The organism is Actinomadura barringtoniae (genome assembly GCF_017573505.1).
Lineage (GTDB): Bacteria > Actinomycetota > Actinomycetes > Streptosporangiales > Streptosporangiaceae > Spirillospora > Spirillospora barringtoniae.
Genome location: NZ_JAGEOJ010000003.1, coordinates 1 through 115,343 on the forward strand (window position 1 = coordinate 1; position 115,343 = coordinate 115,343).

Annotated in this window: 100 protein-coding genes and 1 riboswitch (1 of these 101 running past the window's edge); of the genes, 44 read left to right on the forward strand and 56 right to left on the reverse strand. The window is 70.6% G+C overall.

Going from position 1 to position 115,343, the window contains the following annotated elements:
- Positions 1 to 796: serine/threonine-protein kinase (locus J4573_RS07050; RefSeq protein ID WP_208254469.1), on the reverse strand; the 796-nt coding region annotated here is incomplete at its 3' end.
- Between the two features lie 246 nt (positions 797 to 1,042).
- On the opposite strand from J4573_RS07050, the gene J4573_RS07055 reads away from it, so the two are divergent.
- On the forward strand, positions 1,043 to 2,512 hold the full coding sequence (locus J4573_RS07055; protein ID WP_208254470.1) for an LCP family protein: 1,470 nt from the start codon (positions 1,043 to 1,045) through the stop codon (positions 2,510 to 2,512).
- 621 nt (positions 2,513 to 3,133) lie between these two features.
- Here J4573_RS07055 and J4573_RS07060 read toward each other — a convergent pair.
- The 4 genes from J4573_RS07060 to J4573_RS07075 form a co-directional block, all read right to left on the reverse strand.
- Positions 3,134 to 3,916, reverse strand: a complete 783-nt coding sequence (locus J4573_RS07060) for a hypothetical protein (RefSeq protein WP_208254471.1) — start codon at positions 3,914 to 3,916, stop codon at positions 3,134 to 3,136.
- Between the two features lie 100 nt (positions 3,917 to 4,016).
- On the reverse strand, positions 4,017 to 4,448 hold the full coding sequence (locus tag J4573_RS07065; protein WP_208254472.1) for a guanyl-specific ribonuclease: 432 nt from the start codon (positions 4,446 to 4,448) through the stop codon (positions 4,017 to 4,019).
- Positions 4,449 to 4,546: 98 nt separating this feature from the next.
- Complete coding sequence (locus tag J4573_RS07070) at positions 4,547 to 4,948, reverse strand: YkvA family protein (RefSeq protein WP_208254473.1); 402 nt, start codon at positions 4,946 to 4,948, stop codon at positions 4,547 to 4,549.
- A 401-nt stretch (positions 4,949 to 5,349) separates the two neighbouring features.
- Positions 5,350 to 5,862 carry a MarR family winged helix-turn-helix transcriptional regulator gene (locus J4573_RS07075; RefSeq protein WP_208254474.1) on the reverse strand — a complete coding sequence of 171 codons (513 nt, stop codon included), beginning with the start codon at positions 5,860 to 5,862 and terminating at the stop codon, positions 5,350 to 5,352.
- Positions 5,863 to 5,924: 62 nt separating this feature from the next.
- Between J4573_RS07075 and J4573_RS07080 the strand changes: the two genes are divergently transcribed.
- The 4 genes from J4573_RS07080 (at position 5,925) to J4573_RS07095 (ending at position 9,543) form a co-directional block, all read left to right on the forward strand.
- A complete protein-coding gene (locus tag J4573_RS07080) occupies positions 5,925 to 7,199 on the forward strand; it encodes an amidohydrolase family protein (protein ID WP_208254475.1) in 1,275 nt (424 codons plus the stop codon).
- 466 nt (positions 7,200 to 7,665) lie between these two features.
- Positions 7,666 to 8,436, forward strand: coding sequence for a Mut7-C RNAse domain-containing protein (locus J4573_RS07085; RefSeq protein ID WP_307796523.1), 771 nt, complete (start codon positions 7,666 to 7,668; stop codon positions 8,434 to 8,436).
- 47 nt (positions 8,437 to 8,483) lie between these two features.
- Positions 8,484 to 8,873, forward strand: coding sequence for a (deoxy)nucleoside triphosphate pyrophosphohydrolase (locus J4573_RS07090; RefSeq protein WP_208254477.1), 390 nt, complete (start codon positions 8,484 to 8,486; stop codon positions 8,871 to 8,873).
- A 418-nt stretch (positions 8,874 to 9,291) separates the two neighbouring features.
- A complete protein-coding gene (locus J4573_RS07095) occupies positions 9,292 to 9,543 on the forward strand; it encodes a hypothetical protein (RefSeq protein ID WP_208254478.1) in 252 nt (83 codons plus the stop codon).
- A gap of 170 nt (positions 9,544 to 9,713) precedes the next feature.
- Here J4573_RS07095 and J4573_RS07100 read toward each other — a convergent pair whose 3' ends face one another.
- Positions 9,714 to 10,778 (reverse strand): C40 family peptidase, encoded by a 1,065-nt coding sequence (locus tag J4573_RS07100; protein ID WP_208254479.1) that lies wholly within the window; start codon positions 10,776 to 10,778, stop codon positions 9,714 to 9,716.
- A gap of 7 nt (positions 10,779 to 10,785) precedes the next feature.
- Positions 10,786 to 10,919, reverse strand: a riboswitch (cyclic di-AMP (ydaO/yuaA leader).
- Positions 10,920 to 11,392: 473 nt separating this feature from the next.
- On the opposite strand from J4573_RS07100, the gene typA reads away from it, so the two are divergent.
- The gene (gene typA / locus J4573_RS07105) at positions 11,393 to 13,249 is read left to right on the forward strand and encodes a translational GTPase TypA (RefSeq protein WP_208254480.1); all 1,857 of its coding nucleotides are present in this window, start codon (positions 11,393 to 11,395) and stop codon (positions 13,247 to 13,249) included.
- Positions 13,250 to 14,016: 767 nt separating this feature from the next.
- On the opposite strand, the gene J4573_RS55170 is transcribed toward typA, so the two are convergent.
- From J4573_RS55170 to J4573_RS07185, 16 genes are all read right to left on the reverse strand, one after another.
- Positions 14,017 to 14,739, reverse strand: a complete 723-nt coding sequence (locus tag J4573_RS55170; protein ID WP_208254481.1) for a choice-of-anchor P family protein — start codon at positions 14,737 to 14,739, stop codon at positions 14,017 to 14,019.
- A gap of 38 nt (positions 14,740 to 14,777) precedes the next feature.
- A complete protein-coding gene (ldt-CoaP, locus tag J4573_RS07115; RefSeq protein ID WP_307796524.1) occupies positions 14,778 to 15,572 on the reverse strand; it encodes a L,D-transpeptidase in 795 nt (264 codons plus the stop codon).
- Between the two features lie 421 nt (positions 15,573 to 15,993).
- A complete protein-coding gene (locus J4573_RS07120) occupies positions 15,994 to 17,106 on the reverse strand; it encodes an FHA domain-containing protein (RefSeq protein ID WP_208254483.1) in 1,113 nt (370 codons plus the stop codon).
- A 128-nt stretch (positions 17,107 to 17,234) separates the two neighbouring features.
- Positions 17,235 to 17,945: a 4Fe-4S single cluster domain-containing protein gene (locus tag J4573_RS07125; RefSeq protein ID WP_208254484.1), complete on the reverse strand. Its 711-nt coding sequence runs from the start codon at positions 17,943 to 17,945 to the stop codon at positions 17,235 to 17,237.
- Between the two features lie 71 nt (positions 17,946 to 18,016).
- A complete protein-coding gene (locus J4573_RS07130) occupies positions 18,017 to 19,924 on the reverse strand; it encodes an AAA family ATPase (protein WP_208254485.1) in 1,908 nt (635 codons plus the stop codon).
- Positions 19,924 to 21,156, reverse strand: coding sequence for a response regulator receiver protein (locus tag J4573_RS07135; RefSeq protein WP_307796525.1), 1,233 nt, complete (start codon positions 21,154 to 21,156; stop codon positions 19,924 to 19,926). The genes J4573_RS07130 and J4573_RS07135 overlap by 1 nt, the downstream gene beginning before the upstream one ends.
- Positions 21,153 to 23,414, reverse strand: a complete 2,262-nt coding sequence (locus J4573_RS07140) for a serine/threonine-protein kinase (protein WP_243772640.1) — start codon at positions 23,412 to 23,414, stop codon at positions 21,153 to 21,155. Before J4573_RS07140 ends, J4573_RS07135 begins: the two co-directional genes overlap by 4 nt.
- Before the next feature lie 185 nt (positions 23,415 to 23,599).
- Complete coding sequence (locus J4573_RS07145) at positions 23,600 to 23,953, reverse strand: DUF4282 domain-containing protein (RefSeq protein WP_208254487.1); 354 nt, start codon at positions 23,951 to 23,953, stop codon at positions 23,600 to 23,602.
- Positions 23,954 to 24,323: 370 nt separating this feature from the next.
- The gene (locus tag J4573_RS07150; protein ID WP_208254488.1) at positions 24,324 to 25,301 is read right to left on the reverse strand and encodes a DUF5954 family protein; all 978 of its coding nucleotides are present in this window, start codon (positions 25,299 to 25,301) and stop codon (positions 24,324 to 24,326) included.
- A 61-nt stretch (positions 25,302 to 25,362) separates the two neighbouring features.
- The gene (locus J4573_RS07155) at positions 25,363 to 26,436 is read right to left on the reverse strand and encodes a C40 family peptidase (protein ID WP_208254489.1); all 1,074 of its coding nucleotides are present in this window, start codon (positions 26,434 to 26,436) and stop codon (positions 25,363 to 25,365) included.
- A complete protein-coding gene (locus tag J4573_RS07160) occupies positions 26,433 to 27,089 on the reverse strand; it encodes a hypothetical protein (RefSeq protein ID WP_208254490.1) in 657 nt (218 codons plus the stop codon). The genes J4573_RS07155 and J4573_RS07160 overlap by 4 nt, the downstream gene beginning before the upstream one ends.
- Positions 27,089 to 29,488 carry a type IV secretion system protein gene (locus J4573_RS07165; RefSeq protein ID WP_243772641.1) on the reverse strand — a complete coding sequence of 800 codons (2,400 nt, stop codon included), beginning with the start codon at positions 29,486 to 29,488 and terminating at the stop codon, positions 27,089 to 27,091. Before J4573_RS07165 ends, J4573_RS07160 begins: the two co-directional genes overlap by 1 nt.
- Before the next feature lie 140 nt (positions 29,489 to 29,628).
- Positions 29,629 to 32,133, reverse strand: coding sequence for an ATP-binding protein (locus tag J4573_RS07170; RefSeq protein WP_208254492.1), 2,505 nt, complete (start codon positions 32,131 to 32,133; stop codon positions 29,629 to 29,631).
- Positions 32,130 to 36,305 (reverse strand): TcpE family conjugal transfer membrane protein, encoded by a 4,176-nt coding sequence (locus J4573_RS07175; RefSeq protein ID WP_208254493.1) that lies wholly within the window; start codon positions 36,303 to 36,305, stop codon positions 32,130 to 32,132. The genes J4573_RS07170 and J4573_RS07175 overlap by 4 nt, the downstream gene beginning before the upstream one ends.
- A gap of 77 nt (positions 36,306 to 36,382) precedes the next feature.
- Positions 36,383 to 36,673, reverse strand: a complete 291-nt coding sequence (locus J4573_RS07180; RefSeq protein WP_208254494.1) for a hypothetical protein — start codon at positions 36,671 to 36,673, stop codon at positions 36,383 to 36,385.
- A gap of 60 nt (positions 36,674 to 36,733) precedes the next feature.
- Positions 36,734 to 37,729 (reverse strand): conjugal transfer protein, encoded by a 996-nt coding sequence (locus tag J4573_RS07185; RefSeq protein ID WP_208254495.1) that lies wholly within the window; start codon positions 37,727 to 37,729, stop codon positions 36,734 to 36,736.
- 1,384 nt (positions 37,730 to 39,113) lie between these two features.
- Here J4573_RS07185 and J4573_RS07190 point away from each other — a divergent pair.
- Positions 39,114 to 39,389 (forward strand): hypothetical protein, encoded by a 276-nt coding sequence (locus J4573_RS07190; RefSeq protein WP_208254496.1) that lies wholly within the window; start codon positions 39,114 to 39,116, stop codon positions 39,387 to 39,389.
- A gap of 55 nt (positions 39,390 to 39,444) precedes the next feature.
- Here J4573_RS07190 and ychF read toward each other — a convergent pair whose 3' ends face one another.
- Complete coding sequence (gene ychF / locus J4573_RS07195; protein ID WP_208254497.1) at positions 39,445 to 40,530, reverse strand: redox-regulated ATPase YchF; 1,086 nt, start codon at positions 40,528 to 40,530, stop codon at positions 39,445 to 39,447.
- 10 nt (positions 40,531 to 40,540) lie between these two features.
- The gene (locus J4573_RS07200) at positions 40,541 to 41,680 is read right to left on the reverse strand and encodes an alpha/beta hydrolase (protein ID WP_208254498.1); all 1,140 of its coding nucleotides are present in this window, start codon (positions 41,678 to 41,680) and stop codon (positions 40,541 to 40,543) included.
- A gap of 130 nt (positions 41,681 to 41,810) precedes the next feature.
- Between J4573_RS07200 and J4573_RS07205 the strand changes: the two genes are divergently transcribed.
- Together J4573_RS07205 and J4573_RS07210 are read left to right on the forward strand one after the other, a co-directional pair.
- On the forward strand, positions 41,811 to 43,169 hold the full coding sequence (locus J4573_RS07205) for a DNA recombination protein RmuC (protein WP_208254499.1): 1,359 nt from the start codon (positions 41,811 to 41,813) through the stop codon (positions 43,167 to 43,169).
- Positions 43,170 to 43,225: 56 nt separating this feature from the next.
- A complete protein-coding gene (locus tag J4573_RS07210; protein ID WP_208254500.1) occupies positions 43,226 to 43,819 on the forward strand; it encodes a DUF6542 domain-containing protein in 594 nt (197 codons plus the stop codon).
- Positions 43,820 to 43,868: 49 nt separating this feature from the next.
- Here J4573_RS07210 and J4573_RS07215 read toward each other — a convergent pair whose 3' ends face one another.
- Positions 43,869 to 44,828: a 4-hydroxy-3-methylbut-2-enyl diphosphate reductase gene (locus J4573_RS07215; protein WP_208254501.1), complete on the reverse strand. Its 960-nt coding sequence runs from the start codon at positions 44,826 to 44,828 to the stop codon at positions 43,869 to 43,871.
- Positions 44,829 to 45,067: 239 nt separating this feature from the next.
- On the opposite strand from J4573_RS07215, the gene J4573_RS07220 reads away from it, so the two are divergent.
- Positions 45,068 to 45,847 (forward strand): DUF8129 domain-containing protein, encoded by a 780-nt coding sequence (locus J4573_RS07220; protein WP_208254502.1) that lies wholly within the window; start codon positions 45,068 to 45,070, stop codon positions 45,845 to 45,847.
- Between the two features lie 170 nt (positions 45,848 to 46,017).
- Positions 46,018 to 46,338 (forward strand): DUF6247 family protein, encoded by a 321-nt coding sequence (locus tag J4573_RS07225; protein ID WP_208254503.1) that lies wholly within the window; start codon positions 46,018 to 46,020, stop codon positions 46,336 to 46,338.
- Positions 46,339 to 46,556: 218 nt separating this feature from the next.
- Here J4573_RS07225 and J4573_RS07230 read toward each other — a convergent pair whose 3' ends face one another.
- Together J4573_RS07230 and J4573_RS07235 are read right to left on the reverse strand one after the other, a co-directional pair.
- Positions 46,557 to 47,777 (reverse strand): MFS transporter, encoded by a 1,221-nt coding sequence (locus J4573_RS07230; protein WP_208254504.1) that lies wholly within the window; start codon positions 47,775 to 47,777, stop codon positions 46,557 to 46,559.
- A gap of 27 nt (positions 47,778 to 47,804) precedes the next feature.
- The gene (locus J4573_RS07235; protein WP_307796526.1) at positions 47,805 to 48,242 is read right to left on the reverse strand and encodes a MarR family winged helix-turn-helix transcriptional regulator; all 438 of its coding nucleotides are present in this window, start codon (positions 48,240 to 48,242) and stop codon (positions 47,805 to 47,807) included.
- A 136-nt stretch (positions 48,243 to 48,378) separates the two neighbouring features.
- On the opposite strand from J4573_RS07235, the gene xseA reads away from it, so the two are divergent.
- Positions 48,379 to 49,593 carry an exodeoxyribonuclease VII large subunit gene (gene xseA / locus J4573_RS07240; protein WP_208254505.1) on the forward strand — a complete coding sequence of 405 codons (1,215 nt, stop codon included), beginning with the start codon at positions 48,379 to 48,381 and terminating at the stop codon, positions 49,591 to 49,593.
- 10 nt (positions 49,594 to 49,603) lie between these two features.
- A complete protein-coding gene (locus J4573_RS07245; RefSeq protein ID WP_208254506.1) occupies positions 49,604 to 49,831 on the forward strand; it encodes an exodeoxyribonuclease VII small subunit in 228 nt (75 codons plus the stop codon).
- Between the two features lie 81 nt (positions 49,832 to 49,912).
- On the opposite strand, the gene J4573_RS07250 is transcribed toward J4573_RS07245, so the two are convergent.
- The 4 genes from J4573_RS07250 to J4573_RS07265 all read right to left on the reverse strand — a co-directional run bounded on the left by J4573_RS07250 (position 49,913) and on the right by J4573_RS07265 (position 53,875).
- Positions 49,913 to 50,878: a M23 family metallopeptidase gene (locus J4573_RS07250; protein ID WP_208254507.1), complete on the reverse strand. Its 966-nt coding sequence runs from the start codon at positions 50,876 to 50,878 to the stop codon at positions 49,913 to 49,915.
- 94 nt (positions 50,879 to 50,972) lie between these two features.
- Positions 50,973 to 51,929: a M23 family metallopeptidase gene (locus J4573_RS07255; RefSeq protein WP_243772642.1), complete on the reverse strand. Its 957-nt coding sequence runs from the start codon at positions 51,927 to 51,929 to the stop codon at positions 50,973 to 50,975.
- Positions 51,930 to 52,091: 162 nt separating this feature from the next.
- On the reverse strand, positions 52,092 to 52,688 hold the full coding sequence (locus J4573_RS07260; protein WP_307796527.1) for a DUF4245 domain-containing protein: 597 nt from the start codon (positions 52,686 to 52,688) through the stop codon (positions 52,092 to 52,094).
- A gap of 533 nt (positions 52,689 to 53,221) precedes the next feature.
- The gene (locus J4573_RS07265) at positions 53,222 to 53,875 is read right to left on the reverse strand and encodes a TetR/AcrR family transcriptional regulator (protein WP_208254510.1); all 654 of its coding nucleotides are present in this window, start codon (positions 53,873 to 53,875) and stop codon (positions 53,222 to 53,224) included.
- Positions 53,876 to 54,047: 172 nt separating this feature from the next.
- Here J4573_RS07265 and glpX point away from each other — a divergent pair, with 172 nt between their 5' ends.
- A complete protein-coding gene (gene glpX, locus J4573_RS07270; protein ID WP_208254511.1) occupies positions 54,048 to 55,082 on the forward strand; it encodes a class II fructose-bisphosphatase in 1,035 nt (344 codons plus the stop codon).
- 93 nt (positions 55,083 to 55,175) lie between these two features.
- Here the strand turns inward: glpX and J4573_RS07275 are convergent, their stop codons facing one another.
- Complete coding sequence (locus tag J4573_RS07275; protein WP_307796528.1) at positions 55,176 to 55,757, reverse strand: DUF1707 SHOCT-like domain-containing protein; 582 nt, start codon at positions 55,755 to 55,757, stop codon at positions 55,176 to 55,178.
- Positions 55,758 to 55,841: 84 nt separating this feature from the next.
- Here J4573_RS07275 and J4573_RS07280 point away from each other — a divergent pair, with 84 nt between their 5' ends.
- The 3 genes from J4573_RS07280 (at position 55,842) to J4573_RS07290 (ending at position 59,047) form a co-directional block, all read left to right on the forward strand.
- On the forward strand, positions 55,842 to 56,798 hold the full coding sequence (locus J4573_RS07280) for an ABC transporter ATP-binding protein (protein WP_208254512.1): 957 nt from the start codon (positions 55,842 to 55,844) through the stop codon (positions 56,796 to 56,798).
- 70 nt (positions 56,799 to 56,868) lie between these two features.
- Positions 56,869 to 57,678, forward strand: coding sequence for an ABC transporter permease (locus J4573_RS07285; RefSeq protein ID WP_208254513.1), 810 nt, complete (start codon positions 56,869 to 56,871; stop codon positions 57,676 to 57,678).
- 136 nt (positions 57,679 to 57,814) lie between these two features.
- Positions 57,815 to 59,047, forward strand: a complete 1,233-nt coding sequence (locus J4573_RS07290) for an MFS transporter (protein WP_208254514.1) — start codon at positions 57,815 to 57,817, stop codon at positions 59,045 to 59,047.
- Between the two features lie 41 nt (positions 59,048 to 59,088).
- Here J4573_RS07290 and J4573_RS07295 read toward each other — a convergent pair whose 3' ends face one another.
- Together J4573_RS07295 and pdxR are read right to left on the reverse strand one after the other, a co-directional pair.
- A complete protein-coding gene (locus J4573_RS07295; protein WP_208254515.1) occupies positions 59,089 to 59,319 on the reverse strand; it encodes a hypothetical protein in 231 nt (76 codons plus the stop codon).
- 29 nt (positions 59,320 to 59,348) lie between these two features.
- On the reverse strand, positions 59,349 to 60,782 hold the full coding sequence (gene pdxR / locus J4573_RS07300) for a MocR-like pyridoxine biosynthesis transcription factor PdxR (RefSeq protein WP_208254516.1): 1,434 nt from the start codon (positions 60,780 to 60,782) through the stop codon (positions 59,349 to 59,351).
- A gap of 114 nt (positions 60,783 to 60,896) precedes the next feature.
- Between pdxR and J4573_RS07305 the strand changes: the two genes are divergently transcribed.
- The 6 genes from J4573_RS07305 (at position 60,897) to J4573_RS07330 (ending at position 68,602) form a co-directional block, all read left to right on the forward strand.
- Entirely contained in the window at positions 60,897 to 61,928 is a 1,032-nt protein-coding gene (locus tag J4573_RS07305; RefSeq protein WP_208254517.1) for an EamA family transporter, read from the forward strand.
- A gap of 72 nt (positions 61,929 to 62,000) precedes the next feature.
- Positions 62,001 to 63,641 carry a fumarate hydratase gene (locus J4573_RS07310; protein ID WP_208254518.1) on the forward strand — a complete coding sequence of 547 codons (1,641 nt, stop codon included), beginning with the start codon at positions 62,001 to 62,003 and terminating at the stop codon, positions 63,639 to 63,641.
- A 125-nt stretch (positions 63,642 to 63,766) separates the two neighbouring features.
- Positions 63,767 to 64,924 carry a thioester reductase domain-containing protein gene (locus J4573_RS07315; protein WP_208254519.1) on the forward strand — a complete coding sequence of 386 codons (1,158 nt, stop codon included), beginning with the start codon at positions 63,767 to 63,769 and terminating at the stop codon, positions 64,922 to 64,924.
- Positions 64,921 to 65,484, forward strand: a complete 564-nt coding sequence (locus J4573_RS07320; protein WP_208254520.1) for an EF-hand domain-containing protein — start codon at positions 64,921 to 64,923, stop codon at positions 65,482 to 65,484. The genes J4573_RS07315 and J4573_RS07320 overlap by 4 nt, the downstream gene beginning before the upstream one ends.
- Before the next feature lie 199 nt (positions 65,485 to 65,683).
- Positions 65,684 to 66,952, forward strand: coding sequence for a serine/threonine-protein kinase (locus J4573_RS07325; protein WP_208254521.1), 1,269 nt, complete (start codon positions 65,684 to 65,686; stop codon positions 66,950 to 66,952).
- Between the two features lie 258 nt (positions 66,953 to 67,210).
- Positions 67,211 to 68,602, forward strand: coding sequence for a class II fumarate hydratase (locus tag J4573_RS07330; protein ID WP_208254522.1), 1,392 nt, complete (start codon positions 67,211 to 67,213; stop codon positions 68,600 to 68,602).
- A gap of 93 nt (positions 68,603 to 68,695) precedes the next feature.
- Here the strand turns inward: J4573_RS07330 and J4573_RS07335 are convergent, their stop codons facing one another.
- Both J4573_RS07335 and J4573_RS07340 read right to left on the reverse strand, forming a co-directional pair.
- On the reverse strand, positions 68,696 to 69,148 hold the full coding sequence (locus tag J4573_RS07335) for a hypothetical protein (RefSeq protein ID WP_208254523.1): 453 nt from the start codon (positions 69,146 to 69,148) through the stop codon (positions 68,696 to 68,698).
- Between the two features lie 62 nt (positions 69,149 to 69,210).
- On the reverse strand, positions 69,211 to 69,450 hold the full coding sequence (locus J4573_RS07340) for a response regulator transcription factor (protein ID WP_208254524.1): 240 nt from the start codon (positions 69,448 to 69,450) through the stop codon (positions 69,211 to 69,213).
- Between the two features lie 233 nt (positions 69,451 to 69,683).
- On the opposite strand from J4573_RS07340, the gene J4573_RS07345 reads away from it, so the two are divergent.
- Together J4573_RS07345 and J4573_RS07350 are read left to right on the forward strand one after the other, a co-directional pair.
- Positions 69,684 to 70,265, forward strand: a complete 582-nt coding sequence (locus J4573_RS07345) for an RNA polymerase sigma factor (protein ID WP_208254525.1) — start codon at positions 69,684 to 69,686, stop codon at positions 70,263 to 70,265.
- Complete coding sequence (locus J4573_RS07350; RefSeq protein ID WP_208254526.1) at positions 70,262 to 71,317, forward strand: hypothetical protein; 1,056 nt, start codon at positions 70,262 to 70,264, stop codon at positions 71,315 to 71,317. Before J4573_RS07345 ends, J4573_RS07350 begins: the two co-directional genes overlap by 4 nt.
- Positions 71,318 to 71,381: 64 nt before the next feature.
- Here the strand turns inward: J4573_RS07350 and J4573_RS55965 are convergent, their stop codons facing one another.
- From J4573_RS55965 to abmR, 6 genes are all read right to left on the reverse strand, one after another.
- Positions 71,382 to 71,858, reverse strand: a complete 477-nt coding sequence (locus tag J4573_RS55965; RefSeq protein WP_307796529.1) for an aggregation-promoting factor C-terminal-like domain-containing protein — start codon at positions 71,856 to 71,858, stop codon at positions 71,382 to 71,384.
- A 211-nt stretch (positions 71,859 to 72,069) separates the two neighbouring features.
- Complete coding sequence (locus tag J4573_RS55970; RefSeq protein ID WP_307796530.1) at positions 72,070 to 72,519, reverse strand: aggregation-promoting factor C-terminal-like domain-containing protein; 450 nt, start codon at positions 72,517 to 72,519, stop codon at positions 72,070 to 72,072.
- A gap of 709 nt (positions 72,520 to 73,228) precedes the next feature.
- A complete protein-coding gene (locus J4573_RS07365; protein ID WP_208254528.1) occupies positions 73,229 to 74,314 on the reverse strand; it encodes an aggregation-promoting factor C-terminal-like domain-containing protein in 1,086 nt (361 codons plus the stop codon).
- Between the two features lie 549 nt (positions 74,315 to 74,863).
- On the reverse strand, positions 74,864 to 76,216 hold the full coding sequence (gene phoH2 / locus J4573_RS07370) for an RNA 5'-3' helicase PhoH2 (RefSeq protein ID WP_208254529.1): 1,353 nt from the start codon (positions 76,214 to 76,216) through the stop codon (positions 74,864 to 74,866).
- Between the two features lie 69 nt (positions 76,217 to 76,285).
- On the reverse strand, positions 76,286 to 77,098 hold the full coding sequence (locus tag J4573_RS07375; protein ID WP_208254972.1) for an isoprenyl transferase: 813 nt from the start codon (positions 77,096 to 77,098) through the stop codon (positions 76,286 to 76,288).
- 757 nt (positions 77,099 to 77,855) lie between these two features.
- Positions 77,856 to 78,377, reverse strand: a complete 522-nt coding sequence (abmR, locus tag J4573_RS07380) for an ATP-binding transcription factor AbmR (RefSeq protein ID WP_208254530.1) — start codon at positions 78,375 to 78,377, stop codon at positions 77,856 to 77,858.
- Positions 78,378 to 78,499: 122 nt separating this feature from the next.
- On the opposite strand from abmR, the gene J4573_RS07385 reads away from it, so the two are divergent.
- Positions 78,500 to 80,035, forward strand: a complete 1,536-nt coding sequence (locus tag J4573_RS07385) for a DHA2 family efflux MFS transporter permease subunit (RefSeq protein WP_208254531.1) — start codon at positions 78,500 to 78,502, stop codon at positions 80,033 to 80,035.
- Complete coding sequence (locus tag J4573_RS07390; RefSeq protein ID WP_208254532.1) at positions 80,016 to 80,657, forward strand: acyl-CoA-like ligand-binding transcription factor; 642 nt, start codon at positions 80,016 to 80,018, stop codon at positions 80,655 to 80,657. The genes J4573_RS07385 and J4573_RS07390 overlap by 20 nt, the downstream gene beginning before the upstream one ends.
- 80 nt (positions 80,658 to 80,737) lie before the next feature.
- Here J4573_RS07390 and J4573_RS07395 read toward each other — a convergent pair whose 3' ends face one another.
- The 4 genes from J4573_RS07395 to J4573_RS07410 form a co-directional block, all read right to left on the reverse strand.
- The gene (locus J4573_RS07395) at positions 80,738 to 81,916 is read right to left on the reverse strand and encodes a C40 family peptidase (RefSeq protein ID WP_208254533.1); all 1,179 of its coding nucleotides are present in this window, start codon (positions 81,914 to 81,916) and stop codon (positions 80,738 to 80,740) included.
- Between the two features lie 202 nt (positions 81,917 to 82,118).
- Positions 82,119 to 84,206: a thioredoxin domain-containing protein gene (locus tag J4573_RS07400; RefSeq protein WP_208254534.1), complete on the reverse strand. Its 2,088-nt coding sequence runs from the start codon at positions 84,204 to 84,206 to the stop codon at positions 82,119 to 82,121.
- A gap of 43 nt (positions 84,207 to 84,249) precedes the next feature.
- The gene (locus tag J4573_RS07405; protein WP_208254535.1) at positions 84,250 to 85,605 is read right to left on the reverse strand and encodes a dihydrolipoyl dehydrogenase family protein; all 1,356 of its coding nucleotides are present in this window, start codon (positions 85,603 to 85,605) and stop codon (positions 84,250 to 84,252) included.
- A gap of 16 nt (positions 85,606 to 85,621) precedes the next feature.
- Positions 85,622 to 86,257, reverse strand: coding sequence for a glycoside hydrolase family 16 protein (locus J4573_RS07410; RefSeq protein ID WP_208254536.1), 636 nt, complete (start codon positions 86,255 to 86,257; stop codon positions 85,622 to 85,624).
- A gap of 22 nt (positions 86,258 to 86,279) precedes the next feature.
- Between J4573_RS07410 and J4573_RS55975 the strand changes: the two genes are divergently transcribed.
- Positions 86,280 to 86,408: a hypothetical protein gene (locus tag J4573_RS55975; protein WP_307796531.1), complete on the forward strand. Its 129-nt coding sequence runs from the start codon at positions 86,280 to 86,282 to the stop codon at positions 86,406 to 86,408.
- A 204-nt stretch (positions 86,409 to 86,612) separates the two neighbouring features.
- Here the strand turns inward: J4573_RS55975 and J4573_RS07415 are convergent, their stop codons facing one another.
- Positions 86,613 to 87,557 (reverse strand): ribonuclease Z, encoded by a 945-nt coding sequence (locus J4573_RS07415; protein ID WP_208254537.1) that lies wholly within the window; start codon positions 87,555 to 87,557, stop codon positions 86,613 to 86,615.
- Between the two features lie 91 nt (positions 87,558 to 87,648).
- Between J4573_RS07415 and J4573_RS07420 the strand changes: the two genes are divergently transcribed.
- A complete protein-coding gene (locus tag J4573_RS07420; protein ID WP_307796532.1) occupies positions 87,649 to 88,122 on the forward strand; it encodes a pyridoxamine 5'-phosphate oxidase family protein in 474 nt (157 codons plus the stop codon).
- 80 nt (positions 88,123 to 88,202) lie between these two features.
- Positions 88,203 to 88,589 carry a hypothetical protein gene (locus tag J4573_RS07425; protein ID WP_208254538.1) on the forward strand — a complete coding sequence of 129 codons (387 nt, stop codon included), beginning with the start codon at positions 88,203 to 88,205 and terminating at the stop codon, positions 88,587 to 88,589.
- Between the two features lie 59 nt (positions 88,590 to 88,648).
- Here the strand turns inward: J4573_RS07425 and J4573_RS07430 are convergent, their stop codons facing one another.
- The 5 genes from J4573_RS07430 to mca are packed head-to-tail and all read right to left on the reverse strand — an operon-like array spanning position 88,649 to position 92,882.
- Positions 88,649 to 89,767, reverse strand: a complete 1,119-nt coding sequence (locus J4573_RS07430) for a CU044_5270 family protein (RefSeq protein WP_208254539.1) — start codon at positions 89,765 to 89,767, stop codon at positions 88,649 to 88,651.
- The gene (locus J4573_RS07435; protein WP_307796533.1) at positions 89,760 to 90,431 is read right to left on the reverse strand and encodes an RNA polymerase sigma factor; all 672 of its coding nucleotides are present in this window, start codon (positions 90,429 to 90,431) and stop codon (positions 89,760 to 89,762) included. Before J4573_RS07435 ends, J4573_RS07430 begins: the two co-directional genes overlap by 8 nt.
- A gap of 51 nt (positions 90,432 to 90,482) precedes the next feature.
- Positions 90,483 to 91,766: a low temperature requirement protein A gene (locus tag J4573_RS07440; RefSeq protein WP_208254541.1), complete on the reverse strand. Its 1,284-nt coding sequence runs from the start codon at positions 91,764 to 91,766 to the stop codon at positions 90,483 to 90,485.
- Between the two features lie 3 nt (positions 91,767 to 91,769).
- Entirely contained in the window at positions 91,770 to 92,027 is a 258-nt protein-coding gene (locus J4573_RS07445; RefSeq protein ID WP_208254542.1) for a hypothetical protein, read from the reverse strand.
- The gene (mca, locus tag J4573_RS07450) at positions 92,028 to 92,882 is read right to left on the reverse strand and encodes a mycothiol conjugate amidase Mca (protein WP_208254975.1); all 855 of its coding nucleotides are present in this window, start codon (positions 92,880 to 92,882) and stop codon (positions 92,028 to 92,030) included. It lies immediately after the preceding gene.
- Positions 92,883 to 93,058: 176 nt separating this feature from the next.
- On the opposite strand from mca, the gene J4573_RS07455 reads away from it, so the two are divergent.
- A complete protein-coding gene (locus J4573_RS07455; protein WP_208254543.1) occupies positions 93,059 to 93,445 on the forward strand; it encodes a DUF4307 domain-containing protein in 387 nt (128 codons plus the stop codon).
- Between the two features lie 260 nt (positions 93,446 to 93,705).
- The gene (greA, locus tag J4573_RS07460; RefSeq protein ID WP_208254544.1) at positions 93,706 to 94,206 is read left to right on the forward strand and encodes a transcription elongation factor GreA; all 501 of its coding nucleotides are present in this window, start codon (positions 93,706 to 93,708) and stop codon (positions 94,204 to 94,206) included.
- Between the two features lie 62 nt (positions 94,207 to 94,268).
- On the opposite strand, the gene J4573_RS07465 is transcribed toward greA, so the two are convergent.
- Positions 94,269 to 94,823: an Lrp/AsnC family transcriptional regulator gene (locus J4573_RS07465; protein WP_208254545.1), complete on the reverse strand. Its 555-nt coding sequence runs from the start codon at positions 94,821 to 94,823 to the stop codon at positions 94,269 to 94,271.
- Positions 94,824 to 94,931: 108 nt separating this feature from the next.
- Between J4573_RS07465 and hppD the strand changes: the two genes are divergently transcribed.
- The 8 genes from hppD (at position 94,932) to J4573_RS07505 (ending at position 105,611) form a co-directional block, all read left to right on the forward strand.
- The gene (hppD, locus tag J4573_RS07470) at positions 94,932 to 96,026 is read left to right on the forward strand and encodes a 4-hydroxyphenylpyruvate dioxygenase (RefSeq protein WP_208254546.1); all 1,095 of its coding nucleotides are present in this window, start codon (positions 94,932 to 94,934) and stop codon (positions 96,024 to 96,026) included.
- Between the two features lie 77 nt (positions 96,027 to 96,103).
- Positions 96,104 to 97,147: an RDD family protein gene (locus J4573_RS07475; protein WP_208254547.1), complete on the forward strand. Its 1,044-nt coding sequence runs from the start codon at positions 96,104 to 96,106 to the stop codon at positions 97,145 to 97,147.
- Positions 97,148 to 97,207: 60 nt separating this feature from the next.
- On the forward strand, positions 97,208 to 98,827 hold the full coding sequence (locus J4573_RS07480; RefSeq protein ID WP_307796534.1) for a M1 family metallopeptidase: 1,620 nt from the start codon (positions 97,208 to 97,210) through the stop codon (positions 98,825 to 98,827).
- A gap of 101 nt (positions 98,828 to 98,928) precedes the next feature.
- A complete protein-coding gene (locus J4573_RS07485; protein ID WP_243772644.1) occupies positions 98,929 to 100,740 on the forward strand; it encodes a M1 family metallopeptidase in 1,812 nt (603 codons plus the stop codon).
- Positions 100,737 to 102,233 carry a M1 family metallopeptidase gene (locus tag J4573_RS07490; protein WP_307796535.1) on the forward strand — a complete coding sequence of 499 codons (1,497 nt, stop codon included), beginning with the start codon at positions 100,737 to 100,739 and terminating at the stop codon, positions 102,231 to 102,233. The genes J4573_RS07485 and J4573_RS07490 overlap by 4 nt, the downstream gene beginning before the upstream one ends.
- A 132-nt stretch (positions 102,234 to 102,365) precedes the next feature.
- A complete protein-coding gene (locus tag J4573_RS07495) occupies positions 102,366 to 103,799 on the forward strand; it encodes a M1 family metallopeptidase (protein ID WP_208254548.1) in 1,434 nt (477 codons plus the stop codon).
- Positions 103,800 to 103,866: 67 nt separating this feature from the next.
- Positions 103,867 to 104,829 carry an ATP-binding cassette domain-containing protein gene (locus J4573_RS07500; protein ID WP_208254549.1) on the forward strand — a complete coding sequence of 321 codons (963 nt, stop codon included), beginning with the start codon at positions 103,867 to 103,869 and terminating at the stop codon, positions 104,827 to 104,829.
- Positions 104,826 to 105,611: an ABC transporter permease gene (locus tag J4573_RS07505; RefSeq protein WP_208254550.1), complete on the forward strand. Its 786-nt coding sequence runs from the start codon at positions 104,826 to 104,828 to the stop codon at positions 105,609 to 105,611. The genes J4573_RS07500 and J4573_RS07505 overlap by 4 nt, the downstream gene beginning before the upstream one ends.
- A gap of 71 nt (positions 105,612 to 105,682) precedes the next feature.
- Here the strand turns inward: J4573_RS07505 and ilvA are convergent, their stop codons facing one another.
- The 3 genes from ilvA to J4573_RS07520 form a co-directional block, all read right to left on the reverse strand.
- On the reverse strand, positions 105,683 to 106,906 hold the full coding sequence (gene ilvA, locus J4573_RS07510) for a threonine ammonia-lyase (protein WP_208254551.1): 1,224 nt from the start codon (positions 106,904 to 106,906) through the stop codon (positions 105,683 to 105,685).
- A gap of 114 nt (positions 106,907 to 107,020) precedes the next feature.
- Positions 107,021 to 108,019 (reverse strand): ROK family protein, encoded by a 999-nt coding sequence (locus J4573_RS07515; RefSeq protein ID WP_208254552.1) that lies wholly within the window; start codon positions 108,017 to 108,019, stop codon positions 107,021 to 107,023.
- Positions 108,012 to 109,193 carry an FIST signal transduction protein gene (locus tag J4573_RS07520; RefSeq protein ID WP_208254553.1) on the reverse strand — a complete coding sequence of 394 codons (1,182 nt, stop codon included), beginning with the start codon at positions 109,191 to 109,193 and terminating at the stop codon, positions 108,012 to 108,014. The genes J4573_RS07515 and J4573_RS07520 overlap by 8 nt, the downstream gene beginning before the upstream one ends.
- 195 nt (positions 109,194 to 109,388) lie before the next feature.
- Here J4573_RS07520 and J4573_RS07525 point away from each other — a divergent pair, with 195 nt between their 5' ends.
- The 4 genes from J4573_RS07525 to J4573_RS07540 all read left to right on the forward strand — a co-directional run.
- A complete protein-coding gene (locus tag J4573_RS07525; RefSeq protein WP_208254554.1) occupies positions 109,389 to 110,801 on the forward strand; it encodes a sigma 54-interacting transcriptional regulator in 1,413 nt (470 codons plus the stop codon).
- 50 nt (positions 110,802 to 110,851) lie between these two features.
- Positions 110,852 to 112,894, forward strand: coding sequence for a vWA domain-containing protein (locus J4573_RS07530; protein WP_208254555.1), 2,043 nt, complete (start codon positions 110,852 to 110,854; stop codon positions 112,892 to 112,894).
- Between the two features lie 131 nt (positions 112,895 to 113,025).
- Positions 113,026 to 114,984, forward strand: a complete 1,959-nt coding sequence (locus J4573_RS53730; protein WP_243772645.1) for a hypothetical protein — start codon at positions 113,026 to 113,028, stop codon at positions 114,982 to 114,984.
- 192 nt (positions 114,985 to 115,176) lie between these two features.
- On the forward strand, positions 115,177 to 115,343 hold the 5' portion of the coding sequence (locus tag J4573_RS07540; RefSeq protein WP_208254556.1) for a hypothetical protein. Its footprint extends 394 nt past the window's final position; the window shows 167 of its 561 coding nt (coding positions 1-167); it begins with the start codon at positions 115,177 to 115,179; its stop codon lies off the right edge, out of view.

Consider the following 115,343-nt stretch of genomic DNA (forward strand, 5'->3'; position numbering starts at 1 on the left):
GGGTGCGGATGGGGAAATCGAGGCTCAGGCCGCAGTCGGCCAGCATCTGCCGGGCGACGTCGGCGGTTGAAGGGCGGTCGCGCGGGGTGTCGGCGCAGAGGCGGGAGACCAGGGTCCACAGCGCGGGCGGCACGTCGGGGAGTGGAGGGCCTACACGCTGACGCTGTTCGGGGTCGCCCGAGCCGGTGAGCATGCGCCAGCAGACCATGCCGGCGGCGTACAGGTCCTGGGACGGGCCGGGGCGGTTCCAGTCCAGGACCTCCGGGGCCATGTAGCCGGGTGTGCCCACCGCGAAGCCAGTGGTGGTGAGGCGCATGCCGTCCTCGCCCAAGGCGATCCCGAAGTCGGTGATGCGCAGGTGGGGCGCCCCGACCGGGCTGGGTTCGAGAAGGAGGTTGGTCGGCTTGATGTCGCGGTGAACGATCCCCGCGCCGTGGATGTGGCTCAGGGCTGAGAGGAGTTGATCGAGGAGTTCGGCGACGTACGCGGGCGGCAGGCGGCCGTAGTCGCCCAGGAGGGTCTCCAGTGACCCGCCGCTGACCAGGTCCATCGCGAGAAGGACGTCGTCATCGGTGGGGTACCAGGCGTACGGCGTCACCACGTGGGGGTGCGCCAGCCGCAGGGCGCGTTCGCGGACCGCGCGCAGGACCGTGGTCGGCCCCGTTCGGCGAACGAGCTTGGCCGCGCAGTAGCCGCCGGTCTGGCGATCATGCGCCCGCCACACCCGGCTCGACCCACCCGACCCGATCCGGTCGAGCATGGTGAACCGCTCGCCGATCACCCAGCCCGCACTCACGGGACCGATCGTACGGAACGCCTGCCGCGTCGGCCCATGAGGGCGATCTTGAACGGCGCTTTGCAGCTGTGAAGCAGACGCGCCCCAAAGGAGCCGATCCATCTATTTCGACATCCATGACAACACAAACGGGGCATCGCGCATCCAATACCGGGGACCAGCCACGGACCATGGGGCAGTCCTGAACCACACATAAGCTGACAAACCACCCGCCCCTGAGTAGGGCCTGCCGCGAAACGGAACCGGATGAGCGAGATGAACGACGACGACGCCTCTGGCGCCAAGCCCGCCGGTTCGGGCACCCCTGACGGCGGCGCCCCCGTTCAGGCCGACGAGGCCCCGGCGGCCCGCAAGCAGCGGAGCCGGCGGCAGAAGATCATCCGCCGTACGGCGCTGGGAGCGGCGGCGCTGGTGCTGCTGACCGGCGGCGGCATCGTGGGGCTCTACTACGACCTCATGGGCAACATCGACCAGAAGAGCGCCAAGGACCAGCTCGGCTCGAACCGGCCGAAGAAGCTCAACAAGTCGCTCAACATCCTGCTGCTCGGCTCGGACACTCGCGACGGCGACAACGCGCGCTACGGGGCGGCCGCCGGGCTGACCGGGGCACGTTCGGACACCGCGATCCTGCTGCACCTGTCGCCCAACAGGGACCAGGCCGTCGGCGTCAGCTTCCCCCGCGACTCGATGGTGCAGATCCCCTCGTGCAAGAAGGAGAAGGGCGGGACCGTTCCCGCGCAGTTCGGCATGCTGAACGCCGCGTTCGCCTACGCCGGCCCGACCTGCACGTGGAAGACCCTCGAGACCCTCACGGGCATCCACATCGACCACTTCGTCCAGGTGGACTTCTCCGGCTTCAAGCGCATGGTCGACGCGCTGGACGGCGTCGAGATCTGCGTCGACAAGCCGGTGAACGACCCGCGCGCCGAGCTCAACCTCCCGGCGGGCAAGCAGACCGTCAGGGGCGACCAGGCGCTCGGCTACGTACGCGCCCGTTACTCGCTCGGCGACGGCGGCGACCTCGGGCGGATCGAACGCCAGCAGAAGTTCATGGCGTCCGTCGTCAACAAGGCCACCAGCACCTCGGTCCTCACCGATCCGGCCAAGACCTACAAGTTCCTCAAGGCCATGACCAAGTCGGTCACGACCGACGACGAGCTCGACCTGTCCACGATGAAGAAGCTGGCGGACGGGCTCAAGGGCATGAACGCGGGCCAGGTGCGCTTCGTGACCGTCCCCGTCGAGGGCTACGCGCCCGACCCCAACCGCGTCCAGTGGGACACCAAGCTCGCCAAGCCCCTGTTCGAGGCGATCCGCCAGGACAGCGACCTGCCCGCCGAGCCCACCAAGAAGCCCGAGCACGAACTGCCCAAACCCGAAAAGGTCAAGGTCACCGTCGTGGACGCGGGCGGCAAGAAGCAGCTCATCGACCGCATCGTCACCAACCTCAGCCGCCGCGGCTTCGACGTCGCCAAGAAGGTCGAGAAGGGCGCCCCGAGCGCCAACAGCCTCATCACCTACACCGGCGCCGCCGAAGGCCAGGCCTCAGCACTCGCCCAGGCCGTCCCCGACGCCCTCCTCACCCCCGACGCCACCGTCCCCGCCGACGGCGTCCGCCTAGTGATCGGCGAAAAGGGCGTCCACCTCTCCGCACCCCCAGCCGCCCTCAACAAAATCACCGGCGGCGTCAAGGCCGACCAGAACCTCTGCAAGTAGCCCCCACACCAAGCCGGCACCCCGGGCTCCCGCACGAGGCCGGGGCCGCTGCTCCCCGCCGTCGGCGGTCGTCGTCGCGGCGAGCCTGCTGGTCGCCGGGGCGGTCGTTCCGGCGCTGGTGTGGTGGCGCGGCGGGCAGGCCGCCGACCGCGCCGCGCAGGCCCGCGCGGAGTAGGCCAGCGCCCTGCTCCCCCGCCCTGGCTGGGCACTGCACTGCTGGCTGAGGCTCTGCTCCCCACACTGGGTCTGGGCTCCGCTCCCCCGTGCTGGGCCGGGGCTCCCGCCCCTCGCGCTAGGCCGAGGCTCTGCGTCCCTGCGCTGGGCCGAGGCTCTGCGCCCCTGCGCTGGGCTAGAGCACCGCGCCCGCACGCTGGCCCAGGGCCTCTGCTCTCCCGCACTGGCCAGGGCGCTGCCCCTCGCGCAAGGCCCAGCCTTCTGCCCACCCAGCGCGAACTTCTGCCCACCCAGCGCGAATCCAGGGCCCTGTTTCCTGCGCGAGGCCGGGGACTCTGCTCCCGTGCATTAGGCCAGGGCCCTGCCTCCCGCTCTGGGCCGGGGCACTGGTGTACGCCGGTGGGTGGTGCTCGTTTGGGTGGCGGAACGTTGCGTGTGGGGTGGCCTCTATGGGGTCACGGCTGTGCAGTCGTGTTCGTCGGGGAGCAGGGGGCGGAAGGTGACGGTGTAGAGGGTCTTCCCGCTGCGCCAGTAGGGGGTGGGTGAGGTCGTCTGCGCTAGTTGCAGGGCCTTGTCGACGTCTGGACCGTTCAGCATGGTGCAGGTCGCGCCCGTGTTCACCGGCAGCGGCGCTAGCGGCCATGGCGCGGTCGGGGTCTTCGGGTCGGGTTCGGAGGCGGGGAAGCTCACCAGGGCGAGGCGCTCTGGGTGGTAGGTCACTGGCGGCCGTACGAGATCACCGGCGGGTAGCGAGCGCAGGCGTTTGAGCATGCGGTCGATCAGCCAGACACGGACGCCGCCGGCGCCTGCGGGCATCTTGGACAGGCGCGCCTTGCCTTCGGTGAGAAGCGTGATGTCAGTGCGGCCGCCGTCGATGATCTGCTCGTGGCTGCTGAACGTTCGGGACGATCCCAGCCCGGCGAGGCGCGCGTCGCGGTAGAGGCGGCGGTACGCCATGTGCGTGAGGCGCTGGTCCTTGACGACCTCCCGGGCGGGGCTCGTCGTGAGGTCGAACCCGGTGGTGATCGTACGGCCGTCGCCGTAGACCGAGATGTCCGGGACCGGGCGGTCGGTGGGCGAGGCCATGCCCTTCACGAACCGGACCCGCAGCACGAGCGCGTTCGGGTCGTTCGGCGGCTCGGGGCCCCACCACGTGTAGTGGTGCCCGAGGGCGAGAAGGCCGGCGACCAGGAAGATCGCAAGGGCCACCGACATGACGAGGCGTCGCATCCGGACCGACACGGGGCGTTGGACGATCTCGGCCCGCGTTCGGTTCCAGCTGAAGGCGGCGGGTGGGCTCCCTGCCTCGGGGGCTCACCCGCCGCGCGGGTCAGCAGCTGAAGTCGATGGTGGAGAACGACTCGTAGTGGTCGGCGGTCCAGTACATGCCGTCGTGGCCCAGGTCGTCCGAGGTGATGATCCGCCGGGCGCCGCGCGTGCTGGAGCCCGGGGTCTTTACGGTGTACTCGTGGTAGTAACCGCTCGATTCCTGAGGCAGCAGCCCCTCGCGGTTGTCGAAGACGGTGCCGTCCTGCGGGTAGGGGTACGGTCCGCCCTTGTCGATGAGGGCGATGGTGTCGTCGGCCTGCGAGGGCAGCGTGCTCTCACAGATCGGCGGGATGGCCGCATCGACGGTGGCGTGCACACCAGTGCCGGCGTGCGAACCCGTGTCGGCGTACGCGGCCGTACCGGACAGACCTGCGGCGAGGAGCGGCACGAGCAGTAGGGAGCGGGTGAACTTGCGTGAGCGGGGGGTCTTCATGGGGCGAGTGTCCTTCCAGTGGCCACCCCAAGGTCAATACGAGTCAGGGCAATTCATTCGATATTGACGACGGTGCAACCGGGAATTCGGCACTGATGTCAGGATTGCGACCGCGGCGGCCCGAGAAGTCGTTCGATCAGCCTGGTCTCGCCGGGCCACGCCTCCAGCAGCACCTCGCGCGGAACCTGCCGCCCCGCGTACCGCAGCGCCAGCGCCACCACCACGACGTCGTCGAGCGGCCCGATGACCGGCAGAAACTCGGGGATCAGATCGATCGGACTGGCCACCCACAGCCCCGCGAACACGACCGCCACCTTCGCACGCCTCGGCACCCGCGGATCCTTCCGCAGCTGCCGCACGGTGGTCACGCAGTCCGGGATGAACGACGCCAGATCGCGAGCCAACCCCGGAGGCAATCGCCGCGCCAGCAGGATCAACACTCCCCATGAAAGGACCAGCAGCCCGACTGCCGTGAGCACCCAAACCAGCCAGTCCCACACATCGCCCTCCCGAATGCACCCCCACCAGCAATTGTCCGCCGAACCCCCACTCCGCGACCAGCACAACCCCCGACGCCCACACCCCCAACCCGCAGCCGCCCCGAACCACTCAACGTCGAGCTTCGCAGCAGCAGCCCACGCCGGCAGCAGAGTCAGCGAACGACAGCCCCGGACCGCCGCGGACCGCCGCGGACCGCCGCGGACCGCCGCGGACCGCCGCGGACTTAGACGGCGGCAGGTCACGCACGGGCGTGGTCGGCGGCAGCGGCGTGGCAGTGGTGTCCAGGACTGCGGCGGGCCTTTGCGGCGGCGAGCCCGAACGGGCGTGGGGCCTAGTGGCAGCGGCCTAGGGCGGTCGTGACGTGCGCGGCCGTAGTCCGGGGAGGCGGGTGGGGTGGGGGTTAGCGGCGGCGGCGGTCTAGGACTGCGGTGAGTTCGCGGAGGGCGTCGGCGGCGGCTCGGATGGTGGGGGCGGGGATGCCGGTCATGACGTCTTCGTGGACAGCGCCGGAGGCCTTGAGGGCTTCCATGGTGACGTGGAGGCCTTCGGGGGTCAGTTGGACCCAGCGGCTGCGGGCGTCGGCGGCGTTGTCGGCGCGTTCTACATAGCCGGCCTTGGTGAGGCGTTGCAGGACGTTGCTCGTTCCGCCCGAGGTGAGGAAGAGGGAGCGGGTGAGCTCGCTGGGCTTGAGGCGGTACGGCTCGCCTACGCGGCGGAGGGCGGCGAGGACGTCGAACTCGGCGTACGTCAGGCCCATGTCGGCCAGCTCGGCGCGCAGAGGTTGCTCGAGGGCCTGGTTGAGGTGGGCGACGCGCTTGCTGAGCTCGGTGATCGCGATGAGCGACGCGGACAGGCCGTCCCGCTCCCAGCCCGGGACCAGGGCGTCCACCCCATCGCGCAGCTGATCGTCCATGCGTCCGAGGATACCCACTCAGCATGTTGCTTTTCGAAAAGCTATCTCTTAAGCTTTTCATCATGGCTTCTACTTTGATCTCGGGCGGCGTCGTCATCGACACCTCTCCCGAGCCCACCGTGATCGGGACCGCCGACGTACTGGTGAAGGACGGCCGGATCGCCGCCGTCGGTAAGGGGTTGGTTGTTGAGGAAGGCACCGAGGTGATCGACGCGACCGGGCGGCTCGTTCTGCCGGGGTTCGTGGACACCCATCGGCACACCTGGCAGGCGGGCCTCCATGGCGCGCTCATCGACGACACGCTTCCCGGTTACCTGGAGCGCGTGGTCGGCGGCTTCGCGCGGCGCTTCCGGCCCGAGGACGTGTACGCGGGCACGCTGGCGGGCGCCCTGGAGTGCCTCGACTCTGGGATCACCACGCTCGTGGACTGGTCGCACATCCAGCACACGCCCGACCACACCGACGCCAACCTCGAGGCTCTGCGGGCGTCCGGGATCCGGGCCGTCTTCGGCTACGCGTACGGAGGGGACGGCGGCAATGACGGGCGTCGCGCCGAGGCCACGCGGGTCAGGGGCGCGGTGAACGGGCTGGTCTCCATGGCGATGGCCGCGTTCGGCCCGGAGTTCGGCGATCTTGAAGGATCCCTGAACGAGTGGCAGGTGGCGCGGGAGCTCGACGTTCCGGTCACCGCGCACATGGGCGGGCACGGCGCGGAGAACGCCGAGCGCGGCCTGGCCTTCCTTGAGCAGCACGGCGTCGCCGACCACCCGACGACGTACGTGCACGCCAACTACTACACCGACGAGCACTTCAAGCGGATCGCCGACCACGGCGGCACGGTGTCGGTGTCACCGGTGACCGAGACCGAGCTGGTGATCGGCTACCCGATCACCGGCCGCGCCCGCGCCGCCGGCATCCCCGCCTCGCTGAGCGGCGACAGCGTGATCACCGGGGGCGCGGACATGTTCGCGATGATGCGCGCCGCGTACATGCTGGAACGCGTCCGCCCAGACGGCGCCGGGCTCGGCTTCACCACCCGCGACGTACTGCGCATGGCCACGATCGAGGGCGCGCAGGTCGCTGGCCTCGGTGACGTGGTCGGGTCGCTCACGCCGGGCAAGCAGGCCGACCTCGTCCTGCTGCGCACCGATTCGCTGAACGTGGCGCCCGCCCACGACGCGATCGCCGCCGCCACCCTGTTCGCGGACACCAGCGCGGTCGACACCGTCATGGTCGCCGGCCGCGTGGTCAAGCGAGACGGCCGCCTCGTCGACCACGACCTGCAGACCGTTCTGGAGAACCTGACCACCTCAGCCGCCCACATCACCGCCGCATAGCCCTGCGGGCTCCAGGCACTTGACCCCACCGCCTCCGGGGACCTGACCCCGACCTCGGGGCACCTGCCCTCCGGTTTCTCAGGCGCCTCACCGCCCGGCTTCCAGGCGCCCTCTTCCAGGCGCCCGACCCGCGCCCTCAAGGCACTTGACCGCCCGGCCGCCCGGCGTCGCCCACTGGCACGAGCGTGTGGCGCTCGCCCAGCGTGGCGGCCTGGGCGGCGGCCCGGGTGCCGAATTCGTTGCCGCCGCGACCTTCTGGCGCCTGGCTACCCGGCCTCTTGGCGCCTGGCCTTACGGCCTCGGGGCCTTACGGCCTCGGGGCCTTACGGCCTCGGGGCCTTGTGGCCCGGCGGGTTGCGGGCCTTGTGGATTGGCGGGTTGTGGGCGGGTGATGACCGGGGGGGGCGGTGGGAGGCGGGTGATAACTCGGAGGTGGTGTGAGGGGGACGCGTGGCATTCTGGCGGCGTGGACGAGTCGGACGAGAATCATCAAGCCGTACATCTTGAGATCGCCGACGAGCTGCTGACGTTCCTGCCCGCGTCTCGGCGGCGGGTTCGGCAGCGGGTGGCGCACGACGGGACCTCGACCGTCGGGCACATCGTCGAGGCGGTCGGGGTTCCGCTGCCCGAGGTCGGGCCCCTCACGATCGGCGGTACGCGGGTCGAACCGTCACATCGGCCGCAGGCCGGGGATCTCGTGCGGGTGGCGGTCGTACCGCGCCCGCAGGCGGTTCCGCTGGAGAACGGGCAGGAGGCCCCGCGCTTCCTGCTGGACGTTCACCTCGGCACGCTCTCGCGGCGGCTGCGGCTGCTCGGTCTGGACACCGCGTACCACAACGACATGGACGACCCGGCGCTCGTCGTGCAGGCGAACGAGGAGCGGCGCGTTCTGCTGACGCAGGACCGCGGCCTGCTGCGGCGCCGGGCGCTGTGGTTCGGCGCGTACGTGCGGGGAACGCGGCCGGACGACCAGCTTCGCGACCTGCTCGGGCGGTTCGCGCCGCGCCTTCGCCCCTGGACGCGCTGCACGGCCTGCAACGGCGTGCTGCTGCCGGTGGGCAAGGAGGAGGTCGAGGAGCAGGTCCGGGAGGGCACGCTGCGCAGCTATGACGTCTACGGCCGGTGCGAGATCTGCGGCCAGGTCTACTGGCGCGGCGCGCACGGCGGGCGGCTGGAGGAGATCGTCCAGGAGGCCGAACGGACCGTGGCAAGTGTCACGAATTTCGCTTCCCCTTAAACCCTTCTATGCGTCCGCTGCGTCCAAGCCAGACATCATGGGAGGCGATGACCATCAATGTTGTCGTAGGCGCGGCGATCATCAGGGACGGGCGGCTGCTGGCCGCCCAGCGGGCCGAGCCCGCCGAGCTGGCCGGGGGCTGGGAGTTCCCCGGCGGCAAGGTCGACCCGGGCGAGACCGACGAGGACGCGCTCGTGCGCGAATGCCACGAGGAGCTCGGCGTCAAGGTCGCTCTGGGTGAACGGATCGGCGGCGACTGGCCGCTCAGCCTGAGCGGCGTGCTGAGGGTGTGGACGGCGGAACTGGTCGAGGGCGAGCCGCAGGCGCTGGAGCATCTGGCGCTGCGCTGGCTGGAGCCCGGGCAGCTGTACGACGTGGAGTGGCTGCCCGGCGATCTGCCTCTGGTCGAGGAGATCCGCCCGCACCTGACCGCCTGACATCGGCGACGTGGACGTCCGAGACCAGGCCCGGCCAGGCCGAACCGGTCTCGGTGAGCGGAGTGACGGCTCCCTGCCACCAACAGGGAGCCGTCTTCCGTCCGAACCTCCCGCAGTGGAACTTTCGCCCATTGGGGGTTCCGCGAAGAGGCTATGGCGTGTCACGGAACGTACGCAGCGAGACGGCGGATTGTCAGGGCTATTCCGCTATGACGATCACGCACAGTCAGATCATGATCGCACCGCGTGTTATTACCTTGTGACACGCGCAACAGCGGTCTGAACGGTGCGCACCGTGGGAACCTCAGGCACGTGACCGGCACGTTCTCCCAGGTCGGAAGGGTCGGGAGGGCGCTCGTCCACCAAACGGGAAACCGGCACTCAACCGTTCGAGCCACGATGTGAAGGACGAATCCCGATGTGCTCATTGGGCAGCGACGAGCAGCTCTCCGGCCACGCCCCGGAGGCCACCACGAACCGTGACGACACGATGCTGATCTCCGTACGAGCGGCGGTCGTACTCCTGGCCGCACTGTTCGTGGCCGGGTGCGCGGGCATCCTCACGTTCGCCACCTCGCACGACCTCGCCCGCTCCTCGCTGGCCGCCGGCGGCGCGTTCCTCGCAGCCACCGTCTTCTGCAACAACACCGTCATCTCCCGCCGCGGTTAGCCGCCATGGGCCAGCACCAATGTGCCGGTGTCGCCGGTCGCGGCTGCAGGTGAGGCGCCGGAACGCGGAACCGCCGTGATCATGAGGCCGTTCGCCGCAGCGGGCTCATGATCACGGCGGCGGCGCGGAGGGCCGAGGCGCGGAGCGCGGAGGGCACCCCCGGGCCGTGCCTAAGAGATGCGGTTGGCTCCGGCGTAGTCCGAACGGTCGGACAGCTTGGAGATCTTCACGACGTCGCCGGTCGACGGGGCGTGCAGGAAGAGGCCGCCGCCGACGTAGATGCCCATGTGGTGGAGGTCGGCGCCGAAGTAGACCAGGTCGCCGGCCTGCAGGTCGCTCTTGTCGACCTTGGTGCCGAGGGCCATCAGGTCGCCGGTGTAGTGCGGCAGGCCGGGCTTGCCGACCTGCGCGTACGCCCAGACGACCAGGCCGGAGCAGTCGAAGGAGTTCGGACCGGCGGCCGCCCACACGTACGGGCTGCCGAGCTTGGTCGCGGCCTTGCGTGCCATCTTGGCGGGCAGGCCGGAGCCCTTGATGGTCGCCTTGAAGCCGGACTTGGGGTCCTTGACCGTGGTGGTGGTCAGCTTGTCGAGCTTCTTGGTGACCTCTGCGACCTTGGCCTTGGCGGTCTGGCGGGCCTTCTCGGCGGCCGTGGCGGCCTGCTGGGCCTGCTGGGCCTTGGACTGGGCGTCCTGCTGCGCGCGGTTGGCCTTGTCGATCTGGCCCTGGAGGCCCTGGACGACCGAGGCGCGGTTCTGCGCCAGGTAGGCGTCGTCGGAGAGGCCGCCGTTGCTGTCGCCGCTCCCGAAGCCCATGGCGGGGCTGCCGTTCATGTAGCTGGCGGCGGCCATGCGGCCGAGCTGCTCGCGCGCCGGGGTCGCCTGCTTCTCGAGCTTGGTGGCGTACGCGGTGGCGGCGGTCTCGGCCTTCTTGGCCTTGCCGAGGTCGACGCGGGTCTTGTTGTACTTCTCGGTCAGCTTCTCGGCCTCGTCGTTCAGCGTGCTGAGCTGCTTGCGCAGCTGGCTCTCGCTGAGCTTGCCGGAGCCGGAGCCCGAACCGGAGCTTGAGGAGGAGGGCGAGGGGCTGGGGGTGGAGACCGCTGCCGCCGCACGTCCGGGGGCAGAGGGGTTCGCGTACGCGGCGGGGATGGTGATCGCTCCGATGCCGACCGCGGCGATGGCGGCGACGGTGAGGGCGGGCGCCACGAAGCGACGTTTCTGGGGGTCCGGTGCCAAGCCGGTCTTCTCCTCTCCTAACCGCCTACCGGGTTAGCTGACGGGCTCGGGCCGGAGTCGCCCTACCGCTGGTGCGCGGATTCGCCCCCGGGGGAGTGTGGGTCCCCGGCTCCCCTCGCGGGGACTCGGCGGTCCAGTCGCCACCCCCTGGTCGGGGTTCCGAACGACCGGATCCGCAGGAGCGTACAAAGAAGTGTCAAAATACGCCAAACGGATGGTAATTACTAAGAGGGGCGCGACAGTCCCTCTGAGTCACGCGATACCGGTGAAACCCCTATATACGAGCGTGATCGGAGTGACCTGAGGGGCCAAAGAAAATCAACGACGGCCGTGAGAACCGTCACTCCGGCACACCCTCGCGGTCCCCCGCCCCGCAGCTCGCCCCCGAACGCGACGTGGCCCGTGAGGCTGAGGCCGTTCAGAGGAACCCGAGGTGACAGTGGGACACCGGCATCGCCCCGCGCCAGACCGCGTTCAGTAGAACAAAAGCGGTATCAGGGATGAAAACACCGCCTCATGACGGCGGGCCAGCCCAGGCGTTGCCGCGGGCCAAGTAGAATCGGGATGGCCGCACGTCTGCGGCGACCTCCAAACTTCCACCCAAGCGAGCACGCATGCCCATCTCCACGCGCGATGACCTCCGGAACGTCGCGATCGTCGCCCACGTCGACCACGGCAAGACGACGCTCGTCGACGCCATGCTCTGGCAGTCCGGGGCCTTCCGCGACAACCAGGCCGTCGACGACCGTGTCCTCGACTCCAACGACCTGGAACGTGAGAAGGGCATCACGATCCTCGCCAAGAACACGGCGGTCCGGCACAACGGGATGACGATCAACATCATCGACACCCCCGGCCACGCCGACTTCGGCGGCGAGGTCGAGCGCGGGCTGTCGATGGTGGACGGCGTCGTGCTGCTGGTGGACGCCAGCGAGGGCCCGCTCCCCCAGACCCGCTTCGTGCTGCGCAAGGCCCTGGAGGCCAAGCTCCCGGTCATCCTGGTCGTCAACAAGACCGACCGGCCGGACGCGCGCATCGACGAGGTCGTCGACGAGACCTACGAGCTGTTCATGGACCTCGACGCCGCCGAGGACCAGATCGACTTCCCGATCGTCTACGCCTCGGGCCGCGCCGGCCGCGCCGCGATGGCCAAGCCCGCCGACGGCGAGATGCCCGACAGCGAGGACCTCGAGCCGCTGTTCCAGGTCATCAAGGACACCATCCCGGCGCCCTCGTACGACCCGACGGCCCCGCTCCAGGCGCACGTCACCAACCTGGACGCCTCCAACTTCCTCGGCCGGATCGCGCTCTGCCGCGTGCACGCGGGCACCATCAAGAAGAGCCAGCAGGTCGCCTGGTGCCAGCACGACGGCAGCATCACCCGGGTCAAGATCACCGAGCTGCTGATGACCGAGGCGCTCGAGCGCAAGCCCGCCGAGCAGGCCGGCCCCGGCGACATCGTCGCGATCGCCGGCATCCCCGAGATCATGATCGGCGACACCCTCGCCGACCCGGACGACCCGCGGCCCCTCCCGTTCATCACGGTGGACGAGCCCGCGATCTCCATGACCATCGGCACCAACACCAGCCCGCTGGCCGGCCGCGAGAAGGGCACCAAGGTCACCGCCCGCATGGTCAAGGACCGCCTCGACCGCGAGCTGGTCGGCAACGTCTCGGTCCGCGTCCTGCCGACCGAACGTCCCGACGCCTGGGAGGTCCAGGGCCGCGGCGAGCTCGCGCTCGCCATCCTGGTCGAGAACATGCGCCGCGAGGGCTACGAGCTCACCGTCGGCAAGCCGCAGGTCGTCACCCGCATGATCGACGGCAAGAAGCACGAGCCGGTCGAGCGGCTCACCGTGGACATCCCCGAGGAGTACCTCGGCGCCGTCACCCAGCTCCTGGCCGTACGCAAGGGCCGCATGGAGCACATGACCAACCACGGCACCGGCTGGGTCCGCATGGAGTTCCTGGTCCCGGCGCGCGGCCTGATCGGCTTCCGCACCGAGTTCATGACCGACACCCGCGGCACCGGCATGGCCCACCACGTCTTCGAGGACTACGAGCCCTGGTTCGGCGAGCTGCGCACCCGCGCCTCCGGCTCCATGGTCGCCGACCGCACCGGCGCCGCGACCGCGTTCGCCATCACCAACCTCCAGGAGCGCGGCACCTTCTTCGTCGCGCCGACCACCGAGGTGTACGAGGGCATGATCGTCGGCGAGAACTCCCGTTCCGACGACATGGACGTCAACATCACCAAGGAGAAGCAGCAGACCAACATCCGCTCCTCCACGGCCGACAACTTCGAAAAGATGACGCCGCCGAAGCTCCTGTCGCTGGAAGAGGCGCTGGAGTTCTGCCGCGAGGACGAATGCGTCGAAGTCACCCCGGCCGCCGTCCGCATCCGTAAGGTTGTCCTGGACGCCAAGGAGCGTGAGCGCAGCCGCGCCCGCGCCAAGCGCGCCGCCGGCTAGACCTGCGTTACGGCGGACCGAACCCCGCGGCTGACCGCGGCAGCCCCAACGTTCCGGCCGACCGAGCGCTAAGGGAGCGGGGGCCGTCCTACCGCGAGGACGGCCCCCGTTTCCTATGTCTTCTGTCTTTCTGTAGCCCTGTCGCTTCTACAGCCCTGTCGCTTCGGCAGCCCTATCGCTTCTACAGCCCTGTCGCTTCGGCAGCCCTATCGCTTCTACAGCCCTGTCGCTTCGGCAGCCCAATCGCTTCTACAGCCCTGTCGCCCTGTCGTCGCGGCCGTACGAGCGGCTTACCGTACGACCACGGCCTCCAGGCATCCGCGCGAGCGGCCCAGCGCGTCTCCAGCCGCGGTACGACCGGCATGCCGTACCGACGAAGCCTTCACACCGCGCACCCACGCAGCGGCGCTCCTAGGGACTTAGCTCAGGGCGCGGGCCACGCCTGGCGGATCCTCATTTCCCTTCCCGCCCAGCGGGTGGCCTGCTGAGCAGGGTTAGCAGCATGCGCTTCGCCGGGCAGGCTGATCCTGACGCTGCGGGGCTTGCTGTGCCAGGCGAACGCGATGGCGCATGGAAAGCGCGTGCGTTGAGGACTGTCTGCCCAGCAGGTGGCTCGCTAGGCGGGGCTAGTGCTGCACCTGCCGAGCTAAGGGCGCTGCCTCGGCAGTGAGTGACTTGCTCGGCCAGTCAGGCACTTAAAGTGCGCGGGCTGGCGGGGGGCTTGCCCGGCCTGGGGGGTTGCTGGGCCGGGCAAGCGTTCTGCGGGGTCAGCCGGTGACGGGGAGCTCGCCGCCCACCGGGGTCGGCTTGGGCGCCGGGGCGGCCGGGTGGCCGGGGGTGCCCGGAGCGCCCGGGCCGCCGTTGCCGTTCGGCGGGGTGTGCTCGTCGGGGGCGGACGGGTCGACGGCGCCGCTGCCAGTGCCACCGCAGGTGGCGGACGCGACGCTGATGGTCTGGACGCCGGCGGGGCCGAGCGGGACCTTCAGCTCGATGGCGGTGACGGTGAGGCTGCCGTCGGCGTTGCGGACCTGCTTGTTGAGCATGCCGGTCGCGGTGCCGAGCGGGCCGAGCGCGATGTCGATGCCGCTGTTCGGGCGCGGGGTGGCGGCGAGGACGTGGCCACCGAGCTTGACGTGGACCAGGTGCGAGGCGCCGCGGCCGTGCTCGCACGTGGCCGTGACGAGCTTGGCGACCAGCTGGGCCTTGGCCAGGGCCAGCTCGGCGACGCTCGCGCGGGCGTGACCGGCCCAGGCGGCCGAGTTGAGCGCGCGGGCGTGCAGCACCGGGTTGGCCGGAAGCGCGATCAGGCTCTTGCTGAGCGGCCGGCGGCCGGCCGAGGACACCGTGGTCGTCGGCGGGATGGCCACCGGGCCGGCGGCGGTGATCGCGTACGCCGAGCCGTAGCCGGTGTTCGTCGCGTACGCGGGGGCCGCCGTCATGGCGAGGGGGGCGGCGAGAAGGCCGGCGACGGCCATGTGTGACCAGCGCATATCGTTCTCCTTTGTGGGGGGTGAATTGGGAAGGCTCGTCAGTCCGTAATGAGTACGGGCGTCCCGAGCGCGACCGATGAGAGTTGGGTCAGGGCGTCCGCCGGAACGCGGACACAGCCGTGCGTGACGGCCTTTCCGAAAACGGCCTTGTCCGTCCAGCCGTGAAACGCGACGGTGCCGGGCCCGCCGCCAAAGCTGTCCAGCGTTGCGGAATGCGTGCCGACCGGCAGGATCAGCGGGCTGAAGGTCGGCTTGGCCGGCTTCAGCAGGGCCAGTAGGAACGTCCGCCCGGTCGGCGTCGGGGTCTTGGCGTCGCCGACGGCGACCTTCCAGGCGCCGGTCGTCTTGCCGGCCTTGGCGAGGGTCAGCTTCCGGTCGCTGAGGTCGACCTTGATGGTGTACGGGCTGCGCGCGACGGTGAGGCCGCCGTTGTCGGGCACCCAGCCGGTGGCGCGGTTCGGCCTGCTGGGCAGCAGAACGCGGCGCCAGCCCGGCTTGGACTCCACGACGGGCACCCAGGTGGGGCCGCCCAGCTGGGTGGTCGGGAGGGTCGCGACGGCCGGTCCGCCCGGCGTCGCGGAGATCGGCAGGTCCTTGGCCGGGCGGACCACGGTGCCGTCGCCGCCGTCGGTCCCGCTGTCCAGCGGCAGGGACTTGACGGTCGTGTAGGTGGTCGTCTGCGGCAGCTTGGCCGCGTTCGAGGACGTGTTCCCCTCGGCCCCGGCGCTCTTGCTGCCGCCGCAGCCGGACGCCAGCAGGGCGACCGCCACCGCGGCCGCGGCGCCGAGCGGGAACGGACCATTGATGCGCGCACGCTGAGAACCAAGGCTCACGAAAGCTCCAGAGGTGCAATTCCCGGAAGTGGGGCTGATTGCCATCCGCGAGACCATTGCTCGCGAGATGCATATTCCTACCACGGGCATCTCGTTCAGAGCGGAGAGAATGCGGACACGAACCGATAAACACTCTCGCGTGGCCTTCTTACACCCCTTGCGAGCTGCACTGACGACCATTTTTCCGCTATTAGTTTTAAGTGGCTAATTCCCGGAAGGTGGCGGTTTATCCGCCGCGCCCGTCGGTCATGATCCGGAGTGCGTACGGCCCGGTATTCGGCGGCCGTACGGCACGGTTCGGTGTTCGTGAGGGCGTGCAGGCATGCGAAAGGGCGGCCCTCCCGGTGGGAGAGCCGCCCTTTCGGTGACTCGTGCTCGCCGCCGCCTCCGCAGACAGGCGGGCGGGCTGGCTGGCTGGGCGCTAGTTCAGTTGGACAGTGCCGGTGACGTCGGCGGCCAGGCGGAGCTGGTCGCCGTCGCGGAGGGGCGCCTCCACGCCGCGCGGCAGGCGTTCACCGTTGACGAAGGTGCCGTTGGTGGAGCCCTCGTCGCGCACCCAGGCGGTGCCCGACGGGTCGAGCCAGACCGTGGAGTGCCGGCGCGACACGTTGTCGTACTGCGTGAACGTCTGCGCCACCGGGGACTGGCCCGCGTCCCGGCCGAGCACCAGGTGCTGGCCGACCGAGATCTTGAGCTCGCCCGTCGGGAAGTGCACCCGCAGTACCGGCGTGCCCCGCTGCGGCAGCGGGCGCAGGCACGAGTCGCACTGCGCGGCGCCCGGGTTGGTGAGCACCGCCTCGCAGTACGGGCACATGAACGCCGTGCTCTGCGGCTGCTGCTGCTGGCCCATCGCGGCGTCCGACGGCAGCAGCGTCGCCTCCCGCCCGTGCGTCGGCGGCATGGGAGGCCGCTGATCGGGCTGATGCGGGGGCGGCGGGAACGGGTGGTCGCCCGGCATGTGCTGCTGCTGTTGATGGTCCGGAGCCTGCGGCTGGGGCGGACCCCATCCCTGACCACCGGGAGGCTGCTGCTGTTGCGGCTGGCCCCAGGGGTCCGGGGCCTGCTGCTGTTGCTGCTGCGGCGCCTGCTGCTGATAGGGATCCGGTGCCTGCTGATACGGGTCCGGAGCCTGCTGGTACGGGTTGTCCGGGGCCTGCTGCTGGTACGGATTATCAGGAGCCTGGTGCTGCGGCGGAGGGGCCTGCTGCTGATACGGATCCGGAGGCTGCTGGAAAGGATCCTGCGGCGGCCCCTGAGGCTGCTGCAGCGGCGGTCCCCAGGGATCCTGGCCGCCACCACCGCCACCGCCCTGCTGAGGCGGATGCTGCGGCTGCTGAGGCTGTTGGGGAGCACCCCAGGGGTCCTGGGGAGGCGGAGGGGCCTGCTGCTGCGGGGGAGCCTGCTGCTGGTACGGGTTGTCCGGAGCCTGCTGTTGCTGCTGGTAGGGGTCCGGTTGCTGAGGGTGCTGCTGGTATGGCTCCTGGCCGTACGGCTGCTGACCGTACTGCTGCTGCGGAGCGGGAGGCGGGGGCATGCGGGGAGGCTGCTGGGGGTCGTTTCCACCGGCGTTGCGCCGTCCACCGCCCGCACGGGCGAGGTTGGCACCGCAGCTCAGGCAGAGCAGATCGCCAGGCTGGAACGGAGCGTCACAGACTGGGCAGTTCAAGGTCGCCATGACACACCCCCGGCGCGCACCCCTGCACGTTCAAGCGTCGATGTGAGGTGCTCCATGTCACCCCTTCGCGGGATCCCGATGTAGTACACCCGCCTTCCCTCCGGCCCCTCATCCACGGACACCTGCACTCGGGGCCCTGCTTCTTCCTTTGCCATGTCGCCGGCCGCCGCTCCGTACCGTTCCTGCCCCAACGGGGTCAGCGGCACGATCCGCTGGTTGGCCGATCCCCTCCAGAGTAGAGAGCCACCCTGTGGGTGTCGCCCCCCCGGGTTGAGACGGTCGACGTACGGTCCCGCGACGACGGCGTCACACATCTCAAGGATCTCGCGCGTCTCGGTGGAGCGCGAGAGCCGAGAGTAGACATATCCGCTGTAGACGAGAATGTCCAACGGAATCGTCTCACGTGGCGACTCCTCCCGCCACGTGCGGATTCCCCGGAGCAGCTCGGCGAGGGCGGCGGGCTGCTGGAACGGCTCTCCACCCGAGATCGTCACTCCCTGCACCGGCCCCGGCAGCGACGCCAGCCAGCCGAGCACCGCCTCGACCGGCACCGCCTTGGCCGGATCGGCGTCCCAGGTGTCGCGGGACAGGCAACCGGGGCAGTGCAGCGTACAACCCTGCATCCAGATCCCGGCACGGATTCCGGGGCCGAGTGTGGTCACCGGAAAATGGGCCTTGGCCAGCAACAACTCGGTCACTCCACGTGATCCACCACCCCCCGGATCCGCCCCGTCACCGTCGGGGCCGGGGGCCTCGGGAGTGACGGGAGTCACTGGAGGTCCAGGCTGACGATGCTGCCCTCGCGGTGGATGGCGGACACGGTGATGCGCTCGTCGGGGACCAGTTCGCGATCGAACAGGGCGCGGGCGAGCGGGTTGACGAAGTAGGCCTCCAGGGCCATGCCGATGCCGCGGCCGCCCTTGTCGAGCTCGCCGGTGCACCATTCCCGCAGGGTCTGGCGGGCGTCGCCCTTGACCGCGAGCACGAGCCGGTGCTCCTCGGCGACCCGGCGGCAGATGTTGGCGAACTGCAGCTCGAAGATCTTTTCCGCGGCCTCGCCGTTGATGAAGTTGAACACCACGACGTTGTCGCCGAGCCGGTTGAGGATCTCGGGCCGGTTAAGAACGTCGGTGAAGTGGTCGGCGACCGCAGACTTGATCCGCGCCTCGACCTCCTCGTAGTCCATGTCCGGGGTGATGTTCTGCACCCGCGACGGCGCCGCCGCCAGGTCCGGCCGAACGGTGATGTCGCGGGCCTGGGTGTACATCCCGAGATTGGACGTGAAGATCAGGATCGACTCGGAGAAATGCACGGTGTTGCCGCGCCCGTCGGTGAGCCGTCCGTCCTCCAGGATCTGCAGGAACTTGTCCAGGATCCGCGGATGCGCCTTCTCGATCTCGTCGAAAAGGATCACCCGGAACGGATCCTCCCGGACGGCGTTGGTGAGCTCGCCGCCCGCCTCGTGCCCCACGTACCCCGGCGGCGACCCGATCAGCCGGTCCCCCGAGCCCTCGCCGGAGAACTCGCTCATGTCGAACCGCAGATAGGCCGACTCGTCGCCGAAGACCAGCTCGGTGATCGCCTTGGCCAGCTCGGTCTTGCCGGTTCCGGTCGGCCCGGCGAAGAACAGCACGCCGCGCGGCCGGCTGCCCGACCGGGTGGCCTGCGCGCCCGACAGCCCCAGCACGGCGCGCTTGAGGATGTCGAGGGTCTTGGTCACCGCCTGCGGCTGGCCGATGACGCGTTCGGGCACCCGCTTCTCGCCCTCCAGCACGCGCCGCCGCAGATGACCGCGGCTCCACGGGTTGTCGAGCACGCCGAGCTTGTAGGTCCGTACGGCGTCGGGCAGGTCGGCCAGGGAGACGTTGCGCTCCTTCGCCAGCCGCGTGACCTCGATCATCGACTGGAGGGTGAGCCCGTCGGCCTGCTCGGCGAACGCGTCGCACGCCTCGGCCGCCGCCGCGTCCTCCCCCACGTCCGACACCCCGAACGCGCGCGCCAGCAGCCGCGCGGTCTCCTGCCGGTCGCCCAGGTGCGGGCGCGGGATCGTGATCTCCCGGATGTTCTCGTTGTCGGTGGTCATCCACGGCGGCAGGTCGCCGGGCCGTTCCACCAGCCACAGGATCGGGTTGTAGAGCGGCTTCGGGCGCGCGCCCACGACCCGTACCGGCGTCGCCGACCGCGACAGCTTCGTGCAGAAGCGGAAGAAGTCGCGTTCGGCCGGCTCCAGGTCGGTCGGCGTGCGCGCGATGCGCGAGGCCGAGTCGATGATGAACGCGGCGCGCACGTCGTCCTCGGGCCGCGCCACGGCGGCCATGAGCTTGGTCAATCGTTCCAGGGACGGCTTTTCGTCCTTCAGCTTGCCGAGCAGCCGCTCGGCCGCCTTCGCCGCCTCGTCGCCGATCTCGTCGTCGGTGTCGGGCAGCACCTGGAGGCCGTCCACGGGGTCGTACACCAGCAGGCACGAGAAGCCGCTGGACCGCAGGCACTCCCACAGCAGGTCGCGCAGCGGCAGCAGCCGCGCCGGCCCGCTGCTGTCCATCGGCGGCGCGAGGAAGCTGTCGTAGAGGTTGCCCGACAGGACGTACTGGGAGTGCACCGACAGCGTCGCGTCGAGCTCGCGGATGAACGGCGGCCAGCCCGGCAGCCGCCCCCCGAGGGTCGGCGATTCAGTCATCATTCACTCCGCTCGCGCTCCCGTTGGCGTTCCCGTTCTCCGGAACGTTCTCCCTTACGCGCCCCGGCCCGTGTGCCGGCACGTGCTCCAGTCTGCCGTGCCGCGGCGGTGACGGGCAGTTCCTGCACGCCAGGGTCGAGCCGCCAGGTCACCGCCGACCGTACCCCGGCCCCCTCCAACCGCTCCCGCGCCGCCTCGAACGCCTCGCACCACTCCTGTTCGCGCTCGGCGTCCAGGCGCCGGTCGTCCTCGCTCTCGGCGGGCCGTTCCCGGACCATCGCGGCCCGTACCTGCCGGTCGCCCAGCCGCATCTTCACGCTGTGGTCAGGCCAGGAGCCCCTGGTCAGAACGAGCGTGCCGTCGTCGGCGGTGAGGGTCTCGAAGCCGGCGTCGACCTCGTACCCCATGTCCTGGAACGCGGTGGTGATCGAGTCCAGCACGTACCGCCGTTCGGCCTCCGCCTGCTCGGCCGCCTCCCGCTCCGCCGCCCGCCGCCGCTCGGCCTCGCGGTGCAGCTCGGTGTGGTCGTTGGCCGCCTTCACGCGCAGCCGCACCTCGGTCAGCACGGCCTCCGCCTCCGCCACGCTGGGCGTCTCGGCGAGCAGCCGTACGGCTTCGGCGACGGCCCGCCGGTCCTCGGCCGTGGTGTCGGGCAGCAGCCTCTTCAGCACCCGCTCAAGCGTCCGCCGGACCTCATCGTCCTCGACCCCGGCGTCCTTTTTGCCCGCTTCCGCGCGGCTTGCTTCCGCTCCGGTGGCTTCCGCGTGGTCGTCGGGGCGTGACCCCCCGGTGTCGGCCCTCAGCCCCTCCGCCGGAACGGTGAAGATCTCGGCGGCGACCTGGGCGGCGAGCCGTTCGGACAGCCCGTGCTCGATCTCGTCGAGCCGCCGGTCGGCGTCGGCGCACCAGGCGGTGAGCTCCTCGGCCGCCTGGTCCTCGCCCACCTCGAGCGGCGCGGGAAGCTCGACATCGTTCGCGCCGAGCTTGCCGCGGGTCTCCTCCAGCGCGGCGATGCGGGCGTTGCGGGCGAGCACCTCGCGCAGGACCTGGTCGTAGGCCTGCGCGTCGGCCAGTGCCGCCGCCCGCGCCTCGGCCTTGTCCGCCGCGAGCGCGGCCAGCGCCTCCGCCCCGCGTCCGGCCAGCCCGGCGGTCCGTCCCAGCACCCGGTTCATGCCCAGGCTGAGGACGACCGCCGCGTCCAGCGCGATGTCGGCCTCGACGCCGCTGCTCACCTAGTGCCTCCAAAGTCTCGTTCCGCCACCTCGTGCGCCTGCCGCCACCAATGCAGCCGTACGCCCGCCCCGACCGCGTGCCCGGCCGCGACCGCCACCAGCATGAACGTCCACAGCAGGCTCGCCACCGAGGTCAGCACGGCCATCAGCAACAGGATCAGCAGCAGCGGAACGATCCCGGCGAGGAGCAGCAGCCCGCAGCCGCGCCGCCCGGTCCGCTGCGCCGCTCCCGACATCGTCTGCGAGGCCTTGGACAGCCCGCGACCGCCCGCGCCGAGCAGCCGCGACATCCACGACCACGGCCCGAACGGCAGGTAGTCCTTACCTTGCGCCCGGGCGACAACAACCTCACTGCCGCACTGCACCGCCCACGCGAGCACCGACAGCACGGCCAGGACGCCGAACGAGATGCCGCCCCCGCCCTGGAACCCCCCAACCGACTTGGTCGTCCCGCTGTCGTCCCCTCCCGACGCCCCGACCAGCCAGCTGACGAACAGCCACACAGCCAACAACGGCAACGACCAGGCAACGGCCCTCGCAACGGCCGCGTTCCGCCCGGCCAGCCGCCGCCGCTCCCGGTCGGCCCACTGCTCCTGCAGCGCCTCGGACTCCCGCTTGGCCGCGTCCCGCCCGCGCGCGTGCCCCTCGGCCTCCGCGACGGCCTGGGGTGCGGCCCGTACGACGGTCAGCAGCCGCAGCGGATCGTCACCGGCCGCGCCGGCCATCCACTCGAACCAGGCGATCCGTTCCGGCACCGCCGCCCGTGCCCGCGCCGCCGCCTCGGCCAGCGAACGCCGCGTCTCCGCGGGCTTGGCCGCCAGCGCCAGCAGCGTCAGCAACACCACCGGCGGGTCGTCCGCGACGACCGGCCCCCGCGTCCCGGCCACCTTCACATCCGTGGCTCCCGCATCGGGCAACCTCGCCGCCAAAGCGGGCGGCGTCGACTCGTGCTCCCGCAGCCACCCGGCGAGCTTGTTCCACGCCGTCACATGACTGCGCCACTGGTCATCGACCCGGGCGAGATCCCGCCCGCCCTCAAATCCGACCAGGACCTGCAGCAGATTCTGGTCCCACAATTCCCGCCCCAGCAGACACGCGGTCCGATGGTCGGGATGCGAGGCATCCTGCGCCTGCCCCGCCAAACCAGCCAGGTCATCACCCGTCACCCGCCGCCCCAGGAAGTGCGGCGGCAGCGACGGATCAAGCCACCGCACCAGATGCAGCAGCTTCACATCGGCGGGAAGCCCGGTCGTCAGATACCCGTCGATCAGCCCGATCCGGCTGTCGTCCGGAACCTCCGCCAGCCACTCCCGCAGACTGCGCCAAGCCTCGCCGGACTCCCCGCGCCCAAAGAAATACAGGGCCGCGTAGTCCCACTGGTCAATAAGGACCCGCGCCAGCTCGGCCCGGTCCGTATACCGCTGCCCGTTGAAAGGCAGCCCTGCCCCCTCCGGCGCGACCGGGTGCGCCGCCTCCTCAACGACCCGAGGCGATCCACCCCCGAGCCACTCCGAGACCTCCTCCGCGCCCCACCGCTGCCGCGGATCGCGCGTGAGCAGCCCCTGGCACAACAACCGCACCCGCGGGTCAGCCACGTCATCAGCCGGCACGGCCCGCGTAGCCAAATGATCGACGACCGCCGTCTCACTCAGCCCCAAAAACGGCGCCCGCCCCGTGAGAAGCTCCCGCACGATCATGCCGAGCGACCACCAGTCGCGCGCCGGCGACACCTGCCCCGACAGCGACTCCGGCGCCGCATAAGCCAACGTCCGCGACGACGACGCATAAACAACACTCTGATCGAGCACCTTGCTGAGCCCAAAATCAGTAATCACAAGCTGAAGCGGGTCAGCCCCCACAATCAGAACGTTCTCCGGCTTCAAATCCCGGTGCACGACCCCGGCCCGGTGCAGGTCCCCCAGCCCCTCAGCAAGCTGAGCAACGACCCGCACCACGACCTCGACCGGCAGGGGCCCACCCATCAACCCCCGCAGGTTCCCCTCCGGCGCATAGGGCGTGACCTCATAGTCCCGGCCGCCCGCATGCCCGGTCTCCAGAATCCGCACCACATGCGGCGAGTCCAGCCCCGGCAGCTTCGCCCACACATCCCGGTCGGCGCTGTACCCCCGCCGAAAGACCTTCACCACGTACTCGCCGGCCAGGGCGTCCCGCACCAGCAGCAGGTCCGACTCGGCCCCCTGCACCGGCAGCTCGGCCACCAACTCGAACCGTTCCGCCAGCTCCGCGGGCAGCTGCATCAACCCCTGCTGCCCACCGCCCGCCGCGCCCCCGTCCCGCCGCGTGGCTCCCGGCCCCCGAGGCCCCGGAACCCGAGGATCCCGCTGCGTGACACCCGGCTCCCGCCGCGTCTCCGGCGGACCCTCCTGGAAGTCGGCCACCTACCCCTGCCCCAATCCCGAGACCCAGCCGAGCCTAACCCGCCTCAGCTCTTGTCCTTCATGATCCGCAGATACTCGCTGATCTTGAACTGGTTGATGAGGAACTCCAGCGTCATGCGCACGCCGAGGACGAGCGCGATCCAGACGAGCGGGGTGGCGATGAGGGTCATCACGCCGAGCGTGGTGTTCCACTCAAGGAACGCCAGTCCGTACCAGCCCATCACGATCGCGAACAGCGTGATCAGAACGAGCTGGATGCGGTAGACGATCTTGATCAGGGAGACCGTGACCATGTGATCGAAGTTGGTGTCGAACAGCGATGCGACCAGGCCCTTGGTGGGCGGAGCCTCACGACGCGAAGGCTCCCAGCCGCCTTGGGGACCCGGAGGCTGACGCAAGGGTCCGGTCCCCTGAGGACCCGGCCCCCACCCCTGACCCTGGTCGCGTGGGCCGCCTTGGTTGCCACCCGCGCCACCCGCTCCCCCGGTGCCGCGCGGGCCGGGAACGTGCCCCGAATTCGGGTGGCCTTGAGGCAGGGGAGGTGCACTCGGTGGCCCGTACCGGCCTGGCCCCGGAGGGTACTGCGGCTCACCGGAATCGGATGGACTCGTCATCGCCGTCTCCTCGGGCTCGTCTGGGGGCAGCTTCGCACATGGCAAAGCCGACCCTAGAACGATTCCCCGCCGCGGAGCATGACGTGCATGGGCGTGGCATCCACATCTAACCGCCGCGCCAACTCCGGGGCAGCGCCCTGGACAAGGGCGGGTGTCAGGTCTCTTCGTCGGTGGTTGTGCGGGTGAGGCTGAAGCGTTCCTGGTCGGAGGCGCGGGGGGCCTCTGGGCCGTCTCGGCCTAGGCGCAGCATGCGGGAGATGCGGATCGTTCTGAAGTGGCGCCCCATGACATGAAAGTCATGGCCCTTGCTCTTCTCGATATGGCGTTCCGCCTCGGCCCACTCGGCGCGTTCGGCATCGGTGGCGGGCTCGCCGCGGAACTCGCGGAGGCGGGGCAGGATGTCGCCGAAGTAGCGGGCCAGGAGATGGCGCGCGTGCTCGGGGCCCTCGCCGCCGGTGAACGGCTTCCACTTGGTTCCCTCGATCTCCACGACGGTGAAGGTGGGAGGGAGCAGGATCACGCCCGGGTGGGTGCGGATGGCGTGGCGGGCCTCGGCTTCGATCTCGGCGGTGCTGGTGGAACGGGGTGGCATGAAGCCGACGAGGTTGAGGCGGAGGTTCGCCTCCCATTGGCCGGCGGGGGCGCGCGGGTCGATCAGGTAGTCGTCGAGGAAGCGGGCTTCCTCGGGTGGGTCTGTGTCGGTGGGGCGGGGCGGCTCCATGGTGCCGTTGCCGATGAGGGTGAACTTGGTGATGCGTATGACCCGGTAGCGACGATCGCCGATCTCCCATTCGTCCTTGGCGAGTTGCTCGCCCTCTTCGGGGTCCAGGCGTGCCGCTACGGAACGCATCGCGTCCGCGGTCTCGGGGTCCCACTCGCCCTCTATGGCGCTCTGGCGGAGGTAGATGGCCAGGCTGTAGCGGGCGCCCTCGGGGTCGCCTCCGCCGGCGCTCAGGATGCGCCACTCGGTGCCCTTCTGGACCGCGTAACCGAAGTCCGGCGCGCCGATTTCGACCAGCTTGCCGAACTCCAGCGTCCGATCGCCCAGCTCTCGGTCGCGGACCGCCGCGGCGGGATCGAGGTCGGCGACGACGTTGATGTGGTCGTAGCCGGGCATCAGCGGGAAGGACATGCCGACATCCTGTACGACAACGTTCGTACGCGCTGTGGAATCGGTTGATTTCAGGGAGTGATCATCCGCCGGGTTGCGCGGCGGCGTCGGCGTTCAGCTGGCTCAGCTTCTTCTGGATGTCGGGGCGCGCGAGCGGACGGGTCACGCCGACCCAGTCGCCCCGCTTGTAGGGGAAGACGCCGATCGCGGGATCGCAGAGCGTGCAGCGCGCGACGATCATCTTGTTCTTGCCGATGACCATGCCGACGTGGCCGGGGTGATCGGCCGAGGTGCCGGGGCCGGAGTTGAAGAACACGAGGTCACCGGGCTGCTCCTGGCCCTTGGGGACTCGTACGCCGAACGGGTACTGACCCCAGGTGGCGCGCGGGATCGATATGCCCGCGGCGCGGTAGGCCGCCTGGATCAGGCTGGAGCAGTCCCACGCGTCGGGACCGTTGGCGCCGAAGACGTACGGCTTGCCGCGCTGGGACATGGCGAACGCGACGATGCGCGCGACGAGGCCGCTGAGGCCGGGGGGAAGTTGGTTGTCCTGGCAGTCGATGCCGTTGGACTGAACGACCTTGAAGTCGCCGCCGCCGTACTTCTTGGCCCAGTCGAGGACCAGGTTCACGTAGTCCCACGAGTGGTTGTACATGAAGATGGCGGTCTTCATGCGTTGCGGGGCGCCGTTGTGCTTCAGGTAGGCGGCGGCGGTGGGGATGGCGTCGGCGGGGTCGTAGCGGTCCTTCTTGTGGTCCTTGTTGCCGTCGACGGCGAACGAGTCGAAGGTCGCCTGGAGGAACTGCATGGGGCCGCCCGCCCCTGCGTAGTTCTCGCCGCTGCTCACGCCGGGGAGCTTGGACGTGCCGTGGCTGGTCTCCACCTTGCCGATGCCGGCGAGGACGTTCCACGGGATGCCGTAGTCCTGGCCCGCCTTCTTATAGAGCTGCAGGTAGTTGGCAGGGATCGCGCGTGCGTCGTTCGCCTCGCCGGGCTGAATGCCCGCGTCGGAGACGTCCACGCAGCCCGCGTTACTGGCGCCGTTCCCATACATGAACTGGCTGGCACCGAACAGCACCGGAACGATCATGAGAGCGACGAAGAGCATGCCCACGGCACCGAGTGCGACGCCGATGAGAACCCTGCGGCGGTTCATCCGGTGTCGCCTTGCTGGCCGTCGTCGGCGGGCTCGAAGCCGTAGACCTTGAGCGAGCCGCCGTCGCGGGACACGGTCACGGCCCACTGCTGGCGGTCGGTGGTCTTCTTGCCCGCCTTGGTGACCTGCTGGTTCCCGGTGACCAGAAAGATGATCGAGTTGTCCTCGATGTTGCGGACGCGATCCAGGGTCGCGGTGCAGTCGGCGACGACCTGGTCCTGGCGGCGTTCATCGAGCATGCCGGGCGCGCTGGCGCTGCGCTGGAGGTCGGTGAGGAGCTGATCGGTGACCAGCCCGGACAGCCGCCCGACGAAGGTCTGAGGGGCTTCGTCGAAGCGGTACGTGCCGTTCGCCACGATGAACTTCTGGGCGAGGTCGGCGGCCGTCGCGAACTCCTGCTGGCTGAACGGGAGCAGCTTGTAGACGTCGAACGTCTTCGGATCGACGGTGCTCGAAATCCCGGGTGGGGGCGAGGCCGGTCCGCTGGGCCCGGATGACACCGACGGCGCCGCGCTCGGTGTCTTACCGGGCGAGTCGGCCTTGTCGTCCGAGCCGCCGCCCGGCGCCATCAGCGTCAGGTAGACGCCGATGACGGCCAGGAGCACCACAAGCCCCGCGAAGAGAAGCTTGCGCTGACGATCCGTCAGGTTCATCACTGATCCCGTTCTGACTCACTGTCGGCCGGACGCAGCCAGAACGGTATCGGCGGGCCCTCCTCACTGCCCCTCTTTCCCCACAGTGGCGGCGGCTGCTGGCCATCGCCCTGACCTGAGGCCGAGCCGGAACCTACGCCGGTACGCGGCCTGGGAACGCCTGAATCCGAGCCTGAACCCGAGCCGCCTGAAGCCGGTGCGCCGCCCCGGGAACCGCCACCGCTCCTGCCGCGCGACGGCGTACCGCCGCCGCCCGAACGACCCGAACCGCGAGAGCCGCCCGAGTCCGCGCCGCCACCGCCGGCCCGGCTGCGGCCGCGCCCGGCGCCACTCGACGACCGGCCTCCGAACCATCCGCCGCCGCCCGACGCTCCAGAGCCTCCGCCGGCCGGCGCGCCACCGGACGCACCGTTGCCACCCGAGCCGTTGCCGCCAGAGCTCCCGGAACCACCCGAGCCACCAGAGCGGGCTGAGCCTGAGCCTCCAGAACCACCGGAAGCCGCGCCGCCACCGGAACCGCGACCCCACGAGGTGGGCCTCGTCGCTCCGGCTCCTCCGCCGGCTACGCCTCCGCCCGTTCCGGCAGAGCCGCCGTTGGACGAGCCGTCGCCGGCGCGAGCCGTGACGGTGCCGTTGGTGTCACCGGCCAGGCCGCGCGCACGCGTCGGCAGGTTGAGCGGAGGGGCACCGCGCCGCGAGCGTCCCTGGCCCGCCGCCGCGCCCGTACGGGGCTTGGCGGCGAGAACGGGAGCCGCGTCGGGCGATGATCCCTCGCCTGCTCCGGCAGCGCCGATCGCGGTCCGTCTGTCGCCCGCCGAGCCCGTTCCGGCCGTCGCGGCGTCCGGTACGGCACCGCCATCGGCCGCGGCGTCGCGCTTGCCACCCCAGCGGGCGAGCCGGTAGCCGGCCGCCGCGGGAGCCGCAGCCGCTGTGGCCGCCGCCAGGGTGTTCTTGCGGGCCTCGAAGACGGACTTGTCGAGGTGCGCCTCGCTCTTCTCGCGAGAGCCGACCGCCGAGTATCCGACCGCCGAGAACAGGTGCTGGAACGGCTTGCGGTAGATGAACGCCGCGAACGTCACCAGCGCGATCAGCAGGATCTGCAGGCCCCATGGCAGCGTCTCGCCGAGGATCAGCCCGTACGCCCACAACAACAGAGACAGCACACCTATCAGTGCTGCCTGTTTCAGCAGCATCGATAGCAAGAGTTCCAGCCACCGGATGGCGATCACCCGGCCGATGCCGGGATGGATGCCGATGCCGAGGAAGATCGGACCGGCGACCAAGAGCAGCAGGAACGCGATCTTCACGACGATGAGCGCGATCGCGATCACCAGGATGAGAAGCCCGGCGACCAGCGCCGCGAACAGACCACCGAAGGCCACGGCCAGGCGGCTGGTCCAGTTCTTGCCCTGGAACACCGCGTACGTGCCGCCGTGGTTGTCCTTGATGTCCTTGGACACGGCCTTGTAGGCGTCGGCCTTCTTGCCCAGGTCGACCTTCTGCCCGCCGTACGTCTCAGGCAAGTCCACTGCCTGCGACCACAGCAGCTTGTCGGCGTTGTCCTTGACCACCTGGGCGTTCGGGTCGGTCGTTCCGAACTCGCCCATCAACCACGGTTTGCAGACCAGCGCCACCCACAGCCCGTTGGCGTTGCGCGTCGTGGCGTCGACGTTCGGCGACTTGAGCGGATCGGGCTGGCCCTGCGGTGCGGGTATGCAGGTGCCGCCCTTGGTATCGCTCTGTGGCAGCGCGGCATTGAACGCCGCGCTTGTGGCCGCCGAGACCTTCGTCCCCAGCGTTGTGAAGTCGGCCGGTCTCGCCACCAGCCAGATCAAGGCGACCATGGCCGCGACCATCCAGATCACGCCCTCGGTGACCTTGGAGGCTCGCTTGCGCACGAGCCCCCACCAGGCCAGCCACATGGCGCCGAGGATGACCACCCACGACCAGTAGCGGGCGTTGAAGGTCTTGCCCATGCCGCTGATGACGCCGTCGACGGTGCCCTTCAGCCAGCCGAGCAGCGACTCGGACGCGGCCGCCTGGTAGACGCTGATCGTCGTACGGTCGATCGCCCGGACGAGGGTGAACGTGGTGTTGGCGAGGGCGTTGCCCATCATCGCCATCGCGTCCGAGCAGCCCATGTCGACCGCGTACCAGTTCTGCCCGGCCGTGCCGTAGCGGTCGTAGTACGTGAGGTCCTTGGCGGGCGTCGTCTGGAGCTTCTGGTTCGGGTAGTCCGGCGGCTTGATCATGCCGTCCGTACCCGACAGGTACTGCTCGGGAGCCGGGTTGGGAGCGGGAGCGCAGGCGTCGTTGGGGTTGGATCCTGGCGGGCCGGGAAATGCCGACGCCGCCGGCGACAGCGGACTGACCAGGAACAGCGACATCAAGATGAGCAACAGCGCGGTTCGACGGCTCCGCGGCCGGGACGTCCGGCGCCGGGGTCGGCGGCGGGGGCGGCCGGAACGGTCGAAAAGTGCGCGGTCGAGGCCCTCCCCGGGAGATCGCTGAACGCGAACGGCCCGGTGACGGGGACCCTTCATCGATGGACCTCCTCGGCCTCGGCCCCCGCGACGGTCAGTGTTGACGACTCTGGACGGGACCGGGTCGGGTTGGTGTCGAGCCAGCGCTGCAGCTCGTCCGAGATGAGGTCGACCCCGATGCGACCCGCTCGCCCGTCCAGATCCCGGAAGATGCACTCGCCGTTGCCCAGGTTGCGGAGCACGGCCTTGTGTTCGTCGCTGTTCTCGACCCCCAGTAGCGACATGACGTTCCCGACCTCGATCCGTTCCGAGGAACGGAAGGAGAACACCGATGACAGGCAGTTGGTCACCTGCTCATTCAAGAGGTCCCCGGCGTTCTGTGAGACCAGGATCAACGCAGTGTTGCGAGAGCGCCCCATTCTCGACACTTCCGGCACCAATTTCGCGCCTTCGGGTGTCGATGTGATGGCCCACGCCTCGTCCAGGAAGATCGCCTTGGGTAGCCGCCGGTCAAGGCCGTGCATCAGCCGCCGGGCGAACTGCGACACCAGGTACATCAGGGCCACCGACAGCCGCTGCTCGTACGAGTAGTCCTCGCGCGAGATGGCCACATCCGGCAACGTCAGGCCACCGAGCGTGAACACGGTCGTCCACCCGGCCGTGTCGATGCGCTCCCCACCCGACGGGTCGAAGCACAGCCGCGCGAGCCGCATCTCCGACATCGAGCGCAGCACGGCGCCGAGGTTCTTGGAGGCCGGGTCGTCCGAGCCCTCCAGGTAGTCCACGACCTTCCCCAGCGAAGGCCGGTCCGCGTTCGCCACGGCGCCGACCGCCTGGATCATCGCGGACTCGCGTTCCTCCGACATCCGCGGCAGCAGCAGCCGCAGCGTCTCGGTCGCCATCGTCTTCTTGGCCGCCAGGTCGTCCCCGAACGAGAACGGGTCCAGCAGTCCGGGCGCGGCCGATCCCAGCGGCAGGATGCGCGCCTTCCGCCCGCGCGCCTTCAGCAGCTCGACCAGCGACTCGGCGTCGCCCTTGGGGTCGATCGCCGCGACCGTGACCCCGCGCAACGCCATCTGGTAGATCAGGAGCAGCGCCAGCGTGGTCTTGCCGCCGCCGGGCTCGCCCGTGATCGCGACCGCGGTCGGCCGGTTGCGGGCCGCCGCGACCAGCGGATCGAAGTGCACGATGGACCGCGCCCGGCCGAGCGTCTCGCCGATGTACGGCCCGATCCACCCCTCGCCGTTCTCATCCGACCTATCGCCGAGATCCACCGTGGCGACCGGCATGCCACCCGCGATGGTCCGCAACGGTTGACGCTGGGCGTACGCGTTCAGCCGGATCCGATCCCCGGGCAGCGACTCCAGGAACAGCGAGAACTGGTCGCCGGTCGAGTTGACGACGTCGATCCCGATGTCGCGGTAGTGCTCGACCACCGCGTCCACCCGCTGCGCCAGCAGCTCGGCGTTCGGCGCCGAGACGATGAGCCGGTGCCAGCCGTACACGAACGGCAGGCGCTCCTTGGTGATGCCGTGCTCCAGCATCCGCGCCGCGTCGATCTGCTCGGCCAGGGCGATCGGCGCCTCCGCGCCCGCCTCCCGGATGTGCTGATCCATGTCCCGCGCGTGCGCGAGCTTGCGCGACACGTCCTTGGACGCCTTCGCCGGCGAGATGAGCTTCATCCGCGCGCTGATCTCGACCGGGAACGGCAGCGAGTCGGCGTAGTGGAACCACGGCTCCCCGTCGGGGAAGGCCATCATGTCCGGGAACCGCGCGAACGACAGATAAGCCACGTAAGACTGCGCCGTGGCGCCCGGCCCGTTCCCGTTGAAGTTGGGCTGCTCCACCCGCAGGTAGGACCGCCCGTTGTGGATGGCCCCCTCCACCAGCGCCTCGATCTCACCCTTGCCCCACGTACGTCGGGCCACCGCGGAGGGCGGCGGGTCGGCCAGCGATGCCGTCACCGCGTGCTGGAAGAGCCACGCCACCTCGGTCGAGGCCGCGTGCCTGGCGTACAGCGCCGAGCCGCCGAGGGCCCGCCCGACGCGTTCGGCCTGCTCGGTCCAGCGCGCGATCTCCTTCTTGTCGATCGCGTCGTCTTCCATGCCCAGCGTCTGCTCGCTGCGCTTGTAGAAGCCCAGCAGCGTGGACAGCACCCCGCCCGACAGCTGCGCGCCCATGCCGCGCTGGCCCAGCCGTACGCCGAGGTAGACCTCCTTGGTCCAGAAGTCCTTGGACCAGACGTGCGCGTACGTCTCCTCCAGGTAGGCGCGCCAGCCCGACCCGCCGTCGGAGGTGTTGTCCAGCGCGAGCGCCCAGTCGGCGGCCGGGTAGGTCCGGTGCGCGATCCTCAGGTGCACCTCGGCGTCGGCCATCCGGATGCCGGCCAGGGCGATGGTGATGTTGGTGGCGAGCGCCTCGCGCTCCTCCCCCGTCGTGAACTCGTACGACACCGTGGGCAGCCGGAAGTACGCCCAGGCCGCGTTGTCGGTCAGCAGGACCCGATCGTCGAAGTACCGTACGGCCAGCCGGCTCGACCGCGCCTTGGAAGCCCGGCTCATCGGGTCGCCTCCTGCTCCTGCTCAAGCTCCTGGTAACGCTCGGGCATGACACTGAACCCGCCGGCGACCACACCGGCGAGCGCGAGATAGGCACGGCGAGTGGGCGCGCGCAACGACTTCAGCTCGTTGCGGGGCGCGCGATCCATGCTCAGATGATCGTCCCACGGAATCCGTACCAGCGCCCGGCAACGCCCCCGCGCGACCGCCTCGGCCTGCTCGACGTCGTCCATGCTCCGCCGGCTCACCCCGTTGATCACGGTGACGGCCCGCGACCTCAGCTCGTCATAGCCGTGCCCGTCCAGCCACTCGAAGGTCATCGCGACCGCCCGCGGCGCATCCGAGCTGGCCGGCGCCACCAGGACGACCTGGTCGGCGTACGGCAGCACCCGCGCCACCACGGCCGCCGCCGCGTCCAGCAGCGTCACCGAGTAGAACTTGTCGATCGTCCGGATCGCCAGCGCGTAGTCCCGGTCGTCCAGCGCCTGCAGCGGGTTCCGCCCGGCCGCGATCACATCGAGCCCCGACTTGGCCTGAGATGTGTACCGCCGCATAGCAGTCAAGCTTGTGACCTGATCCGCCCGCGTAATAAGTCCCGTCAGCGTCTCATTTGTCTCGCTTCGCGTCCGTCTCGCCAGCGCGCCCGGTCCCGGGTTGACGTCGATCGCCACGACCGGCTCGCCATTGTGCTGGGCGAACGTGTGCCCCAGCATCAGCGACGTCACCGTCTGCCCCGCGCCGCCGGTGCACCCCAGCACCACGATGTGCCGGGTCCCGTGGAACGGCTGCTGCAACCGGGCCTCGTACTCCGCGTCGGCCTCGCCGTGCCCGCCGCCCACGGCCTGGATGAGCCGGCGCAGCCCACCCGTGCTGACCTCGTGCTCAGGCCCCGGCGGCGTGATCGCCGGCTCGGACGGCGGCGCGGGCGGAGGCGGCGGCAACGGCCGCGGCCGCACCGGCGACTGCGGCCCGGACCGCACCTCGCGCGGCGGAGCCTGCTCGGCCGCCGGAACGATCTGCGGCCGAGGCTGCGGCGCCGGCGGCTTGACCGGCGTCCCCTGCGGCGGCCGAGGCGGCGGCCCCTGCGGCCCCCTGCCCGGCTGCTGCGGAACGTCCCGCCGCTGAACGGGCGGCCACACCATGTTCTCCGTAGTCCCCGACCTCACAGGCGGCTTGGACAACCCCTTAGACCAAGGCCGAGGCGGCGGCACATCCTGCCCCTCCTCAGCCCCATCACGCCGCCCCTCCTGGGCAGCCCCGTCGCGCCGCCCCTGCTCAGCCCTATCCCGCGCGCCCTGGCCGTCCTCATCACGAGCCCCACGCGCGGCGACCTCACGCGAACCCTGCTCAGCCCCATCACGCGGATCCTGAACGGCACCGTCTCCCGGCCCCTGCACGACGCCATCACGCCGGCCCTGCCCAGTCTCGTCACGCTGCTCCTGCGCAGCCCGATCACGCGTACCCTGGCCGTCCTCATCACGCGCCCCACGCGCCACAAGCCCACGCGGCCCCTGCGCAACGCCATCTCGCGGACGCCCGCCCTGGTCACGCGTTCCCTGGCCGTCCTCATCACGCGCCCCACGCGCGGCGACCTCACGCAGCCCCTGCGCAGCCTCGTCGTCCGAACCCTGTCCAGCTTGGCCCTGCGAGCCCTGGCCGGTCTGGCCCTGCGAGCCCTGCGCAGCAACCTCGCGCGGCCCCTTCACTGCGCCGTCGCGCGTCCCTGGCGCGGCACCACCGGGCTCGCCCTGAACAGCATCGCCCCGCACACCCTCAGCGGAACCATCCCGCGTGCCCCGAGCGACACCATCACGCACGGGCTGAGCGGCACCGTCACCTGCAGCTTCGCCTGCATCCTCTGCGGCGTCCTCGCCCGCGCCCTGCGGCGCACCATCACGCGCCACCTGAGCGGCAACGCCGCGCTCGCCCTCAGCTGCAGTGCTCTGGACAGCGCCCTCGCCTGTGCCTTCGGCAGCAGCGTCCCGCGTGACATCACCGTGGGCGCCCTGCGGCGTACCAGCACGCGCACCACGAGCGGCATCGTCAGTCGTGCCCTCGGCGGCGGCTTCCTGCGGACGCTGAGCGGCATCGTCGCGCGGACCCTGCGCAGCCACCTCGCGTGCGGTCTGCTGGGCGCCATCGGACGAGCCTTGTGCAGTGGCGTCGGGGGCGTCCTGCTTGCCGACCTGGCCCGAGCCATCGTTCGTGGTGGGTGCGGACTCGGCTCCTGCGCGAGGGCGGGCCTTGTCGCCTTCGCTTGAGGCGGGGGCGGGCTGCTCGTTGCGGGTTTCCTTGGCCGGGCGCCAGTCGTTCGCGTCCTTGTCGCCTCCACCGAACGCGCCGGGGACCATGGGGATGTCCGGACGGGTGGCGGGCGGGGCCTTGGGGATGTCCGGGCGCGTGCCGTCGGCCTTCTGCTGCGGGATGTCGGGCCGGGTGGTCGGGGTGGCGATGGTCGCCGACGGTCCGTTCTCTTCGGCCTTCCAGAACTCCGCGTTGGTGCCTGGGCGCCAGACGCCGGACACCAGCGCGCGCTTGCCCGAGCCTGCGGGCGCGTCCGGGGTGACCCGTGCGGGCGGCACCTCGAGCTGCGGGGTGGCGGGCGGCTGCTCGATGTTCTCGGCGGACGCGACCTCTTCGCGGGCCTCGATCGTCCGGACGTCGTCCTCGTGCGCGATGTCCCGGGAGGAACGCCGCCACGGCTTGATCGAACGGCGCCTGCGGTCCTGGCGTTCCACGACCCCGGCGGCCTCGACGGGGACGCCCTGCTCGCCTCCGGAGCCGTCAGGTGTGGGCTGGCCGGTCCCTGTCAGGCGGACCGGGCTGGCTCCCTCGCGGTGCACGCCCGCGACCTTGACGTCGTCCTCGGTCCCGAGCCCGCCGGGAGGAACGGCCTGGCCCCGCGTGACGGGGATGTCCGGCTGGGTCGTACGAGCGGCTCGCCGGTCGGCGGCCGGTCGCGGCGTGGGGACGGCGCCCTCGCCGCTCGACGGGTGCTCGGCGCCGGCGGGTGCGGACGGCCTGGGCGTCTCGCCGTTCGGCGAGTGCGTGTCGGCGCGGCCGGTCATGGCTCCGTCGCGTTCAGGCCTCGTGGGCTCGCCCGCGGGCGGGTGCGTCGCTTCGGTTGCGCGGGCTCGGATCTGCGTGCCTTCAGCCGGAAGGCTGGGGGCCTCGGCGGCCGGCTCCTGGGAACGGCCCCGGACGGGCGTACCGGCGGCGGGGCGCGGCGCACGCCAGCTCGACACCGGGATGTGGTTCGTGGGCTGGGGCTGGGCGGCTTCCCCGGCCCCGTCGGCGGCCAGCGCCCGGCGGTCTCCCGCCACCCGCTCGTCGTCGTACCGAACGGGCTCTTCGCGCGTCGCGGCCGCCTCGCGTCGGGCCGCGGCCTTGGCCTCACGAGCGGCCGCCTTGGCCTCACGTGCGGCACGGCGCCGCGAGGCCTTGCGGCCCTTCGACGGCTGGGGCTCGGCCTCGGTCTGCCACTCAGCCTGACCAGCGGCACCTTCGTACGCGGGCGCCTCGGGCTGCCAGTCGCCCTGAGCGGCGGCGTCGTACGCGGGGGCCTCGGGCTGCCACTCACCCTGGGCGGGTGCGGTGGTGTCGTACGAGCCGCCCTGAACCTCAACGCCCTGGCTCTCCTGCCAGGCCACGTAGTCGGCGAGCGGCTGCGGCGCGTCGGCGAGCGCGGGGCCGGGCAGCAGCGTGGCCGCGGTCGGGACCGTCGCCTGCTGCGGGGCGGCCTTGCGCGAACGCTTGCGGGACTTCTTGATGGCGGCACGTTCGGGCGCCGCGACCGGGGCCGGAGCGGCGGGACGGCGCCACACGCGCGCGACGATCACGACCTCGCGAGGCTCGCGGATCGGGGTCAGGCGGCACCAGGTGCGGGGCTCGGAGAGGTAGCGCGACTGGGAGATCAGCAGTTCGGTGAGGCGCTTGCCCTCGACCACCGGGCGGGTCGCCATCCAGGTCAGGACGCCGGGCGGGACGATGTAGAGCACGTGCCAGGGCGTCTTGAACGGCACCCCGGCGAACTTCAGCAGCAGGATCCACGGCACGAACACGCCGGCGAACACACCGATCTGGACCAGCGGCAGCGGCATGGGAAGCCGCAGGTCGTACAGCTTGTAGAGCCGCTTCTCAATCCGCCATATGTTCGTGTACGTGGGTAGATCCACGCCCGTACTCCCCTAACTGTGCAAGCACAGGGCCCCGCGCGGGGGGCCGTCCGACCTCAGTATCCGTCGATCCGGGGTCAGGTGATGTCCACTCCGAGAGCCTTGGCTATCGCACGTGCCGTGGTCTCGATGATGTTGGGGACGTAGAAGACCACCCCGATTCCGATGGCGAGGACAATGAACTGTACGAACCTCGTGATTTCGCGGGTGAACAGAAAAAAGATCGCCACGATGGACACGATCACCAGAAACAGCGGACCGAATATCTGTCGGAGCCAGTCCGCCAGTTGATCGGTCTTCAATTCGTCGTTTTGTGACGGCGCCGCGAGGACCTCGTGGGGAATCGACGCCATAATGTGGTGCAGCATCGATGGGCTACCTTCCTCGGCTGGCGGATTGGGGGCGGTTGTCTCTCACGTCGCGACCTCTCATGATGGGCCCGGCCGGGTCGTTCCGTGGATATCTCTCACGAACCAGTTCGCATCCTTCTTGACCATCACGAGCTCGTAGGTCTGGTCGAGCTCGCCGCCGTTGCCGCCCGCGGCACCGGGGACCTGCCAGGCGACGGTTGCGGTGATGGTACGTTCTCCGGCCGGCCCCTTGGGCGCGACGACTTCCTTGACCTGGGCGAACGTCACGGAGTTGGCGAGGCCGGTGATGGTGACGCCGTCGGCGAAGCGCGACAGCGACGACTGGTTGTTCTGGGCGTAGGCCTGGAAGAACGGGCCCAGCGCACCCTGCAGTTCGCTCTCGAGCGCCTGGTCGCGATCGGTCACGCCGCTCTGCGGAAGCGTCGCCTTGGTCGGCGGTGGGAGCAGCGCGGGCTGGGAGGAGACGACCATCGCGCCGTTCTTGGTGTAGATCGGCACCGAGAGCCGGAACCAGCGATCGGTCGCGCGCGCCAGTACGGTCACGACGGCATTGTTGGCGTCCCGCGCGTCCACTCCGGCCACCTGGACCGACTGGACTTGCAACGCTCCGACACCGTTCCAACCGAAATTACCGTCGGCGCCGTCCGGGATGAACGACTGCAATTGCGTCTGCCGGGCCTGCGCGGTCCTCTGATCGTAGTTGAGATAGACCGTGGCGAACTGAATCGCGAAGGCACTCGCGGAGCTGCTGGGGAAGTCGGCGCCCTTGCTCGGCTTGGGGGTTTGGGCGGTCCCGGAATCGTTGCTCGTGAAGCGCTCGAACGGGGCCCGGATGCCGTTGACCAGGATGACGAGGATGAGCGCCCACAGGATCGCGCGGCCGACCCAGATCCACCAGCGGCCGCCGGAGCCTCCCCACTTGCCGCCGCGGCGGCCTCGTTGCTCGGGCACCTCCCACGGGTCGGCGGGCGAGCCGAGCGAGAGTCCGCCCGCCGGGGCCTCCTCGACAAGGGCAGCCTCACGGCCGTGTCCCACTGCCGACCTGCGAGCCATCACGCCTCCGCTCGCGCCTCACCCCCGATCGGCGCGTCGTCTGTCCGGTCCTTGCGGTGCGGCCATTCCAAGCCCACCACGGGCCCAGGGTAACCGCGAGCGTCAATTGTTCCAGCGCATCGAGGGGAAGCACACCCCCGGCACGCGGTTGGGGATAATGCAATCCACCTCAGTCGGAACGGGGAAGATTGCCAAACGGTGACGATCCCGTATCTACCCGCCGAAAGACGCGTCATCTCACTATCCGGGCAAGCACACCGCTCCCGCCAGTTGCCTTCCCACCAGATGGCCCTCCCGAGCGAAATCTGTTTCCGGGCGAATCGGTCATTGTGTCGATAAAGGGACATCGCTCTACCCCCCGTATGCGCACCGACTACAGCGCGTACGAAAATGCCGGTCAGAGACCCCACAACTCGCCCACTGAAACATGCACTGAAACCCGCACGACCCCGCCTCACGAAACCTGCACCCGCCCAACGCAATCCGCTTCACCACCCCCACAAAATCGCCCAGAAGCCGCCGCCCAGCCCCCAACGACCAAACCCCCACCCCACCAACAACCCCCACACCCCCGCTCACCCCAACCTGCAAAAACACCCCAGGGACACCATCCGCCGGCCCCCTGTCCCGCACACCACAAGCAACCCGTAGAACCCCCGCCCCACGCACCTCGCCCACACCCCCGTGCGCCGGCTCCGGGACACGCCCGACCGCTGAGCGCCAACGCGTCGCGCGTACGCCCGAGACCGTCACGCAGCGCCACGACCACGGCGCCCAGGCGCAAACCCCAGCACGCGAACGCCAGGTGTGGGTGCCGCACACCAACATCGCACGCGATCTACCTACCTAGAGAGCGGCAAGCACGGCACCGAGACGGGCATGCGCCCGGTGCACGGGCGCCATCACCCGACCAGACGGCGACGCAGGTGCCTTCGTATGCCAGCGGATGCGGCAGGCGACGCCCCGCACGGCAGCACGGTCACGTGCCTGAGCACGAGCAGGGTGCGCGGCCGCGCAACACCAAGCAGCGTCATAGGCGCTTGCGTGGATGCCGTGCATGAGTGTTGTGGGCGGACACCATTCGGGTTGTCGTGCGCGGACGTCGCGCGCCCGCGCGGGTGTCGCGCGTGAGCGGCCCCGGGCACCGCGCGGACATCCAGCATGAGCGGCACGCGAACGCCGCGCGCACGTGGCACGCGGACGCCAGGTGTGAGCGGCACGCGGAGGTCGAACGCGAGCAGCGCGCGTCACACGGGCGTCGCACGTGGGCGCTTCGCAGGCGCTGCGCCGGACGCTGTGCCCATGCGGTGCGCGGGTGTCGTGACGCGAGCGGCACACGGGCGCCGTGCACGAGCACCACACGGGTGTCGCGCATAAGCAGCGCGTGAGCGTCGTGCATAAGCAGCGCGGGCACCACACGGGTGTCTGCGCGAGCGGCGCGTGGGTGTCGTGGCTGAACAGCGCGGACATCGCGCACGAGCGGCGCGCGGACACGATCCGCAAGCAGCGTGCCTGTGTCACGCACGCGCTCCGCGCGGGCGTCGTACGCGAGCAGCTCGGACGCCGTGTGCGGCACTGCGCGCGGACACCCGCGCGGGTGTCCGCGCGGGTGTCCGCGCGAGTGTCCGCGCGAGGGGCGCGCGTGGGTCGTCGTGCGTGAGCACCGTGTTGGAGCCGGGTGAGGAGGACGCAGGCGTTCAGCGCGGGGTGGCGGGTCAGACGTTGAAGCGGAACTCGACTACGTCGCCGTCGCGCATGATGTAGTCCTTGCCCTCCATGCGGACCTTGCCTGCGGTGCGGGCGTTGGGCAGGGAGCCTTCGGCGATGAGGTCGTCGAAGGAGACGATCTCGGCCTTGATGAAGCCGCGCTGGAAGTCGGTGTGGATGACGCCGGCGGCCTCGGGGGCTGTGGCGCCCTTCTTGATGGTCCAGGCGCGGGATTCCTTGGGGCCTGCGGTCAGGTAGGTCTGCAGGCCGAGGGTGTCGAAGCCGATGCGGACCAGCTGGGAGAGGCCGGACTCTTCCTGGCCGAGGCCCTGGAGGAGTTCGAGGGCCTCGTCGTCGGGGAGCTCGATCAGCTCGGCCTCGATCTTGGCGTCCAGGAAGATCGCCTCGGCGGGGGCGACCAGGTCGCGGAGGCGGGCGCGGATGGCCTCGTCGCCGAGCTCCTCCTCGTCGAGGTTGAAGACGTAGAGGAACGGCTTGGCGGTGAGGAGGTGGAGCTCGCGCAGGAGGTCGAGGTCGACCTTGTCGGCGGAGGCGAAGAGGGTGTTGCCCTCGTTCAGGAGCTTCTGGGCGGTCTGAACGGCCTCGACGACGGCGAGCTGCTCCTTGTCCTTCTTGGTCCGGGCCTCCTTCTCGAGGCGCGGCAGGGCCTTCTCGATGGTCTGGAGGTCGGCCAGGATCAGCTCGGTGTTGATCGTCTCGATGTCGCGGGACGGGGCCACGTCGCCGTCGACGTGGGTGACGTCGGCGTCCTCGAAGGCCCGGATGACCTGGCAGATCGCGTTGGTCTCGCGGATGTTGGCCAGGAACTTGTTGCCGAGGCCCTGGCCCTCCGAGGCGCCCTTGACGATGCCCGCGATGTCCACGAACTCCATCGTCGCCGGGATGATCTTCTGCGAGTCGTAGATCTTGGAGAGCCGCTCGAGGCGGGAGTCGGGCACCCCGACCACGCCGACGTTGGGCTCGATGGTCGCGAACGGGTAGTTCGCGGCGAGCGCGTCGTTCTTGGTCAGCGCGTTGAACAGGGTGGACTTGCCGACGTTGGGCAGCCCGACGATTCCGATGGAGAGGCTCACGGCGCAAAGTTTATTGCCCGGCGGGACCACCCAAGGACGACGCCTGGATGAACTCTGCGATGTGGCGGAACGCCGCCTTGCCCTCGGGCACGTAGTCGGCGAACACCGGGAAGACGTGCACGAGGCCGTCCCACTCCTGGTAGACGGCCGGAACGCCTGCGGCGCGGGCCCGTTCGGCGACGTCGCGGGTCTCGTCCCGCAGGATCTCCGTACTGGAGGCGATGAAGAGGAGCGGCGGGAGGCCTGAGAGGTCTGCGCGGAGCGGGGAGAAAAGCGGGTCGTTCTCCTCCTTGTCCCGGCAGAACTCCCGGCCTAGCCAGGCAAGCTTTCCTGCGGGGATGAGGGAGTCGCTCTGGCGGTTGAGCTGGTGCGACTGGGACTGGCAGAGCAGGTCCACCCAGGGAGACAGGGCGAACGCGGATTCCGGGAGAGGGCCTCCCCGTTGCTTGAGGGCGAGGAGGAGCGCGAGGGTGAGGTGGCCCCCTGCCGAGTCGCCTCCTACGACGATGTTGGACGGCTCATAGCCCTGGGCCAGGAGGTAGTCGTACGCGCCGAGGGCGTCCTCCAGTGCGTCGGCAGGGGTGTGGTGCGGTGCCAGGCGGTAGTCCAGGGCCAGAACGGAGCGCCTGGTGGACGCGGAGAGTCGCCAGTTGAACGGGCGGTAGAGCCTGGGGCTGCCGAAGAAGTAGCCGCCGCCGTGGAGGTAGAGAAGCGCCTTGCTGTCGTCGGGGGCGCCGGCCCGTACCCACTCGGCCGTGCAGGTGCCCAGGTCCTGCGGAGTGATCGCCACCCCGCGTGGAATGATCTCGAGCCGCGCCATCAGGTCGGTCGCCCGCCGGATCCGGATCAGCCCGGCATCGGTCTCGGGGCCGTACTGCCACGCCGTCTTCATCATGGACTTGATCACCCGGTTGGCGATCCGCGCCGACAGCGTCGGCCGCCCGCCCGGCTCCATCGCCAGCACGCGAGCCACCCGCCGTTCCGCCGCCGTGGTGGCCACCAGCCGGATCTGAGCGGGGTTGGCAAGGTCACGAGTCTGAGCCCGAGCGGCAGCGGCCGTTTCGTGCTCGGCACCGGGCTGGGGGGTGGAGGGGGCTACTGGGGCGGAGGACTGGTCGGAGCTGGAATCGGGGCCTGGGGTGGCGGGCATGGGGGGCTCCTCGCGGTGGTGGTCCATCCGGTTTGCTGCGCTTAGTGAACGCTGAGTCTAATTGTCCGGTGCGACTGCCGTCTCGGCGCGTCGCGCGGGCACTCTCCGCATCCGCTGTCACGATGAAAAGATGGATCTCGCGCTGCTCGCGGGCCTCGTCATCGGGGTGGCCTTCGGCGTGGTGGTCGGCTACGCGCTCGCCACCGGCCGCCAGGGGGCCTTGATCGCGCGGGCCAAGGCCGCCGAGGAGAAGCTGGCCTATGCCGAGGAACGGATGGCCGAGCACTTCGAGAACCTGTCCGCCAAGGCCCTGGACGCCAGCAACCAGCGGTTCCTGGAGCTGGCCGACACGCGGCTGAAGGCGGCGGGGGTCGAGGCGGCGGGCGAGCTCGAACGCCGCAAGCAGGCCGTCGAGCATCTGGTCGCCCCACTCCGCGAGACTCTGGCCAAGGTAGAGGAGCAGCTCCGCGAGGTCGAGACCGGCCGCCGCGAGTCGCACGCGATGCTGGCCCGGCAGGTCGACTTCGTACGGCAGAGCTCGGAGCAGTTGCGCTCGGAGACCCAGACGCTCGTGCGTGCGCTGCAGCGGCCCGAGGCGCGCGGGCGGTGGGGCGAGCTCCAGCTGCGCCGCGTCGTCGAGCTGGCCGGGATGACCCACCACTGCGACTTCGACGAGCAGGCGAGCGCCGCCACCGAGAACGGCACCGTCCGCCCCGACATGGTCGTGCGGCTGGTCGGCGGCAAGAACGTCGTCGTCGACTCGAAGGTGTCCCTGGCCGCCTACCTGGAGGCCGTCGAGACCGGCGAGAACGTCCGGCTGGAGGCGCACGCGCGGCACCTGCGCGACCACGTGGACCGGCTGGCCGCCAAGTCGTACTGGCAGGCGTTCAGCCCGGCGCCGGAGTTCGTGGTGCTGTTCATCCCGGGCGAGGCGTTCCTGGCGCCGGCGCTCGACCACGACCCGGGGCTGCTGGAGTACGCGATGACGCGGCGCGTGCACATCGCCACCCCGACCACGCTGATCACGATGCTGCGCACCGCGTCGTACGCCTGGCAGCAGGAGGCGCTCTCGCGGAACGCGCGGGCGGTGTTCGAGCTCGGCAAGGAGCTGTACGAGCGGCTCGGCACGATGGGCCAGCACGTCGACGAGCTCGGCCGGGCGCTCACGAACGCGATCAAGTCGTACAACAGGACCGTCGGATCGCTGGAGACCCGCGTGCTGGTCAGCGCGCGCAAGCTGAACGAGCTCGGCGTCGTCGAGACCTCGCTGGACGCCCCGCAACCCGTCGAGGAGAGCCCCCGCACCCCCTCAGCCGCCGAACTCACCGCCGACGACCGCCCCGCCGTCACCTTCGACGACCGCCCCGCCGTCACCACCGAGGACCACCCCGACGACGACGGACCGCGACCCGACCCACCCGGGAAACCGGTAGGTTTCGGCGGACGGGCCATCCCCGAGCAGATTGATCGGCTGGAGAGGTGGCAATGAGTACACCGACGGTGAACGATGCGCCGGACGGCGCATCGCCGGCCCCAGGGGGATCTGTGCGACGTGAGCGCGGCGCTTCGGCTCCACGGCTGCGCTCGGGCTCGTCCGGCGGCGCGTCCATCACGCTGACCGGCCGCGGCGGCATCGTCGTCATGTTCGGTACGGGCCTGCTCGGCGCGCTGTTCGCGCACTGGCTCGACATGCAGGTGCTGGCCGGCCTCTCGTTCGCCGCCGGATGCGTGCTCGCCGCGCTGACCACCCGCCCCGCCGACCTGCTCACCGTCGCCGTCAGCCCGCCCGCGGTCTTCTTCGCCGTCACGGTGATCGCCGAGTTCCTGACCACCCTCGGCGAGGGGTCGCTGCTGCGCGGCATGGCCGTCGGCCTGCTGACCTCGCTGGCCGCGACCGCGCCGTGGCTGTTCCTCGGGACGATCCTGGTGCTGGTCATCGCGTTCCCGCGCGGCCTGCTCACCACGTTCAACGAGCTGCGCGACAAGCTGATCGGCAGCCGCCTCTTCGTCGAAGAGGCGAACGAGAACCCGGTCCGCTGGGACGAGAGCCCCGCCACCGACACCGGCGCCGGCCGCGTCTCCCGTACGGCCGCCCGCCACGAGAAGAAACCCCCGCTCCCCCACGGCGACATCGACTAACGCACGCCGCCTGCGGCTATGCGCCGGCCATGCGCCAGCTATGCGCCGGCTATGCGCTGCGGAGGTCCTTGCGGAGCTCGTGCGGGAGGGCGAAGCGCATCTTCTCCTGAACGGACTCGATCTCCTCGACGTCGCCGTAGCCACGTTCGGCCAGCCAGGCCAGCACGCCCTGGACGAGCTCGTCGGGCACCGAGGCGCCGCTCGTGACGCCGACGGTGGCGACGCCGTCCAGCCAGGACTCGTTGATGTGCTCGGCGTAGTCGACCAGGTAGGCGTCGTCGGCGCCGTGCTCCTTGGCGACCTCGACCAGCCGTACCGAGTTGGAGGAGTTGGTGGACCCGACCACGATCACCAGCTGCGACTGCGCGGCCATCTCCTTGACGGCGACCTGGCGGTTCTGGGTGGCGTAGCAGATGTCGTCGGACGGCGGGTCCATCAGCTTGGGGAACCGCTCGCGCAGCTTGGCGACGGTCGCCAGCGTCTCGTCCACCGACAGGGTGGTCTGCGACAGCCAGGCCACCTTCTCGGGGTCGCGGACGTTCACGTTCGCCACGTCGTCCGGGCCGTCGACGAGGTGGATGTGATCGGGGGCCTCGCCCGAGGTCCCGATGACCTCCTCGTGGCCCTCGTGGCCGATCAGCAGGATGTCGTAGTCGTCCTTGGCGAACCGCACGGCCTCCTTGTGGACCTTGGTCACCAGCGGGCACGTGGCGTCGATCGTGCGCAGGCTGAGGCCGCGCGCCTCCTCGTGCACGACCGGGGCCACCCCGTGCGCGGAGAAGACCACGATGGCGCCCTCGGGCACCTCCTCGGTCTCGTCGACGAAGATCGCGCCCTGTTCCTCGAGCGTCTTCACCACGTGCACGTTGTGAACGATCTGCTTGCGCACGTAGATCGGCGCCCCGTACTTCTCCAGGGCGATCTCGACCGTCTGGACGGCCCGGTCGACGCCCGCGCAGTAACCACGCGGCTTGGCGAGCAGGACACGGCGCTGGCTGGTGGCGGTCATGCCCCCTATCGTACGAGCCGTCCCAGGCGTCCCGCACCGACCGCAAACCACCCCGGATCGCAGCAGAGGAGCTCAAAGCTCTGGTGAAGCCCGCAATGTGACCCGAACCACGCCCCTTTTGGACGGAAATCCATTAAGCCGGGGTGACCGCTATCGCACCTATGCGGCAAAGTGAAGATTGACAGACGGTGCTGTGTCGGCCGAGTCCGGTGATCAGAACAGCAGGGAGTTGGAGAACGATGGTGAAATCGCCGCGCCGCCTCAAGCAGCAGGTGCAGGACACGGTGGGCGAACAGGTTCGTGATCTCCCGCTGCACGCCGTCCGCCTGGCCATGTTCGGTGTGGGCCGGGCCCTGCTGCTGAGCGACCGCGTGACCAAGGACTACAAGGAGATCACCGAGGGCGGCGGCGTGAAGCCCGTGCTCGGCAGGCTTCGCGACGACGTCCAGCACACCGCCGAGAAGGTCGTCGTCGGCGTCGCCCAGCGCGTACGGGGCACCGAGGAGGAGCCGGAGCCCGCTCCGACCGCCCGGACCCGTACCACCGCGGTCACCCGGCCGCCCGCCAAGCCCAAGGCCGCCGCCTCCGAGATCTCGGTGGGCAAGCCCAAGGCCACCGCCACCCCGGCGAAGCCGCAGGCCAAGCCCGCTGCCGAGGCCAAGGCCACGGCCCCCAAGCCGGCCCCGAAGCCCGAGCCCAAGCCCGAGGCGAAGCCAAAGGCCGAGGCCAAGCCCGCTGAGCCCGCCGAGGCAAAGCCCGAGGCCAAGCCCGCCGCCGAGGCCAAGCCCGCCGCCGAGCCGAAGCCCGAGGCTAAGCCCGCCGAGGCCAAGGCCGCGTCCGCCGACCTGCCGGTGCCCGACTACGACGAGGCCACGCTCCCGCAGCTCCGTGCCCGCCTGCGCGGCCTGACCGCCGACCAGGTGAAGCTGCTGCGCGAGTACGAGCGCAAGCACGCCGCCCGCGCCGACGTTCTCCGCATGTACGAGAACCGCATCGCCAAGCTCAACGGCACCAGCTGACCTGACCAGATCCGACGACCCGACGATCTGACGATCTGACGACCCGATGGCCCGCCACGCCCCGCACGCCGGGACCCGGCGGGCCATCGGCGTCTGAGGAGCGCTCCGGAGACCGCATTTGAATCTCTCAGCAACTGGGGAGATGTCGGCGTGCTGACCTAGGTGGCGCCATGACCGCCCAGCCGCAGGACGAGCACCAGCCCGCTCCCAGGCCAGAGAAGAATCTGCGCGACATCCGCGCCGCGCTCGTAGTACATGAGGACCTGGAGGCGTTCGACGCCGGCCTCAAGGCCGTTCTCGACAAGGTCCGCGTGAGCCTCGACATCAGCCCGTACAACGACTTCCTGCACCGCTGGTGGATCATGGCGTGCGACTCCGCCCGGGATCCGGAGGGGCGCCGCCGGATGCACGCGACCGCCGCCAAGCTCAGGGCGGGCGAGCCGGTGCCGTCCGGGCGTCCCGTGCAAGAGATCCTCGCCGAGCGGTGGTGAACCGATCAACGAGGCGAACCCGCGAGCGAACATGCTCACTTAGACCTTCGGCGAACGTGGCCTGGCTATTTACTTCGTCTTGGAGGAACAGCGCGAGGTGCGCCTACTCCGCGTTCTGTGGGGTTGACGCCGAGGAGCAGCCTGCGAGGTGACGAACGGCCCCCGGAACGGGGTCCGGGGGCCGTTCTCTTGGCCAGGGCTCGGGGGCTCGGCCCTGGTCAGGCCTTCGCGGGCAGGGGTGCGTCCTGGAAGGTGTGGTCGATGTCCACGCGGCTCAGGGACTCCAGGTGGCGGCGGCGGGTGACGAGGATGCCGATGGCGACCACGCAGCAGGCGGCGCCGACGTAGTAGGGGACGTCGGAGTTGATGTGCTCGGCGAGCTTGCTGGCGAGGAACGGGGCGATGGCGCCGCCCAGCCAGCGAACGAAGTTGTAACCGGCCGAGGCCACGGGGCGCGGGGCGTCGGAGACCTCCATGGCGGCCTCGGTGAACGCGGTGTTGTTCAGGCCGATGGGGATGCCGGACAGGATCGTGAAGATGATGATGCCGGCGTGGCCCGAGAACGCGATGCCCAGCTGGAAGACCACGAGGAGCGCGAGGGCCGTGTACATGACTCGGACCGTTCCAAAGCGGCGCTGGAAGAAGGGGGCCGCGAAGACCGAGCAGAGCGCCACCATCACGCCCCAGCCGAAGAACACGAAGCCGATGCCGTAGGCGTCCATGCCGAGGATGAACGGGGTGAACGCCAGGATCGTGAAGAACGCGTAGTTGTAGAAGAGGGCGGTGAAGGCGGTGGTCGACAGGCCTCCGTGGCCCAGCGCGCGGATGGGGTCGGACAGGCGCGTCTTGGTGGCGGGCTTGGGGGTCGGCTTCAGGAGCGTGCTGATCAGCAGGAAGCCGATCGCCATCAGGACGGCGGTGCCGAAGAACGGGTAGCGCCAGTTCATGTCGCCGAGGACCGCGCCGACGAGCGGGCCCATCGAGATGCCGAGGCCGAGGGCGGCCTCGTACAGGATGATCGCGGATTCGGCGCCGCCGGTGGCCGCGCCGACGATGACGGCGAGGGCGGTGGCGACGAACAGGGCGTTGCCGAGGCCCCAGCCCGCCCGGAAGCCGATGAGCTGGCCGACGCTGTCGGACGTTCCGGCGAGCGCGGCGAACACCACGACGAGGGTCAGGCCGATGAGGAGCGTCTTCTTGCCGCCGATGCGGGACGAGACCCAGCCGGTGACCAGCATCGCGACGGCGGTGATGAGGAAGTAGCTGGTGAACAGCAGCGAGACCTGGCTCTGCGTGGCGTCCAGGCCCTTGGCGATCGCGGGCAGGATGGGGTCGACCAGCCCGATGCCCATGAACGCGACGACCGCGGCGAACGCGGTCGCCCAGACCGACACCGGCTGGCGCAGAATGCCGGGCTTGTCAGCGGGCTCTTCGTGCATGGTGACCTTCCTTTCAGGGGGTCGTGCTCAGAACGCGTTGAAGAGGTGGTCCAGCGCCGGGAGCGCCGCAGCCACCGCCGCGCGGTCCTCGTCGCTGAGGGCGGCGATGCCCTCGGCGAGGAACGCGATCCGCTTCTCGCGGGTGGCGTGGAGCTGGTCGGCGCCGGTGGGCGTCAGCTCGACGGTGACCACGCGGGCGTCGGAGCCGTCCCGGCCGCGGGTGACCAGGCCGTCCCGTTCGAGGCGGTTGATCTGCGCGGTCATGGTGGGCAGCCGGACGCCGTGCTCTTCGGCCAGGTCGCTCATCCGGCGCGCGCCGTGCTCGAGCGAGCCGAGCACCGAGACCTGCTGGCTGGTGATCGACTGGTCGGCGTTCACCCGGCGCAGCAGCAGCACGAGGTCGCGCAGCCGCCGGTTGAAGTGCTCGGCGAGCTCGCGGGATTCGGGCGTAACGGACACTGCCACCTCTTCTCGAATTACTTAGCCAGACTAACTTAGCTAGGCTAACTATTGAAAGTGATCTCAGTCACATGATCCCGGATCCGGGGGCACGGACTCCATCGGGACACCTGAACCGGTGGGGCGGCCTAGGCTTTCGGGCATGGCGATGGACACGACGGCCGAGTCCCCGGTCCCGGTACGCACCGTTCTGCAGGCGGTGGGCGGCTGGATCGGCAAGCTCGGCCGCATCTGGGTCGAGGGGCAGATCACCGACCTCAACGCCCGCGGCGGCACGGTCTACCTGACGCTGCGCGACCCGGTCGCCAACATGTCGGTACGCGTCGTCGGCCCGCGCCCGGTCTTCGAGGCGGCAGGCCCGGCGGTCGCCGACGGCGCGCGCGTGGTCGTGCACTGCAAGCCCGACTTCTGGATCAACCGCGGCTCGTTCTCGCTCAGCGCCATCGAGGTGAAGCCGGTCGGCGTCGGTGAGCTGCTGGCCCGGCTCGAACGGCTCAAGCAGGTGCTGAACGCCGAGGGCCTGTTCCGGCCGGAGCGCAAGCGGCCCCTCCCGTTCCTGCCCGGCAAGATCGGGCTGATCTGCGGCCGCGACTCCGACGCCGAGCACGACGTGCTGCAGAACGCGCGGCGCCGCTGGCCCGCCGTCGCGTTCCAGGTGGAGAACACCGCCGTCCAGGGCCACTACGCGGTCGGCGAGGTCATGGAGGCGCTGCGCAAGCTCGACGCCGACCCCGAGATCGAGGTCATCATCATCACGCGCGGCGGCGGGTCGATGGAGGACTTGCTGCCGTTCTCCGACGAGGCGCTGGTCCGGGCCGTGTCCGAGGCGCGCACGCCGATCATCAGCGCGATCGGGCACGAGCAGGACAGCCCGATCCTGGACCTGGTCGCCGACGTGCGCGCCTCCACGCCGACCGACGCCGCCAAGCGCGCCGTGCCCGACGTACGGGAGCAGCTGCAGCTCGTACGGCAGCTGCGCGACCGCGGGCGGCGCTGCATCGCCGGCGGCCTGGAGCGCGAGGAGGCGTGGCTGAAGTCGATCCGGTCGCGGCCCGCACTCGCCGATCCCGTACGCGAGATCGAGCGGCAGTCCGAGCAGGTGCTCGCGCTGCGCGACCGCGCCCGGCGGTGCCTGAACGGGGCGCTGGACCGCGCGGGCGACGAGCTGTCGCACACCCGCGCCCGCCTGGTCGCCCTGTCCCCCGCCGCCACGCTGAAGCGCGGGTACGCGATCGTGCAGCGCGAGGACGACGGCGTCGTACGGGACGCCGCCGAGGTGCAGGAGGGCGACCGGCTGCTGGTGCGCCTCGCCGACGGCCGCCTCGCGGTGACCGTCTCCGGTCCCGCAGAGTCTTAGGGTGGTCGACGTGGCGGAAGAGAAGCTGACGTACGAGCAGGCACGCGACGAGCTGGCCGACGTGGTCCGCAAGCTGGAGGCGGGCGGCCTGACCCTGGAGGAGTCCCTGAGCCTGTGGGAACGCGGTGAGAAGCTGGCGGGCATCTGCGAGGAGTGGCTGGAAGGCGCCCGCGCGAGGCTGACCGCCGCGATGAACAGGCCCGCCGAGGAGGACGAGGACACTCCAGCCCCCTTCTGAGCGAAGCCGTCTTGATGGGCGAAAGGGCCGGTCCCCCCGCATGGGAACCGGCCCTTCGGCTATTCAGTTGGTCAGGCTGCGTCAGCCGCAGTGGGAGTACTTGCTCTTCCAGGAGCTCTTGCCGACCGAGCCGCCCCAGATGACGCACTTGCTACCGGCCGAGGCCTTCACCGGGCCCGCGTACCACGTGAAGTTGCCCTTGTCGGTCTTGGCCTTGGCGCCCTTGACCTGCAGCGTCGCGGACATCGCGGTCTTGGAGCCCTTCTTGGGCTTCACCGTGATGACGCAGTTCTGCTTGTTGCCCTTGTTGTAGCCCAGGTAGATCGTCGCGGCCTTGCCCAGCGCGTGCTTGTCGATCTGCTTGAAGCCGGAGCCACAGATCTTCTCGACCGTGCTGGTGGTACCGCCACCACCGCCACCGCAGGACTTGAGGGAGGCAGGGCCCGGGTAGGGGAACCGCTTGCCCTCGAAGACCGCCGCGATGGGCGGGTAGGCGCTCGGGCTGCGGCGCAGCTCGTAGTGCAGGTGCGAGATGATGTTGTACTTGGCGCTGGTGTGGCCGACGGCGCCGATCTTCTGGCCCTTCTTGACCGTCTGGCCCTTCTTCACCGAGCGGTAACGCAGGTGGGCGTACACCGTGGTGTAGCCGCCCGAGTGCTGGATGAAGATCATGTTGCCGTAGCCGCTGGTCCGGCTGTACTCGGACCGGACGACCTTGCCCGCGCCGGACGCGACGACGGTCTTGCCCTCGTCGGCGGACCCGGTGCTGCCCCAGTTCCAGTCGATCTCGTACTTGGTGTGCGCCCCGCTGCCGGTGCTGCCGCGCCAGGTCTGCCCGCACGGGAACGGCATCTGCAGGCGCGGCACGGCCGCGGTGGACGCGTTCTGCGCCGCGGCGACCGGGCTGGCCTGCTTGGGCGCGGACCCCCCGCCCGAGGTCGCGGCGACGGCGACGCCGGTGGCAACGAGGCCCGCGGCGAGGGCGGAGCCCCCGATGATGACCGCGGGACGACGCTTGATGGAGACCATGTATGAATTGCCTTTCATCTGATCTGTTGAGGGGAACCCCGTCCAGGGGCGCGGCGTGGGCCGCTCAGCGCGACGTGGCCGCTCAGCGCGACGTAGGCCGCTCAGCGCGACGTCAGCCGCAGTGGGAGTACTTGCTCTTCCAGGAGCTCTTGCCGACCGAGCCGCCCCAGATGACGCACTTGCTGCCTGCACCGGCCTTCACCGGGCCCGCGTACCAGGTGAAGTTGCCCTTGTCGGTCTTGGCCTTGGCGCCCTTGACCTGCAGCGTCGCGGACATCGCGGTCTTGGAGCCCTTCTTGGGCTTCACCGTGATGACGCAGTTCTGCTTGTTGCCCTTGTTGTAGCCCAGGTAGATCGTCGCGGCCTTGCCCAGCGCGTGCTTGTCGATCTGCTTGAAGCCGGAGCCACAGATCTTCTCGACCGTGCTGGTGCTGCCGCCACCGCCGCAGTTGTGCGAGGTGAGCGTCTTACCGGGCCGCGGGGCCGGGTAGGAGAAGCGCTTGCCGTCGAAGTACGCGGCGACCGGCGGGTACTGGCCGTTCTTGCGCAGCTCGTAGTGCAGGTGCGAGGTGATGTTGTTGCCCGGCCGCGACGTGTGGCCGACGGCGCCGATCTTCTGACCGGCCTTCACGGTCTGGCCGACCTTGACCGAGCGGTACTTCATGTGGGCGTACCAGGTCTGGTAGCCGCCGGAGTGCTGGATGACGACGTGGTTGCCGTATCCGCTCTGGTTGACGTGGTGGGTCGAACGGATGACCTTGCCGGCCGCCGCGGCGACCACGGTGCGGCCCTCGTCGACGTTGGACAGGTCGGGGCCCTGGTTCCAGTCGATCTCGTACTTGGTGTGCGCGCTGCTGGCGACGGTGTCACCGCGCCACTTCTGGCCGCACGGGAACGGGAGGCGGAACATCGGCATGGCCGCGGCGGAGGCGTTCTGCGCGGCGACCGGGGAGGCCTGCTTCGGCGTGGAGTCGTCGCCGGAGGCAAGGGCGACACCGCCCGCGACCAGGCCGGTCGCCAGCACGACACCGCCGGTCGCGACGGCCGCCTTGGCCCTGCGGCTGCTCAATTTATGGCTGCTCGCTCTGTGGCTGCTCACTCGCATCGTCCTTCACTGTTGCGCGGGATGCGGGAGTGATCATCGCGCATGGACGATGCCGAAGGAAACTGGAACGCAGGATCTCCCCGGACAAGACCTTCTGGAAAATTCCGTGGACAAAACCCGCGCAGGTCAGGAGGTCGGCGTGGGGCTCACCGGCACCTGCGAGCCCTGCTTGTGCTGGGGCTTCAGCGAACCGGCCAGAACGGCCAGTTCCTGGTACGAGGCGGTCCCGGTGACCACGAGCGAGACTCCGTCGGGCAGCGTCCGGGCGAGCGAGTTGGCCTTCTTGTCCTTGCGGTAATAGGTGTCCCAGGTCACGCCGCCCACCTGCATGGTGCCGGTCGGCTTGCGGTTGTTGGTCATCCGCGGAACGTAGTCGGAGGCCTTCTCGTTGCTCTGCTCCAGCGCCGCGTACTCCTTGCTCGGCGTCACGAACCCCAGGTGCCACGACACCGTGCCCTTGCCGTCGGCGTCCAGCCCGTGCACCCGTGAGCTGCTCGCGCGCCAGGTCGGGGGCAGTCCCTCGGGCGCCCACACGGTGTACGGGGCGCCCTGGACCATGGCCCACTGCTGGCTGGCGTAGTCGACGGTCGGCAGCAGGTTCTTGTGCTCACGCGGCGTGATCAGGTAGATCACCCCGACCAGCAGGAGGCACGCCCCCAGCGCGATCGTGAACCCGCCCAGCCCCGACGTCAGCCGCTTGTAGACCCCCGGGCTGACCTCCACGACGCCTCGCCCGCCGGGCCTCGCAGCGGACGCCGCAGGCCGCGCAGCGGACGCCGCAGGCCGCGCAGCGGACGCCGCAGGCCACGCAGCGGACGCGGAAGCCTCACCCGTCCCAGCTTGTTCAGAACGGGACGGCCCCTGTTCAGAACGCCCCTCAGCGCCACTCTCAGCCTCGGCCGACGCCGACTCGGCGGCTCCAGACTCGGCGGACCCGGACTCAGCCACCCCGGACTCAGCGGACGCGGACGGCTCGCCCGTTCCAGACGCAGCCGCCTCAGACGCAGCCGCCTCAGACGCAGCCGCCTCAGACGCAGCCGCTTCAGACGCAGCCGCCCCGGACGCGGCCGTTTCAGACGCGGACTCGGCGTGGCCAGACGCGGTCCGACCGGACGCGGCCTCGGGCGCGGCGGGGTCGCCGACGGCCTCAGCGGCGGAACGGCCGGGGGCGGCGTCGCCCGCCGGAGCCTCGCCCGAAGGGGCCTCGCCGGTGGTGGAAGGGGTCTTGTCGCTCACGCTTCAAGCATCCCGCACGGTCAGGTCTGCTCCGTACCGGGGTTCCTGATCGTGCCGACGATGGCCATGATGTCGCCCGCCATGCGGCGCGAGGCCTCCTCGTCGTCGCTCAGCGAGACCTCCGACACCGCGCCCGCCATGGCGCCGGTGAGGACCACGACGAGGGCCTCGTCCACGCCGCCGTCGGCGGTGTGGAAGAGGGCGGCGTTGCGGCGGGCCCACTTGTTCAGGCGCTGGCGCATGACGCGGTCGAAGCCGGGCGGGCCGTCGCCGGAGATGAAGAGCCGGGCCACGTCCCGTTCGGCCAGGCAGCCGTTCAGGTACGCGCCTGCGCCCGCGATGAACTGCCGCATCGGGTCGGTCTCCCCCGCGTCGCGCACGGAGTTGATCGCCTCGCGGGTGCGTTCCTGCTGGCGGACCTGGAACTCCTCGAACAGCGTGAGGTAGAGGTCGGCCTTGCCGTTGAAGTGGTGATAGAGGCTGCCGACGCTGGCACCGGCCTTGGCGACGATGTCGGTGACGGCGGCCTGGGCGAAGCCGGCCTCGCAGAACACGTCCCGTGCCGCGGCCAGGAGCGCGCCCCGGGTGGCGGCGCCCCGGTCAGAGGTCGCCCGGGCGGGGGCGTCGGCCTGCGCGGTCACCCCACCGGACGGAAGGTCGATGTCGCTGCTCATGACCAAGGAGATTACGCCCTCCTGCGCCGGGGGAACGATCCCTTCCTCTGCGTGGCCGCCAAAACACGTCCCGGAGTGAGCGCCGTAACCCATCTGGTCTGGTCCAATTTGGAGGCCGGGGCATGTCCCACGGAGAATTCCATGCATCTGCCTACCGAAGGGGCTGCCTCGCATGTCCGACGAATCCACCGTCTCCTCGCCGCTCGCCACCGAGCCCGCGGCGCCGGACCGCAACCTGGCGATGGAACTGGTCAGGGTGACCGAGGCCGCCGCGATGGCCGCCGCCCGGTGGGTGGGGCGCGGCGACAAGAACGGCGCGGACGGCGCGGCGGTCAACGCCATGCGCCAGCTGATCAACACGGTCTCCATGCAGGGTGTCGTGGTCATCGGCGAGGGTGAGAAGGACCAGGCGCCGATGCTCTTCAACGGTGAGGAGGTCGGCGACGGCAGCGGCGCCGAGTGCGACGTGGCGGTCGACCCGGTCGACGGGACGCGCCTCACCGCGCTCGGCATGAACAACGCGATCGCCGTGCTGTCGGTGGCGCCGCGCGGGTCGATGTTCGACCCGTCCGCGGTCTTCTACATGGAGAAGCTGGTCACCGGCCCCGAGGCGGCCGACGTGGTCGACATCGAGCGGCCGATCGCCGACAACATCGCCGCGATCGCCCGCGCCAAGGGCTCCACGCCGAACGACGTGACCGTGGTCATCCTGGACCGGCCCCGGCACGAGGGCCTGGTGAAGGAGATCCGCGAGACCGGCGCCCGGATCAAGTTCATCCTGGACGGCGACGTGGCGGGCGCGATCATGGCGGCCCGCGAGGGCACCGGCGTGGACCTGCTGGTCGGCATCGGCGGTACGCCCGAGGGCATCATCGCCGCCTGCGCGATCAAGGCGCTGGGCGGCGTCATCCAGGGCCGCCTGTGGCCGCAGGACGACGCCGAGCGCCGGAAGGCGATCGACGCCGGGCACGACCTCGGCCGGGTGCTGACCACCGACGACCTGGTGACCTCCGACGACGTGTTCTTCGCGGCGACCGGCATCACCGACGGCGAGCTGGTCGACGGCGTCCGCTACAGCAAGGGCACCGCGTTCACCCACTCGCTGGTCATGCGCTCGCGCAGCGGCACGATCCGCAACATCTCCAGCGAGCACAAGCTGAACAAGCTCCGCGCCTACAGCGCGATCAACTTCGACACCGCCGTCTGAACCACGCCGATCTTGCTCTCAGCGCCCTCCCAAGCACCAGGAAAGGGCGCTGAGAGCAAGATCGGCGTGTGGAGATGCCCCGGAGTTGCGGGGTCAGGGGCGGCGGAGGCGGCCGCGGACGCGCTGGCGCAGCGTCTGCTTGGGCGCCCGCGCCTTCACCGAGCCGAAGATCATCGTGCCGGAGACCTCGACGGTCGGGCCCTCGTCCGCGGGCCGGGTGCGCAGGTCGCGGGTGGACAGGACCGTACGGCCCGTGACGTCCACCCGGACGCCCTCGGGAACGATCAGCCGGATCCGGCCGCCCAGCACCATCGAGTCGAGAACGACGTGGCGGCGCTGCATGACCGCCTCGCGCAGGTCCAGTTCGACCGTTCCGAAGAGCGCGATCAGCGGCAGCTTCACCGGGACCACCCAGCGGCCCTCGCGGCGCGTGCGGCCGAACAGGATCGAGATCGGCCGGTCGTCGACCAGGATCGGCTGGGACTCCTCGGGGCTGAGGTCGGTGGTGAGGCCGGTCAGCTCGCCCAGCGTGCGGGCGGCGTAGGCCTGCGAGGTGCGCTCGGAGTGCTCCTCCATGGTCAGCCGGCCGTCGGCGAGGGCCTCGCCGAGCACGCTGACGACGCGTTCGCGGTCGGCGTCGGAGGCGCGCAGGTCCCGTACGCGGGGTTGGTCCACGTCCACAGGGTAGCCGCGCACCGCCGTGATCGCCCGGCCGGAAAATCAGTGTGGTTTGTCCGACTCGGCACCTAGGGTGACGGCATGGCGCTGCAACGGTCTGAATCTCTGCCGCTGGAGGGCCGGCCCGAGCGATCCTCGGCGATCCGCCTCCAGGGCGTCGTGAAACGGTTCGGCGGCCTGACCGCCGTCGACGGCCTCGACCTGGAGGTGCCGGCCGGGATCTGCCTGGGCCTGCTGGGGCCGAACGGGGCGGGCAAGTCGACCACGATGAAGCTGCTCACGGCGCAGGCCATCGCCGACGAGGGCGAGATCGAGGTGCTGGGCTTCCCGATCCCCCGCGAGTCCAAGCGGGCGCGGGCCGCGATGGGCGTCGTACCGCAGCAGGACAACATGGACGAGGAGCTCACCGCCCGGGAGAACCTCGAGGTCTTCGCGCACCTGTACCGGGTGCCGCGCAAGGATCGGCGGGCCGCGGTCGACGCCGCGCTGGAGCTCGCGCACCTCACCGACCGGCAGTTCACCAAGGTCGACGACCTGTCCGGCGGGATGCGGCGGCGGCTGCTGATCGCCCGCGGGCTGGTGCACCGGCCCGCCCTCGTCCTGCTGGACGAGCCGACGGTCGGCCTGGACCCGCAGGTGCGGGCCGAGCTGTGGGGGCTGATCGACGGACTGCGCGCGGGCGGCACGACCGTGCTGATGTCCACGCACTACATCGAGGAGGCCGAGCGCCTCGCCGACCACTGCGCCCTGATGTCGCACGGCAAGGTGATCGCGCGCGGCGGCCCCGCCGAGCTGGTCGCCGAGTACGCGGGCGAACGCGTGGTCGAGCATTACGGCCCGCCGGAACGCCTGGAGCTGGTCGAACGGCTGGCCAGGGACGCGGGCCTGCCCACCCGCCGCACCGGGCCTTCGGTGTCGGTGCTGAAGGCCGAGACGATCTCGCCTTCGCTGGCCGACGAGCTGGGCCCCGACGGGGTCCACCGGGCCGCCAACCTCGAGGACGTCTTCGTCATCCTGACCGGCGAGCGCGTCGAATGACGAGGGCGCGCCACATGATCAGAAAGACCGGGAAGACCGTGAGGACCGGGGAGAGCGAGGAGCGGGACGAATGACCGTCACCGACGTGCGGGCCGAGGTGCGGGCGCCGCGGCTGCGGCGGTTCGAGCTGGCGGCGCTCAAGGGCATCTGGCGCCACGAGTTCGCCCTCTACAAGCGCTACTGGAAGTCGTCGTCGTTCGCGTCGATGTTCGAGCCGACGTTCATGATGCTGGCGTTCGGCTACGGGATGGGCTCGCTGGTCGCGGCGATCGGCCACTACCGCTACCTGGACTTCGTCGGCACCGGCATGGTCGGCACGGCCGCGCTGTTCACCTCGGTCTTCCCCGGGATGTTCAACGGCTACATCCGGCGGGTCTTCCAGCACACCTACGAGGCGGTGCTGGCGGCGCCGGTGGACGTGCACGAGCTGGTGACCGGCGAGACGCTGTGGATCGCGACCCGGTCGGCGATCTACTCGGGCTCGCCGATGGTGGTGGCGATGGCGTTCGGCCTGGATCCCTCGTGGGGGATGCTGCTGGTGCCGTTCATCGCGTTCTTCACCGCGCTCGGGTTCGCGCTGTTCGGGATGTGGGCGTCGGCGGTCGTGCCGTCGATCAACTCCTTCGACTACATCATCACCGGCGTCGTGACCCCGTTGTTCCTGGTCGCGGGCACGTTCTTCCCGATCGACGCGCTTCCGGACTGGGTCCACACCGTGGCGTGGCTGAACCCGCTCTACCATTGCGTCGAGTTGGTGCGGCACGCCGTCTTCGGGCTGCGGCCGGTGGCCGACCTGGGCCATCTCGCCGGTCTGCTGGCGTTCGCGGCGCTGATGTGGATCATTGCCGTACGGGCGATGCGGCGCCGCCTGATCGGCTGAGCTCCGCGGAGACGTCCGGCAAGGGACCGGTGAGACCGGGTCAGAGATCCAGGTCACGTTTGACCGGCGGGCCTCGGCGTCCCTACCCTGACGCGAAACTTCTTCATGTTCAGCAGCCCAGAGAGGTGGATGCCACATGGCCGAGGGCATCACCACGCGGGACCGCCAGTCGCGGTCCGGCACGTACGCCGCCTTCGCGATCCAGGGGCTGTGCTTCGCCTCGCTCGTGACCCAGGTGCCCAAGATCCAGGACACCCACCACCTCAGCGACGGCACGCTCTCCCTGGTGCTGCTGATGGTCCCGGTGATCGCCGGCGTCGGCAGCGTGCTCTCGGGCGGGCTGTTCGCCCGGGTCGGCAGCGGCCCGGTGCTGCGGATCGCCCAGCCGCTGGTCTGCGCGACGATCATCCTGGTCGGCCTGACCGGCGACAACGACCCGGCCCTCTACGCCTCCGTGGCGCTGTTCGGCCTGTTCGTCGGCGCGGTCGACGCCTCCATGAACGCCCAGGCCGTCGCCGTCGAACGCAGGTACGGCGTCAGCCTGATCACCGGCTTCTACGCCGTGTGGAGCGTCGCGGGCATCCTCGGCGGCCTCTGGGCGTCCCTGGCCAACAAGCTGGACCTGTCGCTGCTCACCGGCTTCGCGATCGCCGCCAGCGCGGGCATCATCGTCTCGCTGGCGACCGGCCACCTGGTGTACCGCAAGGACGAGGAGAGCGCCGGGGCACCGAGCGCCGCCGACCTGAAGGCGGCCGGGCGCAGCGTTCCGTGGAAGCCGATCCTGATCGTGGGCGCGGCCATGGCGACCTTCTACCTCGCCGACGCCGCGATCTCCAGCTACGGCACCAAGTACCTGGAGGACGAGCTGAGCAGCGCCGACTGGGTCGGCCCGCTGGGCTATGTCGCGTACCAGGTCGCGATGGTCTTCAGCCGTACCGTCGCCGACTTCGGCGTGCGCCGCTCGGGCCCGGTCCAGGTGGTGCGGATCGGCTCGGTCGTCGGCCTCGTCGGCATGATCGGCGTCGTGGCGGCGCCGAACGCGTGGGTCGCCATCCCGGCGTTCGCCGTCGCGGGCCTCGGCCTCAGCGTCGTCGCGCCGATCTCCTACACCGCGGCCGGCCGCGTCGACCCCACCGGCCTCGGCGTCGCGGTGGCGCGCGTGAACGTCTTCAACTACGTGGGCTTCGTGCTCGGCGCCGCGGTGATCGGCGCGATCGCCCCGGTCAGCGACTCCAACGGGCTGCGGCTGGCGTTCATCGTCCCGACGGTTCTGGTCGTGCTGATCTACGCGACCGCCAAGGGCTTCAACCCCAGGCCTGTCCCGGGCGCCCGTACCGACACCCCGGTCGCCGAACGGCCCACGGTCTAGTCGGGCCTCCCACCCACCCCATCCGGCGTCTGACCGCGCTGTCAGGCCTCTTCGAGGGCCTTGACGGCGCGTTCGCCCGCTGCCTGTGCCTCCTCGGGCGTCAGGTCCTTCACGGCTACCTCAAGCGCCACCTCGGCGGCATCGGCCGCCGCGCGCGCCGTGACCGCGTGTTCCTGGGCCCGGTCAAGGTCTCCCAGGCCCACGCAGTCGAAGGCCACCTGTGCGTCGTGAACCGCCATCTTGAGCTGGCGTGCTGCCTCTTCCAGACTCATACGTCGCCTCCTCCACTTGAGGTGGCTTACTACCCTTGCGCCTCGCCCGTAATCACGTCCGCGAGCAGTTCGGCTGCGCGCGAAAGACGGTTCTCACCGAGCCGTGCATAGCCTAGGACGAGGGCCGGAGATGCCTCCTTCGCACGGTCGTGTGACCACATGTGAGAAGCACCCGCGACCGAGAGCCCTACCCGTGCGGCGGCCGTGACGACGGCCTCCTCGTTGGCCTCGGGCGGCAGCTCCACATACAGGTGGATGCCCGCGGACACCCCACGGACCGTGACCCCTGGAATGTGGTCCTGCAGGGCCTCGACCAAGGCGTCCCGGCGGGAACGGTAGGTGCGCCGCATCATGCGCAGGTGCCGGTCGTAGGCCCCTGTGGAGATGAAGTGCGCCAGCGCGTGCTGCTCCAGCACGGGCGCGCCCAGGTCGCTCTGGGCCCGGACCGTACGGAGCCGGTCGGCCAGCTTGGCCGGCGCCAGCGCCCACCCGAGGCGCAGCGCCGGGGCCAGGGCCTTGCTCACCGAGCCGAGCAGCACGACGCGGTCGGGGTCGATGCCCTGCAGGCACCCCACAGGCTCGCGGTCGTAGCGGAACTCGGCGTCGTAGTCGTCCTCGATGATCAGGCCGTCCACGTCCCGCGCCCACGCGATCAGCTCGGCGCGCCGGGACGGCGACAGCACCACCCCGGTCGGGTACTGGTGGGCGGGCGTCACCAGGACCGCGCGTGCGTCCGTACGGGCGAGCGCGGCCACGTCGATGCCGTGCTCGTCCACCGGCACCCGCGCGAGCCGCACGCCGGTCGCGTCCAGCATCGGGACCTGCCGGGCGCTCGTCGGGTCCTCCAGCGCCAGCACGCGCTGGCCGTCGGCGGCCAGCAGCCGCACCACCGAGGACAGGCCGTGCGCCACCCCGTTCATGATCATGATGCGTTCGGCGTCGGCGTGCGCCGCCCGGACCCGGCCCAGGTAGCCGGCCAGCTCGGCGCGCAGCGCCGGGGCGCCGCCGGGGTCGGGGTAGTCCAGCTCGTCGTTCGGCAGCTCGCGCAGGGACGCGCGCACCGACGTCATCCAGCGCTCGCGCGGGAACGCCGACAGGTCGGGGCCGCCCGGGAACAGGTCGTAGGCGAACGGGCCGTCCGGTGGCTCGGGGGACGGCTCCGCCGCGGTCTCGGGGGGCCAGACCGCGGGCCGCGCCGGTGGCGGGGCGTCGGGCCGCGCCAGTGGCGCCACCCGGGTCCCGTCGCCGCGGCGGGCGACCAGGAAGCCCTCGGCGATCAGTTGCTCGTAAGCGGTGACCACGACCCCCCGGGACACGTCCAGATCCCGGGCGAGATCGCGGCTCGACGGCAGTCGGGTCCCGGCGGTCAGCCGGCCCGTCCGGATGGCGGCGCGGAAGCCCGCGGCGATCTGCGCCGCGAGGCGCCCCGCGGCGCGGTCGAGGGGGAGGTGCAAGTCCGTCACATCTAAGACAGCGTCGCGAGGGCTACCTAATGTCACCTTCAACTAGATTGGACCTTGGTCGCCGCCGGCCATTGGCCCTGTCACCTGGACCAACGCGCTTTTAGCGTGATCGGCATGACCTCGACCTCACGGCCGCCCGCGCGCGGCACGATCTTCGCGGCAGTCGCCATGTCGTGCGTCGGATCGCTGACCGCGGTGTCGGCCACCATCGCCGACTACCCGGTATTCGGCGGACAGGCCGTTCGCTACACGGTCGCCGCCGCCCTCCTGCTGGCCGCGGCGCGGCTCACCGAGCGCCGGACGGGACGCCGCGCGCCCCGCCTCACGCTCCGTGACCTCTTCCTCCTCATCGCGCTCGCCGGAACGGGCCTCGCCGCGTTCAACGTCTGCATCGTCGCCGCCACCCAGGACGGCACCAGCCCCGCCACCATCGGCACGGTGATCGCCACGGTCCCGATCGTGCTGGCGGTGGTCGGTCCCCTGCTGGACGGCCGCCGCCCGGCCCCCCTCGTGGTCGTGTCGGCATGCGTGGTGGCCTCCGGCGCCGCGCTGGCGAACGGCCTGGGCAGCGGCACCCCGCGCGGGCTGCTGCTGTCGCTCGGGGCGCTGGGCGGCGAGGTGTGCTTCTCGCTGCTGGCGGTCCCCCTCCTGCCCAAGCTCGGCGCGCTGCGGGTGTCGGCCTACTCGGCGGCGCTCGCGGTCCCCATGCTCGCGCTGGCCGGCCTGGTGACCGATGGAACGGCCATGCTGCGGATGCCCACGGCCGCGGAGACGCTGGGCTTCACCTACCTGTCGGTGATCGTCACGACCGTCGCGTTCTTCCTCTGGTACGACGCGATCGGGCGACTCGGCGCCGACCGGGCCGGGCTGTTCGCGGGGATGATCCCGGTCAGCGCGGTGGTCACGACGGTCCTACTCGGCCTCGGCCGCCCCGGCCCGGCCGACCTCGCCGGCGCCGCCCTGGTGGCCGCCGGTGTGGTCATCGGCCTCCGCCCGGCCCCAGCCGCGCCCGCAAGCGCGTTGGCTGAGCGGGAGACGAGCCGAAGGCGAAGTCTCCCGCTCAGATCGCGAAGCGATGCCGCGCTTGCCGCTTTTGCGGTTCGGGTCCGAGCCGCCAGGCGAGGTCCCGAGGCCGCGAAAGAATAAACACAGTCGTACTCTGTAAGGCGGCCTCCATCGCCGGTGGCCACGGCCCCATAGGACGCGCGAGGATCTTCGATGCCAGAGTTCTCCTACACCGACCTGCTGCCGCTCGGCACCGACGACACCGAGTACCGGCTGCTCACCTCCGAGGGCGTGTCGACCTTCGAGGCGGGCGGGAGAACGTTCCTCCAGGTCGAGCCGGAGGCGCTGCGGCTGCTCACCGAGACCGCGATGCACGACATCTCGCACCTGCTGCGGCCCGCGCACCTGAAGCAGCTCCGCAGGATCCTCGACGACCCCGAGGCCTCGCCGAACGACCGCTTCGTGGCGCTGGACCTGCTGAAGAACGCGGGCATCGCCTCCGGCGGCGTCCTGCCGATGTGCCAGGACACCGGCACCGCGATCGTCATGGGCAAGCGCGGCCAGCACGTCCTCACCGACGGCCGCGACGAGGAGCACATCTCGCACGGCGTGTACGACGCGTACACCCGGCTCAACCTGCGCTACTCGCAGATGGCGCCGGTCACCATGTGGGACGAGAAGAACACCGGCAACAACCTGCCCGCCCAGGTCGAGCTGTACGCGGCTCCCGGGGACGCCTACAAGTTCCTGTTCATGGCCAAGGGCGGCGGCAGCGCCAACAAGTCGTTCCTCTACCAGGAGACCAAGGCGGTTCTGAATCCCAAGCGGATGATGACCTTCCTGGAGGAGAAGATCCGCTCGCTCGGCACCGCCGCGTGCCCGCCGTACCACCTGGCGATCGTGGTGGGCGGCACGTCGGCTGAGTACGCGCTGAAGACCGCCAAGTACGCCTCGGCGCACTACCTGGACACCATGCCGATCCAGGGCTCGCCGCTCGGCCACGGCTTCCGTGACGTGGAGCTGGAGCAGCAGGTCTTCGAGCTGACGCAGAAGCTCGGCATCGGCGCGCAGTTCGGCGGCAAGTACTTCTGCCACGACGTCCGCGTCATCCGCCTCCCCCGGCACGGCGCGTCCTGCCCGGTCGCGATCGCGGTGTCCTGCAGCGCCGACCGCCAGGCCCTCGCCAAGATCACCGCCGAGGGCGTCTTCCTGGAACGGCTGGAGACCGACCCGGCGCAGTACCTGCCCGAGACCACCGACGAGCACCTCGACGACGGCGTCGTCCACATCGACCTCAACCGGCCGATGGACGAGATCCGCGCCGAGCTGACCAAGTACCCGGTCAAGACCCGCCTCTCGCTGACCGGCCCGCTGGTCGTGGCGCGCGACATCGCGCACGCCAAGATCAAGGAACGGCTGGACGCGGGCGAGGAGATGCCGCAGTACCTGCGCGACCACGCGGTCTACTACGCCGGCCCGGCCAAGACCCCCGAGGGCTACGCGTCCGGTTCGTTCGGCCCCACCACGGCGGGCCGGATGGACTCCTACGTCGAGCAGTTCCAGGCCGCGGGGGGCTCGCTCGTCATGCTCGCCAAGGGAAACCGTTCGCAGCAGGTGACCGACGCCTGCGACGCGCACGGCGGCTTCTACCTCGGCTCGATCGGCGGCCCCGCCGCACGCCTCGCCCAGGACTGCATCAAGAAGGTCGACGTCCTGGAGTACGCGGAGCTCGGCATGGAGGCGGTCTGGAAGATCGAGGTCGAGGACTTCCCCGCGTTCGTGGTCGTGGACGACAAGGGCAACGACTTCTTCGCCGACACCACCGGCCCCGTCCTCACCATCGGCCGCCGCTGACTGAAGACCTGGTCCGATGGTGGTCGGCGCGGTCCCGATCGTCGTGGTTCGAACGGCGTACAACGGTCGTCGCGCACCGAATTGGCCCATATGCAGAGAGTGATCGCCCTGGTTAGTGTGCGGCCATGGACCTGGCCCCACCTCCCGCGGCGATACTCCTCACCGGCGCGACCGGATTTCTCGGCGCCCACGTCTGCGCCGAGCTGCTGATTCGCTACCCGTCGGCCCGGATCTTCTGCCTGATCCGGGCCGACGGCGCCGAACGGGCCGGAAAGCGGCTGGCGCGCAACTTCAAGCGCCTACGGCTAGGCGACGAGCGGTCCATGGGCCGTCTCGTTCCGGTTCCGGGTGACCTCAGCAAGCCGCGTCTCGGACTGTCCGAGGTGGACTACGGAGAGCTGGCCGAACGCGTCGAGGCGATCTACCACTGCGCGGCCAACCTCAGCCTCGTCGCCTCGTACGAGGCCCTGATCCCGGCCAACGTGACCGGGACGCAGGAGATCATCCGGCTGGCCCGCCAGGGAAGCCCCAAGCATCTGCACCACGTGTCGTCGCTCGGGGTGTTCCTCGCCGGGCGCCGCCAAGGGCTCACGAGGGTCGACGAGGCCACCCTGCCGGCCATCGAGGACGCCGGGCCGGTGGGCTACGCCATGAGCAAGGTGGCGGGCGAGCTGGCCGTTCACGACGCCGCGCCGGCCCTGCCGGTGACGATCTACCGGCCGGGCCTGATCTTCGGCCAGAGCCGCACCGGGATCTCCACCAACGACGACATGATCGCCCAGATCCTGCGGGTCGGCGCGCGGGTCGGCTGCCTGCCCGACAGCACCGCCCCGCTCCATACCGGCTGCGTCGACGACGTGGCCCGCTGGATCGTGGCGCTCGCGGCGGCGAACGCGCCGGGCCGGGTCTTCCACCCGGCCACGTCGGGAGAGCCGACGTTCGCTGAGATGGTCGGCCACTTCCGGGCCCTCGGCCACCGGATGGAGCCCGTTCCGATCCGTTCCTGGTGGCGGGAGGTGGAGGAACGCGAGCGGAACGCGGCGTCCCTCACCGTGCGGCTCGCCCGCACCGCCATCGATCTCGTCCTCGGGGACCCGGACCCCGCCTGGCCCCACATCGAGAGCACCACGACCGCCACGGCGCTGCGCAGGCTCGGTCACGACCGCCGGGCCCCCGGCGCCTCCTACTTCCACGCCCTCAGCTCGCATCTCGTCGCGCTGGGCAAGCTCCCCGCTCCCGGCGCGCGGCCCGTTCTCGCCACGACGAAAGGACGATCGGCATGACCATGCACGCCCCCGGCCTCCTCGACGGCAAGCTCACCCACGCGTTCAAGCAACTCGACGTGAACGGCAACGGCCAGATCGAGCTCGACGACCTGCTGGAGCTCGGCAACCGGGTCCTGGCGGCGCTCAAGGTGTCGCCGGAGAGCGCCGACGGCCGTGCGCTGGCGGCCGCCTACGAGCAGCTCTGGAGCGCGCTGGTACGAGAGGCCGACACCAACAACGACGGCATGCTCTCCCCGCAGGAGTACGTGGCGGCGATGCGGTCGGCGTTCTTCGAACGGCACGGTGGCTTCGACGAGGCTTTTCGGCCGGCCGCAACCATCACGGTGAGGCTGGCCGACGCCGATGGGGACGGGGTGGTCAGCCCGCGCGACTTCGAGATTCTGCTGAGCGCGTTCCAGGCCACCCCGGCCGATGCCGAGGTCGCGTTCGGGCATCTTGACACCGACGGGGACGGCACTCTGTCGGTGGACGAGGTCATCGAGGCGGCCCGGCACTTCTACGCCGGTGACGACCCGGACGCGCCGGGCAACTGGTTGTTCGGGCACATCGACAACTAGCGGTCAGGACGGCGGGCCCGGCACGGGCCCGCCGTCCGCGTCCAGACGTCCGCCCGGGAAATTGGATCTTTCCCGAGAGTGTCCGACAGGCCCGGTTGCGGGATGGTCCGTAACGATTAGGCACATTATTGGACCTAAATCCAAGTTACTGACCAGGTCACCCCAATGACCGCATGGCCACTCCGGTATCTTTTCGCCCATGTCTCAGTCAGGGCGCATCGTGTTGGCGACGCGCTACCGGCTGGTCTCGGAACTGGGTCAGGGTGCCAACGGCACCGTGTGGAGAGGCCACGACGAACTCCTCGACCGCGCCGTCGCGATCAAGGAGCTGCGGCTCCCCGAGGATCTCTCCGAGGACGACCGGGTCGTCTTCTATCGCCGGACCTTGCGCGAGGCCCGCGCCCCGGCGCAACTGCGCTCGCCCGCGATCGTCGAGGTCTACGACGTCGTGATCGAGCAGGGCCGGCCGTGGATCGTGATGGAGCTGATCGAGGCGCCGAGCCTCGAGCAGCTCATCGAGCGTTCCGGCCCGCTGACGCCCGCCGACGCCGGGCATATCGGCCGCCAGCTGCTGAGCGCGCTGGCGGTGGCCCACAAGGCGGGGATCGTGCACCGCGACCTGAAGCCGAGCAACGTGCTGCTCGACGGCGACCGGGTCGTGCTCACCGACTTCGGCCTGGCCTACTCCTCGGGCTCGGTCAGCCTCACCAAGACCGGCCACTTCATGGGGTCGCCCGCGTACGTGGCGCCCGAGGTGGCCGCGGGCGAGAAGGCGACGCCGCAGTCCGACCTGTGGTCGCTCGGCGCCACCCTCTACGCGGCGGTCGAGGGACGGCCGCCGTTCGAGCGCGACAACGTCATGGCGACGCTCAGCGCACTCGCCAACGAGACCGTGGCCGCGCCGCAGAACGCCGGCGCCCTCGGCCCGGTGATCACCGGGCTGCTGGAGAAGAGCCCCACGCGCAGGCTCACCCACGCGCGCGCGGCCGACCGGCTGGAGCGGGCCCTCTCCGGCCCGCGCTCGGGCCGGCGCCCGCCCGCGCCGCGGTACCGCCTCGCCGCCATCATCGCCCTGATCGCCGCGATCGTCGCCTCGTGCGGCGTCGGCGCGACCGCGCTGATCGTCGGCATGATGCGCGAGGGGCCCTCGCCGTCGGCGACCTCTCCCGGCTCCCCCGTCTCGGCCGGCACCGGCGCCCCGCCCGGCGTCGCGTCCAACGCGCTCGTCGTCCGGGCCCGTACCGACAGCTGCAAGATCACCGTCGTCGTGCCGGGCGCCACCACCAACGTGCTGGCCAACGAGACCCTGCCGAAGGGCGAGTCGCGCCAGTACGACCAGCCCCGGCTCAGCGTCGTGATCCCCGACTCCTCGGCGTGCGACGTCTGGGTGAACGGTCAGCAGAAGCCCGGCGGCGCCCCCGGCGAACGCCACTCGTTCACCGTCGTCAAGACCACCTCCGGCGGCTGACCACCTCTCCTGAACGCTCACCTCGACCTGCCCGGACGCCCGCGCCCGCCCCTCCTGGGCGCCCGCGCCTGCCCCTCCTGGGCGCCCGCCTCGGCCGCTTCGGACGGTTGTGAACATTTGGACGGCTGAGGCGTCCGGGGTTGGGTAGGGCTGTCCCTACGGGCGTGCGGGAGATCATGTCCACCCCCGGGAATGACCGCGACGTGATCGCCGCTGCCTTGAATACAGAGCTGAATTCGCAGTCGGAGGTGGCTGGAGATGGCCGAGCAGGAGTTCCGGACCGAGCACGACTCGATGGGTGAGGTCCGGGTCCCGGCGAACGCCAAGTGGCGGGCACAGACGCAACGGGCCGTGGAGAACTTCCCGATCTCGGGACGCGGCCTGGAGGCGGCCCACATCGCGGCGCTGGGGCAGATCAAGGCCGCCGCCGCGACCGTGAACGCCGACCTCGGAGTCATCGACAAGGACCTGGCCGGGGCCATCCGGGAGGCCGCCCTGGAGGTGGCCGCCGGCACGTGGGACGACCAGTTCCCGATCGACGTCTTCCAGACCGGCTCGGGGACCTCGTCCAACATGAACGCCAACGAGGTCATCGCGACGCTCGCGCAGGAGCGGCTCAAGCGCAAGGTGCATCCGAACGACCACGTGAACGCCTCCCAGTCCTCCAACGACGTGTTCCCCTCGTCCATCCACATCGCGGCCACCGGCGCGGTCATGAACGGCCTCATCCCGGCGCTGCGCCATCTGGAGGGCGAGCTGGAACGCAAGGCCATCGAGTTCGCCACGGTCGTCAAGGCGGGCCGTACGCACCTCATGGACGCGACGCCGGTGACGCTGGGCCAGGAGTTCGGCGGGTACGCGGCGCAGGTGCGGCTCGGCGTGGAACGGCTCCAGGCCGTTCTGCCGCGGCTGGCCGAGCTGCCGCTGGGCGGCACCGCGGTCGGCACCGGCATCAACACCCCCGAGGGCTTCGCGGGGCGCGTCATCGGCGAGATCTCCCGCGAGACCGAGCTGCCGCTGAAGGAGGCGCGCAACCACTTCGAGGCGCAGGGCGCGCGGGACGGCCTGGTCGAGGCCTCCGGGGCGCTCCGTACGATCGCGGTCAGCCTCAACAAGATCGCCAACGACCTGCGCTGGATGGGCTCGGGGCCGCGTGCGGGGCTGGCCGAGATCCGGCTGCCCGACCTGCAGCCCGGCTCGTCGATCATGCCGGGCAAGGTGAACCCGGTGATCCCCGAGGCGGTCACGCAGGTCGCCGCCCAGGTCATCGGGAACGACGCGGCGATCGCGTTCGGCGGCGCGGCGGGCACGTTCGAGCTGAACGTGATGCTGCCGATGCTGGCACGCAACGTGCTGGAGTCGATCACGCTGCTGACCAACGTCTCGCGCCTGTTCGCCGACCGCTGCGTGGCGGGCATCGAGGCCGACGAGAAGCGGGCCCGTGAGTACGCCGAGTCCTCGCCCTCGATCGTCACCCCGTTGAACCGCTACATCGGCTACGAGGAGGCGGCCAAGGTCGCCAAGCAGTCCCTCAAGGAGCGCAAGACGATCCGCCAGGTCGTCCTGGAACGCGGTTACGTGGACCAGGGAAAGCTCACCCTGGCACAGCTCGACGCCGCCCTGGACGTCCTGTCCATGACCGGCGTCTGAGCCCTATGCGGGGATCCTGAACCGCAGCCGGACCGCCGACACCGTGGGCCCCCACCCCAGGGGCCCACGGTGGTTCGGGCGGTCGTCAGAGGGTCAGTTGGAGCCGCCCCAGACGGCGACCATTCCGACGGGGCAGGTGAGCGTGAAGTTCCACGTGCCCCAGTAGTGCGTGCTGAACCAGTAGCGGTAGTAGTTCGCCCCGGCGCGGCAGTCGAGGTAGACCTGGTAGTCCGAGCCGTTGCAGGTCTCGTAGAAGTTGCGGCCCGAGGTCCTGCCGTTCCAGCAGGAGCCCTTGGAACGCAGGCTCACCGCGCTCTTGGAGGCGGTGGAGGAGGTCGAGGCGCCGCCCAGCGACCGGGTCTGCGCCTTGGTGATCGCGACGCCGCGCGTGCTCGTCGTCGAGCCGCTCTTGCCGGCGGAGGCGCCCTTCAAAGTGGCGGTGCCGGGCCCACTCGGGGCCGCGGTGGTCGCGTTCGCGGTGGGGACGACGGCCAGGCCGAGCCCGCCCGCAAGGACCGCGGTGCCGATCGCGGTGCTGATCTTCATGCCATTCCTTTCGCTCGCTTTCCGCTTGCGGCACCGACAATGCAGGCCCTCGGCCCGATGGCTCAATTAGCTCTTTCGGTATTGGCGTTTTGGCTAGTGGCGGAGACGGTCGTCCGCCATGCAGACTCGTACATGAGGGCGGCAAGCCCCGCCTGAAGTCTGGACTCCAGGCCCAGGACCTCGAGAATCTTGGCGGTGTGCGCCTTCACCGTGTGTTCCGTGACGGCCATCCGGCCCGCGATCTGACGGGTCGACATTCCCTTTCCGAGCAGCTGGAACACCTCGAACTGGCGTGGGGTCAAACAAGCGACCCTTGTGATTGAAGCCTCAAATTGTGAGGACATTCCTCCCCGCACGCTCCCCGATTTGGTTAACAATATTTACAGACCATTGCCCATAACGCCACAATCTGACATCACGGAAGTCTCACGAGTCAAGGCCGGATCCGGTCAGCCCGTCCCGTTCCGCGAACCGGATCCGCGCGGCCGCCCAAGGACGGGGTGAGAACGCAATCGCACCCCACGACCGGTGAGGCATGGAGACCAAAGAGATCGACGCGGAGCTGATCGGCAGATCGCTGCGGGCGCCCGAGGACTTCGCCGCGGTGTTCGAGCGCTACGGCGACCAGGTGCACCGCTACCTGGCCCGCCGCGCGGGCCCCGACCAGGCCGAGGACCTGGTGTCGGACACCTTCCTGACCGCCTTCGAGCAGCGCGACCGGTTCGACCCCGAACGCAGCCCCTCCGGCGCCCTCCCCTGGCTGCTCGGGATCGCGACCATGCTGCTGCGCAGCCACCGCCGGGCCGAGGCCCGCCGCCTGCGCACCCTGGCCGGGACCGCCGGGCTCGCCGACGTCCCCGAGCCGTTCGCCGAACGCATCACCGCCCAGGTGGACGCCGGCGCGGCCGCCCGCTCCCTGCTGCGCACCCTCGCCGCCCTCCCCGACGGCGAACGCGACGCGCTCCTGCTCATGGCCTGGGCCGACCTGCGCTACGAGGACATCGCCGTGGCCCTGGACATCCCGGTCGGCACGGTCCGCTCCCGCATCCACCGCGCCCGGACCCGGCTGCGCACCGCCCTGGCCGAGCGCGCCACCACCGAAAGCGAGCTGTCATGACCGACGAACTCGACCTCCTCGCCGCCATAGGCGCCGACGTCCCCCCACTGACCCCCGCAGCCAGAGCCCGAATCCAAGCCCGCCTGACCGCCCGAGCCACCAGTCCGTTCCCCCGCACGGGCCGACCGGCCCCCGACCCGGCGCCGGCCGCCAACGCCACGCCGGAGCCAGAGCCCGCACTGGGCGCCGAACCGCCCGGCGCCCAGTGCGCGACGAACAGCGAGCCCCCGCTCGCCGCCGACGGCACGACGGCTGCGGCCCCTGTGCCGGGCGCCCACCCCGGGCTCGGGCTGAGCTTTGAGCACGCGCTGGACAGCGAGGCCACGCTAGGCGGCGCGGCCGCCCTGGGCGGCACGGCCGCGCTGGGTGGCACGGCGGCGCTGGGTGGCACGGCGGCGCTGGACGGTCCGGGGGCGCTGGACGGTCCGGGGGCGCTGGACGGTCCGGGGGCGCTGGATGGTCCGGGGGCGCTGGATGCCGGGCTGACGGCTGGCGATGCGTTCGAGCGGGCGCGGGGGCGGCGGCGGGTGGTTCGGGGGGCTTTGGGGGTGGGGGTGGTGGCCGCTGCGGCGGTGGGGGTGGCCATCGCGTTGCCGGTGGGGCGTGCGGCGCCGGCGTATGCGCTCGACACCGGGCCGGACGGGACGGTCGACGTGCGGATCAGCGACTTCGCTCACCCTGAACGGCTGCAGGCCGATCTTCGGAAGGCGGGCATCCCAGCGTACGTGGACTACCTGCCGGCGGGGCAGACATGCTCCCAGGCGCGTGGGCGGACGGTCGCGATCGGGCCGGACGTGGTGAGCGGTTCGCTGTCGAGCGACCACAAGACCGCACTGCGGATCTCACGCAAGGGGCTGCGGCCGGGTCAGGCGGTGGTCTTCGTGGCCACGCTCGCCGGGAACGGTACGAGCCGGGCGGACATGATGTCGCTCTCGGTCGTGCAGGGGCCTGTGGCCCCGTGCAAGGCCGCCAAGTCGAGCGACGGGCCGACCATGTCCGTTCAGCCGATCCCTCCGGGGCGGCAGGACGGTGGAACGCCCGCTCGTCCCTGAGTCCCCGCAGACGCCCGGACGCGAGTCCCCCAACTCGCGTCCGGGCGTTGCGGTGGCTAGGTGGCTAATACCAGCCGGCGGCCTGGAAATGCCCCCAGGCCCCACAAGGGTTGCCGTACCGGTTCTTGATGTAGCGCAATCCCCATTTGATCTGCGTACGCGGGTTGGACTGCCAGTTGGGCCCCGCGCTGGCCATTTTGGATCCGGGCAGCGCCTGCGGGATGCCGTGAGCACCGCTGGAACTGTTATGGGAGTTCTCGTTCCACCCGCTCTCGTGGGCCCACAACTGCTCCAGGCAGCGGAACTGGCCTGCCTGCCGCCAGCCGTGCCGCGCGAGCATGGCCTTGGCGATGAGCTTGTTGGCCTGCATGCGGCCGAGACGCTTCTGCCGGACATGGACAAGTTTGAGTGCGCGCTTCTCATGGATACGCATCTGACTGGCCACCGTCATGGAGCGCTGTGCCTGGCCTATCGCGGCCTGGACCGGCTCCACGGCGAGAGGGCCGCCGATGACTGCGGCGGCCACACCTACGGCGATCACACGGAAGCGGTTTCGTATGTGAGGCAACACGCGCAGTAGCGTGCTTCGGATCGCGGCCGCGTACGCAGGAGATTCGGCTCCCGGTACCAGTCTTTTGCCGACCTATTGGGCCGGGGTGCAACTCCGGGACGACAAAAGGGGCGGACCGGAGTCCGCCCCTCGTCGACTTTGCCCGGCGCCAGGCCGGGATGATTCACGCGTTCCGCGCGTATCAGTACCAGTTACGCGCGTTCGAGTGCGACAGCGCGCGGCACGGGGTGCCGTAGCGGCCCTTGATGTACCGAAGGCCCCACTTGATCTGGGTCTTGGGGTTCGTACGCCAGTCCTTGCCGGCGCTGCGCATCTTGCGGCCGGGCAGGGCCTGCGGGATGCCGTACGCGCCGGAGGCGTTGCCGGCCTTCTGGTTCCAGTGGCTCTCGCGGTTCCAGAGCTTCACCAGGCACTTGAACTGCCGGGTGGACCAGCCGCGCTTCTTCACCATCGGCTTGGCGATCGCCTGGTTCCGCTTGGCGCGCGACTTCTTCTTGTGGGCCTTCGCCTTCACGGCGACGGCCTGGGTCGGAGCTGCGGCCTGAGCCGGGATCGCCTCGGCTGCGACGCCGAACGACAGCGTGGCGGCGAGAGCGAGCGCGGCGGAACGACGGAGGGACGTGCGGACCAAAACAGACCTTTCATCATGTCGGGCGAGCCGGTCGGCCCGACGGGTTCCACCTCGTTCGGTGCGGCCTCGCGGCGACCGCGGCTCCGAACTGCGAGCCGCCGACCGTCGCGGGGCGACCGGGCACCGGATACGTCCGGGGGGACGTGGGCACGTACAGGCGTCGTCCGGCGCGCGGACGAGGGGCCTGAACGGTTTCCGAGGTGATGGCGGACGGCGCTGATCGCCTGGGTTCCGCCGGAGATGTAGGCGTGCGGCGCGTCCTGTGCGCCGAGCCGGGTTGTGGGCCATGTGCGGCCGGCCGCGTCATCGCGGCTTCGTTCGCCTCGCGAGTGGTGTCTCGCGGACTGCGGACGTCGGTGCGTCCTTCCCGAACGGTCCGTGGCACGGAACGTTCGGAAACCTGGGTGGTCGGGCGGCAGCCTGGATGGCTACGGCCTGGAACCGTGCGGCTGCGAGCCTGGAGCGGCTCACCGGCCTCGAACGGCTCGTGAGCCTGGAGCGGCTCACTCGCCTATGGCGCCTCGCGGGCCTGGAGCGGCTCACGGGCTTGTGGCGGCTCGCGGGGCCTGGGTGGCCCCCGAGCGGCATGGGGTCGAACGGTCTGGCGGCCTACCAGGGCTCTGGTCGGGCTGGCGCGTTAGTCAGGCTGACGCCTTGGTCGGCCTCGCGCCTCGGTCCAGTGCCCTGGTCGGCCTCTACCGGAGTCGGCCTAGTACCAGCCGGAGGACTGGGAGTGCGACCAGGCACCGCAAGGCGTGCCGTAGCGGCCCTTGATGTAGCCGAGACCCCACTTGATCTGGGTCGTGGCGTTGTTGCGCCAGTCAGGACCGGCGCTGGCCATCTTGGAGCCGGGCAGGGCCTGCGGGATGCCGTAGGCGCCGGACGGGTTCGCCGCGTGGGTGTTCCAGTGGCTTTCCTTGTTCCACAGGGACACCAGGCAGCTGAACTGGCCCTTGCCGCCGGCACCGTAGCTGGACAGGAGGCCCTTGGCGATGCGCTGCGCCTCGCTCGCGGGCACCGGGTCACCGGACGGGATGCCGGAGCCGCCGCCGCTGCCGTCGGGCGTCTTGGTCGGGAGGGGCTTGCCCTTGGCGTGCAGCGTCGGCGCCTTGCCGGAGCCGCCGCGGGTGGCGCGGGACGCACGGTCGAGGGCCTGCTTGCGGCGCTGCGCCTCCAGGGCCTGCACGTCGACCTTGGGGGCCGCCGCGTCCGCGAGGGGCGCGGCGCTGGTGCTCGGGCTCGCCGTGGCGTTGCCCGAGTCGGAACCGTCGGAGCCGGTCAGCGCGAACGCCGCGGCACCGCCGCCACCGAGCACCACGACGGCGCCCGCGGCGACGGCGGCGACCTTCAGGCCGACGCCGGACGGGAGGTTCAGGCGGCGCGGGGCGTTGCCGCCGCGGCCGGAGATCTCATCGCGCGGCCGCATCGGGCCGGCGGGGAAGGGCTCGCCCGGGGCGACCTGGGTCTCGCCGGGGCCCGCGAACGCGTCGCCCTCGGGGGCGTGCATGTCGCTCTGAGCGCCGAACGACTCGCCCTGGGGACCGAACGCGTCGCCCTGAGGGGCGTACGGGTCTCCCTGGGGACCGAACGGGTCGCCCGGAGGGGCGTAGGGGTCTCCGGGACCGTACGGGTCACCGGGAGTGCCAGGGGCGCCGGGCTCACCGCCGGGGACGGGCGGCATGCCCGCGGTGTCGCCGGCCGCAGGGGCGCCGGGGTCACCGAACGATCCGGGGGCGGCGTGCGAGGCGCCGGCGACCCTGATGTCCTCCTCGTGGGGGAAGCCTGGGCCCGTCATGCCGGGACCCTGGCCGTCCGAGGACTCCTGGGGGCCGAAGTTCTGTCGATCGTCTCGCCTAGGGGACCAGGGGTGGTCACCGTTCAAGGCGGTCCTTCCGACGGTCGAGCGCGCATGGACACGCGCCCGAGGTGCCTCCACCCCCTGCTCGTCCTCCGCCGGCTGTGAACGGATCCGAACCTGAAGCGAGGCAGGCTCACCGAGGCGCGTTCGAGGGGATGCCCTGGCGTGCCAACACCGCTCTGGGGGTGCTTACGAGGAGACACAATGCCCGAGATCGAGGAGTGCTCCGCAACCAAAACGAGACAAATGCTGTTGGTGTGGCGTTTGTCAACTCGTCGCAAAGGGACGTCAAACCGCTGCCAGACCTGGGAATCCTTATGCGTGGCTTAGGTTGTGTGACCTTCATCACATTTCACTCCGCGATGGTTAAGGATCACACAAGGTGACGCCGTGACCATGGGATCCGGAGTGCCCGGAATCCATGATCACGGCGTCCCGATGATCGTTTCAACCCATCGCCGAGCCGGCGCCGAGATCAGCCGCGGCTCACGCGCCGACGTCGCCGAGCATGTCGGTGACCAAGGCGGCGATCGGTGAACGTTCCGACCTGGTCAGGGTCACGTGGGCGAAGAGCGGATGTCCCTTCAAACGTTCCACAACCGCGGCGACGCCATCGTGGCGGCCGACGCGCAGGTTGTCCCGCTGGGCCACGTCGTGGGTGAGGACCACCCGCGAGCCCGCACCGATCCGCGACAGAACGGTGAGCAGCACGCCACGTTCGAGCGACTGCGCCTCGTCCACGATCACGAACGCGTCGTGCAGCGAACGGCCGCGGATGTGGGTCAGGGGCAGGACCTCCAGCATCCCCCGGTCCAGGACCTCGTCGATGACCTCCGGCGTCGTCACCGCCGAGAGCGTGTCGTAGACCGCCTGGGCCCAGGGCGACATCTTCTCGTTCTCCGAGCCGGGCAGGTAGCCCAGGTCCTGGCCGCCGACCGCGTACAGCGGCCGGAACACCACGACCTTGCGGTGCTGGCGGCGCTCCAGGACCGCCTCGAGCCCCGCGCAGAGCGCGAGCGCCGACTTGCCGGTGCCGGCCCGCCCGCCGAGCGACACGATGCCGACGTCCTCGTCCATCAGCAGGTCCAGCGCGATCCGCTGCTCGGCCGACCGGCCGCGCAGCCCGAAGACCTCACGGTCGCCGCGCACCAGCCGTACGGACTTGTCGGGCAGCACCCGGCCGAGGGCCGAGCCGCGCTCCGACAGCAGCCGCAGACCCGTGTGGCAGGGCAGCTCGCGCGCCTCCTCCAGGTCGGTCTTGCCCTGCTCGAACAGTTCGTCGACACTGCCCGCGGGCACCTCCAGCTCCCGCATCCCGGTCCAGCCGGACTCCACGACCGCCAGCTCGGCCCGGTACTCCTCGGCCGACAGGCCGACCGCCGAGGCCTTGACGCGCATCGGCAGGTCCTTGGAGACCAGGACGACGTCGCGTCCCTCCTTGGCCAGCCAGCTCGCCACCGAAAGGATCCGCGTGTCGTTGTCGCCCAGCCGGAAGCCGTCGGGCAGCACGCTCGGGTCCGAGTGGTTCAGCTCGACGCGCAGGGTGCCGCCCTGGTCGCCGAGCGGCAGCGCCTCGTCCAGCCGGCCGTGGTCCACCCGCAGGTCGTCGAGCAGACGCAGCGCCTGGCGGGCGAAGTAGCCGAGCTCCGGGTGGTGCCGCTTGGCCTCGAGTTCAGAGATGACGACGATGGGGAGTACGACCTCGTGCTCTGCGAACCGGGTCATCGCCCCCGGGTCGGCGAGCAGGACGCTGGTGTCGAGGACGTACGTGCGCCGGTCCGTGCCTGTCGGCTCGGGGAGGCTCCCTGATTCGGGACGGCGCTGGGAGGTTGTGGCCACTCGATCTCCCTGATCTGTGGGGAACTACCGGTGGCGCCGCGGTCCCTCGAGATCAGGAATGGGTGACCCTCAGGATCCGTAACGCCGGTGGCGCGCGGCATACGAGCGGAGCGCCCGCAGGAAGTCGACCTTGCGGAAGTCCGGCCAATGGACTTCGCAGAAGTAGAACTCCGAGTGGGCGCTCTGCCAGAGCATGAAGCCGGAGAGGCGCTGCTCCCCCGAGGTCCGGATGACCAGATCGGGGTCGGGCTGGCCGCGCGTGTAGAGATGCTCGGCGATGTGCTCAACGTCGAGGACCTCGGCGAGTTCCTCGATGCTGGTGCCTTTACCCGCCTGCTCGAGGAGCAGTGAGCGCACCGCATCAGCGATCTCACGCCTACCTCCATACCCAACCGCGACGTTCACAATCAGCCCGGGAGCGCCAGATGTTGCTTCACCGGCATCTTTGAGGACACGGGCGGTTTTGTCCGGAAGCAGGTCGAGTGCGCCGACGGGCTTCACGTGCCATCCGTCGGCTGCCAGGTTGCGCACGGTCTTCTCGATGATCGCCAGCAGCGGGTCGAGTTCCTTGGCGGGCCGGCTGAGGTTGTCGGTGGACAGCAGCCACAGCGTGACCACCTCGACGTCGGCCTCGGTGGCCCAGTGCAGCAGTTCGGAGATCTTGTCGGCGCCGTGCTGGTGGCCGGTGTTGACGTCGGCCATCCCCATGGACCGCGCCCAGCGCCGGTTGCCGTCCAGGATGACGCCGATGTGGCGCGGGGTGATGTCGGTCGGCAGCGACGCCTCGACGCGGTGCTCGTACGCCCGGTACGCCACGTCGCGGATCGCGCTGTAGGGGGCGCTGCGCTTGATGGCTCCGGCCACTCTCGCGGACCTGCCCATGCCACCCCGACCAGCCATGTGGGCACCCCTCCGCGCAAACCGAGCCCTGATAGAACAACGCTCAATTATGGCCCGGAAGCGACGGTTGTCCCACCGTCTCGGCTATTTGACCTTCCTTCCAGGTCTTATTTCACCCTCCGGCCCAGAAGGTCCGCATAGCTGGCACCAGCCCGTTCGGCCTCAGCCAGGAGGTCACCCAGGAACCCGAGAAGTTCAGACGACGTCAACATGGCCCGAACCCCCCGGCCACCCGCGCCCCACGCCTCGATCACGGCCCGCCGAGCCACACGCCACCGCCCGGTGGCCGACCCCTGCCCGCCCAGCCACACAGAAGACGTACGCAAAGCGCAACGCAACTCCCCCGTACTGGCCACATCCCCCCGGTCCCGATACCGGAACGAGAACAGCTCCGGATCCCGCGCCCCGCCAACAGGCTCAGGAAACCGATCGTCCGGATCGGGCCACACAGGGGTGTCCTCACCCCTGGCCGCCCTGACCCGCTCGGCCAGGTCGGCGAGAAAGTACCCGCACCGTTCCCCCACGGCACCGAACGAGTCACCGTCCCGGCGCAGCTCCAGGGTCACCTCGTAAGGCGTTCCACCCCGATCCAGGGACGCCACCGGCACCACCGCCAGCGAGGAGCCGTCAAGACAGCGAAGTCCACCCACAGAGGCACATTAAGCCAGGTCAACCCCATGATCACACCTAGCCCAACCCGAGATCACGTAATGATCGGGGCCGGGCTTGGTGGACGTTCTCAGGCCTGGGGGCCGGCGGCTCGGGCTCGTTCTACGTATTCGAGGGCGGTGCGGAGTTCGCCCAGCCATTCGTCGGTGTTCTTGCCCACCAGGCGGACGCACCAGGCGAGGGCGTCGCTGCGGCTGCGGGCGACGCCGGCGTCGACGAGGGTGTCGAGGACGCGGCGCTCGGGCTGGCGGAGGCGGGTCATGACCGGCACCGAGAGGGTGGTGAACATCTCCTTCTGGTCGGCGCACTCGACGCCCCAGGAGACCTTGTGGCCGAAGCGGTGCTCGGCTTCGCGGGCGATGGCGATGCGCTGGTCGCGGGTGTCCTCGCGGAAGCGCTGGATGTGGCCGGCCACGGCGGCGGCCTTCTCGTTGTCCGAGGCCTCGTCGGCGTGGGAAGGCTCGGGGAGGCGGCCGATGACGCTGACCTCCTCGCGGTCGAGGACGACCTCGGGAGATCCCTCGAACCAACCCTCGGGCAGCCGGCCGGAGAACCAGCCGCGCACCTTCTCCGCTGCTTCGTTCGTACTCATGTAATCAAAATTACAGGGTTGGGGTCGCCCGCGTCGAGAGTGAGGGTGTATTGACACTCACCTTCTTTTGAGAGTTACTGTCATTTGGTTGACGGACTCAATAGGAGGTGACCGTCATGTCGATGGCGGGCTCGAGGCGTTGGTGGGGGCTGGGCGCGCTGGCGGTCAGCATGCTGGCGCTCGGTTTCGACCTGACGATCCTGAACGTGGCGCTGGCGACCCTGTCGGAGGACCTGCACGCCAGCACCAGCCAGCTGCAGTGGACCGTGGACTCCTACGTGCTGGTGTTCGCCGCGCTGCTGATGCCGGCGGGGCTGCTCGGCGACCGGTTCGGGCGCAAGAGGCTGCTGCTGATCGGCATGGTGATCTTCGGGGCGGCGTCGCTGGCGGGGGCGTTCGCGAGCGGGCCGGCGGGCGTGATCGTGGCGCGTACGTTCATGGGCATCGGCGCGGGGATCATGATGCCGCTGTCCATGTCGATCCTGCCGTCGATCTTCCCGCCGGAGGAGCGCACGCGGGCGGTGGCGGTGTGGTCGTCGTCGATGGCGCTCGGCCTGCCGCTCGGGCCGCTGCTCGGCGGCTGGCTGCTGGAGCACTACTGGTGGGGCTCGATCTTCCTGATCAACGTGCCGGTGGTGGCGGTCGGCGCGATCGCCGTGGCGCTGCTGCTGCCCGAGTCCCGCGACGCCGCGGCGCCGCGCGTGGACTTCCTCGGCGCGCTGCTGTCGATGGGCGGGCTCACGGCCCTGGTGTACGGGGTGACCGAGGCACCGGCGGACGGCTGGACCGACCCGGTGATCCTGGCCTCGCTCGGCGGGAGCCTCGCGCTGCTGGCCGCGTTCGTGCTGTGGGAACGGCGCCTCACGCAGCCGATGATGGACGTGCGGCTGTTCCATGACGCCGCGTTCACCTGGGCCGTGGTCGCCGGAACCCTCGGAACGCTGGTCATGTCGGGCGCGCTGTTCGTGCTGCCGCAATACCTGCAGGTCATCCAGGGCAACGGCGTGTTCGGCACGGGGCTTCGGCTGATCCCGATGCTGCTCGGCCTCATGGTGGGCGGGCTGGCGATCGACCGGCTCGTTCCGCGCACCGGGCACAAGCCGGTCATCGTGACCGGGCTGTTCCTGCTCGCCGCGGGCGTCGGCTGGGGTGCGCTCACCGAGGTCGGCGACGGCTACTCCACGACCGCGACGTGGCTCAGCGTCGTCGGTCTCGGCATCGGCCTGTCGATGATCCCCGCGATGGACGTCGTTCTGTCGCGGCTGCCGGAGGACCAGGCGGGGCGGGGCTCGGGCCTGGTGCAGACGCTCCGGCAGACCGGCGCCGCGCTCGGCATCGCCGGGCTGGGCAGCCTGCTGTCGACGGTCTACCGCGACAAGGTCGAGGTCGCCGGACTGCCCGGGAACGCGGCGGACGGCGCCCGCGACTCGATCGGCGTCGCCGCCAAGGTGTCGGGGCAGCTGCACGACGCGAACCTGCTGGCCTCCGCGCAGCACGCCTACGTGCAGGGAATGGACGCCGTTCTGGCCGTCTGCGCCGTCGGGGCAACGGTCGTCGCGGTGCTGGTCTGGATCTTCCAGCCGCGCCCGCCCCGGCCCGAACGTGCGCAGGACAACGTCGATAGCCCAGAATCGGACCATGAGCACGTCGCTTCCTGAGCATCTCATCGACCGTCTCGACCAACGGTTGGAGCGGCTGCCGCTCCGGGAGCGCAAGAAGCTGAAGACCCGGAGGGCGATCCAGGACCACGCCCTCCGGCTCTTCGGCGAGCGGGGCTACGACGAGACCACGGTCGAGCAGATCGCGGAGGCCGCGGAGATCTCGCCCAGCACGTTCTTCCGCTACTTCCCGACCAAGGAAGACGTCGTCGTCACCGACGAGTACGACCCGATCATGGCCGAGGTGTTCCGCTCCCAGCCGGCCGAACTGACCCCGATCCAGGCCCTCCGGACGACGCTGGGCGACCTGCTCCCGTACATGTTCGCGACCGACATGGAAGTCGTCATGACGCGGATGCGGCTGACGACGACCGTTCCGGCGCTGCGCGCCCGCACGTTCGAGTCGCTGCGCGAGGGCACCCACCTGATCCTGAAGGAGGTTCTGGCCGAACGGACCGGCCGGAGCCAGGACGACCTCGACATCGACGCGCTCGCCTGGGCGGTCGTCGGCGTGCTCATGTCGGCGATGTACGCGTGGATGGACGGCAAAGTCCAGATCGAGGAGATGCCGGACCTGATCGACCACAACCTGGAACTGCTGGAGTCCGGCTTCCCGCTCTGACCCCGGCCGTTCTGAGCCCGACCGTGTCCAGCCCGGCCGTTCTGAGCCGGGCGCTCAGGCGTCGACGAACGCGAGGGCGGTCAGCCGGAGATGCGGGCGGCGACCTGCGGGTTGACGCGGACCGCGCCCTTCAGGTTGCGGGTGTAGACGTTCTGGACCTGGACGACCGTGCCGGTGTGCGGGGCCACGATCATCTTCCCGTCGCCGACGTAGAGGGCGATGTGGGAGATGTAGCCGGGCGCGGTCGGGTCGTTCGCCCAGATGAGCATGTCGCCCGGCTGCGCCTTGGAGTACGGGATCACCCAGCCGGCGCGGGCCTGGTCGGCGGCGACGCGCGGAAGCCTGATCCCGGCCCTGGCGAACGCGTACTGCATGAGGCCGGAGCAGTCGTAACCGCCCTCGCCCTCGGACTCGCCGCCCCAGACGTAGGGCCAGCCGAGGCGGGTGGAGGCGGCCTTGATGACCGTCTGCACCTGCTGGGCCGTCATGACCTGGCCGTGCGCGGTCGGCAGCTTCCCGGCGGACGGGTAGTCGATCTTGGGGTTGACCTCCACCGCGCGCGCCTGCTTCGGCAGCGTCTTGCGGAGGTACTTGATGAGCTTGCCGGTGTTGACCTTGGGCGAGCTGATCAGCAGTGCGTTGGAGGTCGGCATGCCGAGGGCCTGCGCGGTCGAGTGCGAGATGACCGCGTCGACGTCGGCGATGCCCATGGTGGCGTACGCGCCGACGCGCAGCTGGGTCTGGCGGGCCTTGCCGCCGACCGGGATCTGGCTGCCGAGTTGCACGCCGCCGTCGCTGCCCATGGTGAACGAGATCGCCACGTCGCCGCCGGCGATGTTGCGCCACAGCGCGTCCGACTGCGCGGTCGGCTTCGGCGTGTAGTTACGGAACGTGGACGGGTCGACGCCCAGCAGGCCGACGCGCTTGCCCGCGACCTGCGCCTGGACGGCGTCCACGGACTCGACGCCGGCGACGCCCTTGATGCGGCGGATCTTCTCGGCGACGTCGGGCGGCAGCGTGGACGGGGCGGCGACCAGCACGTGCGGGGTGAGGCGCTTGCCCTCGGGGGCCACGGCGTTCGGCGACAGGTTGGAGTTGCCGGACGCGACGACGAACTGGTTCTTGGTCTGGGTACGTGCTGCGGGCGCGTCGCCGCTCTGCTGACTGTGCGCGACCAGGACCGCGCCGTTGACGGCGAGCGTGGTCAGTACCGAAACGCCGATGATCGTCGGTAGGACCCGGCGGTTCGGCTTGCGCACGTCTGCACTCCCTCGTTCGCGGCCCTTGCCGGCTCCACGACTATGACCCAGAAACGGGACCATCGTCCAGATACCCAGCGCCTCACGCGCCACCCCGATACGGATGGCCGCAAAGCGTAAGCCCCATCTCCGTTACCCATTGGTAACACCATGGCCTGGTGAGATCAAGGTCACCATCTCACAAAATGGACGGGCGATCCAATTATCCTCGCAGCTCACGGGTCAGATCGACCACGGTCGTGACCGGCATCCTGCACACGAATCCACGGCAGACATAGGCCGCCGGCGAACCGTTCACCGGCTCCCTCCCGGCCAGCAGCGGCACATCGGAGGTCCCCGGCCGCCCGACGCTCACGACCGTGCCGGGCGAGGTCGCCATGAGCGCCGCCTCGTGCAGCGCGGCCCGTTCGTCGCCGTCCTCGCCGACGATCGCGACCTCCAGCGGACCGGAGACAAACGCCTCCGCGACCGCCAGGCCCCATCCGACGAACCGCGCGTGCTTCTCCGCGAGCAGCGAGGCGACGGCCAGCGCTTGCCCGGCCGCGTCCCGGTGCCGCACCGATCCCGTGAGGGCGGAGTACGACAGCAGCGCGCCCGCCGCCGCGAACTGGCCCGAGGGCGTCGCGTTGTCGGTCGGGTCCTGCGGGCGGCGGAAGAGCGACTCGGCGTCGTCGGCGGTGTCGTAGAAGCCCCCGGAGCCGTCCCCGAACCGTTCAAGAATGGTGTTCAGGAACCCGGCCGCGAGCCGCACCCAGCCGACGCCGCCGGTCACGCTGTGCAACGCCAGCAGGCCCTCGGCCACGTTCGCGTAGTCCTCCAGCACCCCGGCGTTGGCGCCTGCCCTGCCGTCCTTGGACGTACGAACGAGCCGCCCGCCGGCGTCGCCGCCCCCGCCCCCGCCGCCGGCGTCGCTCCCGCTCGCGTCGCCCGCGTTCACGCTCGCGCCCTCGGCGCCCGCGCCCTCTCCCGCGCTCGCGCTCGCGTGGAGTCGTTCGATCAGGCCTGCGATCTCCTCGGCGGCGGCGACCAGGTCCGGGCGGTCGAACAGTGCCCCGCACTCGGCCAGCGCAGCCACCGCCAGGCCGTTCCACGCGGCCACGACCTTGTCGTCCCGCGCGGGCGGAACGCGCCGGTCCCGGGCCTCCAGCAGCAGGTCGCGAACGCGCTCGTAGCGTTCGGCGTCGTCAGGGTCGGCCAGGAGCTGCAGCACCGAGCTCCCGTGCTCGAACGTGCCCTCTCCGGTGACCTCGAACAACCGAGCCGCGAAATCGCCGTCCTCCGCCCCGAGGACCTCGCGCAGCTGCTCGGCCGTCCACACATAGAACTTGCCCTCGACGCCCTCGCTGTCGGCGTCCAGTGCGGACGCGAGCCCACCCTCGGGAGTACGCAGGTCCCGTAGCATCCACTCGCAGGTCTCCAGCGCGATCCGCCGCGCGAACGGGTTGCCGGTGAGCCGCCACCAGTGCGCGTAGACGCGGGCGAGCAGCGCGTTGTCGTACAGCATCTTCTCGAAGTGCGGCACCACCCAGGACGCGTCCACCGAGTAGCGCGCGAAACCGCCGCCGAGCTGGTCGTACATCCCGCCGCGCGCCATCGCCTCCAGCGTGTGCCCGGCCATCGCCAGCGCCTCGGCGTCGCCCGTGCGCGCGTTGTGCCGCAGCAGGAACTCCAGCGCCATCGACGGCGGGAACTTGGGCGCCCCGCCGAAGCCGCCCCGCGCCCTGTCGTACGACCCGGCGAGCGTCCGGACTGCGGCCTCGAGCCGTTCCTCGTCCGGGGCCTGCGCCGCCTGCGCGCCGCCGCCGATCGGGCCGCGCGAGGTCAGCGCCTCGACGACCTGCCGGCCCTGGCCGACGACCTCGTCGCGTTGCTCGGTCCACGCCTTGGTGATGGCGTTCAGGAGCCCCTGGAACTGCGGCCGCGGGAAATAGGTGCCGCAGTAGAACGGATGCCCGTCCGGCGTCATGAAGACCGTCATGGGCCAGCCGCCCTGCCCGGTCATGGCCTGCGTCGCCTCCATATAGACGGCGTCGACGTCGGGCCGTTCCTCGCGATCCACCTTGATGTTGACGAACAGCGAGTTCATGAGCTGGGCGGTCGGCCCGTCCTCGAACGACTGGTGCGCCATGACGTGGCACCAGTGGCACGCGGCGTACCCGACCGACAGCAGGATCGGAACGTCGCGGCGGCGCGCCTCGGCGAACGCCTCGTCGCTCCATTCCCACCAGTCGACCGGGTTGTCCGCGTGCTGCAACAAGTAGGGGCTCGTCGCGTCCTTGAGGCGGTTCATGCGTCCGATCCTGCCCCATGCGGCCACGACCTACCCGGGCGGCTTACCCGAGGTCGGCCAGAGCGGACTGGATGGCGCGGTGGAACGTCGGGTAGGCGTAGATCATCTCGCGGAGCTCCTTGACCGGGACCTCGGCGTGCACGGCGACGGCCAGCGCGCCCAGGATCTCGCCGCCCATCGGGCCCGCCACGGTGGCGCCGACCAGCGTTCCCCAGTCGGCGTGCTCGATCAGCTTGATGAAGCCCTCGTTGTCGACCTTGTGGATGAAGCCGCGGGTCGAATCCTGGAGCCGGGTCGTGCCGATGCGGATCGGCAGTTCCTGCTCGCGCGCCTGCGCCTCGGTGAGGCCGACCGAGCCGATCTCGGGGTCGGTGAAGGTGACCCGGGGAACGGCGCGGTAGTTGGCGGGCGAGCCCTCCTCGTCGAGGATGTCGCGGACGACGATGTCGGCCTGGTACATCGACATGTGGGTGAACGCGCCCTTCCCGGTGACGTCGCCGATCGCCCAGATGCCGGGGCCGGCGCGCAGGTTGCCGTCCACCTCGATCGTGCGGGCCGACTCGTCGAGCCCGGCGGCGCCGATCCCGAGCGCCTTGAGGTCCGTACGGCGTCCGGCGGCCACCAGCAGGCGCTCGCCGCTCAGCTCCCCGTCCTCCAGGTGGAGGGTGAACGCCTTGCCGTCGTGCGAGACGCGGGAGACCTTGGCGCCGGTACGGATCGCGATGCCGTCCCGTTCGAAGGTCTTGGCGATCAGCGCGCTGGACTCGGGCTCCTCGACGGCCAGGATGCGGTCGGCGACCTCGACGACCGTGACCTTCGCGCCGAAGCGGGCGAAGACCTGCGCCATCTCGGCGCCGACGACGCCGCCGCCGAGCACCAGCAGGCTCTCGGGGATCTCGGTGACCTTGACGATCTCGCGGTTGGTCCAGAACGGCGTTCCGGCCAGGCCCTCGATCGGCGGCGCGACCGGGTCGGTGCCCGGGTTGAGGACGATGCCGCGGCGGGCCCGGAAGACCTGGTCGCCGACGGTCACCTCGTTCGGCCCGGTGACGCGGCCGCGGCCGCGCACGAACCGGCCGCCCTTGGACGTGAAGCGGTCGACGGCCGCCTTGTCGTCCCAGTCGTCGGTGGCCTCGTCGCGGATCCGGGCCGCGACGGGCGACCAGTCGGGCGTGACCTGCGCCGTTCCGGCCATGCCGTTGACCCGGCGGCCCTCGGCGAGCAGATCCGACCCGCGGACCATCATCTTGGTCGGGACGCACGCGAAGTAGGGGCATTCGCCGCCCACCAACCGCGACTCCACCCCGACGACCGCCAGCCCGGCGGCCGCGAGCCGCCCCGCGGCGTCCTCGCCGCCGGGGCCCATTCCTACGACGATGACGTCGACTTCTTCGGCCATGTGTATGTCGTGCCCCTCAACTCGGCGCTTTATAGATCTTGACCCAGTCGACGTACATCGTGACCCACTTCGGGGTGGAGCGCGTACGGCAGAAGCCCGGTCCGCGGTCGCAGACCTGGTCGTTCTGCAGGGCCAGGCCCATCTTGCTCCGCTCGGGCGTCAGCGGGCCGCGGTAGGTCCAGGCCTTCTTCCCGTCCACCCAGAACGTGAAGCCGCCGCGGAGCCAGTCCAGGGCGTAGGTGTGCCACTGCGTCGCGTCCCGCTTGACGATCTTCTGGCGCTGGGTGTCCTTGGGGCCGTAGTGGAGGAACATCCCGACGCTCTGCCGGGTCGAGTCGATGATCTCGGCGAAGTCGACCTCGGCGAACTCGGGGCGGCCGAAGACCTTGGGCCACAGCAGCGCGACCGCCGAGTAGCCGACCCCGCGTTCGGCCCGCATCCGCACCTCCCAGCGGCCGTGCGTGAGGTTCAGCCGGGACGCGACGCCGCCCGACAGGTCCTTGCCGCCGTAGATCCCGCCGGTCAGCTTGAGCGTGCCGTCCTCGACCTTGGTCGCGGCCCTCGTACGCGGGTTCACCCGGTCGTCCGGCGAGTCGTAGACGACCCACGTGGAGGAGTCGATCTTGGTGCCGTCGAAGCCGTCCTCGACCACGGGCCTGCCCCAGTAGGAGGGCGTGCTCCCCTGGGCGGGCGCCCCGACCGGATGCGGGCTCGGCGGAGCGCTGCTCGCGCCCGGAGCCGCGTTCGGCACGGCGTTCGGCGCGGCGTTCGGCCCGGTGCTCGGTGCCGGGGCCGCCGACTGATCTGGCGCCTGCGGAGGAACGGCCGAACGACCCGAATGCGCGTCGTTCTTCCCTGTCGAGCCGCACGCGGTGAGAGGCAACAGCAGGATGAGAGCCCCTGCTAGCCGGGGTGTCCCCGATGGCCACATGACCCCATGAGAACAGTGCGAAGCCACGGAATCACGGAAGATGCCGATAGTTGCCTCACGCTTGCGTTCTTGCCCGTCAAGGCGTTGAATCCCGGCGCCTCGGAGGCATCGCGATCCGGTCCAGATCGTGCACCAGCACGATCTCGCCGGCGTACGCGGCCGCAGCCTGCTCGACGAAACGCGGTTCCTCATCCGCCTTGTAGCGCTCGGAGATGTGCGTCAGCACCAGGCGCCGCACGCCCGCCAGCGCCGCGACCTGGCCCGCCTGCAAGGCCGTGAGGTGACCGTATTCGGCCGCCAGCGCGGCGTCCTCGTCCAGGAACGTCGACTCGATGACCAGCAAATCGACTCCCGCCGCCAGTTCGTGCACGCCTTCGCACAGCCGGGTGTCCATGATGAACGCGACCTTCTGCCCGGGCCTGCGCACGCTGCACTCCTCCAGCGTGACCACGGTCCCGTCGGGCAGCGTCACCCGCCCCTCCTGCTGCAACCGCCCGACGAGCGGCCCCCGTACGCCCTTGGCCGCGAGCTTCCCCGGCAGCATGGTGACCCCGTCAGGCTCCTCAAGCCGATACCCATATGACTCGACCGGATGCGAAAGCCTCCGCGCGCTCAGGCTGAACGGCGCGTCCCCGGTCTCGAGCGCCATCCGCTCCCCCGAAACCGGCTGCTCCACGATGACATCGGTGTCGCGGAAGGCAGTCGCATGCCTCAGCCGTTCCCAGTAGACGGCCCCGCTGGCCGGATAGACGGCATCGACCCGGTGCTCGACCCCATCCCGGGCGATGCGCTGCACGATCCCGGGCACCCCCAGGCAGTGGTCGCCGTGGAAGTGCGTCACGCAGATCCAGGTCACATCGTTGGCCGACACCCCCGCGAAGGCCATCTGCCGCTGCGTTCCCTCGCCCGGGTCGAAGAGCAGCCCATGCCCGTCCCACCGCAGCAGGTAGCCGTTGTGGTTACGGGACTTGGTGGGCACCGCGCTGGCGGAGCCGAGGACGACGAGATCGCGAACCGACATCCCCCTATGGTGCCGGTGCGAACCCCTGGTAAGCAGGCGGTTATCCTGGCCGCGTCACCGGCGCGACACCCCCCGTACGCAAGGAGACCCCGTGGCCAGCAAGCGCGACAAGATCAAGATGACCGCCGACGAGGTCACCGCGTTCCTCTCCGCCTCTTCCAAGGTGCAGGTCGCGACCGTCGGCAAGGACGGCGAGCCGCACCTGGTCACCATGTTCTACGCGCTGCTCGACGGCAAGATCGCGTTCTCCACGTACAAGAGCTCGCAGAAGGTCGTGAACCTGCGCCGCAACCCGACCATGACCTGCCTGGTCGAGGACGGCACCGAGTACGACCAGCTGCGCGGGGTGGCCCTCTACGGCCAGGGCCGGATCGTCGAGGACCCCGACGTCCGCCTCCAGGTCGGCGCCGTCGTCGGCGCCCGCCTCGCCGGCATGCCCGTCCCCGAGATGGGCGCCCCCATCGACCCCGAGTTCGCCGCCGCCCTGGAACAGTCCCTGGCCAAGCGCGTCATCATCGTCATGGAGCCCGACCGCATCACCACCTGGGACCACCGCAAGGCCTGACCTACTCCCCGGAACCATCGATAGAGGACACCGCGTCCGATTACTGTCGAGCCAGGTGTTCTCGCGACGGGGAGAAGTGCATGGATCCGATCACGGCGTCAGCCCTCACCGCAGTCCTCCTCAAGGTCGGCGAAGGCGCCACCGGCGAGGCCGGCAAGCAGCTCTGGGAGAAGTTCACCGGCCTGGTGAAGACCGCTTTCGGCCGCACCGCCCCCGAAGTCTCCGCCGCCCAAGAACTACAAACAGGCAACGCCGACCAGACCCAGGTCGAGTCCCTGGCCCAAGCCGTGGTCGCCATGTCCGAACGCGACCCCGAGCTGGCCCAGGGACTCCGCGCCTGGATCGCCGAGGCCGAGCAGCCCGCCTCCACCGGCAACGTCACCAACACCATCTCCGGCAACGCCAAGGTCACCGGCAGCGTCATCCAAGGCCGCGACTTCCACGGCAACATCAACCTCGGCAACTGACCCCGAACTGACCTCTGACCCCGAACTGACCTCGGAAGACCTGCCCAGAGCCGATCCCGTCACTCGTCGGGAGGCTCTGGCGGTTCCCAGCTCTTGTCCCAGACCCACCGAGGTGCGAGCTGCTGCCTGGAAGCGTTGCTCCAGTCGGCCGTCTTCACGAGCTCGAAGTACTGGCGTGTGCCCGGGCGTAGGCCCGCGTTCTTGCGTCCCGGCGTCACCAGAACACCCTGCCGCGCGGTGAGGCGCCCCGTGGACGGGTCGATGAAGAGCTGCCACTCGATCGTCCCGTAGTCGCGGCTCGTCTGGCGCATCGCGACCGCCCGGCCCCTCCGCCCCTCGGCGTCGGTCGCGTCGACCATCCGGACGTTCTTCAGGCTCGCGAGGATCCGGTAGGTCGCGATGCGCAGCCGGTCCGGTACCGGCAGATCCGTGATGATGATCGGCGCGTTGACGAACAGGTAGAGGTCGGGATCGTGCAGCCGCTTGTGGTCGAACTTGGTCGCGTAGTTCAGGATCCACGCGCGCAGCTCGGACGGGTCCGCGGGCAGTTGTGCCACCTCGGGCACGCCGATGTCGAACATCGCGCCCTCGTCCGTGCCCGGCGTGAGCTCCTGCTCCACCGGGGGTTCCACGCCGAGTTCGGAGGCGTCGGGCGCCCAGTCCGCGGTCCACTCGGCCTTGTCGGACGGCCCGGCGGGCCGCACCTTGATCTCGTCGCCGTCCCAGTCGTCGCCCCCGCCCTCCCCCGCCAGCTCGTACGCGTCGCGGCTCACCTCGACGGTGTAGCGGACGTTCGGCCTGCGGGGGGACTTCACCACGCTGGTGGTGCCGCGCACCGTGTGCACGTACCAGAACCGTCCGCTCGTGCTGTGCCGCGCCTTGCCGTCGGCCGCCGCGAGCAGGAACGACGCCGCCGGCCCGTCCTGCCCGGCCAGCGGCTCGGGCCGGTAGAGCGGGCGGGTCTCCCAGGCGTGGAACCCGAAGCCGGCGGCCACCAGGCCGGCGGCCGTCCCCACCGCCACGATCAGCCGTCCCGGCAGCCCGCGCAGCCTCGGCAGCGATGGACGCCGGCGTCCGGCGACCTCCAGCAGGCGGCGCCTGGCCTGCTCGGTGACCACGAGTGAGGGCGAGCGTTCGGGCGCGAGCAGCGCACCGATCCGCGTCAGGTCGTCATCCATGGTCGCCTCCTTCGATGCGAGCGGGGTCGGCCACACTCGTGGGGTCGACGTCGCCGTTGGGGTCGACCACGCTCGTGGGGTCGACGCCGCCCAGCGCCTCCCGGATCTGCCTGCGGGCCCTGCTCAGCCGCGAGCAGACCGTTCCGTACTTGACGCCGAGGGCGGCCGCGACCTCCGGGTAGCTGAGGCCGGCGAGGGCGACCAGCAGCAGAACGTCGCGGTCGACGGCGGCCAGACGGGCCAGGGCCGGGCTCAGGCCGGCGTCCCCGGCCGCGACCGCGTCCGTCACCCGCTCTTCGTGCCCCTCGATCACGCCGCCCGGGTCCAGCCGCGCCATCGCGCGGTAGCGCCGCAGCTCCGAGCGGCGGTGGCGGCCGATCAGCCGGGTCGCGATGCCGAAGAGCCACGGCCGCGCCGACACCTGGCCGGGGTCGAAGGTGACCCGGCGCCGGAACGCGATCAGGAAGACGTCCGCGGCGATGTCGTCGGCCGCGTCGGCGCCGAGCCGCCGGTCCACGTAGCGGTGGATCTCGGCGTAGTGGCGGTCGAAGATCACGGCGAAGCGTTCCGGCTCGCGCCGGGACGCGTCGATGATCTCGGCGTCGGATCCCTCGGCAGGGGCCCGGCGCCGGATGCCCCTTCGGGAGCTTCGGACTGCGGTCACACTTCTACTTGCCCGCAGCCCGCCGGACCCTTCTCGCCCGGCCATCGCCCGCTAATGGGTGGGGTCGCCTAGGGAGGGGGGTTGGAACTCGGGCTTGTCGTGGAGGGGGTCGGCTGGGTCTCGCTGTGTGGGGATGGCGGTCGCGGTGGTCCGGTTGGCCTGGTAACTGCGGACGTCCCAGAGGGCCAGGGCTACGACGATGACGGTGGAGGCGACGCTGAGGGTGAGGGGGTTCATGAAGTGGGCGGCCGGGGCGAGGGCCGCCAGGGCGAGGATGGCGACCAGGCGGGCTCGGGTGAAGTGGCCGAAGACGACACGCTTGAAGAGGGCGTGACCGGCGATGAACAGGGCCGGGCCGCCCAGGGCCACGGCGATGAGGCCGGTGGAGACGTGGCCGGTGGGGTGGGCGATGGTCATCTCGTCGGCGACGGCGGAGACGATGATGCCCGCGACCATGACGATGTGGATGAAGGTGTAGGCCGAACGGGCCAGGCGGCCGGGGTCCTCGGCGGAGACGATGCGTTCGGCGGCCACGCCGGCGGTGTGGTCGAAGTAGATCCACCAGAGGGCGACGGCGGTCGCGAAGGCGACCACGAACGCGGTGACGGTCTGGGCGTTCAGGGTGAGGTCGCTCAGCGTGGCGCCGGTGACCAGGACGGACTCGCCCAGGGCGATGATGATGAACAGCCGGCACCGTTCGGCCATGTGCTCGCCGTCGATGTCCCAGTCGGCGGTGGAGGAACGGCCCAGGATCGGCGTCGCGTAGCCGTGCCAGGGCGCGAGGTACTCGAGGCCGATGGCGAGCAGCCACACCAGGCCGCGCCGGGTGGGGTCGTCGATGAAGGCGCCGGCGATCCACAGCGCCCCCGGGACGATGATCCAGAAGAGGATGCGCTGGAAGTTCGGGCCGAGCGGATGGGACCGGGTGACGATCGTGACGAAGAGCGTCCGGCCGCCCTGGAGCGCCACGTACGAGGCCGCGAACCACAGGCCGCGGTCGCCGAACGCGGCGGGCAGCGTGGCCGTCATGAGGAGACCGGCGATCATGACCCCGACCAGCATCAGCCGGACGGTGGGGTTGTCGGGGTCGAACCAGTTGGTCGTCCAGCAGGTGTACATCCACGCCCACCAGACGGCGAGCAGGAGCAGCAGGGTCTCCAGCGCGCCGCGGACGGTGAGGTGCTCGAGCAGCCGGTGCGACAGCTGGGTGATCGCGAAGACGAAGACCAGGTCGAAGAACAGCTCGAAGAAGGTGACCTGCGCGCCGCCGACGTCACGGGCGCGCAGCACCGCGAGTCCCACGGGGTCGGGGGAAGGCTCCGGGGGGCCGCTCATGCGTCAGTCGCCGCTGCCTTCGGCCTTGGCCGCCTCGGCCTTGGCCTCGCCGGATTCGGCCTTGGCCTCCTTGGCGGCCTGCGCGGCCTCCCACTCCTGCTGCTTCAGGTCGGCCTCCTTCGGCGCCTGAATCTTGCGGATCTGCTTGTTCATCGAACGGACCAGGAAGACCAGCGCGATCAGGAGGGCGATGAAGACGCCGAAGCCCAGGAAGCCAGGGCTGACGGTGTCGTTGTTGAGCGGAATGGCGAGCGGAAGCATTTAGAAAGCCACCTTTTCCCGGATGCCGGCGAACAGGTCGTCCTCCGGCAGCTCGGTGTCGACCAGGGACCTGGCCAAATGGTAGTCCTCCGTCGGCCATGCCTCACGCTGGAGGTCCAGCGGGCAGATGAACCAGAAGCCGTTCGGGTCGATCTGGGTGGCGTGCGCGAGCAGGGCGCGGTCGCGGGTCTCGAAGTAGTCGCCGCAGGGCACCCGGGTCGTGACCTCCCACAACTGGGGCCGGTCCTCGCGGTCCTTCAGCCAGTCGGCGTACGGGGACTCCAGGCCCGCCTTGCGCATCGCGGTGTCCAGCGCGACGAGCCGGTCGGGGGTGAACGTCATGTGGTAGTAGAGCTTGAGGGGCTGCCAGGGCTCGCCGGTGCCCGGGTAGCGGTCGGGGTCCCCCGCGGCCTCGAACGCCTCGACCGAGATCTCGTGCGTCTTCACGTGGTCGGGGTGCGGGTAGCCGCCCTTCTCGTCATAGGTCAGGATCACGTGCGGCCGGAACTCCCGTACGGCCCGCACGAGCGGCGCGGACGCCGACTCCAGCGACTCCAGCGCGAAACAACCCTCGGGGAGCGGCGGCAGCGGGTCGCCCTCGGGCAGGCCCGAGTCGACGAAGCCGAGCCAGCGCTGCTGAACGCCCAGGATCTCGCGGGCCCGGGTCATCTCCTCCTCGCGGACCTTGCCGATGTTGGCCTTCACCTCGGGACGGTCCATCGCCGGGTTCAGGATGTCGCCGCGCTCGCCCCCGGTGGCGGTCACCACCAGGACCTCCACGCCGTCGGCGACGTAGCGGGCCATCGTCGCCGCGCCCTTGCTCGACTCGTCGTCGGGGTGGGCGTGGACGGCCATCAGCCGCAACGGCTCGGCTCCTTCGCCGGGCGATGGCATGGTCGTACGGTTGGTGGCGTCGGTCACCTGGGATCTCCCTAGCGCAAGCTCTAGGCGGCCCCCGGTTCGGAGCACGCGCTCAGACAGAAGAGAATTGTCCCTGATAACGTCCGCACCCTGCACGGAGATTCCCCGCCATGGCGACCAGTGCCCCCGCTGCACCGACCGACGACAAGTCCCGCATCGGCAAGGTCGGCCTCGTCGTCATCGGCCTGATCACGGCGGTCTGCGCCGGCGGCTGGGCGTTCGTGATGGCGAACGTGGGCCAGCGGCCCGGGATCGAGCAGCAGACGATCGCCTACACCGTGCTGAGCGACGCCTCGGTCAAGGTCACCTACTCGGTGGCCAAGGACAAGAAGGACGAGGTCCGCTGCGTGGTGGACGCCTTCGACAAGGACTTCGCGATCGTGGCGCACAAGGAGATCACCGTGCCGCGCGGCACCAAGGGCGACACCTGGACCGAGACGCTGCCGACCTCCCGCCGGGCGACCGGCGCCCGCGTCCAGGGATGCCACACGGTCTGAGCCGCCGGACGCCAAGGCGGGACCCGGGCCGCAGGGCCTGAGCCGCCGGGCCGCAGGGCCTGAGCCGCCGGGCCGTAGGGGCTGAGGTGAGGGCGGGCGGCTCCTTAGCGGGTCAGAGGCCCGCGCGGGGCGAATCACCTGCTGAAAGCCGGACCGCACTTGGCCGGTTGCGCACGCGTTCAAGGGGGAACCTTTACCCCCACACACCGGATAGGCTAGAGGTTTCACCCGGCCGCATTTCATGTGGATGAGGAGTATCCGTGACCGAGACCCGCGCTGACAACGTCACCTGGCTGACCCAGGAGGCGTACGACCGGCTCAAGGCTGAGCTGGACCATCTGTCGGGCCCGGGCCGCATCGAGATCGCAGCGAAGATCGAGGCGGCGCGGGAAGAGGGTGACCTGCGCGAGAACGGCGGCTACCACGCGGCCAAGGAGGAGCAGGGCAAGATCGAGGGCCGCATCCTCCAGCTCCAGAGCATCCTGGAGAACGCCCGCGTCGGCGAGGCCCCCCGCACCGAGGGCGTCGTCGGCCCCGGCATGACCGTCACGGTCGCCTTCGAGGGCGACGACGAGGAGGTCACGTTCCTGCTCGCCTCCCGCGAGGAGAGCGGAGCCCCCATAGACGTTTACTCCCCCAAGTCGCCCCTCGGCGCGGCGATCAACGGGAAGAAGGTCGGCGAGAAGGCCTCCTACTCGCTGCCCAACGGACGCAGCATGTCCGTCGAGATCATCGACGCCACCCCCTACGGCGGCGCCTGACGCTTGGCGCGCCGGGCCGGCCTGGCCGCCCGGTGCGAACAACCCCTGGCCGGGGAACAGCTCTAGCGGGCCCGTCGCTCCTCCGGGAGCGGCGGGCCTTCCGCTTTTCCGGAACGGTCTGAATCCCCGGCACCGGCACCGGCACCGGCGCTGGCGCTGGCGGCGCGTACGAGGGGCAGGGTGCGCATCGGGACCTGGGTGGCCAGCGAGAGCACCGACGAGGCCCGTTCCACGCCCGGCACCTCCACGATCACGTCCAGCACGCGCTGCAGGTCCATGTTGCTGCGCGCCACGACGCGGCAGAGCATGTCGCCGCCGCCCGTGATCGTGTGGACCTCGATCACCTCCGGCACCCCGGCGAGCCGCCGTGCGACCACGTCGTGCCCGCCCACCTGGCGGATCTGCAGGGTGACGAACGCGGTCACCCCGTAGCCGAGGGCGGCCGGGTCGATCTCCGGCCCGAAGCCGCGGATCACGCCCTGGCGGGCGAGGCGGTCCAGCCGCGCCTGCACGGTCCCGCGGGCGACACCGAGCCGCCGGGACGCCTCCAGCACCCCGATCCGCGGCTCCTCGGTGAACAGCTCCAGCAGGCGTCCGTCGAGCTCGTCGATGGCCATGGTCATCCTGTACAGCTCAGCCAATGAGATCCCACAGCCAATATACAAATTGTCCAGCGATCAGATCCACTCTTGCGCACTCTGTAGCCCTCGGTTTCAGATGGCGGCATGGATGAGTTCCCGGTCAAGGGCATGGACGCCGTCGTCTTCGCCGTCGGCAACGCCAAGCAGGCAGCGCACTACTACTCGACCGCTCTCGGAATGCGCCGGGTGGCCTATCGCGGGCCGGAGAACGGCAGCCCCGAGGAGGCGGTCCACGTTCTGGAGTCGGGCAGCGCCCGGTTCGTCTTCCGCGGGCCCGTGAAGGCCGGCACCGACCTCGGCCGGCACATCGCCGAACACGGCGACGGCGTCGTCGACCTGGCGATCGAGGTCCCGGACGCCTACGCCGCCTACCGGCACGCCCTGGCCAAGGGCGCCAAGGGCCTTGAGGAGCCGTACGTCCTGGAGGACGAGCACGGCAAGGTCGTGATCGCCGCCATCGCCACGTACGGCGAGACCCGCCACAGCCTCGTCGACCGTTCGAACTACACCGGCCCCTACCTCCCCGGTTTCGTTCCCGCCGACCCGATCGTCGAGCCGCCCGCGAGCAAGCGGTACTTCCAGGCCATCGACCACTGCGTGGGCAACGTCGAGCGCATGGACGAGTGGGCCGACTTCTACCACCGCGTGATGGGCTTCACCGACATGGCCGAGTTCGTGGGCGACGACATCGCCACCGAGTACTCGGCGCTGATGTCCAAGGTGGTCGCGGACGGCAGCCGCAAGGTCAAGTTCCCGCTGAACGAGCCGGCCGAGAGCAAGCGCAAGTCCCAGATCGACGAGTACCTGGAGTTCTACGGCGGTCCCGGCGTGCAGCACATCGCGCTGGCCACGGGCGACATCCTGGCCTCGGTCGACCAGATGCGCGCCGCGGGCGTCGAGTTCCTCAACACCCCCGACTCCTACTACGAGGACGAGGAGCTGCGCTCCCGCATCGGCGAGGTCCGCGTTCCCGTCGAGGAGTTGCAGAAGCGCAAGATCCTCGTGGACCGGGACGAGGACGGCTACCTGCTGCAGATCTTCACCAAGCCGGTGCAGGACCGCCCGACCGTCTTCTTCGAGCTGATCGAGCGGCACGGCTCGCTCGGCTTCGGCAAGGGCAACTTCAAGGCCCTGTTCGAGGCGATCGAGCGCGAGCAGGAGCTGCGCGGAAATCTTTGATCTTGAACGGGTAAATCCTCCGCCCGCCCCGGGCGCGGCGACGTTTGAGCCCACCTGCTCCGGCTCACGTTGACGGCATGACGCAACCGCCACAGAACCCCGCGCCCGGGGAGCAGCCCGACGACGAGCCGTGGCGGGCGCCCGGCGAGTCCGGGCCTCCGCCGGCGGATCGACCCGAGGGCGAGCAGCCCCAGCAGCCTTCCTACGGTGAGCAGCAGCCCTCGTACGGCGAGCAGCAGCCACCGTCGTACGGCGGGCAGCAGCCTTCCTATGGCGAGCAGCAACCGCAGCAGCCTCAGCAGCAACCGCCCTCATACGGCCAGCAGCCGTACGGCGGTCAGGGTGGGCAAGGCGGTCAGGGTGGGCAAGGCGGCCAGGGTGGGCAGCAACCGCAGCAGCCTCAACAGCCGTCCTATGGACAGCAGCAGCCTCAGCAGCCTCCGTACGGTCAGCAGCCGCCCTACGGCCAGGAGCCCCAGCAGCCCGCCTACGGGCAGCAGCCGTCCTATGGCGGCCAGCAGGAGCAGCCCTCGCCGTACGGCAGCTCCTACGGCGGCGGCCAGGACCCGTACGGCGCGCAGCAGCAGCCCTACGGCGGCCTGCCCGGCTACACCGGCGGAGCGGGCGGCTACGTCGACCCGGCCTCGGGCCTCGCCAGCCGCTGGGCACGTCTGGGCGCGGGCATCATCGACATCCTGATCGTCGGCATTGTGAGCGGGATCGTCTCCGCGCCGTTCATCAACTGGCACAAGGTCTTCAACCCCGACACCGGGGAGACCATCACCTGGTCCAGCGGCCAGTGGGTCGGCAACATCATCGGCATCGTCCTGGGCTTCCTCTACTACTGGTTCATGACCCAGAAGTGGGGCCAGACGCTGGGCAAGAAGCTGCTCAAGATCCGCGTCGTGCGCGAGGAGGACGGCGGGGCCGTCTCCAACAACCAGGCGCTGTCGCGGGCGGGCTTCTACGTCATCCTCGGCCAGATCTGCTTCTGCATCGGCGTGATCGACATCGCCTGGATCCTGTGGGACGAGCGGAAGCAGGCCCTGCACGACAAGGTGGCGCACACCGTCGTGGTCAAGGCCAACCCCGGGGAGCCCGACCCGTACGCGGGCCGGTAATCACAGCGGGTATCCGAACCAAGTTGCCCAGACTGCCTTTTCACCGGCAGTCTGGGCAACGTGACTTCGGCCGGACGTTCCATCATCAGCCATCCCCATGCAGCCGTCGGGCTGGCCGTCCTGGCCGTGGCGGGGTCGCTGTCGGCCTGCCAGGTCACGATCGGCGGCAAGGACTCGACTTCGTCGAGCAGCAGCGGCGCGACGCCGACGATGGCCGCCACCGGCCCGACCGGCCCCGACAGCGCAGGCGACCCCTATGTCCCGGGTGACGGCAACGGCGGCTACGACGTCCAGAACTACAAGCTGAAGCTGAACGTCACGCCCGGCGGCGCCAAGGAGCTCGACGGCACCGCGGAGATCACCGCGGTCGCGACCGACCGGCTGCCCCGCTTCGACCTGGACCTCACCGGCCTCCAGGTGTCGGCGGTGACGGTGGACGGCGCCGCGGCGCGGCAGCGCCTGCAGGGCAGCGAGCTGGTCGTCGAGCCCGCCAAGCCCGTCGAGAAGGGCGCCACGTTCACGACCTCGGTCAGCTACTCGGGCACGCCGCGTCCGGTGCAGGACCCGATCCTCGGCCGGTACGGCTGGATCCGTACGCCCGACGGGGTGTTCGTGGCCTGCCAGCCGAGCGGCGCGCACACCTGGTTCCCGAGCAACGACCACCCGAGTGACAAGGCCACCTTCGACTTCGAGATCACCGCGCCCGAGGGCCTGACGGTGATCGCCAACGGCGAGCCCGAGACCCCGCCCACCAGCACCGGAGGCGGCAACGCTCCCGCGCCGTTCCCCACGCCTGGGGACGGTGGTGGCGGCGAGGGGACCCCGACCCCGGCGAACACCGACGGTGACCAGGGTGGTCCCCCGGCCTCGGCCGTGCCCGTCGTCGCGAGGGGTCAGGGCCAGAGACAAGGCCGTACGGCCACCAGCGTCTGGCACGTCAAGGACCCGATGGCCACCTACCTGGCCACGATCGACGTCGGGAAGTTCAGCGTCCGCTCGGGCAAGACGCCCGGCGGCATCCCGATCCTGTCGGCCGTGGACCCCTCGGTCTCGGCGGTGAACGCCGACACCTTCAACTCCAAGAACGCCCAGATCACCGACGAGTGGGTGAAGCTGTTCGGGCCCTACCCGTTCTCCTCGACCGGCGGCATCATCGACAACGCCGCGGTCAACTTCGCGCTGGAGACCCAGACGCGGCCGGTGTACGGGGCGTTCGGCGTGGACCAGACGATCGTCGCGCACGAGCTGGCGCACCAGTGGTTCGGCGACAGCGTGAGCGTCACCAAGTGGCAGGACATCTGGCTGAACGAGGGGTTCGCGACCTACGCCGAGTGGATGTGGGACGAGCGGTCGGGCGGCCAGTCCGTCCAGAGCCACTTCGACTCCCTCTACCAGGACGAGTCCAACCGCGAGCTGTGGGACGTGCCGCCGGGCAACCCGGGCCGCGCCCAGATGTTCGGGCGTTCGGTCTACGACCGCGGCGGGATGACCCTGCACGCGCTGCGCAAGAAGGTCGGCGACGACAAGTTCTTCCAGATCCTCAAGACCTGGACCAAGGAGCGGCGGCACCAGGGCGGCACGACGCCGCAGTTCGTCGCGGTCGCCGACAAGGTCAGCGGCCAGAAGCTCGACGGTTTCTTCAGGGCCTGGCTGTACGACAAGGGCCGCCCTTCCCTCTGACCGCGAGGTCCGTCCGTTCGGGGTGAACGGCGGGCAAGGGGTCGGGAAAGCCCGGGCAAGTGACGCGACGCCGGGCGAGGCCGCCCAGCAGTGTGGGCCCGATGAACGGGTCTCTGGGACGCATGACCGCGGTGGCCACCGCCGCCGTCGTGCTCGTATCGATGAACGGCGAGGCCGCCACGGCGGGGCCTGGCGAGGTGCGGACGGCCGATCCCTGCCCGTCCCCGGCATCCCCCGCCCCTGTCCCCCCGCCCCCGGCCGATCCGGCCGCACCGGGCGATCTGGCGGTCCCGGGCACGCCCGCGGCGCCTCCGGGTGCCGCCCTGCCGACGCCGCCGACCGCCGCGATGCCTCCCGCGCCTCCCGCGCTTTCCGGATCTGGCGCGCAGGAGTCCTCGCCGGACTCCGACGGGGACGGGACCTGGCCCGAGCCGCCGCCCACCGGCCAGCGGCTCTTCCGCCGGATGGCCGTGCCGCCGCCCGAGGCCGCCGCGAGCCCCACCCCCGCGCCACCGGCGACGACCGGCGAGACGCCGCCCGGCCAGAGCACCGCGCTGGACGGCTGCGACCCGCCCACCACCAAGGCGCCGGTCAAGACCACGCCGAACGCCGGTAAGCCCGGCGCCCCGGGCGTCGGCGACCCCTACTTCGCGAACGCGGGCAACGGCGGCTACGACGTCGGGCACTACGACATCGCGCTGGCGTACGCGGGCCGCAGCAAGGGCACGGTCGACGCGACGGTGACCATCACCGCCAAGGCGACGCAGCAGCTGTCCCGCTTCAACCTCGACTTCCGCGGCCCGAAGGTCACCAGGATCACCGTCGACGGCGAGCCCGCCACGTACGGCCGCAAGGGCCAGGAGCTGACCGTCACGCCAGCCACGTCGCTGCCGGCCGGCGCGACGTTCACCACGGTCGTCACCTACGCGGGCAAGCCGGGGCCGGTGCGCAACAACTCGCTCGGCACCTACGGCTGGGTGCCCTCCAAGGACGGCGCGGTCGTCGTCGCCGAGCCGGACGGCGCGCCCACCTGGCTGCCGGTGAACGACCACCCGAGCGACAAGGCGACCTACTCCTACCGGCTCACCGTGCCGAGCGACCTGCAGGCGCTCGCCAACGGGACGCCGGGCCCGACGACCAAGCAGGGCAAGACCACGACCTACCAGTGGTCGGAGGAGTCGCCGATGGCTCCGTACCTGGCGACGGTCGCGATCGGCAAGTTCGACGTGCGGCGCGGAAAGGTCGGGAACATCCCGGTCATCACGGCCGTGGACCCGCGCTTCAAGAAGTCGGCGGCGGCGCTGCAGAAGACCACGATCAAGGCCGTCGCGTGGGAGTCGAAGATGTTCGGCCCCTACCCGTTCGCCACGACCGGCGGCATCGTCGACGACCCGAAGCTGGACTACGCGCTGGAGACCCAGGAGCGGCCGGTCTACGCGGGCTTCGCGCCCGACGACGACTTCATCGTGCACGAGCTGGCGCACCAGTGGTTCGGCGACAGCGTGAGCCTGAAGAGCTGGCCGGACATCTGGCTGAACGAGGGCTTCGCGACCTACGCCGAGTGGCTGTGGCACGAGCGCGGCAAGAAGGACTCGGCCAAGAAGATCTACAAGCGGTACTACCGGCAGCCGAGCGCGTCGCCCATCTTCAACCCGCCGCCCGGCAAGCCCGGCCGTGCCGACCTGTTCAGCTTCTCGGTCTACATCCGGGGCGCGATGTGCCTGCAGGCGCTGCGCACCAAGGTCGGCGACAAGGCGTTCTTCCAGATCCTGAAGACCTGGGCGTCCAGCCGCCGCAACGGCAACGCGGCCACGCCGGACTTCATCGCGCACGCCGAGAAGATCTCCCACAAGCAGCTGGACGGGCTGTTCAAGGCCTGGCTCTACTCGAAGGGCAAGCCCAAGAAGTGGTGATCAAGCCTTCGGCGCGCCGGACGGCCGCCCTGCTCCTGGCACCGGCGGTGGCGGCCGCGTCCGCCACCGCCCCGGCGGGCGCCGCCCCGGCCGCCGCCGCGCCGACGGCGCTCACCGCACCACCCGCCGCACCACCCGCACCGCGCACTCAGCGCACGCGGCGCACGCAGCCGGGACCCGCGCCCGGCCTGTTCAAGCCGGGCGCGGCGGGCGTCGGCGACCCCTACTTCCCCAAGGCGGGGAACGGCGGCTTCGACGTCGCGCACTACGACATCGCCCTCGCCTACGCGCCCGCCGAGCGCCGCATCCAGGGCACGACGCGGATCACCGCCACCGCGACGCAGGACCTGTCCCGCTTCGACCTGGACTTCCTCGGCAACAAGGTGCGGTCGGTGACCGTCGACAACGTCCGCGCCACGTTCTCCCGCGACGGCCAGGAGCTGGTGGTCACACCGCGCGCGGGCCTCCGGAAGGGCGCGCGCTTCACGGTCGCGGTGACGTACGCGGGGACGCCGCCCGAGCTGCGCGACCCGGTGCTCGGCCAGACCGGCTGGATCACCACCGAGGACGGCGCGATCACGCTGTCGCAGCCGTTCGGCTCGGCCTCGTGGTTCCCGGTGAACGACCATCCCGCCGACAAGGCCACCTTCTCGTACGCCATCAAGGTCCCCAACGGCCTTGACGTGGTCGCCAACGGCGAGCCCGACGGGACCAGCACGGGCGGCCGCGAGACCACGTTCCGCTGGCACAGCGACCGCCAGATGGCGACCTACCTGGCGCTGGTGGCGATCGGCCGGTTCGAGGTGACCGACGGCAGGTCCCCGGGCGGCGTCCGCGTCATCACCGCCGTCGACCCGGCCGTGACGCCCGACGGCGAGTGGCTGCAGCGCACGACCGGCGAGGTGACCGACTGGGAGGCGGGGATCTTCGGCCCGTTCCCGTTCGGCTCCTCGGGCGGCGTGGTCGACGACGCGCCGGTCGGGTACGCGCTGGAGACGCAGAACCGGCCGACCTACCCGGGCGGCGCGGACACCAAGCTGATCGTGCACGAGCTGGCGCACCAGTGGTTCGGCGACAGCGTGAGCCTGAAGAGCTGGCGCGACATCTGGCTGAACGAGGGGTTCGCCACGTACGCCGAGTGGCTGTGGAGCGAGCAGCACGGCGGGCGTTCGGCCGCGCGCCAGTTCGCCGAGGCCTACAAGGAGCCGGCCGACTCGCCGGCCTGGCGGCAGCGCACCGGCGACCCCGGGCACGACGCGCTCTTCGAGTTCTTCCCGACCTACTCGCGCGGCGCGATGCTGCTGCACATGCTGCGCACGACGGTCGGCGACGAGAAGTTCTTCAAGATCCTGCGCGCCTGGCCCGCCGAGCACGCGCAGGGCAACGCCACGACCGCCGACTTCCGTGCGCTCGCCGCGCGGATCTCGGGTCAGAAGCTCGACCGGTTGTTCGAGACCTGGCTGTACACACCGGGCAAGCCGGACCTGAAGTGAATCTCGGACCATCCGCGATAGCTGGCCTGAACTGGCCGAATCTAGCCGAATTGAGATCTGATCGCGCTTGCCTCACGGAATGATCACCGAAATTCTTGGGGCGGAAGTGACGTCGCTTCAAGGACGAGGTTCATGAGTAAATCCCCCACAATCCTGGCCGCCGTGGCGCTGACCGCCTCCGCGGGCCTGATCGTTTCCGCGCTTCCCGCCGACGCCGCCGTCGCAGCCAAGCCCCGCTTCACGCCCGGCTCGCCCGGCTCCGGCGACCCGTACTTCCCCGACATGGGCAACGGCGGTTACGACGTCGCCCACTACGACATCGCGCTGCGCTACCTGCCCAAGACCAAGGGCATCCAGGCGGTCACCACGATCAACGCGCGCGCGACGCAGAACCTGTCGCGCTTCGACCTGGACTTCCTGGGCCCGCTGAAGATCTCCTCGCTGAAGGTGAACGGCAAGAAGGCCCGCTGGAAGCGCACCGGCGCCCAGGAGCTGGTCATCACCCCGCCGAAGGGGCTGCGCAAGAACAGCCGCTTCACCGTGCGGGTCGCCTACGCCGGCGTGCCGAAGACCATCAACGACCCGGCGCTCGGCGTCTCCGGCTGGGCCCCGACGCCCGACGGCGGCATCATGCAGAACCAGCCGATCGGCGCCGCCACGGTCTACCCGGTGAACGACACCCCGCGCGACAAGGCGACCTACACCTACACGCTCACCGCGCCCAGCAACCTCACCACCCTCGCCGGCGGTGACTTCCTGGGCAAGAAGAGCAAGGGCGGGTTCACGACCACGCGCTGGGCCATGCGCCAGCCGTCGGCCAGTGAGCTGACCCTGCTCGCGGTCGGCAAGTACGACATGGTGAAGACCCGGACCAAGTCCGGGCTGCCGAACCTCACGTTCACCGACAAGGCGCTCGGCATCTCGCCGGCCCTGGCCAAGCAGTTCAACGCACAGACCGCCGACATCGTGGCCTTCGAGTCCAAGATCTACGGCAGGTGGCCCTACAGCTCGACCGGCGGCGTGACGGTGAAGGCCAACCTGGGCTACGCGCTGGAGACCCAGGCACGTCCGACCTACGACCTGAGCAAGCACCTCGGGACCATCCCGCGGGGTGACCTGCTCGCGCACGAGCTCGGCCACCAGTGGTTCGGCGACGAGGTGTCGCCCAAGAAGTGGGCCGACATCTGGCTGAACGAAGGCTTCGCGACCTACTCCGAGTGGCTCTACTTCGAGAAGTACACCGGCAAGCCGGTGCAGAAGAGCTTCGACGACACCTACGCGACGCCCGCCACCGACGACCTGTGGAAGGGCAAGGTCGCCAACCCGGGCCGCGACCACATCTTCGACGGCCTGGTGTACGACCGCGGGGCGATGACGATCCACGCGCTGCGCAAGTCCATCGGCGACAAGGCGTTCTTCCGCCTGCTGAAGGCCTGGCCGGCCGCGCACCGCTACGGCAACGCCAGCACCGAGGACTTCATCCGCTTCGCGTCGAAGATCTCCGGTAAGAACGTGCGGCCGCTGCTCACCAAGTGGCTCTACACCGAGGGCAAGCCCACCCTCTAACCCGCGGCGATTAACGTACGGCAACTGATCGGTCACTCTATGATTACCCCGTGAGGGGGATCATAGAGTGACCGACAACGTCATCGTGGCCGAGGGCCTCGTCAAGCACTTCGGCAAGGTCAAGGCCGTGAACGGGGTGGACCTGGTTCTCCCGCGCGGCACCGTCCTCGGCGTGCTGGGCCCGAACGGCGCGGGCAAGACCACCACCGTCCGCATGCTCACCACCCTGCTCACGCCCGACAGCGGGTACGCGACGGTCGGCGGGTACGACGTGGTCCGCGAGGCCGAGTCGGTCCGCAAGATCATGGGCGTCTCCGGGCAGTACGCGGCGGTCGACGAGTACCTGACCGGCCGCGAGAACCTCGACATGTTCGGGCGGCTCTACCACCTGGGCGCCAAGGAGGCGAAGCGCCGGGCGAACGAGCTGCTGGAGCGCTTCAGCCTCACCGACGCCGCCGACCGTACGGCCAAGACCTACTCCGGCGGCATGCGGCGGCGCCTGGACCTGGCGGCCAGCCTCGTCATCCGCCCGGAGATCATCTTCCTGGACGAGCCGACCACGGGCCTCGACCCGCGCAGCCGCCTGGGCATGTGGGACGTCATCCGCGACCTGGTCAGGGGCGGCGCGTCCCTCCTCCTCACCACGCAGTACCTCGAAGAGGCCGACGCGCTCGCCGACGAGATCGTCATCATCGATCACGGCCACGTCATCGCCAAGGGCACCTCCGACCAGCTGAAGTCGCAGGTCGGCGGCGAACGGATCCAGTTCCGCGTCGCCGAGCAGGCGATGATCCCCAAGGCGTCGTCGGCGGTCCTGGACGTCACCGGCAACACCCCGGAGATCGACCAGGAGACCCACACGATCTCGGCGCCGGTGTCGGGCGGCGCCCGCAGCCTGGTCGGCATCGTGAACGCGCTCGACGGCGTCGGCATCGAGGCCCAGGACGTCGGGCTGCGGCGCCCCACGCTGGACGAGGTGTTCCTGGCCCTCACCGGCCGCAAAGCCGAAGAAGGGCAGGACGAGCAGTGACCGCCGCGCAGTACGTCATCAGCGACAGCTGGGAGATGACCAAGCGTCATCTCAGGCAGATCCCGCGGATCCCCGAGATGTTCTTCTTCTCGCTGATCCAGCCGATCATGTTCGTGCTGCTGTTCCGGTACGTGTTCGGCGAGGCGGTGAAGGTCCCGCCGGGCATCGACTACGTGCAGTACATGATGGTCGGCATCTTCGCCCAGTCGATGACGTTCGCGACCGCGGGCATCTCCACCGGCATCGCCGACGACCTGCAGAAGGGCCTGATCGACCGGTTCCGCGCGCTGCCGATGGCACGGTCGGCGGTGCTGGTCGGCCGGATGAGCTCCGACCTCATCCGCAACCTGTTCGTCGCCCTCGTCATGATCGGCATCGGCCTGCTGGTCGGCTTCCGGTTCAGCAACGGTTTCCTCGGCGCGCTCGGCGGCATCGGCGTCCTGGCACTGACCGTGCTGGCGTTCGGCTCGATCGGCGCGTGGATCGGGCTCATGGTGCCGAACGCCGAGACCGCCAACGTCGCCGGCATGGTGTGGCTGTTCCCGCTGACGTTCACCAGCAACGCGTTCGTGCCGGTCCAGAGCATGCCGGGCTGGCTGCAGGCATGGGCCAAGGTCAACCCGGTGTCGATCATCGTGAACGCGTGCCGCGGCCTGTTCATCGGCCCGCCGCACTTCCCGGTGACCCCGGCGATCTGGCAGGCCCTCGCCTGGTGCGTCGGCCTCACGCTCGGCTTCGGCTACCTGGCCGTACGCCAGTACAAGCGCGCCGCCTCCCGATAACCTCGCCGATCTTGCTCTCAGCGCCCTCAAACGCACCGCGGAAGGGCGCTGAGAGCAAGATCGGCGTGGGTTCAGCTGATGGAGAGGGTGTAGCCCTCGGCGCGCAGGCGGCCGAGGACCTCCTCGCCGTGATCGGTGCCGCGCGTCTCCAGGTGCAGCAGCACCTCGGCCTCCTCGACCGGGAGGCGCGCGGCGATGCGCTCGTGCATCACGTCCAGCACGTTCACCCCGAGTTCGGCCAACTCGCTCAGCAGCGTGACCAGGGCGCCCGGCCGGTCCTTCAGGCGGCAGCGCACGACCATGTAGCGCCCGGCGCCGGCGAGGCCGTGCCGCAGCACCTTCGACAGCAGCAGCGGGTCGATGTTGCCGCCCGACAGCAGCGCGACCACCGGCGTGCGGACCGCGTACGAGTGCTCCAGCAGCGCCGCGACGCCCGCCGCGCCCGCCGCCTCCACGACCAGCTTGGCGCGCTCGAGGCAGAGCAGCAGCGCCTGCGAGATCGACTCCTCGGTCACCGTGACCACGGCGTCGACCAGCTCGTTCACCAGCTCGAACGTGAGATCGCCCGGCCGGCCGACCGAGATCCCGTCGGCCATCGTCGGCTGGCAGTCCACCCGCACCGGGCGCCCGGCCGCCAGCGACGGCGGGAACGCGGCGGCGCGCTTGGCCTGCGCGCCGACCACCTTGACGTCGGGCCCGCCGCGTTCGCGAGCGACGCCCTGCACGGCGGTGGCGACGCCGGAGATCAGCCCGCCGCCGCCGACGCCGCCGACGACCGTGCGGACGTCGGGCAGGTCCTCCATGATCTCCAGGCCGATCGTGCCCTGCCCGGCGACCACGTCCGGGTGGTCGAACGGGTGGATGAAGACGGCGCCGGTCTCCTCGGCGTGCTCCTGCGCGGCCACCAGGCACTCGTCGACGGTCGCGCCGGGGAACATCACGTCGGCGCCGTAGCCCCTGGTGGCGGCGATCTTGGGCAGCGGGGCGCCGACCGGCATGAACACGGTCGCCTTGCAGCCGAGCGAGGCGGCGGCGAGCGCGACGCCCTGCGCGTGGTTGCCGGCGCTCGCCGCGACGACGCCGCGCGCCCGCTCGGCGTCGCTCAGCCGGGCGATCCGCACGTACGCGCCGCGGATCTTGAACGAGCCGGTGCGCTGCAGGTTCTCGCACTTCAGATAGACCGGTCCGCCGACGATCTCGGAGAGCGCCCGAGAGTGGATCAGCGGAGTGGGGGCGATCACTCCGCGCAGCAGCTCCTGGGCCGCGCGGATCTCATCGACGGTGACGAGGTCCATCCCTTGATCCTGCCATGCCCCGCCATGCCCCCGGCGCCCCCTACGCCGATCTTGCTCTCAGCGCCCGTTCGGGGGCGCGGAAAGGGCGCTGAGAGCAAGATCGGCGTGTGATGCTCAGTCGGCGTTCCAGTAGCGGTCACCGGCGACTACCAGGGCGGCGGCGCCGATGAGGCCGGAGGTCTGCCCGAGCGCCGCCGGAACGACCTGGACCTGGCGTGCGAACTCCATCCGCGCGTGGGTGCGGAACGCCTCCTCCAGCGGGTCGAAGAGCATCGCGCCCGCCTGCGACAGGCCGCCGCCGATCGCCGCCACCTCCAGATCGCACAGGTGCGTCGCCGAGGCGATCGCGATGCCGAGCGCGCGGCCCGCCCGCCGCATCGCCGACTCGGCGATCGGATGGCCGCGCCGCGCGTCGCCCGCGAGATCGACGCCGGTGACGTCGCGCTGCTCGGGCCGCCAGCCCTGCTCCTGGGCCCACTCGACCAGGCCGGGCCCGCGTGCGATCGCCTCCAGGCAGCCGCGGCCGCCGCACTTGCACGGCGGCCCCTCCGGGTCCACGACGACATGGCCGATGTGGCCCGCGTTGCCGCTGGCGCCGTCGATCAGGTGGCCGTCCAGGACGAGCCCGCCGCCGACGCCGGTGGACACGACCATGCCCAGCACGTTGTCGCGGCCCCGGCCCGCGCCGCGCCAGTGCTCGCCGACCGCCACGCAGACCGCGTCGTTGTGCACCCGTACGGGCAGGCCCGCGTACCGCGCGCGCAGGCGGTCGCGCAGCGGGAAGTCGCGCCAGGCCGGGATGTTGAGCGGCGACACCTCGGCTTCGGGCCAGGTCATCGGCCCGCCGCAGCCGACGCCCACGCCACCGAGCGACGTCGTTCCCGAGTCGGCGACGGTCTTGTCCATCAGCGACTCCAGCGTCCGCCAGAGCCCCTCGGCGTCCAGCCCGCCCGGCGTCTCGATCCGGTCGTAGGCGGCGACCCGCCCGCCCGGCTCGACCACCGCGACGGCGAGCTTGGTCCCGCCGATGTCCACCGCCAATATGTCGTCGGCGGAGCCGACCCGGGGGGTGTGGGGGGTCGGCCCCCCACCGGCGGTTCTGTCGTCAGTCATGGTCGGCTCCCGCATGTCCCACGCCGGCCGGGCCGAACGCGAGGATCGATGCGGTGAAGCCGTGCACATGGTTGCGGCCCGCGACCGGGCCGATCTCGCCCGACGCGAAGAAGCCGCCGACGCCGGCGTCGCCGAACGTGCGCTGCAGGATCTGCGCGTCGTGGTCGGAGTCGGGGAACATCGCCCGGCCGCGCCCGTCGCAGGAGAACAGCAGCGCGCCCTCGACCGGGTCCAGGTCGAAGCGTTCGAGCAGCTCGGCCAGGTCCTCGTCGGCGGCGCCCGCGTCGCGCACCTGGAAGCGCACGGTGCGGCCGACCTCGACCACGTCGCCGATCGCGATCGCGCCGCTGTCGGTGTCGGCGCCGACCACGCCGCGGACCAGGAAGTCGCCGTGCTCGTGCTCGTCGGCGTACTCGTCCATCGCGACGCCGATCAGCAGCCCGCGCCCGGCCAGCTCCTGCTCGTCCTCGGGCAGCGCCAGCACGACCTGCTCCAGCTTGTCGAGCGCGGGCGTGCCCGCCAGCTCGTACAGCACGTTGTCGTCGGCCTTGGTCACCACCATGTCGGGGCCGATCGGGCGGGCGCCCTGGCTCACCACCGTGGCCGCCGCGACCGAGCCGCCGATGACCACGCCGACCGCGCCGGAGTCGTACACCTCGCCGTCGAGGAACACCCGCGTCGTGCCGCGGCCCTCGCCGCCCGCCATCCCGCCGACCAGCGGCAGGCCCGGCATCGCGTCGGCGGACCGTTCGACGAACGCGTCGACCGGGAAGGTGTAGGGGTCGGTCAGCAGCACGCCGACCACGTCGTCGTCCTGCCCCTCGGGCATGCCGACCACGATCAGGCGGTCCTCGGCCTTCAGGGTGTCGAGGCGGAACGGCTCCAGCCGCGCGCCGGGCAGCACCGCCGCCCAGGCGCTCACCGCCGAGGACTCCTCCACCCCGTGGTCGCCGGCGATCACGCCGGCCGCGCTGCAGCCCAGCACCACCGCGTCGCCCGCCATCGCCATCGCGCGGCGGGCCGCGTCCTCGACGTCCTCGGGGCGGTCGGCGTTCACGAAGACGCAGACCAGGTCGGCCGGGGCGTCGAGGGGAGCCAGCGCCTTCCCCACCGCGGACTCGGCGGCGCTGACAAGATCGGGTCCGAGGGCCAGGCCGTCACCGAAGCGCGCCATCGGCCTCCCCTCCTTCGGGCTGTCCACCTGAACGGGTCACGCTCTCAGTCTCCCTGTTGCGCTCCCGTGACCCAAATACCGGGCTCCGACCGGCTTCGGACCGGTAGAGGATCCCTGATACCGGTGGATTCCTCTCATGGAGGAATCCTCAGCCCGGGGTGCGATTCGGGGAACCGGCGACGTAATGTCGATCGCGTGCGTGAATCCACACCTCGCGAGACCACACTGGGCGAGCTCCGCACCAGCGGACACGTCCAGCGATCGGTGAAGGCCGAAATAAGGCACAACCTGCTGGTCCGGTTGAGATCGGGCGAGCCGCGCTTCCCCGGGATCGTCGGTTTCGACGACACCGTGCTCCCCCATCTGGAGCGCGCGCTGCTGGCCGGGCACGACCTGGTGCTGCTGGGCGAGCGCGGGCAGGGCAAGACCCGGCTGATCCGCACGCTGGCCACGCTGCTGGACGAGTGGACCCCCGTCGTCGCCGGCTGCGAGATCAACGACCATCCCTACGAACCCGTCTGCGTGCGCTGCCGCCGGCTGGCCGGCGAGCTCGGCGACGAGCTGCCGGTGTCCTGGCTGCACCGCGAGGACCGTTACGGCGAGAAGCTCGCCACCCCCGACACCAGCGTCGGCGACCTGATCGGCGACGTCGACCCGATCAAGGTGGCCGAGGGCCGCACGCTGGGCGACCCCGAGACCGTCCACTTCGGGCTGGTCCCGCGCACCAACCGCGGCGTCTTCTCCATCAACGAGCTGCCCGACCTCGCCGAGCGGATCCAGGTCGCGCTGCTGAACGTGCTGGAGGAGCGCGACGTGCAGATCCGCGGCTACGCGCTGCGGCTGCCGCTGGACGTGCTGCTGGTCGCCAGCGCCAACCCCGAGGACTACACCAACCGCGGCCGGATCATCACCCCGCTGAAGGACCGCTTCGGCGCGGAGATCCGTACCCACTACCCGCTGGACCTGGCGTCCGAGCTCGATCTCATCCGGCAGGAGGCCGAGCTGGAGGACCTCCAGGCCGAGGTGCCCGAGCACCTGCTCGAGGTGATGGCGCGCTTCACCCGGCTGACCCGCGAGTCCACCGCGGTCGACTCGCGTTCCGGCGTCTCCGCGCGGTTCGCGCTCGCCGGCACCGAGACCATCGCCGCGGGCGCGGTGCGCCGCGCCGCCCTCGCCGGCGAGGACCAGCCGGTGGCGCGGGTCTGCGACCTGCCCGCCGTGGTGCCGACCCTCATGGGCAAGGTGGAGTTCGAGGTCAGCGAGGAGGGCCGCGAGCAGGAGGTGCTGGAGCACCTGCTGCGCCGCGCCGTCGCCGAGACCTACCGGCGCACGCTCGGCTCCGCCGACCTCACCGGCCTGCTGGACAAGTTCGACGCGGGCGAGATCGTCGAGTCGGGCGAGCTGGTCCCCTCGGCCGAGCTGCTGCGCCGGATCGGGCCCGTGCCCGGCCTCGCCAAGATCATGGAACGGCTGGACATGACCGGGGAGTCGCCCGGCCAGGCCGCGGCCGCTCTGGAGTTCGCCCTGGAGGGCCTGTTCCTCACCCGCCGCCTGTCCAAGGACACCTCGTCCGCCCCGGGCGACGGCACCGCCACCTACAGGACGTGAGCCCCGCGGCCGCGCGACCCGCGGCCACCGGGAAGAGTTAGGGGCCTTCGATGAGTCGGTATCAGTACGGGGCCTATCACGATGGGCCCGACCCGCTCGCCCCGCCGTACGACGTCCGGGACGCCCTGGACGCCATGGGCGACTCGGTGCTGGACGGCACCCGCCCCGACGACGCGCTGCGCGAGTTGCTGCGCCGCGGGCTGCCCGGCGCCGACCAGCGCCGCGGCCTGGACGACCTGCTGCGGCAGGTGCGCGAGCGGCGCCGGGAGCTGCGCGAGCGCGGCCGGATGGACGGCACGCTGGAGGAGGCGCGGGCGCTGCTGGACACCGCGATCGGGCAGGAGCGCGCGGAGCTGTTCCCGGACCCGAGCGACGACGCCCGGCTGCGCGAGGCCGAGCTGGACACGCTGCCGAACGACACCTCGCAGGCGATCCGGCGGCTGTCGGACTACGACTGGCGCTCCCCCGCGGCGCGCGAGACGTTCGAACGGCTGAAGGACATGCTGCGCCGCGAGGTGCTCGACTCCCAGTTCCAGGGGATGAAGCAGGCCCTTCAGAACCAGGACCCGCAGGCGATGGAGCGGGTCAAGGACATGATGGCCGCGCTCAACGAGATGCTCGACAAGGACGCGCGCGGCGAGCACACCCAGGAGGACTTCGACCGCTTCATGGGCGAGTACGGGGACTTCTTCCCCGACCAGCCGCAGAATCTGGAAGAGCTGGTCGACTCGCTCGCCCGCCGTGCCGCCGCGATGGAACGGCTGCTGTCCTCGCTCAGCCCCGAGCAGCGCGATGAGCTGGCCGGGCTGATGGAGCAGGCGCTGCAGGACGCGGGCCTGGCGATGGAGATGTCGCGGCTCGGCGACGCGCTGCGGTCTCGGCGGCCCGACCTCGGCTGGGGCGGCCAGGAGCGGATGACCGGCGAGGATCCGCTCGGCATGGGCGACGCGACGACCGCGCTCGCCGAGCTGGCGGACCTGGCCGAGCTGGAGGCGGCGCTCGGGCAGGACTACCCGGGTGCGCGGATGGACGACATCGACGAGGAGGCCGTGCAGCGCGCCCTCGGCCGCCAGGCGGTCGACGATCTGGCGGAGCTGCGCCGGATCGAGAAGGAGCTGGAGCGCCAGGGCTACCTGCAGCGCAACCGCGGCAAGCTGGAGCTCACGCCCAAGGCCGTACGGCGGCTGGGCGAGACGGCGCTGCGCCGGGTCTTCTCGCAGCTGGAGGCCGGGCGGCGCGGCGACCACGATCAGCGGGACGCGGGCCAGGCGGGCGAGCTCACCGGCTCGACCCGCGAGTGGCGGTTCGGCGACGAGCAGCCGCTCGACGTCGTCCGTACGGTCACCAACGCGATCCACCGCGGCGTGATGGACCTGCCGCGCACCGGCGAGGCCGAGGGCCTGACGGTCGTGCCCGACTCGCCCGGTGCCTCCGGCGGCTCCGACGTCTCGCGGCCCAGGGCGAACGGCGTGCGGCTCAGCGTCGACGACTTCGAGGTGCAGGAGACCGAGCGGCGTTCGGCGGCGGCGGTCTGCCTGCTGGTGGACCTGTCCTATTCCATGGTGCTGCGCGGCACGTGGGCGGCGGCCAAGCAGACCACGCTCGCGCTGCACACGCTGGTGACCAGCAAGTACCCGCAGGACGCGATCCAGATCATCGGGTTCTCCAACTACGCCAGGACGCTGCACCCGACCGAGATGGCGGGCCTGGACTGGGACATGGTCCAGGGCACCAACCTGCACCACGCGCTGCTGATCGCGGGCCGCCACCTGGACCGGCACCCCGACTTCGAGCCGATCGTGCTGGTGGTCACCGACGGCGAGCCGACCGCGCACCTGCGCTCGGACGGGCGATCGGTGTTCGACTACCCGCCCTCGCCGGACACGCTCGTGCTGACCATGGCCGAGGTCGACAAGATGACCCGGCGCGGCGCGTCCTTGAACGTCTTCATGCTGGCCGAGGACCGTCGCTTGGTGTCGTTCGTCGAAGAGGTCGCCCGGCGCAACGGCGGGCGGGTGTTCGCCCCGGACGCCGAGAAACTGGGCGAATACGTGGTCAGTGACTACCTGCGGGTACGCCGGGGACGCCGCTGACCTGCATGGTTACCGTCCATAGTCGCCCCCTTTGCTGACGATCTCGCTTACCCCCTTGATCACCAGGGCAGGTGATCACACGATGTGGTCATTCGATCGCAGAGAGTGTCATCCAGGGGGAAGAGAACACGATGAACGCACGACTGCCGATAGGGGTCCTCACCGCGGGCCTAGGTGCCGCTGCCGTGATCGCCTTTGGCTCCGGCCCGGCGCTCGCGGATCACAAACCCGGGCACCACGGACATAGCACGTCCCGGCTGGCGTGCCCGCCGGTCAAGCTGCCGCAGCAGCAGGGCGCCCGTACGGCCACCAAGACCTGCCCGCCGCCCAGCGAGCCCGGCACCGACCAGGCTCCGGCTCCCGAGGCGGCACCGGCGGCTCCGGCCGAGCCCGCGGCCCCGGTCGAACCGGCAGCTCCTGCGGCGCCCGGCGCTCCGGCAGACCAGGCCAAGCCCGACGCACCGGCCAAGCCCGACGCACCGGCCGAGCCCGCGGCTCCGGCGGCACCCGAGGCGCCCGCTGCGCCCGGCGCTCCCGCCGCCGACCAGAACGCACCGGCAGACCAGGCCAAGCCCGGCGCTCCCGCGGCCGACCAGGCCGCACCCGCCGCCGACCAGGCGGCCCCGCCCGCGGCCCGCGAGCCCGTGCCGCCGCCCGAGCCGGTCGACCCGGCCAAGCCCGGCGACCCGATGGCCCCGGCCGACCCGAACGCGCCCGCCGCGCCCGGCGACCAGAACGCTCCCGCGGCGCCCGGCGACCAGAGCGCACCGGCCGATCCCGCCAAGCCCGGCGACCCGATGGCCCCGGCGGACCCGAACGCGCCCGCCGCGCCCGGCGACCAGAGCGGGCCCGTCGACCCCGCCAAGCCGATGGACCCGGCCAAGCCCGGCGACCCGATGGCCCCGGCGGAGCCGAACGCGCCCGCCGACCAGGGCACGCCCGCCGACCAGGGCACGCCGGCCGACCCGATGGCGCAGAGCAAGCCCGCCACCGAGCGGGTCGCGACCGTGCTGCTCGGCGCCAAGCTCGCCGAGCCCGCGCCGAACGCCCTGATCCAGGAGCTGAGCGCGGGCAAGAAGCTGCAGGACCTCACGCTGAACGAGGTCATCCAGCACCTGCCGATGGTCGGCTCGTCGCTGGCCGCGGTGCCCGGGATCGACATGATCAAGGGCCAGACGCTGGCCCAGCTGATCACGCACTTCCCGGCGGACCTGCAGAAGCCGATCACCGACACGCTGGACCGGCTGACCGCCCACATCCTGAACAAGCAGGGCGTCAAGCAGGACCCGCCGCCCGCCGACCCGGCCAAGCCCGACGCCGCCAAGGTCGAGGCGCTGGCCAAGGTCAGCCCGGAGGCCGCCCAGTTGGTCGGCCAGATCGACGCCAAGGACGTGCCCGGGCTGGTGGCCAAGCTGCCCAAGCTCGTGGACCTGTCCAAGGACCCGAAGATCGGCCCGATGGTCCAGGACGTGCTCACACCCGTGCTGAAGCCGGCGGTCGACACCGTGAAGGCCGTTCCGGTCGTCGGCGCCCAGGCGGCCGACCTGATCGGCAAGCTGCTGACCGCGACGCCGGCGGGCCCGGCCGAGCCCGTGGCTCCGGCCGACCCGAACGCGCCCGACACCGACCCGGCCAATGCCGCCCAGTCCGCCAAGCCGGACGCCGTCAAGATCGAGGCGCTGGCCAAGGTCAACCCTGAGGCCGCGCAGCTGGTCGCGCAGATCGACGCCAAGGACGTGGGCGGCCTGCTGGCCAAGCTGCCCAAGCTCGTCGAGCTGTCCAAGGACCCGACGGTCGGCCCGATGGTCTCCGGGATCCTGCAGCCCGTGCTCGCGCCCGTGACCGAGACCGTCAAGCAGGTCCCGCTCGTCGGCCCGCAGGTCGCGGACCTCATCGGCCGCATCCTGGCACCCGCCGGTGCCCCGGCCGCGCCTGCGGCTCCGGGCGCTCCGGCCGCACCGGCGGCCCCGGGTGCGCCCGCGGCTCCCGCGGCGCCCGGTGCTCCGGCCGCTCAGGCGCCCGCCGCTCCGGCGGCTCCCGGTGCGCCCGCGGCTCCGGCCGCACCGGCCGCACCGGCCGCTACCGGCTGACCGTTCTCGGTACGCCAGAGGCCGCTCGGACATCGTCCGGGCGGCCTCTCCGCGGTCCAGGTGCCCAAGTCGTGACCTTCGCCTGCGAGAGCGGCCTGGTCACGCCGAACCGGCTCCGAGACCCCTTGTCCGGCGGGATTCCGAACGAGGCGAAGCTAGGTGAAGAGGGCCCGGCGCACTAGGGTCTGCGTCATGTCGAACTCCGATCGCCTGCTCCTGATCCTGCACATCGGATTTGCGATCTTCACGCTGGGGCCGCTGACCGCCGCCACCATGTCGACCCCCCGCTACATCCGCAAGCAGAACGTCGTCGTGCTGCGGTACCTCCACCGGACCTCCCAGATCTACGGCGTCGGAAC

Bases quoted from the DNA above. Each gene is read 5' to 3' on its own strand.
- J4573_RS07225 (WP_208254503.1), top strand. From the start codon at position 46,018: ATGACCGCCCAGCCGCAGGACGAGCACCAGCCCGCTCCCAGGCCAGAG.
- J4573_RS07160 (WP_208254490.1), bottom strand. From the start codon at position 27,089: ATGAACCTGACGGATCGTCAGCGCAAGCTTCTCTTCGCGGGGCTTGTG.
- J4573_RS07065 (WP_208254472.1), bottom strand. From the start codon at position 4,448: ATGAAGACCCCCCGCTCACGCAAGTTCACCCGCTCCCTACTGCTCGTG.
- J4573_RS07495 (WP_208254548.1), top strand. From the start codon at position 102,366: ATGAGTAAATCCCCCACAATCCTGGCCGCCGTGGCGCTGACCGCCTCC.
- J4573_RS07055 (WP_208254470.1), top strand. From the start codon at position 1,043: ATGAGCGAGATGAACGACGACGACGCCTCTGGCGCCAAGCCCGCCGGT.
- J4573_RS07345 (WP_208254525.1), top strand. From the start codon at position 69,684: ATGGAGACCAAAGAGATCGACGCGGAGCTGATCGGCAGATCGCTGCGG.
- J4573_RS07415 (WP_208254537.1), bottom strand. From the start codon at position 87,557: ATGTCGGTTCGCGATCTCGTCGTCCTCGGCTCCGCCAGCGCGGTGCCC.
- J4573_RS07075 (WP_208254474.1), bottom strand. From the start codon at position 5,862: ATGGACGATCAGCTGCGCGATGGGGTGGACGCCCTGGTCCCGGGCTGG.
- J4573_RS07455 (WP_208254543.1), top strand. From the start codon at position 93,059: ATGGCGACCAGTGCCCCCGCTGCACCGACCGACGACAAGTCCCGCATC.
- J4573_RS07150 (WP_208254488.1), bottom strand. From the start codon at position 25,301: ATGTCCTTCCCGCTGATGCCCGGCTACGACCACATCAACGTCGTCGCC.
- J4573_RS07130 (WP_208254485.1), bottom strand. From the start codon at position 19,924: ATGACTGAATCGCCGACCCTCGGGGGGCGGCTGCCGGGCTGGCCGCCG.
- J4573_RS07390 (WP_208254532.1), top strand. From the start codon at position 80,016: ATGAGCACGTCGCTTCCTGAGCATCTCATCGACCGTCTCGACCAACGG.
- J4573_RS07280 (WP_208254512.1), top strand. From the start codon at position 55,842: ATGGCGCTGCAACGGTCTGAATCTCTGCCGCTGGAGGGCCGGCCCGAG.
- J4573_RS07155 (WP_208254489.1), bottom strand. From the start codon at position 26,436: ATGAACCGCCGCAGGGTTCTCATCGGCGTCGCACTCGGTGCCGTGGGC.
- hppD (WP_208254546.1), top strand. From the start codon at position 94,932: ATGGATGAGTTCCCGGTCAAGGGCATGGACGCCGTCGTCTTCGCCGTC.
- J4573_RS55170 (WP_208254481.1), bottom strand. From the start codon at position 14,739: ATGCGCTGGTCACACATGGCCGTCGCCGGCCTTCTCGCCGCCCCCCTC.
- J4573_RS07265 (WP_208254510.1), bottom strand. From the start codon at position 53,875: ATGAGCAGCGACATCGACCTTCCGTCCGGTGGGGTGACCGCGCAGGCC.
- J4573_RS07305 (WP_208254517.1), top strand. From the start codon at position 60,897: ATGACCTCGACCTCACGGCCGCCCGCGCGCGGCACGATCTTCGCGGCA.
- J4573_RS53730 (WP_243772645.1), top strand. From the start codon at position 113,026: ATGAACGCACGACTGCCGATAGGGGTCCTCACCGCGGGCCTAGGTGCC.
- J4573_RS07330 (WP_208254522.1), top strand. From the start codon at position 67,211: ATGGCCGAGCAGGAGTTCCGGACCGAGCACGACTCGATGGGTGAGGTC.
- J4573_RS07440 (WP_208254541.1), bottom strand. From the start codon at position 91,766: ATGAGCGGCCCCCCGGAGCCTTCCCCCGACCCCGTGGGACTCGCGGTG.
- J4573_RS07080 (WP_208254475.1), top strand. From the start codon at position 5,925: ATGGCTTCTACTTTGATCTCGGGCGGCGTCGTCATCGACACCTCTCCC.
- J4573_RS07295 (WP_208254515.1), bottom strand. From the start codon at position 59,319: ATGAGTCTGGAAGAGGCAGCACGCCAGCTCAAGATGGCGGTTCACGAC.
- J4573_RS07220 (WP_208254502.1), top strand. From the start codon at position 45,068: ATGGTGAAATCGCCGCGCCGCCTCAAGCAGCAGGTGCAGGACACGGTG.
- abmR (WP_208254530.1), bottom strand. From the start codon at position 78,377: ATGAGTACGAACGAAGCAGCGGAGAAGGTGCGCGGCTGGTTCTCCGGC.
- J4573_RS07430 (WP_208254539.1), bottom strand. From the start codon at position 89,767: ATGGATGACGACCTGACGCGGATCGGTGCGCTGCTCGCGCCCGAACGC.
- mca (WP_208254975.1), bottom strand. From the start codon at position 92,882: ATGGCCGTCCACGCCCACCCCGACGACGAGTCGAGCAAGGGCGCGGCG.
- J4573_RS07375 (WP_208254972.1), bottom strand. From the start codon at position 77,098: ATGGGCAGGTCCGCGAGAGTGGCCGGAGCCATCAAGCGCAGCGCCCCC.
- J4573_RS07285 (WP_208254513.1), top strand. From the start codon at position 56,869: ATGACCGTCACCGACGTGCGGGCCGAGGTGCGGGCGCCGCGGCTGCGG.
- J4573_RS07485 (WP_243772644.1), top strand. From the start codon at position 98,929: ATGAACGGGTCTCTGGGACGCATGACCGCGGTGGCCACCGCCGCCGTC.
- J4573_RS07090 (WP_208254477.1), top strand. From the start codon at position 8,484: ATGACCATCAATGTTGTCGTAGGCGCGGCGATCATCAGGGACGGGCGG.
- J4573_RS07325 (WP_208254521.1), top strand. From the start codon at position 65,684: ATGTCTCAGTCAGGGCGCATCGTGTTGGCGACGCGCTACCGGCTGGTC.
- J4573_RS07310 (WP_208254518.1), top strand. From the start codon at position 62,001: ATGCCAGAGTTCTCCTACACCGACCTGCTGCCGCTCGGCACCGACGAC.
- J4573_RS07385 (WP_208254531.1), top strand. From the start codon at position 78,500: ATGGCGGGCTCGAGGCGTTGGTGGGGGCTGGGCGCGCTGGCGGTCAGC.
- J4573_RS07230 (WP_208254504.1), bottom strand. From the start codon at position 47,777: ATGCACGAAGAGCCCGCTGACAAGCCCGGCATTCTGCGCCAGCCGGTG.
- J4573_RS07185 (WP_208254495.1), bottom strand. From the start codon at position 37,729: ATGGCTCGCAGGTCGGCAGTGGGACACGGCCGTGAGGCTGCCCTTGTC.
- J4573_RS07180 (WP_208254494.1), bottom strand. From the start codon at position 36,673: ATGCTGCACCACATTATGGCGTCGATTCCCCACGAGGTCCTCGCGGCG.
- J4573_RS07475 (WP_208254547.1), top strand. From the start codon at position 96,104: ATGACGCAACCGCCACAGAACCCCGCGCCCGGGGAGCAGCCCGACGAC.
- J4573_RS07365 (WP_208254528.1), bottom strand. From the start codon at position 74,314: ATGACGGGCCCAGGCTTCCCCCACGAGGAGGACATCAGGGTCGCCGGC.
- xseA (WP_208254505.1), top strand. From the start codon at position 48,379: ATGGCGATGGACACGACGGCCGAGTCCCCGGTCCCGGTACGCACCGTT.
- J4573_RS07445 (WP_208254542.1), bottom strand. From the start codon at position 92,027: ATGCTTCCGCTCGCCATTCCGCTCAACAACGACACCGTCAGCCCTGGC.
- J4573_RS07200 (WP_208254498.1), bottom strand. From the start codon at position 41,680: ATGCCCGCCACCCCAGGCCCCGATTCCAGCTCCGACCAGTCCTCCGCC.
- J4573_RS07315 (WP_208254519.1), top strand. From the start codon at position 63,767: ATGGACCTGGCCCCACCTCCCGCGGCGATACTCCTCACCGGCGCGACC.
- J4573_RS07120 (WP_208254483.1), bottom strand. From the start codon at position 17,106: ATGCCCCCGCCTCCCGCTCCGCAGCAGCAGTACGGTCAGCAGCCGTAC.
- J4573_RS07405 (WP_208254535.1), bottom strand. From the start codon at position 85,605: ATGGCCGAAGAAGTCGACGTCATCGTCGTAGGAATGGGCCCCGGCGGC.
- ilvA (WP_208254551.1), bottom strand. From the start codon at position 106,906: ATGGACCTCGTCACCGTCGATGAGATCCGCGCGGCCCAGGAGCTGCTG.
- J4573_RS07250 (WP_208254507.1), bottom strand. From the start codon at position 50,878: ATGAAAGGCAATTCATACATGGTCTCCATCAAGCGTCGTCCCGCGGTC.
- J4573_RS07215 (WP_208254501.1), bottom strand. From the start codon at position 44,828: ATGACCGCCACCAGCCAGCGCCGTGTCCTGCTCGCCAAGCCGCGTGGT.
- J4573_RS07170 (WP_208254492.1), bottom strand. From the start codon at position 32,133: ATGAGCCGGGCTTCCAAGGCGCGGTCGAGCCGGCTGGCCGTACGGTAC.
- J4573_RS07530 (WP_208254555.1), top strand. From the start codon at position 110,852: ATGAGTCGGTATCAGTACGGGGCCTATCACGATGGGCCCGACCCGCTC.
- J4573_RS07515 (WP_208254552.1), bottom strand. From the start codon at position 108,019: ATGACTGACGACAGAACCGCCGGTGGGGGGCCGACCCCCCACACCCCC.
- J4573_RS07060 (WP_208254471.1), bottom strand. From the start codon at position 3,916: ATGCGACGCCTCGTCATGTCGGTGGCCCTTGCGATCTTCCTGGTCGCC.
- J4573_RS07320 (WP_208254520.1), top strand. From the start codon at position 64,921: ATGACCATGCACGCCCCCGGCCTCCTCGACGGCAAGCTCACCCACGCG.
- J4573_RS07335 (WP_208254523.1), bottom strand. From the start codon at position 69,148: ATGAAGATCAGCACCGCGATCGGCACCGCGGTCCTTGCGGGCGGGCTC.
- J4573_RS07400 (WP_208254534.1), bottom strand. From the start codon at position 84,206: ATGAACCGCCTCAAGGACGCGACGAGCCCCTACTTGTTGCAGCACGCG.
- J4573_RS07290 (WP_208254514.1), top strand. From the start codon at position 57,815: ATGGCCGAGGGCATCACCACGCGGGACCGCCAGTCGCGGTCCGGCACG.
- J4573_RS07095 (WP_208254478.1), top strand. From the start codon at position 9,292: ATGTGCTCATTGGGCAGCGACGAGCAGCTCTCCGGCCACGCCCCGGAG.
- J4573_RS07350 (WP_208254526.1), top strand. From the start codon at position 70,262: ATGACCGACGAACTCGACCTCCTCGCCGCCATAGGCGCCGACGTCCCC.
- J4573_RS07520 (WP_208254553.1), bottom strand. From the start codon at position 109,193: ATGGCGCGCTTCGGTGACGGCCTGGCCCTCGGACCCGATCTTGTCAGC.
- typA (WP_208254480.1), top strand. From the start codon at position 11,393: ATGCCCATCTCCACGCGCGATGACCTCCGGAACGTCGCGATCGTCGCC.
- J4573_RS07205 (WP_208254499.1), top strand. From the start codon at position 41,811: ATGGATCTCGCGCTGCTCGCGGGCCTCGTCATCGGGGTGGCCTTCGGC.
- glpX (WP_208254511.1), top strand. From the start codon at position 54,048: ATGTCCGACGAATCCACCGTCTCCTCGCCGCTCGCCACCGAGCCCGCG.
- J4573_RS07425 (WP_208254538.1), top strand. From the start codon at position 88,203: ATGGATCCGATCACGGCGTCAGCCCTCACCGCAGTCCTCCTCAAGGTC.
- J4573_RS07140 (WP_243772640.1), bottom strand. From the start codon at position 23,414: ATGCAGCTGCCCGCGGAGCTGGCGGAACGGTTCGAGTTGGTGGCCGAG.
- J4573_RS07465 (WP_208254545.1), bottom strand. From the start codon at position 94,823: ATGGCCATCGACGAGCTCGACGGACGCCTGCTGGAGCTGTTCACCGAG.